Source organism: Actinophytocola sp., assembly GCF_050699935.1.
Lineage (GTDB): Bacteria > Actinomycetota > Actinomycetes > Mycobacteriales > Pseudonocardiaceae > Actinophytocola.
Window position 1 is genome coordinate 1 of sequence record NZ_JBOHGB010000011.1, and the last position, 88,130, is coordinate 88,130.

83 protein-coding genes, 5 pseudogenes and 1 riboswitch are annotated in these 88,130 nt (G+C 68.8%); of the genes and pseudogenes, 48 read left to right on the forward strand and 40 right to left on the reverse strand.

Annotated features, from left to right (window positions below; all coding sequences use genetic code 11):
* Nucleotides 1-407: 407 nt before the first annotated feature.
* The gene (locus tag ACRDTB_RS06585) at nucleotides 408-575 is read right to left on the reverse strand and encodes a hypothetical protein (RefSeq protein ID WP_431429067.1); all 168 of its coding nucleotides are present in this window, start codon (nucleotides 573-575) and stop codon (nucleotides 408-410) included.
* Between the two features lie 474 nt (nucleotides 576-1,049).
* Between ACRDTB_RS06585 and ACRDTB_RS06590 the strand changes: the two genes are divergently transcribed.
* Nucleotides 1,050-1,253, forward strand: coding sequence for a hypothetical protein (locus ACRDTB_RS06590; RefSeq protein WP_431429068.1), 204 nt, complete (start codon nucleotides 1,050-1,052; stop codon nucleotides 1,251-1,253).
* A gap of 13 nt (nucleotides 1,254-1,266) precedes the next feature.
* On the opposite strand, the gene ACRDTB_RS06595 is transcribed toward ACRDTB_RS06590, so the two are convergent.
* The 14 genes from ACRDTB_RS06595 to ACRDTB_RS06660 form a co-directional block, all read right to left on the reverse strand.
* Entirely contained in the window at nucleotides 1,267-1,731 is a 465-nt protein-coding gene (locus ACRDTB_RS06595) for a MaoC family dehydratase (RefSeq protein ID WP_431429069.1), read from the reverse strand.
* A complete protein-coding gene (locus ACRDTB_RS06600) occupies nucleotides 1,728-2,519 on the reverse strand; it encodes an aminotransferase class IV (RefSeq protein ID WP_431429070.1) in 792 nt (263 codons plus the stop codon). Before ACRDTB_RS06600 ends, ACRDTB_RS06595 begins: the two co-directional genes overlap by 4 nt.
* Complete coding sequence (gene pabB, locus ACRDTB_RS06605) at nucleotides 2,519-4,660, reverse strand: aminodeoxychorismate synthase component I (RefSeq protein ID WP_431429071.1); 2,142 nt, start codon at nucleotides 4,658-4,660, stop codon at nucleotides 2,519-2,521. Before pabB ends, ACRDTB_RS06600 begins: the two co-directional genes overlap by 1 nt.
* A 50-nt stretch (nucleotides 4,661-4,710) precedes the next feature.
* A complete protein-coding gene (locus tag ACRDTB_RS06610; protein WP_431429072.1) occupies nucleotides 4,711-5,874 on the reverse strand; it encodes a 3-deoxy-7-phosphoheptulonate synthase in 1,164 nt (387 codons plus the stop codon).
* Between the two features lie 28 nt (nucleotides 5,875-5,902).
* Nucleotides 5,903-6,553 (reverse strand): disulfide bond formation protein DsbA, encoded by a 651-nt coding sequence (locus tag ACRDTB_RS06615; RefSeq protein WP_431429073.1) that lies wholly within the window; start codon nucleotides 6,551-6,553, stop codon nucleotides 5,903-5,905.
* Nucleotides 6,550-7,095, reverse strand: a complete 546-nt coding sequence (locus ACRDTB_RS06620) for a hypothetical protein (protein WP_431429074.1) — start codon at nucleotides 7,093-7,095, stop codon at nucleotides 6,550-6,552. Before ACRDTB_RS06620 ends, ACRDTB_RS06615 begins: the two co-directional genes overlap by 4 nt.
* 1 nt (nucleotide 7,096) lies before the next feature.
* Nucleotides 7,097-8,707, reverse strand: a complete 1,611-nt coding sequence (locus ACRDTB_RS06625; protein WP_431429075.1) for a class I adenylate-forming enzyme family protein — start codon at nucleotides 8,705-8,707, stop codon at nucleotides 7,097-7,099.
* On the reverse strand, nucleotides 8,704-9,264 hold the full coding sequence (locus ACRDTB_RS06630; RefSeq protein ID WP_431429076.1) for a beta-ketoacyl synthase chain length factor: 561 nt from the start codon (nucleotides 9,262-9,264) through the stop codon (nucleotides 8,704-8,706). The genes ACRDTB_RS06625 and ACRDTB_RS06630 overlap by 4 nt, the downstream gene beginning before the upstream one ends.
* Complete coding sequence (locus ACRDTB_RS06635; protein WP_431429077.1) at nucleotides 9,261-10,385, reverse strand: beta-ketoacyl synthase N-terminal-like domain-containing protein; 1,125 nt, start codon at nucleotides 10,383-10,385, stop codon at nucleotides 9,261-9,263. The genes ACRDTB_RS06630 and ACRDTB_RS06635 overlap by 4 nt, the downstream gene beginning before the upstream one ends.
* Nucleotides 10,386-10,413: 28 nt before the next feature.
* Nucleotides 10,414-10,659, reverse strand: coding sequence for a hypothetical protein (locus tag ACRDTB_RS06640; RefSeq protein ID WP_431429078.1), 246 nt, complete (start codon nucleotides 10,657-10,659; stop codon nucleotides 10,414-10,416).
* Nucleotides 10,656-10,925 carry a phosphopantetheine-binding protein gene (locus ACRDTB_RS06645; RefSeq protein ID WP_431429079.1) on the reverse strand — a complete coding sequence of 90 codons (270 nt, stop codon included), beginning with the start codon at nucleotides 10,923-10,925 and terminating at the stop codon, nucleotides 10,656-10,658. Before ACRDTB_RS06645 ends, ACRDTB_RS06640 begins: the two co-directional genes overlap by 4 nt.
* A 54-nt stretch (nucleotides 10,926-10,979) precedes the next feature.
* On the reverse strand, nucleotides 10,980-12,368 hold the full coding sequence (locus ACRDTB_RS06650) for a class I adenylate-forming enzyme family protein (protein WP_431429080.1): 1,389 nt from the start codon (nucleotides 12,366-12,368) through the stop codon (nucleotides 10,980-10,982).
* Between the two features lie 77 nt (nucleotides 12,369-12,445).
* Nucleotides 12,446-13,342 (reverse strand): SAM-dependent methyltransferase, encoded by an 897-nt coding sequence (locus tag ACRDTB_RS06655; RefSeq protein WP_431429081.1) that lies wholly within the window; start codon nucleotides 13,340-13,342, stop codon nucleotides 12,446-12,448.
* 21 nt (nucleotides 13,343-13,363) lie between these two features.
* Nucleotides 13,364-13,525 (reverse strand): hypothetical protein, encoded by a 162-nt coding sequence (locus ACRDTB_RS06660; protein ID WP_431429082.1) that lies wholly within the window; start codon nucleotides 13,523-13,525, stop codon nucleotides 13,364-13,366.
* 124 nt (nucleotides 13,526-13,649) lie between these two features.
* Between ACRDTB_RS06660 and ACRDTB_RS06665 the strand changes: the two genes are divergently transcribed.
* From ACRDTB_RS06665 to ACRDTB_RS06675, 3 genes and pseudogenes are all read left to right on the forward strand, one after another.
* On the forward strand, nucleotides 13,650-14,285 hold the full coding sequence (locus ACRDTB_RS06665; RefSeq protein ID WP_431429083.1) for a TetR/AcrR family transcriptional regulator: 636 nt from the start codon (nucleotides 13,650-13,652) through the stop codon (nucleotides 14,283-14,285).
* A 46-nt stretch (nucleotides 14,286-14,331) separates the two neighbouring features.
* The gene (locus tag ACRDTB_RS06670) at nucleotides 14,332-15,396 is read left to right on the forward strand and encodes a LacI family DNA-binding transcriptional regulator (RefSeq protein WP_431429084.1); all 1,065 of its coding nucleotides are present in this window, start codon (nucleotides 14,332-14,334) and stop codon (nucleotides 15,394-15,396) included.
* A 390-nt stretch (nucleotides 15,397-15,786) separates the two neighbouring features.
* Nucleotides 15,787-15,909: pseudogene (locus ACRDTB_RS06675) on the forward strand (helix-turn-helix domain-containing protein); the annotation flags it as partial.
* 745 nt (nucleotides 15,910-16,654) lie between these two features.
* Here ACRDTB_RS06675 and ACRDTB_RS06680 read toward each other — a convergent pair.
* Genes ACRDTB_RS06680 through ACRDTB_RS06700 form a run of 5 tightly spaced genes read right to left on the reverse strand, consistent with a single transcriptional unit; the run spans nucleotide 16,655 to nucleotide 24,589 of the window.
* On the reverse strand, nucleotides 16,655-18,430 hold the full coding sequence (locus tag ACRDTB_RS06680) for an ABC transporter ATP-binding protein (RefSeq protein WP_431429085.1): 1,776 nt from the start codon (nucleotides 18,428-18,430) through the stop codon (nucleotides 16,655-16,657).
* A complete protein-coding gene (locus ACRDTB_RS06685; RefSeq protein WP_431429086.1) occupies nucleotides 18,427-20,286 on the reverse strand; it encodes an ATP-binding cassette domain-containing protein in 1,860 nt (619 codons plus the stop codon). The genes ACRDTB_RS06680 and ACRDTB_RS06685 overlap by 4 nt, the downstream gene beginning before the upstream one ends.
* The gene (locus tag ACRDTB_RS06690) at nucleotides 20,283-22,037 is read right to left on the reverse strand and encodes an alpha/beta hydrolase family protein (RefSeq protein ID WP_431429088.1); all 1,755 of its coding nucleotides are present in this window, start codon (nucleotides 22,035-22,037) and stop codon (nucleotides 20,283-20,285) included. The genes ACRDTB_RS06685 and ACRDTB_RS06690 overlap by 4 nt, the downstream gene beginning before the upstream one ends.
* On the reverse strand, nucleotides 22,024-23,895 hold the full coding sequence (locus tag ACRDTB_RS06695) for a hypothetical protein (RefSeq protein ID WP_431429089.1): 1,872 nt from the start codon (nucleotides 23,893-23,895) through the stop codon (nucleotides 22,024-22,026). The genes ACRDTB_RS06690 and ACRDTB_RS06695 overlap by 14 nt, the downstream gene beginning before the upstream one ends.
* The gene (locus tag ACRDTB_RS06700) at nucleotides 23,888-24,589 is read right to left on the reverse strand and encodes a GNAT family N-acetyltransferase (protein WP_431429090.1); all 702 of its coding nucleotides are present in this window, start codon (nucleotides 24,587-24,589) and stop codon (nucleotides 23,888-23,890) included. Before ACRDTB_RS06700 ends, ACRDTB_RS06695 begins: the two co-directional genes overlap by 8 nt.
* A gap of 354 nt (nucleotides 24,590-24,943) precedes the next feature.
* Between ACRDTB_RS06700 and ACRDTB_RS06705 the strand changes: the two genes are divergently transcribed.
* Entirely contained in the window at nucleotides 24,944-25,204 is a 261-nt protein-coding gene (locus ACRDTB_RS06705) for a hypothetical protein (RefSeq protein WP_431429091.1), read from the forward strand.
* Between the two features lie 8 nt (nucleotides 25,205-25,212).
* On the opposite strand, the gene ACRDTB_RS06710 is transcribed toward ACRDTB_RS06705, so the two are convergent.
* Nucleotides 25,213-27,762, reverse strand: coding sequence for a lanthionine synthetase LanC family protein (locus ACRDTB_RS06710; protein ID WP_431429092.1), 2,550 nt, complete (start codon nucleotides 27,760-27,762; stop codon nucleotides 25,213-25,215).
* Between the two features lie 70 nt (nucleotides 27,763-27,832).
* Nucleotides 27,833-27,967, reverse strand: coding sequence for a hypothetical protein (locus ACRDTB_RS06715; RefSeq protein ID WP_431429093.1), 135 nt, complete (start codon nucleotides 27,965-27,967; stop codon nucleotides 27,833-27,835).
* Between the two features lie 910 nt (nucleotides 27,968-28,877).
* Here ACRDTB_RS06715 and ACRDTB_RS06720 point away from each other — a divergent pair.
* The 4 genes and pseudogenes from ACRDTB_RS06720 to ACRDTB_RS06735 form a co-directional block, all read left to right on the forward strand.
* Nucleotides 28,878-28,964, forward strand: a pseudogene (locus ACRDTB_RS06720) (IS5/IS1182 family transposase); the annotation flags it as partial.
* 299 nt (nucleotides 28,965-29,263) lie between these two features.
* A complete protein-coding gene (locus ACRDTB_RS06725; RefSeq protein ID WP_431429094.1) occupies nucleotides 29,264-32,011 on the forward strand; it encodes a type 2 lanthipeptide synthetase LanM family protein in 2,748 nt (915 codons plus the stop codon).
* Between the two features lie 53 nt (nucleotides 32,012-32,064).
* Entirely contained in the window at nucleotides 32,065-32,295 is a 231-nt protein-coding gene (locus ACRDTB_RS06730) for a hypothetical protein (RefSeq protein ID WP_431429095.1), read from the forward strand.
* Nucleotides 32,296-32,326: 31 nt separating this feature from the next.
* A complete protein-coding gene (locus ACRDTB_RS06735) occupies nucleotides 32,327-35,251 on the forward strand; it encodes a helix-turn-helix transcriptional regulator (RefSeq protein WP_431429096.1) in 2,925 nt (974 codons plus the stop codon).
* 242 nt (nucleotides 35,252-35,493) lie between these two features.
* Here ACRDTB_RS06735 and ACRDTB_RS06740 read toward each other — a convergent pair whose 3' ends face one another.
* The gene (locus ACRDTB_RS06740) at nucleotides 35,494-36,393 is read right to left on the reverse strand and encodes an SMP-30/gluconolactonase/LRE family protein (RefSeq protein WP_431429097.1); all 900 of its coding nucleotides are present in this window, start codon (nucleotides 36,391-36,393) and stop codon (nucleotides 35,494-35,496) included.
* A gap of 148 nt (nucleotides 36,394-36,541) precedes the next feature.
* Complete coding sequence (locus tag ACRDTB_RS06745; protein WP_431429098.1) at nucleotides 36,542-37,435, reverse strand: LysR family transcriptional regulator; 894 nt, start codon at nucleotides 37,433-37,435, stop codon at nucleotides 36,542-36,544.
* A gap of 153 nt (nucleotides 37,436-37,588) precedes the next feature.
* On the opposite strand from ACRDTB_RS06745, the gene ACRDTB_RS06750 reads away from it, so the two are divergent.
* From ACRDTB_RS06750 to ACRDTB_RS06765, 4 genes are read left to right on the forward strand one after another with little or no spacing between them, the layout of a single operon-like run.
* Complete coding sequence (locus ACRDTB_RS06750; RefSeq protein ID WP_431429099.1) at nucleotides 37,589-39,091, forward strand: MFS transporter; 1,503 nt, start codon at nucleotides 37,589-37,591, stop codon at nucleotides 39,089-39,091.
* A gap of 46 nt (nucleotides 39,092-39,137) precedes the next feature.
* Nucleotides 39,138-40,343, forward strand: coding sequence for an enolase C-terminal domain-like protein (locus ACRDTB_RS06755; RefSeq protein ID WP_431429100.1), 1,206 nt, complete (start codon nucleotides 39,138-39,140; stop codon nucleotides 40,341-40,343).
* A gap of 33 nt (nucleotides 40,344-40,376) precedes the next feature.
* Nucleotides 40,377-41,480 (forward strand): maleylacetate reductase, encoded by a 1,104-nt coding sequence (locus ACRDTB_RS06760; protein ID WP_431429101.1) that lies wholly within the window; start codon nucleotides 40,377-40,379, stop codon nucleotides 41,478-41,480.
* A gap of 1 nt (nucleotide 41,481) precedes the next feature.
* Complete coding sequence (locus tag ACRDTB_RS06765) at nucleotides 41,482-42,471, forward strand: 2-hydroxyacid dehydrogenase (protein ID WP_431429102.1); 990 nt, start codon at nucleotides 41,482-41,484, stop codon at nucleotides 42,469-42,471.
* 310 nt (nucleotides 42,472-42,781) lie between these two features.
* Here the strand turns inward: ACRDTB_RS06765 and ACRDTB_RS06770 are convergent, their stop codons facing one another.
* From ACRDTB_RS06770 to ACRDTB_RS06780, 3 genes are all read right to left on the reverse strand, one after another.
* Nucleotides 42,782-43,021 (reverse strand): hypothetical protein, encoded by a 240-nt coding sequence (locus tag ACRDTB_RS06770; RefSeq protein ID WP_431429103.1) that lies wholly within the window; start codon nucleotides 43,019-43,021, stop codon nucleotides 42,782-42,784.
* 103 nt (nucleotides 43,022-43,124) lie between these two features.
* Nucleotides 43,125-44,552 carry a TRAP transporter large permease gene (locus ACRDTB_RS06775; RefSeq protein ID WP_431429104.1) on the reverse strand — a complete coding sequence of 476 codons (1,428 nt, stop codon included), beginning with the start codon at nucleotides 44,550-44,552 and terminating at the stop codon, nucleotides 43,125-43,127.
* A gap of 6 nt (nucleotides 44,553-44,558) precedes the next feature.
* Nucleotides 44,559-45,134, reverse strand: coding sequence for a TRAP transporter small permease (locus tag ACRDTB_RS06780; protein WP_431429105.1), 576 nt, complete (start codon nucleotides 45,132-45,134; stop codon nucleotides 44,559-44,561).
* A 271-nt stretch (nucleotides 45,135-45,405) separates the two neighbouring features.
* On the opposite strand from ACRDTB_RS06780, the gene dctP reads away from it, so the two are divergent.
* The gene (gene dctP, locus ACRDTB_RS06785; RefSeq protein WP_431429106.1) at nucleotides 45,406-46,476 is read left to right on the forward strand and encodes a TRAP transporter substrate-binding protein DctP; all 1,071 of its coding nucleotides are present in this window, start codon (nucleotides 45,406-45,408) and stop codon (nucleotides 46,474-46,476) included.
* A gap of 94 nt (nucleotides 46,477-46,570) precedes the next feature.
* Here dctP and ACRDTB_RS06790 read toward each other — a convergent pair whose 3' ends face one another.
* Complete coding sequence (locus tag ACRDTB_RS06790) at nucleotides 46,571-47,107, reverse strand: nuclear transport factor 2 family protein (protein ID WP_431429107.1); 537 nt, start codon at nucleotides 47,105-47,107, stop codon at nucleotides 46,571-46,573.
* A gap of 137 nt (nucleotides 47,108-47,244) precedes the next feature.
* Between ACRDTB_RS06790 and ACRDTB_RS06795 the strand changes: the two genes are divergently transcribed.
* The 16 genes from ACRDTB_RS06795 (at nucleotide 47,245) to ACRDTB_RS06870 (ending at nucleotide 62,014) form a co-directional block, all read left to right on the forward strand.
* A complete protein-coding gene (locus tag ACRDTB_RS06795; protein WP_431429108.1) occupies nucleotides 47,245-48,141 on the forward strand; it encodes an LLM class flavin-dependent oxidoreductase in 897 nt (298 codons plus the stop codon).
* Nucleotides 48,104-49,162: an LLM class flavin-dependent oxidoreductase gene (locus ACRDTB_RS06800; protein WP_431429109.1), complete on the forward strand. Its 1,059-nt coding sequence runs from the start codon at nucleotides 48,104-48,106 to the stop codon at nucleotides 49,160-49,162. The genes ACRDTB_RS06795 and ACRDTB_RS06800 overlap by 38 nt, the downstream gene beginning before the upstream one ends.
* Before the next feature lie 156 nt (nucleotides 49,163-49,318).
* Complete coding sequence (locus tag ACRDTB_RS06805) at nucleotides 49,319-49,960, forward strand: TetR/AcrR family transcriptional regulator (RefSeq protein ID WP_431429110.1); 642 nt, start codon at nucleotides 49,319-49,321, stop codon at nucleotides 49,958-49,960.
* The gene (locus tag ACRDTB_RS06810) at nucleotides 49,957-50,409 is read left to right on the forward strand and encodes a nuclear transport factor 2 family protein (protein ID WP_431429111.1); all 453 of its coding nucleotides are present in this window, start codon (nucleotides 49,957-49,959) and stop codon (nucleotides 50,407-50,409) included. Before ACRDTB_RS06805 ends, ACRDTB_RS06810 begins: the two co-directional genes overlap by 4 nt.
* Before the next feature lie 478 nt (nucleotides 50,410-50,887).
* On the forward strand, nucleotides 50,888-51,196 hold the full coding sequence (locus ACRDTB_RS06815) for a hypothetical protein (protein WP_431429112.1): 309 nt from the start codon (nucleotides 50,888-50,890) through the stop codon (nucleotides 51,194-51,196).
* A 303-nt stretch (nucleotides 51,197-51,499) separates the two neighbouring features.
* Nucleotides 51,500-51,706, forward strand: a complete 207-nt coding sequence (locus ACRDTB_RS06820; RefSeq protein ID WP_431429113.1) for a hypothetical protein — start codon at nucleotides 51,500-51,502, stop codon at nucleotides 51,704-51,706.
* Between the two features lie 59 nt (nucleotides 51,707-51,765).
* Nucleotides 51,766-52,668 carry an alpha/beta hydrolase fold domain-containing protein gene (locus tag ACRDTB_RS06825; RefSeq protein ID WP_431429114.1) on the forward strand — a complete coding sequence of 301 codons (903 nt, stop codon included), beginning with the start codon at nucleotides 51,766-51,768 and terminating at the stop codon, nucleotides 52,666-52,668.
* Entirely contained in the window at nucleotides 52,665-54,308 is a 1,644-nt protein-coding gene (locus ACRDTB_RS06830; RefSeq protein ID WP_431429115.1) for a flavin-containing monooxygenase, read from the forward strand. The genes ACRDTB_RS06825 and ACRDTB_RS06830 overlap by 4 nt, the downstream gene beginning before the upstream one ends.
* Nucleotides 54,309-54,332: 24 nt before the next feature.
* Complete coding sequence (locus ACRDTB_RS06835) at nucleotides 54,333-55,160, forward strand: SDR family NAD(P)-dependent oxidoreductase (RefSeq protein ID WP_431429116.1); 828 nt, start codon at nucleotides 54,333-54,335, stop codon at nucleotides 55,158-55,160.
* Nucleotides 55,153-56,325, forward strand: a complete 1,173-nt coding sequence (locus ACRDTB_RS06840; protein WP_431429118.1) for a thiolase family protein — start codon at nucleotides 55,153-55,155, stop codon at nucleotides 56,323-56,325. The genes ACRDTB_RS06835 and ACRDTB_RS06840 overlap by 8 nt, the downstream gene beginning before the upstream one ends.
* Nucleotides 56,322-56,801, forward strand: coding sequence for a MaoC family dehydratase (locus ACRDTB_RS06845; RefSeq protein WP_431429119.1), 480 nt, complete (start codon nucleotides 56,322-56,324; stop codon nucleotides 56,799-56,801). Before ACRDTB_RS06840 ends, ACRDTB_RS06845 begins: the two co-directional genes overlap by 4 nt.
* Nucleotides 56,798-57,127: a hypothetical protein gene (locus ACRDTB_RS06850; protein WP_431429120.1), complete on the forward strand. Its 330-nt coding sequence runs from the start codon at nucleotides 56,798-56,800 to the stop codon at nucleotides 57,125-57,127. Before ACRDTB_RS06845 ends, ACRDTB_RS06850 begins: the two co-directional genes overlap by 4 nt.
* 84 nt (nucleotides 57,128-57,211) lie before the next feature.
* On the forward strand, nucleotides 57,212-58,126 hold the full coding sequence (locus ACRDTB_RS06855) for an LLM class F420-dependent oxidoreductase (RefSeq protein WP_431429121.1): 915 nt from the start codon (nucleotides 57,212-57,214) through the stop codon (nucleotides 58,124-58,126).
* Nucleotides 58,123-59,088 (forward strand): amidohydrolase family protein, encoded by a 966-nt coding sequence (locus tag ACRDTB_RS06860; protein WP_431429122.1) that lies wholly within the window; start codon nucleotides 58,123-58,125, stop codon nucleotides 59,086-59,088. Before ACRDTB_RS06855 ends, ACRDTB_RS06860 begins: the two co-directional genes overlap by 4 nt.
* A 75-nt stretch (nucleotides 59,089-59,163) precedes the next feature.
* Nucleotides 59,164-60,825 carry a class I adenylate-forming enzyme family protein gene (locus tag ACRDTB_RS06865; RefSeq protein WP_431429123.1) on the forward strand — a complete coding sequence of 554 codons (1,662 nt, stop codon included), beginning with the start codon at nucleotides 59,164-59,166 and terminating at the stop codon, nucleotides 60,823-60,825.
* Nucleotides 60,826-60,856: 31 nt separating this feature from the next.
* The gene (locus ACRDTB_RS06870) at nucleotides 60,857-62,014 is read left to right on the forward strand and encodes an acyl-CoA dehydrogenase family protein (RefSeq protein WP_431429124.1); all 1,158 of its coding nucleotides are present in this window, start codon (nucleotides 60,857-60,859) and stop codon (nucleotides 62,012-62,014) included.
* Between the two features lie 827 nt (nucleotides 62,015-62,841).
* On the opposite strand, the gene ACRDTB_RS06875 is transcribed toward ACRDTB_RS06870, so the two are convergent.
* A complete protein-coding gene (locus tag ACRDTB_RS06875) occupies nucleotides 62,842-63,201 on the reverse strand; it encodes an NUDIX domain-containing protein (RefSeq protein WP_431429125.1) in 360 nt (119 codons plus the stop codon).
* A 303-nt stretch (nucleotides 63,202-63,504) separates the two neighbouring features.
* Here ACRDTB_RS06875 and ACRDTB_RS06880 point away from each other — a divergent pair, with 303 nt between their 5' ends.
* From ACRDTB_RS06880 to ACRDTB_RS06895, 4 genes and pseudogenes are all read left to right on the forward strand, one after another.
* A complete protein-coding gene (locus ACRDTB_RS06880; protein ID WP_431429126.1) occupies nucleotides 63,505-64,047 on the forward strand; it encodes a pyridoxamine 5'-phosphate oxidase family protein in 543 nt (180 codons plus the stop codon).
* 117 nt (nucleotides 64,048-64,164) lie between these two features.
* The gene (locus ACRDTB_RS06885; RefSeq protein ID WP_431429127.1) at nucleotides 64,165-64,575 is read left to right on the forward strand and encodes a dihydrofolate reductase family protein; all 411 of its coding nucleotides are present in this window, start codon (nucleotides 64,165-64,167) and stop codon (nucleotides 64,573-64,575) included.
* Between the two features lie 54 nt (nucleotides 64,576-64,629).
* Nucleotides 64,630-64,797: pseudogene (locus ACRDTB_RS06890) on the forward strand (Lsr2 family DNA-binding protein); the annotation flags it as partial.
* 264 nt (nucleotides 64,798-65,061) lie between these two features.
* Nucleotides 65,062-65,129, forward strand: a riboswitch (guanidine-III (ykkC-III) riboswitch).
* A 10-nt stretch (nucleotides 65,130-65,139) separates the two neighbouring features.
* Nucleotides 65,140-65,454, forward strand: a complete 315-nt coding sequence (locus ACRDTB_RS06895; protein ID WP_431429128.1) for a DMT family transporter — start codon at nucleotides 65,140-65,142, stop codon at nucleotides 65,452-65,454.
* 118 nt (nucleotides 65,455-65,572) lie between these two features.
* Here the strand turns inward: ACRDTB_RS06895 and ACRDTB_RS06900 are convergent, their stop codons facing one another.
* Entirely contained in the window at nucleotides 65,573-65,893 is a 321-nt protein-coding gene (locus ACRDTB_RS06900; RefSeq protein WP_431429129.1) for a hypothetical protein, read from the reverse strand.
* Nucleotides 65,894-66,357: 464 nt separating this feature from the next.
* Between ACRDTB_RS06900 and ACRDTB_RS06905 the strand changes: the two genes are divergently transcribed.
* From ACRDTB_RS06905 to ACRDTB_RS06950, 10 genes are all read left to right on the forward strand, one after another.
* Nucleotides 66,358-67,290 carry an ABC transporter substrate-binding protein gene (locus ACRDTB_RS06905; RefSeq protein WP_431429130.1) on the forward strand — a complete coding sequence of 311 codons (933 nt, stop codon included), beginning with the start codon at nucleotides 66,358-66,360 and terminating at the stop codon, nucleotides 67,288-67,290.
* A gap of 32 nt (nucleotides 67,291-67,322) precedes the next feature.
* On the forward strand, nucleotides 67,323-68,150 hold the full coding sequence (locus tag ACRDTB_RS06910; RefSeq protein ID WP_431429131.1) for an ABC transporter ATP-binding protein: 828 nt from the start codon (nucleotides 67,323-67,325) through the stop codon (nucleotides 68,148-68,150).
* Nucleotides 68,147-69,100 (forward strand): ABC transporter permease, encoded by a 954-nt coding sequence (locus ACRDTB_RS06915; protein ID WP_431429132.1) that lies wholly within the window; start codon nucleotides 68,147-68,149, stop codon nucleotides 69,098-69,100. Before ACRDTB_RS06910 ends, ACRDTB_RS06915 begins: the two co-directional genes overlap by 4 nt.
* A gap of 61 nt (nucleotides 69,101-69,161) precedes the next feature.
* Nucleotides 69,162-69,965, forward strand: a complete 804-nt coding sequence (locus ACRDTB_RS06920) for an aldolase/citrate lyase family protein (RefSeq protein WP_431429133.1) — start codon at nucleotides 69,162-69,164, stop codon at nucleotides 69,963-69,965.
* A gap of 7 nt (nucleotides 69,966-69,972) precedes the next feature.
* Entirely contained in the window at nucleotides 69,973-70,899 is a 927-nt protein-coding gene (locus ACRDTB_RS06925; protein ID WP_431429134.1) for a hypothetical protein, read from the forward strand.
* Nucleotides 70,896-71,414, forward strand: a complete 519-nt coding sequence (locus tag ACRDTB_RS06930; protein ID WP_431429135.1) for a MaoC family dehydratase — start codon at nucleotides 70,896-70,898, stop codon at nucleotides 71,412-71,414. The genes ACRDTB_RS06925 and ACRDTB_RS06930 overlap by 4 nt, the downstream gene beginning before the upstream one ends.
* Nucleotides 71,415-71,433: 19 nt before the next feature.
* Complete coding sequence (locus ACRDTB_RS06935) at nucleotides 71,434-72,339, forward strand: DUF6282 family protein (RefSeq protein WP_431429136.1); 906 nt, start codon at nucleotides 71,434-71,436, stop codon at nucleotides 72,337-72,339.
* Nucleotides 72,336-73,544, forward strand: a complete 1,209-nt coding sequence (locus ACRDTB_RS06940) for a CaiB/BaiF CoA transferase family protein (protein WP_431429137.1) — start codon at nucleotides 72,336-72,338, stop codon at nucleotides 73,542-73,544. Before ACRDTB_RS06935 ends, ACRDTB_RS06940 begins: the two co-directional genes overlap by 4 nt.
* 19 nt (nucleotides 73,545-73,563) lie before the next feature.
* Nucleotides 73,564-74,664: a hypothetical protein gene (locus tag ACRDTB_RS06945; protein WP_431429138.1), complete on the forward strand. Its 1,101-nt coding sequence runs from the start codon at nucleotides 73,564-73,566 to the stop codon at nucleotides 74,662-74,664.
* Entirely contained in the window at nucleotides 74,665-75,210 is a 546-nt protein-coding gene (locus ACRDTB_RS06950) for a UGSC family (seleno)protein (protein WP_431429139.1), read from the forward strand.
* A gap of 80 nt (nucleotides 75,211-75,290) precedes the next feature.
* Here ACRDTB_RS06950 and ACRDTB_RS06955 read toward each other — a convergent pair whose 3' ends face one another.
* The 6 genes from ACRDTB_RS06955 to ACRDTB_RS06980 all read right to left on the reverse strand — a co-directional run bounded on the left by ACRDTB_RS06955 (nucleotide 75,291) and on the right by ACRDTB_RS06980 (nucleotide 82,502).
* Entirely contained in the window at nucleotides 75,291-77,024 is a 1,734-nt protein-coding gene (locus ACRDTB_RS06955) for a CoA-transferase (RefSeq protein WP_431429140.1), read from the reverse strand.
* Nucleotides 77,025-77,028: 4 nt separating this feature from the next.
* The gene (locus ACRDTB_RS06960; protein ID WP_431429141.1) at nucleotides 77,029-78,255 is read right to left on the reverse strand and encodes a thiolase C-terminal domain-containing protein; all 1,227 of its coding nucleotides are present in this window, start codon (nucleotides 78,253-78,255) and stop codon (nucleotides 77,029-77,031) included.
* Complete coding sequence (locus ACRDTB_RS06965) at nucleotides 78,239-79,522, reverse strand: hypothetical protein (RefSeq protein WP_431429142.1); 1,284 nt, start codon at nucleotides 79,520-79,522, stop codon at nucleotides 78,239-78,241. Before ACRDTB_RS06965 ends, ACRDTB_RS06960 begins: the two co-directional genes overlap by 17 nt.
* Before the next feature lie 114 nt (nucleotides 79,523-79,636).
* Nucleotides 79,637-80,374: a GntR family transcriptional regulator gene (locus ACRDTB_RS06970; protein WP_431429143.1), complete on the reverse strand. Its 738-nt coding sequence runs from the start codon at nucleotides 80,372-80,374 to the stop codon at nucleotides 79,637-79,639.
* A gap of 51 nt (nucleotides 80,375-80,425) precedes the next feature.
* A complete protein-coding gene (locus ACRDTB_RS06975) occupies nucleotides 80,426-80,899 on the reverse strand; it encodes a cobalamin B12-binding domain-containing protein (RefSeq protein WP_431429144.1) in 474 nt (157 codons plus the stop codon).
* Between the two features lies 1 nt (nucleotide 80,900).
* Nucleotides 80,901-82,502, reverse strand: coding sequence for an acyl-CoA mutase large subunit family protein (locus ACRDTB_RS06980; RefSeq protein WP_431429145.1), 1,602 nt, complete (start codon nucleotides 82,500-82,502; stop codon nucleotides 80,901-80,903).
* Nucleotides 82,503-82,550: 48 nt separating this feature from the next.
* Between ACRDTB_RS06980 and ACRDTB_RS06985 the strand changes: the two genes are divergently transcribed.
* Nucleotides 82,551-83,303: an enoyl-CoA hydratase/isomerase family protein gene (locus tag ACRDTB_RS06985; protein ID WP_431429146.1), complete on the forward strand. Its 753-nt coding sequence runs from the start codon at nucleotides 82,551-82,553 to the stop codon at nucleotides 83,301-83,303.
* 683 nt (nucleotides 83,304-83,986) lie between these two features.
* Nucleotides 83,987-84,127, forward strand: a complete 141-nt coding sequence (locus ACRDTB_RS06990) for a hypothetical protein (protein ID WP_431429148.1) — start codon at nucleotides 83,987-83,989, stop codon at nucleotides 84,125-84,127.
* Nucleotides 84,128-84,130: 3 nt separating this feature from the next.
* Here the strand turns inward: ACRDTB_RS06990 and ACRDTB_RS06995 are convergent, their stop codons facing one another.
* Entirely contained in the window at nucleotides 84,131-85,093 is a 963-nt protein-coding gene (locus ACRDTB_RS06995) for a helix-turn-helix transcriptional regulator (protein WP_431429149.1), read from the reverse strand.
* An 88-nt stretch (nucleotides 85,094-85,181) separates the two neighbouring features.
* On the opposite strand from ACRDTB_RS06995, the gene ACRDTB_RS07000 reads away from it, so the two are divergent.
* The gene (locus tag ACRDTB_RS07000) at nucleotides 85,182-86,306 is read left to right on the forward strand and encodes an epoxide hydrolase family protein (RefSeq protein ID WP_431429150.1); all 1,125 of its coding nucleotides are present in this window, start codon (nucleotides 85,182-85,184) and stop codon (nucleotides 86,304-86,306) included.
* A gap of 16 nt (nucleotides 86,307-86,322) precedes the next feature.
* Nucleotides 86,323-86,568: a hypothetical protein gene (locus tag ACRDTB_RS07005; RefSeq protein WP_431429151.1), complete on the forward strand. Its 246-nt coding sequence runs from the start codon at nucleotides 86,323-86,325 to the stop codon at nucleotides 86,566-86,568.
* Between the two features lie 408 nt (nucleotides 86,569-86,976).
* On the opposite strand, the gene ACRDTB_RS07010 is transcribed toward ACRDTB_RS07005, so the two are convergent.
* The 3 genes and pseudogenes from ACRDTB_RS07010 to ACRDTB_RS07020 form a co-directional block, all read right to left on the reverse strand.
* Entirely contained in the window at nucleotides 86,977-87,351 is a 375-nt protein-coding gene (locus tag ACRDTB_RS07010; protein ID WP_431429152.1) for a hypothetical protein, read from the reverse strand.
* Nucleotides 87,348-87,950, reverse strand: a pseudogene (locus tag ACRDTB_RS07015) (glutamate--tRNA ligase); the annotation flags it as partial. The gene ACRDTB_RS07010 and the pseudogene ACRDTB_RS07015, both read right to left, overlap by 4 nt.
* A 49-nt stretch (nucleotides 87,951-87,999) precedes the next feature.
* A pseudogene (locus tag ACRDTB_RS07020) lies at nucleotides 88,000-88,130 on the reverse strand (IS5/IS1182 family transposase); the annotation flags it as partial.

The window sequence follows — 88,130 nt, forward strand, 5'->3', positions numbered from 1 at the left end:
TCTTGTAGTCGCCGCTGACCCTGGTAGAGCTGAACGTGCTCACCGCGTACACGGCGAGACTGGCCACCAGACCCAGCAACGCGATCGCGACGAACCCCCAACCCAGCGGAGTGAACTTGATGTTGCGGAGATTTGCCCGGCCCACGAGAACGGCTCCCCCTTGCGGTCATCGGTGTCACGCAGCGCGAGACGTGGCACGCCTCGTCTGAGGAACGAATACAACCCGCGAGCGGAGTCAAACGTGTGTCATATCCGCGTCGTGACCGGGTACGCCACGTCCCGCCGACCCGTTTCGTTGCGCATCGGCACAGTGCTGTAGTCGTGCCCGAAGCGCGTCCGCGGTGGGATCACCCAGTTCGTCCAGGATCTCCAGCGACCGCAGGTAGTACGGGCGTGCGGCGCGAGTGTCACCCTTGCGGCAGTAGGCGTCGCCGATGTGGCTCAGGACCGGCCAGCGCCAGCAGGTTGTAGTGCAATGCCCGGGCGAAGTCCTCCTGGCACTCGTATGACCAGCCGAGGTTGATGTACGTGATCGCCTGACCGACGAGGTCACCCAGCTCGCTGTACAGCTCCATGGCGTACGTGAAAATGGGTGTAGGCGTCGGTGTAGCGGTGCAGCCTGGTCATGCCACGTGCCAGGACCCGGTGTGCGTGCGCGATCTCGGAGCGATCCCGGAGCCGCTCGGCGGCTTCGAGAGCGAGCCGTGCGTGTCGAGGCTGCGGTCCGCGGCGTGATCGGGTCTCGGACCGGTTCGAGCAGCCTGTCCGCGGCGTACGCCGTGTGGAGGTAGTGGTCGAGGACCCGGTGCACGGCGTCGAGCCGCTCGGTCTCGTGCCGTTCGGCCAGCTCGCGCGCGTACGTCCACAGTAGATCGTGCAGCCGGTATCGGTCGGGCCCGCATTGGTCGACCAGGTTGACCCGGTGGAGCCGCGCCGGCAACGCCTTCGTCCGCGCGATCGGACGCGCGGCGAGGCTCACCGCCGCCGCGGTCGATGTCTCGGGCGCGGCATGGAGACCGAGCAGGCGGAACAGTCGGGCGGCTTCCGGCGTGATGGCACGGTGGGACCAGGAGAAGACCGCCCGGACGTTGGTGGCGTCATCACCGGTGTCGAGGACGTCCAACTCGCCCTGGGAGCGACGCAGCTCGTCGGCCAGCGTGGCCAGCGGCAGAGCTGGGTTCATGGCGGCCCGTGCGGCGACGATCGCCAACGGCAACCGCGCGCACGACTCGATGATCGCCGCCACCGCCTGAGGCTCGTGCTCGGCTATGGCACGTACAGCACGAGCGACTCGGCGACGCAGGCGCGTATGCCGGCGCCGCCCTCGATCTCCACGATGGTGCGCAGGGTCGCCTGCTTGCCCCGCGGCTTGTCCACCACCTCCAGCAGCTCGACGCGGGCCCGCACCCGGGAGCCGACCGGAACGATGGACAGGAAGCGGACCTTGTCCAGGCCGTAGTTGACGCCCATGCTGATGCCGTTGACCTGGAACACCTTCCGGCTCAGCAAGGGGATCAGGGAGAGGGTGAGGTGGCCATGAGCGATCGTGGCGCCGAACGGCCCAGCCTCTGCCCGCTCAGGGTCGACGTGGATCCACTGGTCGTCGCCGGTGGCGTCGGCGAAGGTGTCGATCCGCTCCTGGGTCAGCTCGATCCACTCGCTGACGCCCAGGTGCTCGCCCGTGGCTGCGGTGAGCTCGTCGAGGTTCGCGAACACCCGCGTCCCGGTCACCGGACATCCCCGGTCGCGCCTGCTCCGTCCACACTGGAGTGCAGCGGCCGGGCAGTGGCCTCGAGCTCGGCTCGCCACCAGGCGAACGACTGTCCCCCGTAGTTCGGCAGCGATGGGCCCTCGGCGTGCCGGAGGCCGTGCAGCGCATTCGCCGTCCACACCGGACGGTCGGCCAACTCGTCCACCGCGCATCGCTCGCGGCGCAGCGGTACCCGGCTCTGACGCGCGACTTCCTCGAGCAGGGCCACGGTCACCGACGGCAGCGTCGTGCTCGGGGGACGGCACAGCGCGCCGTCCCGCCACCACAGCAGCGCGGCGTGTGCGGCCTCGAGCACCGCACCGTCGGGTGCCCAGAGCACCGCATCATCGGCGCCGGCGCGGACCGCCCGCTCACGGAGCGCCGCGAGCGCGGTGAGGTCCGGCCCCTTCGCGCCGGGGACGCGGCGCGGGTCTGGCCCGGGCGGTACCCACAGCCGGGTGGTCGCGGCGCGGGGTGGCGCGGGCCGCACCCACAGGGCGAGCCGACCGTCCGGCCACGCCTCGACGCGCGGGAACCACGAGCCGGTCGTGGGGAGCCGGGACGGCACCGAGGCGAGGAAGTCGACCACCACGGCCGCCGCGACGCCGGCAATGCCGGTCGCCGCCGCGTGGAACCGGTCGAAGTGGTGTTCCAGCCCGCGCACCGCGCCGTCCTCCACCAGCCAGGAGTCGACCACCAGCGGGCCGGGGCCCGGGGGTGGTCCGGTGGACCAGGTGCCGGCCGTCCAGAGCTCGCGGGTGGTGGGCACTAGGGCACCTCGTTTCGCACGCCGTCGACGGCGTCGCTCGGGAACGGCCGGCCGAACAGGCACAGCAGCGGCGCCGCCTTCACCGCGATCTCCGCGAACTCGTCCCGCGCGTCGGACAGCGCGACGATCGCGCCCCCGGTGCCGTACTCGATCCGGTCCGGCGCGGCCACGAGCGTGCGGATCACGATGCTCAGGTCCGCCGCTCCGGTCAGCGAGAAGTAGCCGAGCGCGCCGGAGTACGCCCCCCGCGGACCGCCCTCGAGTCGATCGATGATCCGCATCGTGCGGATCTTCGGCGCGCCGGTCATCGAGCCGCCGGGGAACGCCGCACGCACGCACCGCACCGCAGAGGAGTCCGGCCGCAACCGCGCGCGGATCGTCGACACAAGCTGGTGCACGGTGGCGTAGCTCTCGACGTCGAACAGCTTGTCCACGCGCACCGAGCCCACCTCCGCGCACGTGCCGAGGTCGTTGCGCACCAGGTCGACGATCATCAGGTTCTCGGCACGGTCCTTGACGTTGCCGCGCAGGTCTCTCCGCAGCCGCTCGTCCTCCTCGGCCACCGCGGACCGCGGCCGGGTTCCCTTGATCGGCTTGGACTCGACGATGCCGTCACCAGAGACTCGCAGGAACCGCTCGGGCGAGGTGGACAGCACCGACAGCAGCCCGAACCGCAGCAGCGCCGCGAACGGCGCCGGGTTGTCGGCACGCAGCCGCCGGTAGGTCTGCCAGGGGTCGAGTTTTCCGGCCGCGCTCATCATGTTGGTCAGACAGACCTCGTAGGTCTCGCCCGCGTCGATCTCGCGCTGGCAGGTGTCGATGAGCTCGAGGTAGCGATCCCGGTCGTGGCGCAGCACGAGTTCGCCGAGCTCACCGGCGTCCTCGGCCCGTCCGCGTGGCGGCACATTGGCGAGCGACTCCAGCCGCTCGCCCGTCTCGGCGAGCCATCGTCGCGCGTCGGCCTCGTGCGCGTCGTCGGCGAGGGCCAGGAGGTACACCACGTGCTCGTGGTGGTCGAAGGCGATCGCCCGGTCGGCGAACAGCATCGCCGCGTCGGGGTTGTCCGAGCGGTGCGCGTGGTCGCCGCCGCACTCGGCCTTCAGCTCGTAGCCGAGGTAGCCGACCCACCCGAGCGCGAAGTCGAACGGCAGGTCTGGCGCCGGCACCCGGTGCACGGCCAGGTCCGCGTCCAGCCAGTTCAGGAAGGACCCCTGGTGGACCGTCATGCCATCCGCCGACTCGACGGTGATCAGCTGCTCCCAGACGTCCGCGGTGACCACCCGCGCGAGCGGCCCCGCGGCGTCGCCCATGAACGAGAACCGGCCGTGCGGTGCTCCCGGTCGCGAGCTGTCCAGCCAGAACGAGTAGGCGGAGTCGCGGTAGTAGGCGTCGAAGACGACCTCCGGGTCGAGGGCGAGGTCGAGTCGCCGGTGCCGCACTCGCAGCCCGTCGACCGGCTCCGGCAGGGCTTCCGCCACGGCGCCAGACCGGCCGGGCCGCGCGCCGGTCCCGGCCGTGGCCGGGCGCGCCGGTTGCGGTCCGGCCGGCCGGCCCCGTGCCGCGTTCCATCGCCGGCTCAGCTCCGTGAAGTTGGCGAGCAGCCGGTGCCCGTGCTCGGTGCAGACCGACTCGGGGTGGAACTGCACGCCCCACAGCGGCCGGGTCCGGTGCCGTACGGCCATCAGCACCCCGTCCACGCTGTGCGCGATGGCCTCCAGCTCCGCGGGCAGGCCGGTGACCGCCAGCGAGTGGTAGCGCACCGCCTCGAACGGCGACGGCAGGCCGTCGAGGATGTCGGCACCGGTGTGCCACACCGCGGATGTCCTCCCGTGCCGGACCTCCGGCGCGGGCCCGACCGTCGCGCCGAACTCGTGGCAGATGCCCTGGTGGCCGAGGCACACGCCGAGCACCGGCAGCCGGCCGGCACGGATCACCTCGGCGCAGAAGCCGAAGTCCGCGGGGCGCTGCGGCGTGCCGGGACCCGGCGAGAGCACCACGTTGTCGAAGCGATCCAGCTCGTCGAGGGTGAGATCCGGGTCGTCGTTGCGGACCACCACCGGCTCGGCACCGGTCACCTCGGCCAGGTAGTGCGCGAGGTTGTACGTGAACGAGTCGTAGTTGTCGATGACGAGGGTTCGCATCTGGCACCTCACGGTCGCGAAGCCGGTAGTGAGTCGGTGGCGGGGCCGGATCAGAGCAGTTCGGTGAACCGGCGCACCACGTCGGTGGCCTGTGCCGGGTTCAGCCGCGGGTCGCAGGCGGACCGGTAGCGCAGGACGACCGGCTCGGTGGCCGCGGGCACGCACTCGACCACGTCGTCGGGTGTCAGTTCCAGGTGGACGCCGCCCGGCCATTGCCCACCCGCCCGGACGGTCCGCACGAAGGACTCGGTCTCCGCCAGGATCGCGGGGAGCAGTCTGGTCTTCATGCCGCTCGCGGTCCGCACCGTGTTCGCGTGCATGGGATCGCAGAACCACACCACGGGCGCGCCCGCCTGGGACACTCGCGCAACCAGGTCCGGCAGAACCCGGTCCACCAGGCCGGCGCCGAGGCGCACGATGAACACCACCCGGCCGGGCAGCCCGTGCGGGTTCAGCCGCCGCGACAGCAGCACCGCCTCGTCCGGCGACATGCTCGGGCCGACCTTCACCCCGACTCCGTTGGCCACCCGGGCGGCGAACTCGACGTGCGGGCCGGACGGATCGCGGGTCCGGTCGCCAACCCACAGAAAGTGTGCGGAGGACGCGAAGTCCACATCGGACACCGCCACATCGGGCGACGTACGCAGCAGCGGCACCTCGTAGTCCAGCAGCAGTGCCTCGTGGGACGTGTAGATCCGGCTCAGGTCTGCCCGGCCCGTGTTGAGCCGGGCCAGCTCGGCAAGCGTGCGCCGCGCGCTGTCGTAGGCGTGCAGCAACCGCGCCGGGTCGGGCTCGCGGTCGGTCGACGCCGGGCCGTTCACCGCGTCCCCGCGGTAGCTCGGCACGGTCGTGCCGTCCGCCAGCTCCTCCCGGTCGGACGACCGCGGCTTGGCGTACTGGCCGGCGAGCCGGCCGAGCCGGACCGCCGGCAACCCGGTCGCCTCGGTGACCAGGCCGGCGAGGGAGTCGAGCTGACCCGCCTTCGCGCGTACGGCATGCGGCGTTGCGTCGGCGAACCGCTCGGCGCAGTCGCCACCGTGGACGACCACCGCGTCGCGTGCGGCGACCGCGGCCAGCACGCCGGCGAACCGCCGCACCCCTCCCGCGTCCACCAGCGGCGGGCGGATGGACAGCTCGGCGCGAACCGAGCGCACGAGCCCGAGGTCGGCCCAGGCCGGCCGCTGGACCGCCGTGGCAAGAACGGTCGTTGTCATGTCTGCTCCGGGACGACTGCGGTGCGTGTCATGACGCCGCCTCCTGGCGGGGGCGCCTGAGCTCGGCGAAGCCGGGCATCTCTGCCATGACGCACAGCGCGTCCCACAGCCGCCCGGCGTCCTCGCCGGCCGGCGCCGGCGACAGCACGGGCCCGAAGAAGGCGGTCCGGAAGTCGCCGCCCGGCCCGCCGGTCCGTCGCATGTGGACCATTGGGGTGCCGGCGGCGTCACCCGCCGGCCGCACCCCGGCGGCGTGGCTTTCCCGCACCGCCTCGTCGTGCTCCGGTCGGCCCGCCGCGTCGGCCAGCACCTGGTCCAGGCCCACGTCGGCGAGCGCGCCACGCAGCATCCCCGGACCCCATCCTTCGCGCCGCCGGTGGATTCGCTCGGCCATGGCGAGGTAGAGCGGGCGAAGCACCTCTTCGCCGTACTTCTCCACCGCCGTGACACAGACCCGCACCGGTCCCCAGCCCCGCCTGGCGAGGAACCGGTACCACTGGTCGACGTCCACACGGCCCTCGTTGAGCACCGCGAGGCTCATCACCTGAAACCCCACCGGAACCCGCCGGGTCCGCTCGACCTCGAGCAGCCAGCGGGCGGTCTGCCAGGCCCACGGGCACAGCGGATCGACCCAGACGTCGACCGCATACGTCGACCCGGCACTCAGGTCACCGCTCATGACACCTTCTCCCGCACCGGCAGGCGGACGGTGCGAAACCGGCACACCTCGTCGCCGTCGAACTGGCACTCGACATGTTCGTCCTCAACGGACAGACCGAGGCCCTCGTAGAACCCGGCTCGGACCGGGATGCAGACGGACTGGTAGCCGTCCGTGCTCCGCGCGGCACGCAGCATCTTCGGCACGAAGTGGTTGACCACCACGGTCTCCCACTCGTCGGCCCCGTCGTCGCGGCCCGGTTCGACGGGGTGATGCTCGACGGAGACCATCTCCTCGGGCCACATCGTGTAGTTGATCCTGGCGAGCAGGGGCAACAGCTCGGCGAGCGGCATGTCGGCCGGCGGGCGGTTGCGCTCCCGCACGCACCACGCCGCGACCCGCCGGGCGACGAACCGCAGCGCCTCGGCGTTGATCTCGTTGGCGGCCCGCTGACCGAACCGCCGTGCCACCCCCTGATACCACCGGGCGTCGTGCAGCCACCAGAACTGGTGCGGTGGACCGTCTTCGGCCAGGGGAGCCACCTCCCGTGCCAACCCGGTCATCTCAACCCACCATCCCGGTCATGCGCTCACGCAGCATCCGCTTGCGCACCTTGCCGGTCGCGCCGAACGGGATCTCCGCGTCGTCGACGACCACGACCCGCCGCAGCGCCGACGCGACGCCGTGGTCGAGCACGGCACGCACCGCGGCGGTCCGGTCGGCGGTTCGGTCGGCGTCCGTGGTGAGCCGCAGCAGCACCTCCACCACGGGCCGGCCGTCGTGCACGCTCGCCACGGCGGTGCAGTCCAGCACGTCCGGGCAGCTCGCCAGCACGCACTCCTCGATCACGGCCGTGTAGAGTCCCGTTCCGTCCGGAGTGGACACCGCGTCGGTGGACCGGTCGAGGTGGTAGAAGTAGCCGTCCTCGTCCTGGTACACCACGTCTCCGGTGAGCACCCAGCCGGCGAGCCTGCTGCGGTAGGTGGCCGTGGAGTCGTTCCAGTAGCCGGGTGACATCGACGGCGAGCGCACACCGAGCAGCCCATGCTCACCGGGCGGCAGCCGCTCGCCGGTGGGTCCCAGCACGACCGCCTCCGCGTACGGCTCCGGGCGACCGACACACCGGCCGAACCGCTCGGTGCCGGGGTGGTGCCTGATGGACAGGACGGTGTGTCCCAGTTCGGAGGAACCGAAGTTGTCCGCGAACACGGAGCCATCGGTCCACCGCAGTCCGTGCGCGGTGGCGACCCGGCGCCGGCCGGAAGCGATCAGCCTGCGGATGTGTGCCTCGTGCGCGCAGTCCCCGACGTTCCACCACAGCCGAACCGAGTCCAGCTCGTCAGGGGGGAGGTCCATCCGTGCGAGCTCCGCCCAGGTGACCGGGAAGCCGAGCACGGTACCCGGCCGCCACCGGCGGATCGCGTCCAATGTGTACGGTCCGTCCTGCCTGGACAGGACGAGCAGCTCGGAGGCGGACCCGAGGGAGAAGTTGAGGATGGACAGCGTCGCGTTGTGCGGTACCGGCAGGGCGGACAGCGAGCGGTCCGAACCCTGCGCCCTCGGCCGACGCAGCCGGTACCGGACCGCCGCGAACTGGCTCGCGTGCGTCGCGGTGATCGGCTTGGGCGCGCCGGTGGTCCCGGACGAGTGCGTGATCGCGATCGGATCGTCGGCGTGATGCCGGTACGCCGGCGGCGCGTCCTGCGTCCTGCCGCTTCCCACCGCCTCGACGTCGAACCGCGCGAGTTCCGGCACGCGGCCGGCCAGCCGCTCCCGGTGTTCCCGGTCGGCCAGAACCGCGGTGGCGTCGAGCCTGCCGATGTAGGCGGCCGCGGTCGCGCCGTCCAGGTTTCCGTTCACCAGTGCGGGAATCGCGCCGAGCCGGGCGAGCGCGAGGAAGCCGAGCACGACGTCCGCGGCGTCGGTGGTGTAGACGGCCACCGGATCCCTCGGCCGGACGCCGTGCCCGTGCAGCCAGGCCGCGCGCGCCAGCACCCGCTGGTACAGCGTGCCGAGCGTCAGCGAACACCACGCCGGGTGGCCGTCCACCTCCGTGTCGAAGGCGAGCGTCGGGGTGTTCAGCGGCGCGCCGTACTCGATCAGCGCGCCGAGCGCGTTGCCGGCGCCGACCGCGGGATCGGCCGCCAGCGTGGCGCGAATGGATGCTTGACTCACTGGTCCTCCAGGCCTGGTCCTGTCACCAACATCGCCGCGGCACGGTCCTCGTCGCCGGTCGCTTCCCCTTGCTCGATCACCAGCACCAGGACGCGATCCGCGTCTCCGTCGCTGATCAGCTCGGTCGCGTAGTCCAGCGCGGTGTCCTCGAACGCCGGGGGACCCGCGGCGGGATCGCCAGGCGGGCTCAGGCACACGACCGGCCCGGCCAGGCCCCAGGTGGCCGCCACGTGGCCGACCGCGGTGTTGGGCACCGACTGGAAGAACAGCATGGGAGCCAACCGCTCGCCCTGATCGACGGCTGCCACCATCTCGGCGCTGGTGACCACGTCGCCGGCCACGCTGAGCACCACCACCGCCGTGCGCTCACCGGTCTCCGGATCGACCGGCGGCGCGCCATGGTGGCGGCGGAGGCAGCGGGCGGCCACCTCGGCGACCAGCGGACTGAACGACGAGCGGACGAACATCGGCAGCTCCGGCGGCCTGATGTCCACATCGGACTCCGGCCAGGCCGCCCTGGCGAGTACCACCACACCGCTGTCGACCGAGAGCGTCACGCCGCGCTCCTTTCCACCAGCAGCGCGGTGTTTGCCCCGCCGAAGGCGATGTTCAGGCTCAGCGCGTACTTCGGCCGGTGCTGCGGTGGATCATCGAGCACCAGGTTGAGCGGGCAATGCGGGTCGGCCTCGAGGAAGCCGGCGTTGACCGGCAGGCGGCCGTCCCGCAGCGCGAGCACGGTCGCCACCAGCTCCACCAGCCCAGCGGCCTCGAGGGTGTGGCCGTGCACGGATTTTGTGGAGCTCACCGGAACCTTGCCGGCATGCCCGCCGAGCGCGAGCAAGAGCCCCGCTGCCTCCGCCGGGTCGTTGGCCGGCGTAGCGGTGCCGTGCGCGTTGACGTAACCGACGTCCGCCGGCCGCAACCCGGCCCGCCGCAGCGCCGCGGTCACCGCCCGGCCGGTGCCTGTCCCCGCCGGCCGCGGGCGGCACGGGTGGTAGGCATCGCCGGCCCGGCCCCAGCCGGCAAGCCGTGCCAGTGCGGGGGTTCCGCGCCCGGTGGCGGCCGGCTCCGCCTCCAGCACCACCGCGGCGACACCGTCGCCGAGCAGCAGCCCACCGCGTCCGGCGCTGAACGGTCGCACCCGGCCGTCGGCCGCCAGCGCCCGCCCGGCGTCGAACAGTGCGAAGTCGTCCTCACTCACCAGGTAGCCGGCCGCGACCACCGCCCGGTCCACCCGGCCGGAGGTGATCATCGCGGCGGCGTCGGCCACCGCGGTGCTCGCTGACACGCACGCCGTGACGTAGGTGCGCAGTGGCCCGCCGAGACCGGTGCGGCGTGCCAGTGCACCGGCGTGGCCGTCGCGAGCTAGCGCGGCATCGCGCTGTGCCGCCGGCAACCGCGCGAAGTCCGGATCCCGGTGCGCGGCGAGCAACAGCGGGCACGCCGCCCGGTCGGCGCCGGTCAGCCGCGCGGCGGAGCAGGCGTCCTCGACCACGGCGGCCAGCTCGTCGAAAAGCGATCCGGCACCTGGCAGGTGGGCGTCGACGCCCACCCGGTAGCGGCCGGTGTCGAATCTGGACACCGGGCCGAACGCCGGCCGTCCGGCGAAGATCCGTTCGGCCAGCGCCGCGGTGCCCCGGCCGGCCGCGGTGGTCACCGCCATGCCGGTGATCGCCACCGGGCGTCCGGTCCCAGGTGGACTGTGCTCAGGCGGACGCGGCATCGGCCAGCCTCTCCCGCAGCACGGCGACCACGTCGGAGATCGTCAGCACGGCGCCGAACTGGCCGTCGCTGAGATCGATCACGACCCCGTATCGCTCCTGAACGGTGTGCAGCAACCAGACGAGATCCAGCGAGTCGAGCCGCTCGCTCACCGCGTCTGGGGCGAGATTCTGTTGCGCGGCAAGGATGGCCAGGACCTCGTCCCGGTCCAGCATCGGTCGCGTGCTCATGAGGCCGCGGCACCGGCCCTCGCGCGCTCGGCCATCTCGGCGACGAACTCGCCGAGCGTCTGGCCGGCCACCCGCTCCATGTCCTCGTCGGAGAACGGCGCACCGCAGCTCTCCTCGATGCGCATACCGAGCTCGGCGATGACCAGCGACTCCAGATCGAGCCCCGCCGGGCCGAGTGGCGTGTCGTCGGTGAGGTCAGTGGCCTCCTGGTGCAACTCGTTGAGCGTGTCAACAACCAGTTCGCGTAGCTTCTCGTTCTCTTTCACCGTCATGTCCTTCGGATCGATTTCGTTGAGACAGATGTTCGTTCGAACGACGGGTCAGCTCGCCGTGCGGCTGGTCGCGGGGTCCGTCCGGCACGCCCGCAGTGCGGGAAGATCCCGCCTGCGCTTGCCGCTGGAGGTGCGAGGCAACCGCGCCACGAGGTTCAGCCGTGGTCGCTTGAACGGGGCGAGCCGGTTCGCCAGCTCGGCCTCCACATCGGCGAGCCGCGCCGGGTCCCGGAGCGCGATGTAGGCCTCGATCTTCCGGTCGAACACGACGACCGTCTCGATCACCTCGGGCAACTCGGCGAGCGTCTGTTCTACTTCGGACAGATCGACCCGGGTTCCGCCCACGTTCACCTGGGAGTCCAGCCGCCCGAGCACCCGCACCACGCCCGAGGCGTCGATCGCCGCGGCGTCCCTGGTGTGCAGCCAGCCGTCCACCCAACGGGACTCGTCGACCGTGCCGAGGTACGGGTTTTCCGCGCAGGCCACCAGGAGCTCGTCACCGTCCAGCCGGACCTCGACGCCGGGCGCGGGCGGACCGACCGCCGGCCGGTGCGTCCCCGCCATGTCCATGGCGATAAGGCCGACCTCGGTCATCCCGTAGCACTCGCCGACGGGCACGCCGTAACGCTCGGCGAACGCCGTGGGCACCTCCGGGCGGATCACCTCTCCCGCGGAGACCGCACCGACCAACTGCGCTGGCGGTCGCCCGTTGACACCTGTGGCGGCCAGCAGCTCCAGTTGCACCGGCACGCCGAGCACGGTGGTCGGCTCGGGTCCGGAGGTGATCGCGTCGAGGATGCCGTTCGTGGTGAGCTGGTCGGGCACCACGACGTCGGCGCCGGAGTGCATGCCGTACAGCAGCCCTCCGATCAGCCCGTAGGTGTGGATCAGCGAGCTGAGCACGACGATCCGCTCGCCACGCCCCGGCATGCCGGGAATCCGGGCGTAGCGCTCGAGCTCCGCGGCGAGTCCGGCGGCGGTCCGGCCGATGATCTTCGACGGGCCGGTGGAGCCGGAGCTGAGCTGTATCAGCACGTGCTCGCTTTCGGCGGGCCGTCCCGGGTAGGTGTCGATCGTGGTGCGTACCGGATGGTGACCCAGAAGTGGGCCGCCGAACCCGCTCGCCGCGGACACCAGCGCGCGTGGTCGGATCCGTTCGAGTGCACGGGTCACCTCGTGGTCGGTCAGCCGGTGATCTAGCAGCATGACCTGCGCGCCGGCATGCCAGCCGGCCAGCAGCGTGCACACCGACGCCAGCGATGGCGGCAGCCGGACGGCAAGCACACTGCCAGCGCGCACGCCGTGCGCGCGCAGCTCCGACTCCACGGAGGCAACCTCGCGACGGACGGTGTTCACATCCACCGGCCGGCCAAGGCGAAGAAATTTCCGGCCGGCGTTGACGAACAACACGTCGTCGACCAGTTCGCGACCATCCATAATTCACGACCTCACGGCTCAAAGACGTATTGGGTACGCTTTTCCATCGACCACACGATCGCCCGCGTCAGACGCCGTCAGCCATTCCGAGTCGCGTTCACAAAATATGACCTGGGTGCGGCCACTCCGGCCGGCGGATCCGGCAACGGCCAGCGGACATGGTCGTGCGGCGGCACACCCGGACGGCCGACCGTCGTTGCGGTGAAGCCGTGTTCGGCCAGCAGTGCGACCGGCTCGCTGGTACCGAACTGCCACGGGCAACCCCACCGCTCGTAGCGGCGCAGCATCTCCCGGGTCTCCGGTACGGTCAGCATGTCCGCGTTGACCAGATCCACCAGCAACCGGCTGTCCGGTGTGGACAGCGTGGCGATCGTGGTCAGCAGCGCCCGCACCGCGTCACCCGGCAGGTAGTACATCAGTCCTTCCGCCACCCACACCGACGGCCGGTCGAGCTCGAACCCCGCGGCGCGCAGCGCCGGAACCCAGTTCCCGGTGAGGTCCGCGGGGACCGGACGGCGTCGTGCGTGCGGGGTGAGGCCGAGCCTGTCGATGACGGATTGCTTGTACGCCAACACTCCCGGCTGGTCGAGCTCGTACACCGCCGCGCCGGACAGCCACGGATGCCGGTACGCCCGCGCGTCCATACCGGCAGCCACCATGACCACCTGCCGTCCGGCGTCCTCGGTACGCAGAGCGTGCAGGGCGCCATCGATGAACCTGGTGCGCAACGCGATGAAGCCGCGGGTCGCGGCGCCGCCGGGCACACCGCCCTGCTCCGTGGCCTGGTCGGCGAGATCCAGCTCGCCCAGCATCGCCCGCCCCGCCTCGCCGGCGAAGTGCCCGGCGTAGGGATCGTCGAACATGCGGTCCGGCAACGTCGACTCGTCGGCCCGGATGGCCGCGGTCATCAGGCTGGTGGCGCCCACGGCGTCGGCCACTGTGGACCGCGTGGCCGCGGTCGACGCACTCGTCATTGCCACGTGACTACCCTCCGGTCAGGTCAGCGCGCCGGGGAGGCGGTACTCATTGGGCACGCCCATTTTTCGGCGACGCTCGTCGCCTTCTTCGTCGAATTCGCAATTGTCGGCAGCTAGCCGATCGAATATCCGGTCCTCAATGGACGAGCGCAACGCTAACCAGCGTTTGGTCCGGCGCACCAGCCCTGAAACCGCGGAAAAATGTTACAGCTACGAACGTTGTCGACCGAAAGGACGAATCGGCTGTACCGAGGTAGTCCACCTGTGACCAGGCACACGTGTCCCCGCATGTCACACTTCGTGGATGAGGCGGCGGGCCCGGAACGAGGATGACAAGCGCAAACGTCGAGCGACGTTGGTGGCCGCGGCGTTGGAGTCGTTCGACGAGCACGCGTACGAGGCCGTGACGATGACGAGCGTCGCGGAGCGGGCCGGCTTGGGGAAGGGCACGCTGTACCTGTACTTCGGTACGAAGGAGGACCTGTTCCTGGCCGTGGTGGAGGATCGGCTGGGGGAGTGGCTCGGCGCGCTGAACGCCTGGCTGGGGGACAGAACAGGGCCGGTCGGGCCGGACGAGTTGAGCGGCTTCATCGCGTCGTCGCTGTCGAGCAGATCGGCCCTGGTGCGCTTGTTGGCGATCTTGCACACGACGTTGGAACACAACGTGGGGCAGGAGCGGGTGCGGGAGTTCAAGCACTTCCTGCTGCGGGGCATGGAGGTCACGGCTCCGTTGTTGGAGCAACGGGTTCCGACCCTGGGAGCCGGAGGTGGCACTCGGTTTCTGTTGCGGCTGGACGCGTTGGTGATCGGGCTGTGGCATCTGGCCGACCCGGCCCCGCCGGTGTGCGCCGTGCTCGATGAGCCGGGGATGGAGCCGTTCGTCGTCGACTTCACCGTCGAGCTCGCCGCGATGGTGCGGGCGCTGCTGGCGGACCGCTGAGCCAGGGGTGGTGTAACTGACCTCGGGTCAGTTAAGGTTCCGCGCCATGAGTGAGTCAGTGCGGCGCACACCGCTCGCCGAGCTCGGCGGCAAGCGGCAGCACGTGGCGAAGCAGAAGGAACCGACGGTCCGGGAGATCGCCGACCGTGTCGGGGTGTCTGTCGCGACGGTGTCGCGTGTCGCTCGTGGTGTTGGTCAGGTGTCGCCACAGATGCGACAGCGGGTGCTCGAGGCGATCAAGCGGTACAACTACCGGCCCAGGCATCCCGGACGAGCATCCGACCCGCGCCCGCACGCCGCACTCGGTGTCGTCGTGCCGGGGCGTGCTGGGCCGTACTACACCGAGGTGATCGCGGGCTTCGAGGATGAGGCGGTCACGGCGCACCTGTCCATGGAGGTTCTCGGTACTCACCTGCTGCGTGATTCCCCAGACCTCGCGTTGGACATGGCCGACCGGGTCGATGGGATCGCGGTCATGGGTGGCGCCGTGTCGGGCGAGGCGTACGAGGCGATCGCCGACCGGTGCGAGCACATCGTCCGGTTCGCCGCTCCTCCGGCCGCGGGTGTTCCCACGGTGCGCACGCAGAGCCGGCATGCTTTCGAGCGGCTGAGCGCACATCTCATCGGTGCGCACGGGCACCGGCGCCTGGCGTTCGTGGGGAACCCCTTCGGGTCACCGGACGTGTTCGCTCGCTGGGAGGGATTCCGTGCCGCGCACGGGGCGGCTGGGCTGGCCGAGCCGGCTCGGCCGCTCGAGCTCGGCTTGGCCCAACACGACGGCATCCTCGCCGCCAACCACCTGCTCGGGCTCGACCCACGGCCGACGGCGATCGCGTGCGCCAACGACGAGTTGGCCGTCGGCGTGCTGGTCACCGCCCTCAGCGCGGGCTTGCGGGTGCCGGATGACCTTGCCATCACCGGGTTCGACGATATACCGATGGCCGCGATCACGAACCCGGCGCTGACCACGATCCACCAGCCGCTGCGTGAGCTCGGCGCACAGACCGCGCGGGTGCTGCGGAGGCACATCGCGGGGGACTGCGACGCCGACCTCGACCTGGTTCTGGACACCGAACTGGTGCTTCGAGCCAGCTGCGGCTGTCCGCACTGAGGCACGGCCAGCGTCGACCGGGATACGGTCCGACAGCGTCAGCTGGCACCATCGGCAGGATGGCCGCACCCCGTCCTCCTGATCACCGGGGGCGTCCTCGGGCATCGGTGCCGCAACAGCGCGACTCTCCGCCGGCACAGGGCGCGTCACCGTTTCCGGGCAGCTCCACTCCGCCACCAAATGGGCCGTTACCGCCATGGCCCGAGCCCGCGCCGCCGACCTCACACTCAGCCGCGCCGACGTCGCCCGCACGGCCCTTGATTTCCCCGCGAAGCGGGGTCCAGCCCGGTTGGCCGATAAGCGTGATCAATATCTTCAGCTGATGGCGCAAGGGATGAGCAAGTCGGCGGCGTGCCGTACACCTACCCGCCGATCGACCGACGGCCGAAGGTGATCTCGGCACGGTTCCTGTCCGAGGACGAGCGGATCACGATCGCCGACCTGTTGCGCATGGGCAAGACCGTCCGCGCGATCGCTCGCGAGCTGGACCGCAGCGCGGCGACGATCAGCCGGGAGATTCGCCGCGACGCCGACCCCGGCAAGGGCGTCTGTCACCCGCATCGCGCGCGGCAACGCGCAGTCGTTCGGCGCGCTCGGTCCGGGGAGGGCAAACGACGCGCATCGGCCGCACCTACCGACGCCGACGCAGGCGCGGCGCCCGGCGGGCCCAGCCGGTTCGTCAAGCCCGGACTACTCTTCGGCCAGCCCCCGATCAAGGTGATCGAGCGGATCGTGCCCGCCAATGGCGCTCTTCGGCATGGGTGTCAGGTCGCTGTTGTTGGGCCTGCCCCCATCGGTGCGCGAGTGGCTGCGGTGGGCGCTGAACTACCTGCGGACTGGTGCCCGGGCTCCCCACACGTCGGTGGGAGTCCAGGAGGAGGTTGCGGGACGAGGTCTCGATCCTCAAGTTACGCGGCTGGCTCGACGCCCAGGCGAGCCCGAAGTTCAGCACCTCACCCGGGCTGCCGTGATGATCGACTACGAGACGACTGTGCCAACGACCGCAGAGCGGCCTCCATGATCACTGGAATGCACAGCACCGACGTCGTGGTTCGCCAGGACGTGCGGCGGGCAAAGGCACTTACCGGGTTTCGTTCGGTGAGCGTGTTGGTCGTCGCTGGGCAGTTCCCTTCGCATGGAGCGGGTCGAGTTGCGGCCGATCCACTCACTGTGAGGCTGAGTCTGTTGTCGCTCGACAGCGAGCGGCGTGACGCGGGTCTGGTCGAACCCTGACGCCTCGGCCGGAGATGACCGCGCATCAGCGGCCGTACGACTTCGCCTGCAGCAGGTAGAGGTCCGCGTAGAGGCAGGCCCTGGCAAGTAGTTCGTCGTGGCTGCCGTGCTCCGCGATCTGTTGGTCCCTCAGGACGACGATCGTGTCGGCGATGGTAACGGTGGAGAAGCGGTGCGTAACCAGGATCGTGATCATGCCGCGCCGCTCGCCGTCGCGAGCCGACCCTGCGTACCGCTCGAACTGGGCGTGCTCGGTGAACGCGTCGAGGGCCGCAGTCGGTTCGTCGAAGAAGACGACAAGTGGATCCGTGCGCATCATGCCGCGGGCGAGCGCGAGCTTCTGCCACTGTCCGGTGGACAGATCGCTACCCTCCCAGCGCGGTCCGAGTTGGGTGTCCAGGTCCGCGGGGAGGAGCTCCGGGATGTCCTGCGCGTCCGCCTTGGATAGTGCGGCGCGCACCGCGCCGGTGTCGTCGCGGCGGGGCAGGTCACCAACGCCGACGGTATGGCGGGCGGTGAACTCGAACCGAGTGAAGTCCTGGAACACAGCCGACAACCGGTGGCGCCACGCCTCGGCGTCGATGGCCGCCAGGTCGACGCCGTCCACGAGTATGCGTCCCTCGGTCGGCTCGTACATCCGGGACAGGAGCTTCACCAGGGTCGTCTTGCCAGCGCCGTTCTCCCCGACCACCGCCAGCACGGTGCCGGGCTTGATGGTCAACGACACGTCGCGCAGAACCCAGGTGGACGAACCTGGGTACCGGAAGGACACGTTCTCAAACCTGATCCCATCGGTCAGCATCTCCGGCGGCGCCGCTCGTCCCCGGACGGCCCGTTCGGCGCTGTAGTCGACCAGCCAGAGAAACCGTGCGGCGGTCCGCAGGGTCTGCCCGAGTCCGGCCACGGCCTGCACGGGCCAGATCACCGCGGACTGCACCTGCTGGCTCAGGTACAGGGCCAGCACGACGTCACCGGGCGCGGCTCGACCGCGGACGACCTCCCAGAGCACGAACCCAACGGCGCCGACCACGCCGAGGACATACACCGTCTCCCGAGCAAGGTTGACCAGCGCCACCCGCCGTTCCACCCGCTCCAGGGGATCGCGGTGGTCACGCCAGGCCCGGTCGCAGCGCCGCTCGATCTCACCGGCGAGGCCGAACACGCGGATCTCCATGCCCGCGTCCTGGTCGTAGGCCATGCTTCGCAGGTGCCGGGCGGTCCGCCCGGGCGACGCCGAGCGATCCTCCGCGTCTGCTCGCCACCGCTGTTCCGCGGCGGCGAGGGCGACCGTCGGCAACGCCAACAGCACGAGACCGAGCATGAGCGGATGCACGACCACGAGCAGGACGAACACCGTGAGTCCGGCGCACAGCGCCTTGAACGTCATCGCCACCATGCTCATGGAGTCGTCGAGCAGGCCCTGCCGCTGGCGCAGCAGCTCCAGACGGTCGTGGAACTCCGCGTGTTCAAGGTGCTCCAGGGTCGGCAGGGTGGCGGATAGCCGGGCAATCTCGGTCTCGAACGCGTGCGCGACCTTCTCGCTGAGCACCATCCGCCACTGGCTGCTCGACAGGCTGAGCTGCCACCCGAGGGCGGTCCCGGCGACCAGGGCGCACACACCGAAGGCGATCATCGGACCGTCGCCGGCCAGCACCGCGTCGGTGAGGACGGCCAGCCACAGAGCGGACAGCAGGGCCAGAGTGTTGCCGACCGGTTCGCCGATCATCGCCACCGTGAGTCGGCGGTCGACCCGCCAGGCGGTTGCGATCACGAGCCGCAACGCTCGCCACTGCTCAGTCACGGGTTCGCCGCTTTTTCGCTGACCGGTGCCGGGTCGGTCGCGGTACCGGGGGAGAAGCGCCTCGCCTGTGTGAAGAACATGGTCGCGTAGTTCCCTCCGGCCGCCATCAGCTCGTCGTGGGTGCCGTCCTCACTGACTCGCCCGTCGGCGATCACCACGATGCGGTCGGACAGGCGGACCGACGCCAGCCGGTGCGAGACGAGGATCGTGGTGACATCGCGGGTCAGCGCCATGAACCGGGCGAACAGATCCGCCTCGGCTCGCACGTCCAGGCTCGCGGTCGGCTCGTCCATGATCAGCAGCCCGGCTCCGCCACGCACCGCGGTGAGCGCCCGGGCGAGCGCGACCTTCTGCCACTGGCCGCCGGACAGGTCCCGTCCGCCCGGGTAGGCGGCCGAGAGTACGGTGTCCCACCCGCCCGGCATGGCCGTGAGCAGGTCCGCGACCCCCGCGTCGGCCAACGCCGCCGATAGGGCCTGCTCGTCCTCGGCGAGCGCGAGGTGGCCGAAGCCGACGTTGGCCCGCAACGGGAGTTCGTAGCGGGTGAACCGCTGGAAGATCGCGGCGACGCGCCCGCGCGCGGCCACCGGGGCCAGCCCGGAGATCGAGATCCGGCCCGCGTCGGGTTCGTACAGCCCGCACAGCAACTTCATCAGGGTGCTCTTCCCCGCGCCGTTCGTGCCGACGATCGCCACCGACTGTCCAGATGGGATGACCAGATCGAGCCCGGCCAGCGTCGGCCGGTCACAGCCGGGGTAGGTGAACCGCACGTCGCGCAGGTGGACGGTGACCGCCTCCGGTCGCGTGAGGGGCGCCGGGGGCGCCGGCTCGGTACGGGGGGAGCGCAGCCGTTCCTCGAGTGCGAGCGCGCGCGCGGCGGCCTCGCGGGCGCGGGCGAGCGGCACCTCGGCGCCGAAGACGTAGCCAAGCGCGCTGGTGCCAAGCACCGCCTGGACGTAGACCACCAGGTAGGCGACGCTCACCTCGCCGTCCGCGGCCTGCGAGCCGAGCACGCCGAGCACCATCAGGTGCGTCAGCAACACCCCGCCCGTCGCGGCCACGACTGTTCGCATACCCAGCCTGCGGTGCTGCCAGATGGCGCGCAACGCGGCGAGGTAGGTGTCGGCGTACCCGCGCACGAGCCAATCCGCGAGGCCGAACACGCGAACTTCCTTGGCCGCGGCAGGTTCCATGGCCAACGTCCGCAAATAGCGCGCGCGGCGCATGTCCCCGGAGCCGGCAGCAGAGGCCAGCCGCATGCCGTGCTCGGTCCACCGGCGGACACCGAAGCTGAGTCCGCGCCAGCCGGCAAGCAGCACCACCGGGGCCCACCAGGCGAAGGTGGCGAGCACGACGAACGCGCCGATCCCGGTCACCCGGCGCTGCACCAGCTCGCGCAGGCTGGTCATCGTGCCGACGAAACCGTCGACCCGTTCGAACTCCTCCAGCGCGGCCATGGCACCGGTCACGTCGGGCTCGGTCAGCCGTGCCACCCCTGGGTCGTGCAGCGTCGCTGCGGTCACCGTGCGGTGCACCGCCCTGGCGTAGCTGCCGTTGAGAACCTGGACTTGGTGGTCGACGATCGACGCGAGCACAGCGCCGAGCAGGAGTGCGCCCCCGAACAGGGCGAGACCCAGCATCGCGGGACCGGCTCCCTCGGATGTGAGCTCGCCGCTTCCGAACGCGCCGGGCAGCGCCGCGACCAGCAAGCCGGAGGCCACCATCGCCATGGTCGGTGTGAGTCCCTGGAGCACGACCAGTAGGCCGACCCGTGCCCCACGCACGCCGCTGCCACGCCACACCATCACCCACAAGGTGCGGCGGAAGGCGAGGCGGTCACGGATGGACGCGGTCACAGTGCCACCCGGCGGAGGTGGTCGACGACGGTCCCGGCCCATCGCTCCCAGTCCGACGGCATATGCGAGCCGTGCGCGTCCTCCAGGTAGCGCAGCGTCGGCACGTGCCCGAGGAGGTCGACGAGCGTGCGTGACTGATCGACCGGGCATCGGTCGTCGTGGACGCCGTGGCCGATGAGAAGAGGGACCGAGGCGAGCGTGGTGCGGCCGTGAACGGGGCTGCGTTCGCGCAGCCTGCCGGGTTCGCGTGTCAGCTCACCGAGTTCGGACTCAAGCCAGCGGCGGCGAGTGCCGGTCGCGGACTCCAGCAGCCGCACGAGATCGGTGATCGGCGCCCAGACCGCGGCCGCGTCCACGGGGACCGCGCCGGCGCACGCCAGTAGCGTCAGATAGGCGCCGTAACTGCTGCCGTACAGGCAGATAGGTCGCTGCGGCGACTCCGCGCGTAGTGCCATCACCCGGCTCATGACGGCGTCGAGGTCAACGCCGCCCCAGTCGCCGACCGTCATGTCCCTGTACTCCGCGGAGTACCCGGCGCTGCCGGGGTAGTTCAGGCCGAGGACGGTCCACCCGTCGGCGACGAGCGCGGCGATCACAGGCTCGTAGCTCTGGTTGAGCCTGATGTGCGGGCCACCGTGCAGGTACACCACGACGCTGCCATGCCCGGCGGCCGCCGGTTCGAACGTCCACTCTGGCATTTCGGCCACTTGGCGGTGCTGCCAGCGGATCGCCGCGGGCTGTGTCGGGGCGGACCAGCTCGCCACCGGCCGCGGGTTGCCGGTCGCGAGCTCCCAGCGCATGATCGACAACGGCTGGGACGGCGACTGGAAGCCCCCGATCACATGATGGCCGTCGGCGGTCAGGCACAGGTCGGTGGCCAGGCCGGTGGCGGGTTCAACATGACCGGTCTCGGTGCCGGTATGGTCGAGCACGCGGTAGTGGTAGCCGTGGTCCTCCCAGATCACCGCGAGCAACCTCGTGCCCGACCGGTCCACGTCCGCGGTCGAGTAGCCACCGCTCGCGGTGAACCACCGCACCGCACGGGTCCGCAGGTCCATGGTGCCCGGCACCGACTCGCCGGCGTCGTCGACCCCAGTCAGCCCGAGCATTTCCCCGTTGCCTACCGCCGCCACAGGACGGCGGCCCGCGGGCCAGGCGACCGGCACCTCGGTGCTGCCGTGGTCGTCATAGCCGACGAGCCGCACCGCCGGCCCGGCCGGGCCGGCGACGTTCACCGCGATGATGTGTTCGTCGGGGAGCCAGCAGGCCATCGACTGCGTCCCGGCGGTGGCCGCCAGTGGCTGGTAGCTCCCGCTGCCTGGCCGATACAGGCACAGCAATGGACCGTCCGGCCCGATCATTGCGACCAGCACCTCGGCACCACCGGACTGCCGGATGCGTGCGGCGACCGGCCGACCGATGACCTGGTGGTGCGAGATCGCCTCGTCGCTGATCCGTACCAGCGCCAACCGAGTAGCCCGTCCATCGCCGCGCCGCAAAACGGCGACGTCCTCGTCGGCCCAGCCGACGGCACGGTAGCCGTCCGTACCGGGCAGCCACGAGGGCGGCCCGAGCTCGCCGTCCGGGTCCATCCGCGCCACGGCGACGCCGCCCGGAGTGGCCGAGGCCGTGACGACGACCGCGGTCCTGCCCGGGCTGGCCATCCAGGTGGCGACCGCGACGTGACGGGATCGACTGGCAGCCGTCTTGGTGGCGGCCGTGCGGGTGGCGGCCGCCTCAGCTGACGGCACGGCGCTCGTCCGGCATGCACGCGCGCAGCGCGACGAGATCGTCCGCGAGTGCGCGCTTCGCCACCAGCTCATGGTCCAGCTCCACGAGCACGTCCTGCGGCGGCTTCTGCTGTCCGCGCAGGTTGCGGATGATCGCGTCGATAACCTCTGGCCCACCGCGTCGCATCCGTCGGGCTGCCTCCAGGTACCAGGTGGCCGCCGACCGGACCTCCCCGGCATCCAGGTCGTGGTCGGCGAGGTACCAGCAGGCGGCGACCACCGCGCGTTCGCTGGCCCGCGCGGTCTCGCGGGCCCGGTCGTACCGGAGCAGCAGTTCGCGGGCGATCTCCTCCGCCTCGGCACGTTCCCCGGTCTCCACCAGCGCCCGCACCAGGTCGGCCGCGACGTAGAGCGCGCTGGCGAGCAGATCGGCGTCCAGCGCGACCCGCCAGGCCTCGCGCAGATCAGTCAGGGCCTGCGACCGAGTCCACGGATCCCGTCGGCGGACCTTGGCCAGGTTGGTCAGCAGAAGCACGTGCTGGTCGTAGAGGTGGCCCCGGTCCAGCACACCTGGCTCGTGCAGTGCCTGCAGCCCGGCTTTCATCACCTCGGCCGCGACCTCCACATCACCGTCCCGGTAGAAGGCGAGTGCGGCACCGTTGAACGACGCCGCGACCTGGCTGCCGCCTGACTCCCGGTCGCTGTCCTGCGCCGTCGTCCGCCAGTCGCGGACGCGGTCAAACATCCGCACCCCGGCCGACCGCAACGCCGGATCCTTGTCCTTGACCAGATACTGACCGATTCCATACGCGAGAACGGCGCGTGCTTCGAGCCCGACTCCGTGCCGTTCCGCCTGGTCGAGCAGGACGGAGGCGTGCGCCGTGGTTCGGCGGTGGTCGGCCACCATGGCCGCGAGGTAGGCGGCGGTCCCGACGGGACGGGCGATGCGGGCCCAGCCGCCCGCGCGGCCGCGACGGTAGAGGTTCCCCGCATACCGGGACATCCCGCGGCGATTCACCTCCGCCGCGCAGGCGTGCGGACTGAACGCCGCGAGCGCGGCCGCCGGGTCCTCGATTAGCGCTGCCACGGGCAGTGACGGCACGGCCTGGCCGGACAAGACCATCGCCGCGAGCTCGCTGACGAGCCCCGGGTCCTCCGTGCCGACCAGGCGTTCGGCATGCCGATGCTGCTCGACGCGGGCATGCGTGTACACCAGGTCCGCGCCGAGCCGCCGGATCGAGGTCGCTGCATCGACCAGCGTCGGGTCCCAGCCGCGCAGGGCCTGCCAGCGGGCGAGTTCCGTGCCGCGGACGTGATCTCCGGCCAGGCTCAGCGCCATGAGCAGCTCGGCGAGTTGCGGCTCGACGGGACCGATGCCGGCCTGCGCCTGCTCGTGTCGCAGGACGACGATCGACTGCGTGGCGTGCCGCGCGTGGCGGAGCCGGCACGCCTGCCAGAACGCGATGTCGTCTTTCGCCGGTGTGCCAAGGGTTTCCAGCAACAGCACCCGAGGCTCCCCCTCGGCCCGGTCGAACCAGGACCGGATGCGCTGGAGCTCTTCGTCGGCGGCGGCCTCCCGCGCCTCGCGGGCGTGCAGCACCCCCAGCGTGATCGTCAGGTCGGTCGGCGGCGCGGTCCGCACGTCCCGGACGGCGGCATTCGCCCCGAACCCCCACACGGGGCGGGTGAAGCGGCCTGCGCCGCCGGAGAGGTAGTACCGCACCCCGTCGCCGCCGAGAGCCGCGACGAGGTCGTGCAGCACGTGCGGGGCGTGCTCGGAAGGGACGGTGAGTACGCTCAGCGCGGGCGATCGGTGGCTGACGCGGCACGCGGTGCCGATGACCACTTCGGCGACCGGGTTCAGCCGGACGCTATGCATCGGTGGACCTCCTAAACCAACTCACTTGCGAGACCGGCCGGTGGGCGTGGAAGCCGATGGAGCGGTACATCCGGTGCGCGACCCAGTTGTCCTCGACGACGCTCAGTTCGCAGTCGGTGTGGCCAGCGGCGGCCAGGCCCGCCATGGCGTCCACGAGCACCGCGTGGCCGAAGCCCCGGCCACGTTCCCCAGGGGCCGTCGCGATGTTCGCGACGAACGGGCTACCGCGGTGCGATGTCACCACGACCGCGGCATGCAGCCCGTCCAAGGAAACGGCCATCCGGCTCCCCTCGGGGATGACCGGGCCGTAGCAACCGGACAGGGCGTCCTCCCACACGCGCAGGTCCTCGGTCCGGCGGTCCTCGTGGCTCAGCACACTCAGTGGGCCGGGATCGTCCTCGGGCAGGAGCAGCGGTTCGATCCGGTACCCGTCGGGCAGTGGCCTCTGGTGCATGCCCAGCAGGTTCGCCTCCAGCCGCAACGACAGGTGGATCATCCGCTGCAGCCGGTCCGCGCCCGCGGCCACCAGCTTCTCGGTCCAGGACTCGGGATGGATCGAGATCACGTCGGTCACGGCGTGCTCGACGAGAAGGTGTTCACACACCTGCGCCAGGTCCGCCGCCGCTTGCGGGCTGTCCTGGCGCGGCACACAGTCCTCGAGGAACCACCAGGTTGGTGTCCTCGGTGTGGCCACACACGCGAATACGGTCCGTCCGGCGCGCCGGACGATCACTCTGCGGCTGTCGCCCCAGTACGGGAACAACTCGATGGTCGTGGACCCTGTGCCGTCGACCGCGCTTTCCGCCCGCCGACTCCGCACACCTACATCGAACACAACGCCCTACCTTTCAGATGTTCTTCCGGCCGTTCGAGACGATCGAGGTGTGCGGGTGGTGCGGGTATGGCTTTCACGATGGCTGCACTTGATGGCCAAGGAGGCTCAGCCGCTTTTCTTGACCGCTGGTTCGGGACTGCGATCAATCGCTGTGCAGGGCAAGGACGGCGGGAAGAGGCTGCACGGTCATGCTGTCGAGAGAGGAGAAAACGCATGCCCGCCGGGGTGGGCAACGATGTCGCCAAGGAGATCCACTGGGCCGCGATCAAGGTCCGGGGGACCGGGACGGTGCTGTCCAGCCATCGGGTGGATCACACCCCACAGACGATCACCGAGCTGATCCCCAACCGATCCGAAGGTAAAGCCCACCACCAAGCCGTTCTCGCCCTGGCACGCCGCCGGGTCAACGTCCTGCACGCACTCCTGCGCACCCGACGCCCATTCGAGCCCGGCCACTCCGTTAACGCCGCTTGACAAACGCATTAGAGAGCCCCCTCGGGGTCGACGGGCAGCATCAGCGGCGCCTGGTTCAGGTGACCGTGCAGGCGCAGCCGGAACGAATGGATGCCGGTATAACCGCGCATGAAGCCCGGTCTTGGCTCGCCGTCGCCTTCGTGCCCCCACTTCGGGGCGGTGCCGTCGTCGAACTTCAGGGCCTCGAGCTTGCGGCCGATGTACCGCGCGCTGGCGTGAAACTCCTCGCGATGACCGGGCAACGCGGCGACGTCGAGCAGGAAGTCCCCGTCACCGGCTAGCCCGTGGCAGCGGCAGCAGCTTCCGAACGGCCGCGTCAGGGTGATCGCGCGCCCAGCTCGCACCGCGGCGGCGCTGATCTCCTCATCACCCGTGGCCGACCCGAGCGCCGCGAGGAACCCGCCGACGCCGGCCGCACCGTTGCACCAGTGCGACCAGACGGTGTCGCTGCCGTCGCGATGCCGCCAGGAGATCGCGCGGCCGTCCGCCACCGGCGTCGCGATCGTCAGCAGCCCGTGCGCGACGGTCGTGGCTAGCTCAACCGCAGCGGAGTTACCCAAGTCCCTCCCAGCGTGGAGCAGGTAATACGCGACCCCGGCGTCGCCGTGGGCGAACCCGTGGAACCGGTGGCCCCGCTTGTCCCAACTGGGAACCCCGTTCAGGGATGTCGCGCCGTCGAGTACGCGGCGAAGCGTCCGTTCGGCGGCCGCGCGACAGTCGTGGTCCCCGGTGGCACGCAGTACCGCAAGCTGCGCCAGCCCGATTCCTGCCCACCCGTGTGTGATATCCCAGCTCGCGGGGTCGGCAGTCGCTACGGCGGCGGTCAACGCGAGCGCGCGGCGCTGCCACACATCCTGGGCGCGGCCGGCCTGGATGAGATCGGCCATGAGCCACGGCAGGGCGCCAAACCCGAAGTACAGCCCCGGGGGAGTGCGCCCTACGACGAACGGCTCGGCCGCGGCCGACCACGCGATGAGGTCCTCGGCATGTCCGAGCCAGTCCTGGTCCCCGCTTGCCCGCCACAGGTCCAGGAAGAACCGGGCGATGCCAGAAGTCCCGGCCATAAAGGAAACCGGGTGTGTCTTGCCGGGAGCCCATCGGCCCGGCCAGGGCCACGGGCGACGCTCCCAGTCCACCAGGCGCACCAGTTCGCGGCCGGCCAGTGTCGCCTCCTCCAGCACGCGGTCGGCATCCGGGTCGGTGCGTAGCGCGATGGCCGGGGCGGCCAGGCCATCGCGCGTTGCCGAGGTGTCGATCTCGGCCGGCGCGAAGGTGTCCAGAACGGCTGCGGCATGCTGGGCATAAGGCACCGAACGCGCGATGAAGGGATCAGCGCCGGTGAACACGAAGTGCTCCAGCGCGGCCAGGGGGAAGTCCAAGTCGAACGACTCGACGGACCGGCCAGGCGTCTCGTCGGGCGAGTATCCCGGTGTCCAGCCCCGCATTCGCGGCTCCGGCGAGCCGGAGGTCCCGGCATGCTCAAGATCGATGACGCGGTAACGGTTCCCGTCGACCATGATGTTGTTGGGCGTGAGGTCGTACTGGATCACGTCGCGTGCGCGCACCGCCGCGACCAGCTCACGCACGTTGCGGGCGATGCCGGTCAGGGTGGCCGCGTCGATCGCGCCCCGGTAGTTGAGCCGGTCGACCGTCTCCCGGAGTGTGCGGCCGGGGAGGAACTCCTCGACCAGGTAGGCGTTGTCCTCTTCGAAGAAGAACGCGATCGGCTCCGGTGCGAGCCCGGTGCCCTTCAGCAGGCGCAGTATCTCCCACTCGTTGTAAAGGGATGACCGGGCGTCCCGCCCTGTCAGATCGGGGCAGGTACCGAAGCGTGCCTCCTTCAGCACCGCCTGTTCGCCCCCGTACCGCACCCGGTACACGCCGCCTTTGACGGACTGGCTCAGCACGCCGAGCACAGTGATCCCTCGCCCGAACAATCCGGGGCCGGCAGCGAGCCGGACGTCGAGCGGCGGCAGCGGGAGGTCGGGCACCCAGCTCGGCGCGAACCTGCCCGGCTCGCGCCGGTCCTCGACCTGCCTGCCCAGGTCGTCCGTGAGGGTCCACACCTGGGTCTGCTCGGCCGTGCCGTAAGTGTGCTGCGCGGAGAATGCGCCGTAGCGGAGGTAAACGTTGCTGCCGCGGCAGTATCGGCGGTCGCTCGGCACGACGGGGGCGTTGAACAGCTTGGTGACGTCGTGCAGCTCGGCGGCGAGCGCCGCAGGGTCACCCTCGTCGAGGTAGACCGTGATGAACTTGCCGGACTGGGGGAGCGGCGACGGCGGCGAGCACAGGTCGACGAGCGCGGACACCGAGCGTGCCACCTTCCACCGGTGTCCCCTCGGCATTACCACCGCCGCGACCGCGCGCAACGTCTCGACCGCGGTCAGCGGGGACGCGCTGACGTGCACCTTCCAGCCCTGCCTGCGGTCGTTCCGGTTCGCGGTCGGTGTGAGGTGCCACCAGGCCGCATCGCTCTGCAGGGCGTAGCCGGTCCCGTGCGAGCTCAGCAGCTCGCCGACACACTCACTCACCGGTTCGACGGCCGTTGGTGCAGCCACCCTTCCTCCTCCAAGTCCGACGGGTTGCCCCGGTTGGCGTGCGGCCGGAGCAACCCGTGTGCGGGGACCGCTAGTTCTGCGCGTTGGTGTCCGTGCAGGTCCACGAGCAGTTCGAGCAGAGCGACATGTCCTCCAGCAGGAGAGCGTCGTTCTCGTATCCCAGCTTCAGCAGGTCCGCTGCGCTCATCGGCTGCGACTCCGGCATTTTCTTCACCTCCCTGTCGGCTACCACCCGGCGTATCCGATCACCGGTTCACCGGTGCGGCGTGGTCCCACGTCGCGGGCACCGCCCGGCCGTCACGACTTTCACAAACCGGGGGCGGGCCGCGCATCGGTGCGCCTCACCCACATTCGCGGCGGTCCGTGCCGTCTGGGCCGGCTCTGTTCGTGCCGTCGCCACGGTCGTCACTGCGGACTCGGATACGAGGCGCCCGGCCGAGGCCGCTGACCTGTCGAATTACGAAAGGTGGGAGGTACTCCCATGTCCGGTCGTGTCCGGTGCGCGGCGGATACGACCGGCGCCCGACGCATGCCCACCACCGGATACCCATTGGTCCGAGGTGACCGCTCTCCTCGCCGCCGTCGTCCCCGATCGAGTGCCGCCGGCTTGCGTTCGGACAGAACGGTGGTGAGAACCACGCATGACGGAGCGGCCGCGTCTTTCACCAGTGGTGTGGGCGCCGATGCGTCTAGCTTGAGATTTGACGTTCTGGGGTTGGCCGGACAACCTGTTGATCATGGACGGCCATTGTTTGATCAGTTGGGTCGGACCGAGGCGCCCTGCTGGGATTGCTCCCGGTGGGTTTCCTCGGCCCGCCCGCCGCACCCGGCGTGCGAATTTCTCCGCACCGGGCGCTCCACGTGTCTTGCCCGGTGGTCAGCTGCTGGTGGCGGCTGCTGGGTTCGGGGTCCATGGGGTCGGGATGGTGCTGCTGCGGGCTGGAGGCGAGATACTGGACCTCCGAGATGGCGTCATGTGCGGGGAGTCCGCGGAGTCGAAGGGGCTGCGGCGCGAGGTGGCTGAGCTGCGGCGGGCGAATGAGATTGAAGGCGGCGTCGGCTTTCGCGTCAGGGAGCCCGACGCGGGTCTGCCGGCAGACCGACTACCCACCTTCGACCGGACTGCTTACCGTCGCCGCAACGTCGTCGAAGGCTGCTTCCAACGCCTCAAACAGTTCCGGGCCATTGCCACCCGATACGACTGCCACGTCCCATCAAGCCATGATCGACCTCGCACCCTCACCCTCTGGCTTTGAGGACGGGGCCCTAGCACGGACTCGCTAACGCGAGTCGAAATATGGCCCGCGGACGAAGTGTGGTCGATGCGGGCACGTTCTCGTCGGAGCCCGTCCGGCGGCATCGGTACGGCTCACCCGAATTCGGTCGGCGAACGGGCGGTCGACGAGCCGTTCGGCGAGGGTGCGGGAGTGCCGGGGATCACCGGGCGGACCGTGCCCCGCGGCGGTACCGGTGAAGACGTGAATGGTCGTGAGGTCCACCCATGACCGCCGGTACCCGTCGTGCGAGCATGCGCCACGTGACCGTGCCCGGCTCCCCCGCGCGCGTCGCCGCACCGGCGGCGGCGCTGCCCGGGCGGTGGTACGAGCCGGCGCTGACCGCGGCGGAGCGCGCCGCGTCCGACGGGGTGGCGGTACCGGGCTGGGTCGCCGACGTCGAGCACGCACTCCGCCGGGCGGCGCGGGCCAGCCGGATACCGGCCGGGTCCGGCGACTGGCGCGACGACCTCGCACCCGTTGTGGCGCCGTGGGCCGACAACGCGGTCCGCCGCCTGGACACGGCGTTGGCGGACCTGCCGGACACCGCGGTCGACCGCGCCGCGCTGCGGTCGGCGTTCACTGGGGAGCTCTCCCGCCGCCTGGTGTCGCTCGCGGCCCCCGTGCTGGTGCACGAGCTGCACCGGTGCCGCGACGCGGGCTCACTCACCGGCGAGGACGGCCGGGCGCGATTCGTGGACTTCGCGCGCCGATGGGCGACTCCGGCCGGGGTGGCGGACCTCGTCGTCCGCTACCCCGTGCTCGCGCGGCTGGCCGCCCGGGAGTGCGCCGCGGCGGTCGGCGCCACGGCGGAGCTGCTCGGCCGGTTCGCCGCCGACCGGGATCTCCTCGCCGGCAACGTGCTCGACGGGCCCCCCGCGGCGGTGACCGCTGTGTGTCCCGGCGGTGACCGGCATCGGGGCGGCCGGGCGACCAGCGTCGTCGAGCTCGCCGACGGGGCCCGGATCGTCTACAAGCCGCGCGGCGTGGACGCCCACCTCTTCCTGTCCCGCATGGTCGACCTGACCAACGGGCTTGTGTCGGGGCTCGGGCTGCGGACCGTGCCCGCCGTGGCAGGCGACGGGTACGGCTGGACCGCCCACGTGCGCCCCGAGCCGCTGCCCGCGCTCGAGCGGGCGACGACCTACTACCGCCGGGTGGGCGGGCTGCTCGCGCTGCTGCACCTGCTGAGCGCTACCGACATGCACCACGAGAACCTGGTCGCGCTGGGCGACCAGCCGATGGTCGTCGACGTCGAGACGCTGTTCCACCCTCGGCTCGGTCACGGCGGTCCCGACCCGGCCGCCATGGCGCTCGCCGACTCGGTCGCCCGCACCGGCATGCTGCCCGCCGCCGCCGGGCGGCACGGTCTCACCGACGTCTCCGGGGTCGGCGGCGACGCCGGGCAGCCGACGTACGCCGAGGTGGCCGGCTGGTCGGACGCGGGCATCGACCGGATGCGCCGGGTGCGCCGCGCCGGCCGGGTCCGAGGCGGGCTCAACCGCCCGCGGTGGGCGGGCCGTCCGGTCGAGGTCGCCGACCACGCGCCGGCCGTGCTGGCCGGGTTCGGCGCCGTCTACGAGGCGGTCGCCGGGCACCGGGAGGAGTTCGCGCGGACCGTGCTGGCGCACGCCGAACTCCCGGTACGGGTGGTGGTGCGACCCACCCGGCACTACGCCTCCGCCCTCGCCGGGTCCACCGGCCCGGACGCGTTGCGCGACACGCACGACCGGGACCACCACCTGCGGACGGCACTGGCCGCCCCCGAGCTACCGGGGGCGTTGGTCGAGCAGGAGGTGACCGACCTGGCCGTCGGCGACATCCCGCTGTTCACCACGCGCGCGGACGAGCGCGGACTCCGCGGCGGCGACCTGAACCTGACGGGGGTGTTCGGCCGCTCCGGGCTGGTGGACGTCCTCGCCAGGTTGGCGGCGCTCGACGAGTTCGACCGCCGGGACCAGGAGTGGATCATCGCCGCGTCGCTGGCCAGCCGGCGCACCGCCGTGGCCGTGCCCGCCCCGGTGACCGCGCCGGTCGCGGTGACCGCGGTCGGCACCGACGAGCTGCTCTCCGCCGCGTGCTCCGTCGCCGACCTGGTGGTCTCCGCGACCTACGGCGCGGACCGGGTGAACTGGCTCGGGCTGGAACCCGTCGACGACACCCGGTGGCTGGTGCTGCCCATGGGGGCCGGTTTCGCGCACGGGTACACGGGAGTCGCGCTCTTCCTCGCCCAGCTCGGCCGGATCAGCGCGGTGTCCCGGTATCTGGAGGTCGCCCGGCACGCGCTCGACCCGCTGCCCGACCTGCTGCGTGGGCTGGACGACCAGCCGGAGCTGGTGACTGCCGTCGGCGCGGGTGGGCTGACCGGGTTCGGCGGCATCGCCTACGCCCTCGCCCGGCTGGCCACCGTGCTGGGCGACGACGATGTCGCCGGGTGGGCCAGGGCCGCCGTCCCGCTCGCCGCGCGGGCCGCGGCCGTGGACGGGCCCACCGGCTGGGCCGACGGCCTGGCCGGGTGCGCGGCCGCGCTGCGCGCCGTGGACGAGGAGATCGGCTGCGCGCCGGCACGTGAACTGGCCGAGGACTGCGCGCACCGGCTGGTGGACCCGGCGGCACCGTCGACTCTCGAGTGGTGCCGGCACGGCGTCAGTGACCCGACCGACCCCGCAGCCGGTTCACCGAACCTGGCCGACCTGACTCTGTGCCACGGCGAGCTCGGCCGCGCGGACCTGCTGCTGAGCGCCTCCGCGGCCGGCGAACCGGACCACCACCCAGCCGTGGTCCGCCGGCAGGCCGGGCGGGCTCTGGCGATGCTGCGCCGCGACGGTCCACGGTGCGCCACCCCGGACCGGGTGCCGACGCCGGGACTGTTGTCCGGCTGGTCGGGCATCGGCTATGGCCTGCTGCGCGTCGGCTTCCCCGAGTGGGTGCCCTCGGCGTTGCTGCTGCGGCCCACCCCGCCGCACCACACCTGATCCTCCGGGACATTCCGGAGTACGAAGGAAACAACGACAGGAGAAGAAGAGAGATGGCACAACCGGAGAACCACGACCGGCACCAGAAGCCCGCGTCCCGCCGTGGCGTCCAGGCCGTGGGACTGCGCATCGCCGCGCTGACTGGGGTCGTTCTGTCCGCCGGGGCGATCGCCGCCGCCGCGGGCAGCGACGCCGGGGCTCCTGTCGACGACCCGATCGACACGGTCGTGTCGGGCACCGGATGGCCGCTGGGGTCGACCTGTTGTCCCGAAGAATCCGATTAGTAGATCGCCGTTCACGTAGTGTCCCCTGGCTGTGGGACACCGTTCACCAACCGTCGTCGGCCGCGACTACGAGATAGGGGTCTTCCGCAGCGCCCTGGACGAGGTGACACGAGGACGGGGTCAGGTGCTGTTCCTGACCGGCGAGGCGGGGATCGGCAAGTCCCGCCTCGCCTCCGTCGCGACCGACCTGGCCTACGTGGCCAACATGAGCATCATGCGCGGCCGGGGCAGCGCGATGAGCCGGACGATCCCGTTCCGCTGTCTCAACGAGGCGCTGCTCTCCCTCCAGCGGATGGGCACCACGATCGACATCGACGCGCTCGGTCCCTACCGGCCGGCGCTGGCCCGGCTGAACCCGGACTGGGGCACCCCCGCCGACGACACGTCCAGCGGCTCTCTGATCCTGCTCGCCGAGGGCGTGCTCCGGCTGACCGAGCTCGTAGGCCGCTCCGGCGGCTGCGCGGTCGTCGTCGACGACCTGCAGTACGCGGACCCGGACACCCTGGCGGCGCTCGAGTACGTGATCGACAACATCACCCACCAGCCCACCCTGCTGCTCGGCACGATCCGCGACGAGGACTGCGACGCCCTCCGCTTCGCCCGCGCGGCGAGCCGGCGGGCCGCGGCCACCATGCTGGAGCTGAAGCGGTTGCCGCGGCGAGACGTCGCCGTGCTCGCCGGCGTGTGCCTCGGCGACGCTGACGGGTCGCCGGCCGAGCTGCCCGAGGCCGCCGTGGAGCTGCTGTGGGCCGGCAGCGTCGGCCTGCCGTTCCTGGTCGAGGAGCTGGCGGACGAGATCGTGTCGCAGGGCCGGCTGGTGCGCACCGACAGCGGGTGGACCATGGGCGAGACGACCAGTTCCTCCCCACCGCCCGCGCTGGTGCAGGGCATCGCCGCCAGGTTCGACCGGCTCGGCCAGGAGGCCCGGGAGTTCGTGTCGGTCGCGGCGGTCATCGGGCTGCGGTTCCCGCTCACGGTCGTGCGGGATGTCACCGGCCTGGACTACCGGACCCTGTTGCGGCACATGCAGAGCGAGCCGGTGGCCCACCTGCTCGGGCCGGACCCGCACACCCCCGACTGGTACCTGTTCAATCACGCGCTCATCGTCGACGCCTTGCTGACCCTGCTCCCCGAGCGGACCCAGGCCGACCTGGCTCGGCAGGCGGCCGACGCCGTGGAGTCGCTTCACCCCGGGGTCCCCGGCGACTGGTGCCACCTGTGCGCACGGTTGCGGGAGACGGCCGGCCAGCTGGCCGATGCCGGGGCCCTCTACGCCGAGGCGGGCCGTCGCGCCCTGGCCCAGGGTGCCGCCCAGTCGGCCGTCACCCTGCTCGACCGGTCGCTGGAGCTGCTGGTGCACGACCCGGCCCGCCGGTTCGAGGCGCTCGAGACCCAGCTGCTGGCGCTCACCGAGGCCGGGCGGATGGATCAGGCCCTGACCATCGGCGCCACGTTCGACGAGGTGAGCGCGAACCTGGACCGGGTCCACCGCGCGCGGCTGCACACTCGGCTCGCGTGGGCGGCGAACCTGGCGGGCCGCACGGACGACGGCCTCGCTCAGGTGCGCATCGCCCGAGCTCTGCTCGGCCCGGATGCGGCGCCCGAGGACAGCGCGCCCATCGACGTGGTCGCCGCGCACCTGGAGCTCGACCAGGCCGACCCCGGCCGGTTGGAACGGGCCGAGGCCACGGCCCTGCGCGCGGCGACCATCGCCGAGCGGATCCCGCTGCCCGAGGTCGCCTGCCAGGCGTGGCAGCTGCTCGGTGCCCTGACCAAGCGGCACGACCCGCGGCGGGCCACGGAGTACCTGGAGCAGAGCCGGGCCTTCGCGATCGTCCACGGCCTGCCGATCTGGGAGATCCACGCCCTGGTCCGGCTCGGCCTCGACGACGCCCTGCGGGACGGTGACGTCGCGCGGCTGGAGCAGGCCAGGGACCTCGCCTCGCGCATCGGCGCGGTGGTCGCGCGCTACCAGTCCGAGGTCAACCTGGGCCTGCAGTTGGTGCTGCGCGGCGAGTTCGCGGCCGCCGGCGCGCTGATCGACGACGTGTCCTCGGCCGCCGCCCGGCTGGGTCTGCTGGAGATCCACCAGTTCATGCTCGTCCTGCGCGCGATCCTGGCCGGACACCGCGGTGACCGGGTCGACCTGGTCGCGGCGCGGGAGCAGCTGTCCGGGCTGGGCGGTGACCTGTCCCAGCACGTGCCGCGGCTGCACGGCCTGGCCGACGCGTTCTGCTCACTGCTGGAGGAGGACCAGGACGGCACCCGCCGGGACCTCGCCGCCGCGCTGACCGCCGAGCAGGCCATCCCGACCACCTTCCACCTCACCGGCCGTTACGGCCTGGACCTGCTCCTTCGCGCGCTGGAGGGCACCCTCACCCGGGCCGGGTACCAGGAGACGATCGCGAGCCCGTCCGCCGGGTTCCGGTGGGACAACCACTTCGCCTTGCTCGCCGACGCCGTCCTGGCCGGTCGCCAGGGCGACCTCGAACGCGCCGAGGCGGCCCTGGCCGAGAGCCAGCGCGTGGGCGAGCTGTACCCGATGGCCCGCCACCTCGGCCTGCGCCTGGTGGGCGAGGCGGCGGCACGCGACGGCTGGGGCAGCCCGGAGACTTGGCTGCGCGCCGCGGAACTGTACTTCCACAACGCCGGCGTGCCGGCTGTCGCGGGAGCGTGCCGCGCGCAGCTGCGTCAGATGGGACTGCGCATCCCGCAGCGGCGGTCCGGCACCCATGAGGTCCCCGATCGTCTGAGGGTGGCCGGGGTGACGGTGCGGGAGTACGAGGTCCTCCGCCTACTCGGGGATCGCCTGGCAAACAACGAGATCGCGGCATACCTGCACGTCTCCCGCCGCACCGTGGAGAAGCACGTCTCGAGCCTGCTGGCCAAGACCGGCCTCGCGAACCGACTCGCCCTCAGCAAACTCGCCACCAGCGCATTGGGACACAAGCAGTAACGACGTCACCAGCCGGAAGCCACACGCGTAACAGGTGAGGACCAGGTCACCGGCGGGCGGCAGTTGCCCGCTCGCGTTCCCGGTCTGCCGCGCCATGACGTCGGTGAGACAACGCGGTCGCCCCGCCCGGTAGATGGTGTTTGTGGATTGATCTGTTGGCGCCGGATGCGCGCGGCGCCGATGGCTGCCGTCGGATCGTCCCGCTCGCGGCGAACAGCAGCCAGTGAGGCCGCCGAACCCCATCAGACGTGGCTCCGCTGTGGGGAGTTGGTCGTGCGGTATGGGTGGAGAGCCAACCCGGGCACGCCCCAGTTCTCGACCAGGAGCGCTTCGCCCGCGGCCGAGTCGGTGAACAGCAGGTGGCCGTCGGAGCTGATCGCGGCATTCGTATAGTGGTGGCTCGGCCCCGGCCGGAACGTGTTCAGCAGCTCGCCCCGCGCAGACCAGGTCTGCAGTTCGCCAGGGGTGCGGGTCCCGTGTTCCTGGCCGAGGGCGCAGATGACGGTGTTGCCTTCGACGTCGAATGCGAAGCCGTCGGGTTTGCCTGCTGTCATCTGGATGAAGGTGTCCTGGTCGCGAATACCGCGGTCGTCGAGGGTGAGCTTCATGATTCGCGAGTCACCGGTCGACGCCACGTACAGCTCGTCGTCTCGGTGGCTGAAGCCGATGCCGTTGGGGTACCAGGCCGGTGAGCTGAGCAGCTCAGCGTCGCCGGTCGTGATGTCGACGCGCCAGATCCGCCCGCCACCGTCGCGGTTGGGCCGTCTGCGGGTCGGATCTGTGACGTAGAGGAACCCGTCCGGGCCGAAGCAGAGATCGTTCGGCCAGATCGGATCCCTCGTGACCCACTCGACCCTGCCGTCGGGATACAGCGCCTGGACGCCCCCGGTCTGGCCGCCCCGATCCGGCTCGCGAAAGCTCAGGCCGACAGCGCCGCACTGGGCGATGTAGAGGATGCCGTCCGGGCCTTCGGTCAGGCCGTTCGGGCCGCCACCGACGTCGTAGGTGCGCAACACCGTGCCGTCGCGCGCGAGGCGCCGGATCACGCCTTGGTCGATCGACGCCACGGCGATCTCCCCGTTGGCCGTGAAGACCGGACCTTCGGCGAAGCCGAGTCCTGTGGCGAGTGGATGTGCGTTCACGTGTGCCCCTCGCGTCTGTGCGAAGTGCGACCGGTGCCCGGTCGTGGAACTCTGGTGCGGCGTCTGTGCTCGTCGTGACCCTATGTTCGCACTGCGATCGTGTCCAATAATTTGTCCTTTCCTACTGATATGTATTGCCTATTTGTCGTCATCTGATCGCGGTGCCGGCCTGCTTGGCGACGTCGACGAAGGCGGCCACCACCGGGGTCTCGAGACTGCCCGGACGAAACGCGATCCCCAGGCCCAGTCTCGGCCGGGGACCCTTGATCGGCACGTAGACCGCGCCAGGACGCTCCAGCCGCTGCACCGTCGAGGCGATGAATCCCACGCCCATGCCGGCGGCGGCCAGCGCGATGATCGATTGCGCGGGGTGTGCCTCGTGCGCGATGCGCGGGCTGAACCCGGCGTCCCGGCACAGGCTGATGATCGAGTCGTGGAGCTGCGGCCCGATGTCGCGAGGGAAGAGGATGAAGTCCTCGCCGGCCAGCTCTTTCAGTGTGATCTCCGGCCTGGCCGCGAGCCGATGCGTCGCCGGCAGTACGACCGCGAACGGTGGCTCGGCGATCGTCTGGAAGGCGAGATCGGCGTCTTCCAGCGGTGGATGGAGGATGCCCGCGTCGATCGTGCCGTCGCGGAGGGCTCGCTCCTGTTCGAACGTCGTCATCTCGTGGACCACGAGCCCGATCTTCGGTAGCCGCCCGGCGAACGCGTGCGCGATCTCTGGGAACGCGATGTACAGCGCCGGCGCGGTGATTCCGATCGTCACCTGGCCGAGCTCGCCGCGGTTCGTCCGCTGTGCGAGCGCGACCGCGAGCTCCAGCTGCCGTAACGACTTGCGTGCTTCGCGGAGGAAGACCTCGCCCGCCCTGGTCAGCGAGACGGAGCGCTTCGTGCGGGCCGCCAGCTGGACCCCCAGCTCGTCTTCCAGTTTGACGATCTGCTGGCTCATGGCCGGTTGGGAGATGTGGCAGCGCGCGGCCGCCCGATGGAAGTTGAGCTCCTCGGCAAGGGCGACGAAGCACTGGAGTCGAAAGGCGTCCATGAGCAAATAATAAGCAAATCCAATCAGATGAGACAAAGAAAGAGTTGGACGATATCGCTGGGGCGGTCTTAGCGTGGCGGCACCGCGACGGTGGACGAGGCTCACCGAGGGCATCCGAGGTGTGCCTGACCCGTTCTCGCCCAAGGAGATGCAATGACGCCCTCTCTCGAGAGCCAGGACAACGCTCGTGCTGCCGTGCTCCTCGAACGAGTCGAGAAGACACCGGTCGGCAGGCCGCAGCGACGGATCGCGACCCAGACGGGCCTGGGCTACACCTACGAGGGGCTGGACGCGGCGACTGTGTCGATCATCCTCCCCGCGGCGACCGCGGTCTTCGGGCTTACCGGTGCCGAGACGGGGCTGCTCGGCAGCAGCGTGCTGATCGGCTTCATGGTCGGTTCCCTTATCGGCGGTGGCCTCAGCGACAGCTACGGCCGCCGAGCGGTGCTCATGCTCGCGCTCGCGGTATTCGCGTTCGGCAGTCTGCTCGGGGCCGTGGCGCCGACGTGGGAGTTCCTGTTCGTGGCCAGGGTGATCACCGGGGTCGGCTGCGGTGCCGAGGTCGTCGTCGCCGCTGTCTACGTGAGCGAGATGATCGCGACGCGAAATCGTGAAACCTATGTGTCCGCGGTGGTCGTGTTCGTCTCGGCCGGCTGGTGCATTGCCGCGCTACTGGGCGTCATATTCGGCGAGGTCGACGGGGGCTTCCGCTACATCCAGTTCGCGGGTGCGCTGCCCGTCTTCGCACTGCTGATCTGGCGGCGCGTACTGCCGGAGTCGCCGCGATGGCTGCTGGCCAAGGGCCGGATCGACGAGGCGGAGAACGTCGTCGACTACCTCGAGGGCACGGCGCGGTCCTTCAAGCGTCTGCCACGCGACCAACGAGTGCGCACCGGTGCCTCCGGCGCGGTCTTCGCGAATGCGCTGCGCAGCTATGCCGACGCGTTCGGCCGGACACTCATCCGCCACACGCTGCTCGGCGCCTTCACATGGTTCATCATTTTCTTCTGCTTCTACGGGTTCTTCACGTGGATCCCGAGCCTGCTGATCAAGGAAGGCTACGCCGTCGCGGCGAGTTTTATGTTCACCTTGCTCATCAATCTGGCGCAGATCCCGGGATACGCGTCGGCGTCGTTCCTGCTGCGCCGCTTCGAGCCCAAGCGCCTTCTCGCCGCGTACTTCGTTCTCGGCGCGATGTCGGCGGCTGGCATGGCGTATGCGGTGAACGCCGCCATGATCCTCGTGTTCGGCTGCCTGATGGCGTTCTTCATGAGCGGCCTCACCGGGGCGAACTACGCTTACACCCCGCAGTTCTTCCGCACCCGCAGCCGCAACTCCGGGGCCGCGGCGGCGTCCGCGCTCGGCCGCAGCGGCTCGATCCTGGCTCCGATCATCATCGGCGTGTTCTTCGACAACATCGGCTTCGCTGGTGTGTTCTTCATGCTGATGGCGGTCATGCTGCTCGGCGCGGTCGGTCTGGGACTGTTCGGTCCGCGGGTGAAGAACAAGTCGCACGAGCTGCTCGAGGCGGAGCGGACGGGCACGGTCGACGCGCTGGGTGGAGCGGCGGTCGATCCCGCTGCGCCGGCCGTCCTGGATCGGGCTGTTGCGCCCACCGCCGAGCCGAAAAGTCCCAGCCCCGTCGAGCAACCTTGAGTCCGAATCGGACCACTGCCTGCCCGGCCGCCGAGTCAGGAGAGTGATGAACGTACAACGGCAGCCGGCGGACCGTGTCCTCATCACCGGAGTCGAGACGCTTGTCGTCAACGCGGAGATGCGCAACTGGATTCTGGTGAAGGTGCTGACCGATCAGGACGGCCTGCACGGCTGGGGAGAAGCGAGCCTCAACTGGAAGACGGCCGCTGTGCTCGGTGCGGTACGCGACCTTGAGCCGCTGCTCGTCGGCACGGACGCGCGCGACATCGAGTCCGCGATGCAACGCATGGTCAAGCACAGCTACTACCGGATGGGGATCGTCGGTGTCACCGCGATGAGCGGCATCGAGCACGCTCTGTGGGACATCTACGGCAAGAGTGTCGGCCTGCCGGTCTGGCGGCTGCTCGGTGGGCGGACCCGGGACAAGGTGCGCGTGTACACCCACCTGGGGCTCGGCGAGATGAGCGCCGTGTACGAGGCGTTCGACCCCGGCAAGGTGCGGGATCAGGCGCAAGGTGTGGTCGAGCGCGGGTACGGCGCGCTCAAAGTGGTCATCATCCCGTACACCGGCTACACGGCGGGTCTGGCCGAGGTCCGGCGGGTCGAGTCGCTGATGGGGACGTTGCGGGAGGCGGTCGGCGACGACGTCGACATCATGGTCGACTTTCACGGCCGGCCCGCGTCGACGGCGGCCTCGGTGTCCTACATCAGGGCGATCGAGCCGTTCGACCCGATGTTCTGCGAGGAACCGGTCGCGCCAGGCGACACCGACGCGATGGTGGCCGTCGCTCGCCAGGTGCGCAGCCCGCTCGCCGCCGGCGAGCGGCTCGTCGGGCTCGCCGAGTTCCTTCCGCTGCTGGCGAGCAGGTCGATCCAGGTCGCACAGCCCGATCTCAACCACACGGGCGGCCTGCTCGAGGGAAAGAAGATCGCGGCGCTCGCCGAGGCGCAACTGGTCGGGATCGCGCCACACAACCCGAACGGCCCGGTGGCGGGAGCGGCAGCCCTGCACTTCGACGTGAGCACACCGAACTTCGTGATCCAGGAGGAGATGTCCGGCGCGGTGCCCTGGTACCACGATGTCGTGTCGGCGACGCCGATAACGCGCAGCGGCGGGTACTGGGAGATCCCGACCGCACCCGGGCTGGGCATCGAGATCGACGAGTCCGAGGCGGCGAAGCATCCGTACGCACCCGAGGTCGTGCACAGCCGCTCGGCGGTGCTCGCCGACGGAACGATCGCCAATTGGTGACCGCGACGACAAGGGGAAGACGAGGGGAAACCGTTGACCACGACGAAGATGAGCTTCCGCACGCCCGGCGGCGTGTACAACGCGACGCCGTCCCGCATCGTGTTCGGCCTCGGCTCGATCAGCGGACTGGCCGATGAGGTGCGGCGACTGGGCGCGACGCGCGCGCTCGTCGTCAGCACGGCCGGACGGGTCGAGCTCGCCCGGGACGCGCTGTCGATTCTCGGGCCGCTTGGCGTCGGTCTGCACCCGGAAGCGATTTCGCAGGTGCCGATGGAGCTGGCCGAGCGGGGCCGGGCACGGACGCGCGAACTGGACGCGGACTGCCTGGTGACCATCGGGGGAGGGGCGGCGACCGGGCTCGGCAAGGGCATCGCGCTCGAGCTGGGCATCCCGATCGTCGCCGTGCCGACCACCTACTGCGGTTCGGAGATGACCGGCTTCTGCGGCATCACGATCAGCGGAGTCAAGCGGATGCACACCAGCCTCAACATGCTGCCCTCGACAGTCATCTACGACGCCGAGCTCAGCAAATCCCTGCCGGCGGCGGTGTCTGCTTCGAGCGCGTTCAACGCCCTCGCCCACTGCGTCGACTCCATCTACCTGCCCACGATCTCCCCGCTGCTGCGGCATGCGGCCGTCGAGGGTGCGGCCACGGTCGCGGAGTTCCTGCCGCGCGTGCTCGACGAACCGTCTGATGTGGAGTCCCGCCAGCAGATGCACTACGGCGCCTTCCTGGCCGGTGCCAGCCTCACCGGTGGATTCTCGCTGCAGCACACGGTCGCGCACGTGCTCGGCGGCAGCTTCGGTATCCAGCACGGTCTGGCCCACGCGATCGTCCTGCCGCACGTCACCGCATACCTGCAGACGTATGTCGGCGAGGCGTTACGCCCGATCGCCGACGCCCTGCTCACCGACGACCTGCCCGGGGCGATCTTCGATCTGCTCGCCGCCACGGGCATTCCGACCAGCCTGGCGGCGGACGGGATGACCCGGGACGACCTTGCGCGGGCGGTGGAGATCGTGATCGAGACGAGGTCCGAGGGAGTCGACAGCGGCCTCCCGGTGACGGCCGAGGCGGTAAGCCGCATCCTCGACGACGCGTTCGCCGGGCTCCGTCCCCCGGCGACGGGACGCTGAGATGCGCATCGTTCTCATCGGCGAGGCCGCGAACCACGTGGACGACCTCGTTCACGGGCTCACGGCCGACCACGACATCGTCACGCTACCCACGGAGGCGGCGCATTCGGACGCCTACGACGACGCGTTCCACGCTGCCGACATCGTCGTGTCGCTCCGGCTCCGACGTGATCGTCCGCTACCGTCGTCGATCCGACTCTTCCAGGTCCCGGGGGCCGGCCTGGATGCCATCGACGTCGCCGCGATCGCTGAGGAAACCCACATCTGCAACGTCTACGAGCACGAGGGCCCGGTCGCGGAGTTCGTGATCGCGTCGATGTTGAACTGGCAGATCCGGCTCGAGCGAATGCGGGACGCCTTCGCCTCGACACCGTGGGCCGAGGTCTACACCGCGCGTCCCCAGCACGGTGAGTTGTCCGGCAGGACGGTCGGTTTCCTTGGCCACGGCCACATCGGACGGTCCATCTCCTCCCGGCTCGCCGCGTTCGGGGCCACCATGCTGGCCATCGACGACTATGCCGAGCGCGACGGCGTGGTCCAGCTGATGTCTAGCGACCGGTACGACGAACTGCTCGCGCGCAGTGACTTCGTGATCGTCGCCTGCCCGCTGACCGCGGAGACGCGTGGCCTCGTCGGCACGCATGCCTTCACGCGGATGAAGCCGACCGCCGTGCTCGTCAACATCGCCCGCGCACCGATCGTCGACGAGGACGCGCTCTACTCGGCGCTGCGCGACAACCTGATCGGCGGCGCGATCCTGGACGTCTGGTACACCTACCCGAACGGGCCGGACGATCACGTGTCCCCGTCGCGCCACGACTTCACGTCGCTGCCGAACGCCTGGTGCACACCGCACGCGGCGGCGTGGACCGGCGAGCTGGCCACCCGCCGCTACTCGATCATCGCCGACAACATCAACCGTCTCACCGTCGGCCAACCGCTGCGCAACGTGGTGCGGGTGGGCCTGACGGCCGCTGAGGGCTCGGTTTGACACCTGATCGGTGATGCGGATCAGGGAGACCCGCAGGCCACCGAAGAATGCGGCAGCTCACGTGAGCGCGGCCGTCGCGGTCCTGACCGCGGCGACGAATTCTGCTGGCCGGTCGAAGTGCAGCGCGTGGCCTGCTCCGGCGATGGTGACTGTTTCCGCTTGGGATACCGAGGCGGCGATCCGGCGTGTTGCTGTGGCTAGGGCGGGATCGCTGAGGTCGCCCGGAGGCAGGTGACGCGGCAGGTGATCGACGCGAGCTGCGTGCGCGTGAGGAACTCGCCGGTTCCGGCGTCCAGCTCGACCATCGTGGCTAGGCCGTTCTGCCGCAGCGTCGCCTGCCAGTCCGCGGGAAACGCTCGAACGCGCACCCGCCGGTGGTGTACCGGATGGCCCACCGGAAGAACACCTCCGCGCCCACCTCGGGGCCCCTGATCCGCCGAAGGAGCTGCGCCTTCACCATCGTCCGGGCCATTCGGAAGGTCATGTGCCGCTTGGCGTGCAGCGGCGGCTCCTCCAGCACCAGCGCCGTGACCAGATCGGGACGCCGCACCGCGAGGTCCAGTGCGACGATGCCGCCTCCGCTCCAGCCCGCGACCGTGGCCGGGCCTGCGTTCAGCGCCTCGAGCAGCGCAGTCGCACGTCATCGGCCCGGGTCAGGCGAGGCCGGCTTGCCGAGGCAGCCACAGCACGAAGTCGGGGAACAGGAAGAACAGCGATGTTACGGCGAGGTCGAGCACCACGAACGGCGCGATCTTGCGGAACACCTGCTCGGCCCTGACGTCGGGCACGATGCCCGAGATGATGTAGACGTTGAGGCCCACCGGTGGGGTAATGAGGCCGATTTCCACCATCTTGAGCATCAGGATCCCGAACCAGATCCCGTCGAAGCCGAGCTCGGTGATGATCGGCGCGACCAGTGGCACCGTCAGCAGCATGATCGTCAGCCCGTCCATCACCGTGCCGAGGAGCAGCAGGACGACGAGCAGCAGCACGATGGTGAGCTTGCCGGGGATGCCGAGATTCGCAATGGCGGTGGTGATGTCGCGCGCGATGCCGGTCGTGGCGGTGAAATAGTTGAACACCGTGCCGCCGATCAGGAGCAGGAAGATCATGCTCGTGATCGATGCCGTGTCGCGCAGGGCGGGTACGACGACACCGACCAGGCGACGTGGCCAGAACCGGACCGCCAGGATCGCCATCAGCAGGGCGGCTGCGGCCCCGACCGCACCTGACTCCGTCGAGGTGAAGAACCCGCTGTAGAGACCGCCCATGACAATCACGAACAGCACGACGGCGTACACCAGGCCGGAGAAGTCCGAGCCAGCCTGACCTTCCCCGCGGCGGAACAGGTCCCGCAGCCCGACCCGGCGCGGAGGCTCGAGCGCGGGCGCGCCGGCTGACTCGGCCGAGGCCGACCCGGCGGAGACCGTCTCGGCGGAGACCGTCTCGGCGGGAGCCGCGACGCCATTCCGGACCCGCTTGCGCGACTGGAGGATCACGAAGGCGGCGAGGATCAGGCACGAGGTGATGCCTGGGAGTACGCCAGCCAGCAACATCGCACCGATCGAGACCTCCGCGAGCAACGCGTAGATGATGATCCCGATGCTCGGCGGAATGAGCACGGCAAACGTTCCAGCCGCCGCGACCACGGCTGCGGCGTAGGTCTTGTCGTAGCCGTGCCTGCCCATCTGGTTGATCGCCACGCGCCCGAACGCGGCGACGTCCGCGGCGCTGGAGCCGGAGATCCCGCTGAACATGGCGGTGGCGAGCACGGTGGACGCGGCGAGTCCACCCGGAAGCCAGCCCACCAGGCGGTTGAAAGCGGCGAAGATCCGCTCACCGATCCCGGCATGACTCACCACGGCGCCCAGCAGGACGAACATCGGTACCACGACCAGCGCGTACTTCGCCGTTGCGCCGTAGGGCGCGTTCTCCCACAGGTTCAGCATGCCTTCGGCCCCGTCGTGCACCAGCACCCCGACGCCGCCGGCGACGATCATCGCGACGCCGACAGGCAGCTCAATGCTCACCAGCGCCAGTAAGAGCAGCGTGACGACGATCGCAAGCATTTCGACAGACATGGCTTCTCAGACCGCGGACTCGTGGGCTGGCGGCTCCCCATCGGCCGGATCCCCGCGGAGGCTCCGGACCAGCTTCGCCAGGACCGTGAGCGTGAGAGCGGCGAGCCCGACGGCGATAGCGACCCGAGCGGGCCAGATCGGCACGGCAGCCAAGCCGATCCGCTGCTCGTTCTCGCGGATCGAGTCAAGCGCGCCCTGGGCGGTCAACCAGGTCATCCAGGCCAGGGTCACCAGCATCGCCACGGAACCGACCAGGCGCAGCGAGAAGGCGATCCGCCTCGGCAGCCGGCTGGTCACCAGATCCGTGCGCACGTGCGCGCGATCGACCTCTGCCAGTGCCATCCCGCCGAACGCGACGCATACCAGGCCCACTTCGGCGTACTCCAGCGATCCCGGGATCCCCCGTCCGATGACCTCGCGACGCACGACGTCGGCGACCGTCAGGACCATCATGGCCAGGATGCCGACACCGGTCAGACCAGCGAGCCAGCCCGAGACCCGGTCGCTGGTGCGCAACACCGCACGCTCGCCGAACCAGGGGCGCCGCCCAGCTTCGGGAGCCTTCACCGTATGCCTCATCATGCGGCCTCCTTCCGGCGGCAGCGACCGCCTATGGCTCGGCTGTGAGCAAACGCTTGTATCCTGCAGTGCAGGTGCCAGCTCGTCAACTCTGACGGGCCCTCCATAACCGTTGACGCACATTCGTTAGCAAGCTAGCATCCGCTTGCATCAACCCGCATCGATCTTGAGTACCGAGCCGGGGCCCAGACTTGGATGGAGTGAAGCGATGACCGCTCGACCAACTCGCAGGCCGGAGAGACTCCGGCGGATCGGTACACTCAGCCTGGCCGTCGTGAGTGCGCTGGCGCTGTCCTCGTGTGGCTCCGCCGACGACAATTCGGGAGAGTCGGGGGAGCCCATCGAGCTGAGGTATGCGAGCTACAACCCCGAGGCGCTCTCGCAGTCGAAGATGGCGGCCGCGTTCATGGACGGCGTCGAGGAGTGCACCAACGGCCAGGTCACGTTCGAGCGCTTCTGGCAGGGCTCGCTGTTCGGGGCGACCGAGGTGATGCCGGCCATCAGCGAGGGCCAGGTCGATGTCGGCAGCATGGTGACCGCGTTCCAGATCGAGGCGCTGCCGCTGTGGGAGATCTCCGGCTTGCCGTTCACCGGTGACAACGAGGTCGCGATCATGGAGACGATGTCAGAGCTCTACGAGAGCAACGATCTGTTCCGCGAGCAGTTCGACAAGTTCAACGTGGAGATGCTCGCCTTTCATACGCCCGGCCCCGCAGCCACCATGACGCGCGAGCCGATCACCTCCGTCGGCGATCTCGACGGTCTCAAGCTCCGCGCCGTCGGCCTGATCGCCGAGGCGTTCGGCGCGGTGGGCGCCGAGGCGGTGGCCATCGATCCTGCCGAGATGTACGAGGCGGTCGAGCGCGGGGTGATCGACGGCATCGGGGCACTCCCCTTCGACACCGCGCCGTCATTCGGCCTCGACGAGGTCGCACCGCACGTGACCAACACCGGCATCGGCATCTACGCGAGCTCCGGCTTCGGCATCAACAAGAATGTCTACGAGGAGCTCCCCGACTCGGTGAAGGAGTGCATGGACGAGGTCGGGGACGACGTCGAGTCGAACCAGACGATCAGCATCCTCGAGGAGTTCAACAATAGCGCGTGCGACGCGTTCAAAGCCGCCGGTGGCTCGGTCACCACCTTCAGCGAGGACGAAATCGCCGACTGGTCCGCGGAGGTGAAGTCGTCGATGCGATCGACGTTCGTCGAGACGACGGCCGCGGCGACCGGGCACTCGACCGAGGACATCGAGGCGTTCGCCGACGAGTACTTCGCGCTCTACGAGGAGAAGGCCGCAGCGAGTGACTATACGACGGGTATGCGATCCTGCGCCGCCTCGTGACACCGCTGTCACGCTGAACCAGCACCCCCGCCGCCGCGTCAGGTCGGTGATCCGACCTGACGCTTCCGGCGTTCCGGCCCACGCCGCCGCCCAGTTACGAGTCCTGGCCAATGGCGGGGAGCTCGGCGGCGAAGCTGAGGTCCGAACGGTCCCGGCGGGCGGTCGCGAAGTTGCGGCCGTATACCTCCAGCGGCGTCGCCGGCTGTTCGGTGCGCCATTCCAGGACGACCACACGCTGCGCGATCCGCCAGCCGACCGGGCTCCGGGCCGCGAAGCGGTCGAGGTAGCGCACGCCGAGCGTCTCAAGCATCAGCATGTCGCCCTCGACGTACTGGTGATGGGCGACCACGTAGGTCTCGACCCGCGCCTCCTGGCCGGTCTGGTCGAGCTCGATGAACGACTGGTGCAGCGTGTGCTGGGTGCCGACATACCTGGGCAGCCGTTCGAGCACGTACGCGACGTAACCGTCCGGGTTGCCGCGGTAGCCTTCGCCGTGGTCCTCCCAGGCGTCGTCGTGGTACGCCGACCTGATCAGCTCCGCGTCGCACCGGTCGATCCCGCGGCAGTACCTCATCAGCACGGTGCGGATGGCCAGTTCGGTCGCGGGCGTGAGCTCCGGGGTCGGGCTCATCGGCATGACCTCGCCATGGGTAGCAATCGGTTGCTTGTAAACTCTCGTGACATCGCGTCGAAGCACACCCCTCCGCAGGTTCGGCAACTGGTAAGCAACTGCTTGCTCCCAAGGTGTCTGGAGGATAGCATCCGGCCATGCAGATTTCGCTGACCTTGTTCAGCCTGTCCCCCGAGCTGTACGCCGAGGTGGCGGTCATCGCTGAAGAGGCCGGCATCGAATCGCTGTGGCTGTCCGATCACCTGGTGACCCCGACCGGCTTCGACACCACCTACCCTTACCACGACAAGCCGGCCGAGTCCCCCGGTGCGAACGCACCCGCGTGGGCGGTCCAGCAACTTCGCGACGCACCGATCCTGGTCGACCAGTGGGCGCTGATCAGCCACCTCAGCGCGCTCACCAGCACGCTGCGATTCGGCTCCGGGACCCACATCCTCCCGTTGCGCAACCCGTTCGTGACGGCTCTGGCGACCGCCACGGCCCACCGACTGTCGCAGGGGCGCCTGCTGCTCGGCGTCGGATCGGGATGGATGCGCGAGGAGTTCCAGACCGTCGGCGAGAGCTTCGACGACCGAGGCGCGCGACTCGAGGAATGCATCGACGTCATCCAGGGACTCCACGCGGCCGAGCCGTTCCAGTACCACGGCACCCACTTCGACTTCGGGCCGGCCGCGATCGGCGGCGACCCTGTCGACGTGCCGTGGTTCTTCGGAGGCTTGGCCAAGCGCGCGATCCGACGCACCATCGAGCGCGGCGCCGGCTGGTTCGGCCCGCCGTGCAGCCTCGAGGAGAGCGTCAGCGCGCGGGACTACCTCGACAAGCTCCGGGAGGACAGTCCGCTGGCCGATAACCCGCTAATCCACTACCCGCGGCTGGTCGGCGAGTGGGACGAAAAGGCGTTCAGTGGATACCGCGCCGCGGGGTTCGACCGGCTCGTCGTCTCGGCCGGCGGCCCGTTGTCAGCGATGACCAGCGCCCAGGAGCGGCAGGAGGCCATTGCACGGCTGGCCGAGCTGGGCCGAGCTGTCGGCTGACATGCGCTGCGACAACTTCGCCGGGAGCATCGGGTCCAGGGAGGCGCTTGCCCGCGCCGGCGACCTGGAGACCGCCGGGTATCCCGGCGTCTGGGTGAGCGAGTCGGTCAACGACTCACTGGCGACCTGCCTGTCCCTGGTGTCGCGCAGCTCCGAGCTGCGCGTGGGCACCGCGATCACGCTCGCCTTCGCGCGCAGCCCGATGGCGCTGGCGTATCAGGGCTGGGACTTGGCCGATGTCAGCGGCGGCCGGTTCGTCCTCGGGCTCGGTGCCTCCGCGCGCGAGCAGATCGTCCAGCGATTCGGGATGCCCTTCGACCGGCCCGCCGCACGGATGCGCGACTACGTGCTCGCCATGCGTGCCGCCTGGGCGTGCTGGCGCTCGGACAGGGCGTACTCGTACGCGGGAGAGTTCTACGAGCTGAGAGTCGACGACGCCCGATACCAGCCCAAGCCCCACGAGAAGCCGATCGTCGTCCACCTCGCCGCTGTCGGGCCCGCGATGACCCGGGTCGCAGGCGCGATCGGCGACGGCGTCATCGTCCACCCGTTGACCAGCATGGCCGCCTTCGACGCGCTGATCGCTCCCGCACTGCGCGACGGGGCGGCCCAGGCCGGGCGCGCGGTGACCTCGATCGAAGTGGTGATGCCCGTCCTCGCCGCGTCCACGGACCACCCGCGGTTCGCGGCGCACGAACTCGAGCTGCGCCGGCGGATACTCTGGTACGCGTCGAGACCGCAGTACGCGCCCCTCTTCGACGCGATGGACGCCGACGCCTGGGCCGCACGGCTCCGCCGCACTCGCGACGAGGGTGGGGAGCTCGGGCCGCACGACGTACCCGATGACATCCTCCACGCGCTCGCCGTCATCACCGACGACGCGGGCCTGCCCGACGCGCTGCACGATCGGTTCAGCGCTCGGGTGGACCGGATGTGCCTGCTGTACAACTGGTTCGCCGGAAGCGAACTCGAACAACGCATCCTCGCGAGGTTCGCCCCGGCCGACCCCCGCAACAGCTAGGAGCGAACGCTTGCTGCCACCGAGGGACGACGTTTCGGAACTGCTAGCCTACGGCGTGAGCAAGCGCCGGCCCCGGGGCTACGTGCGGCGCTCGTCGCCCGTGGGGAATGACACCGTGGCGATCGCACCAGAGGTTGCCGCTCGGAGGTGCGTTCGATGACAGACGACTCCACGTCGGCAGGCGCGGCGGCCCAGCCCCAGACCCAGGCCCCGAGGAGGCGCCGTAGCGGGCGTCGCCACGAGATCCTCGAGATCGCCGGCCGCCAGATCGCCGAGAAGGGCTATGCGGAGGCGACGGTCCGCGACATCGGGGAGGCGGCGGGCATCCTGTCCGGCAGTCTGTACCGGCACTTCGATTCCAAGGACACCATCCTCGAGGAACTGCTGCGCACCTACCTCGACGACCTGCTCGTCGCCTACGAAGCAGTCACCCCCGCGAGCGAAGGATCGGCATCGGCCGCACTCCGCAAACTCATCCAGATCGGCGTGCGGGCGGTCCACGAGAACCGCGTCGAGGTGACGATCCTGCACGACAACTACAAGTTCCTCCTCCGGAACCCTCGCTTCACCTTCATCCAGGCGATGGAGCGTCAGATCATGACCTACTGGCTCCGCGTCCTGGAGGAGGGCCGGGCGACCGGTGAGTTCAGCCGCGAGCTCAACCCACGGGTCGCGAGCCTGGCGATCATGGGCGGCATCGAGACGATGGTCCGCTGGTTCGACCCACGCGGGCAGTTCTCCCACGAGGAGGTCGCCGAGCAGTATGCGACCTTGCACCTGAACGGGCTCACCGCATGATGCCCGGCGCGATACACCCTGCCCCTGACAGTGCCCAGCGCGTCCTCGACTGGATCGAGCTCCACGACCTCATGAGCCGATACGTCCATCTCGTCGATCACTCGGCCTGGGACCGGCTCGACGAGGTCTTCACCGACGACGCTGTGGTCGACTACCGCAACTTCGCGCCGTACATCCCACGACTCGAAGGCTTGGCTGCGATCCAGGACTACTTCGGTTCGATGGAGCAACCGATCGCCCACCACACGGTTAACTCGCTCATCACCGCCGCCGAGGACCGTGACCTGCGGCGCATCACCAGCAAGATCGTCCTAGTGATGCGGGACAGGCAGATCTACGTCGGCGAGTATCGCGATCGTGTCGCCCGGACCGATCGAGGTTGGCGGTTCACCGAGCGCCTCGCGGCGCGACCGTTCCGGCTAGGCAACTCACTGCCAGTGGAGCTGTGAGAACGGCGGCTCCCGCGCTCAGCCCAGCATCTCCGCGCACGAGTTCATCCCGGTGAGGTAGTCGCTCGCGGCAGCTTCTCCTCGTAGAGCGCGAAGTACTCGCCACTGAACGCGCGGAACGCATCCTCCGTCTCGTGGTTTGAAGTGTGAGTTCTGGATCCGGCCCACTTTTCCGTGATCGAACTGGCCGGGGCTGTCAGGCGGCGAGGAGGATTCGCTTGCGTGGTAGATCGACGGTGCGATCTGGGCAGCAGACTTCAGGATTTGGTTCGCCCACCACTTCCGTGGTGCAGCCATAACTCCGAATCCTCCGGGTGTTCGATGTCTCCATCAAACCCGGAGCGGGACAGTCGGCTTCGTTGAGATCACCAAGGGTGCCAAGATGTTCGAACCGCCGTCGGAGCGCGACACAGAGGTTCGTCAGTCGGTTTGATCTAGCCGTGTCCTGCTGCGGAATGATCTCGATGGCGCACCGCGAGTGAGCAACGCCCTGATCAAGGTCCTCGGCAAGCCGCACAGGAGACAGGCGCGTCCCCGGGGAAAGGTCACCCGACGCGATTGCCTTCGCTACCTGACGCGCGACGAAGTCCTGCAGACCGTCCGGTCTGCCCTCAAGCGGGTCCCGGACATGCCCGTGCACGCGTTCTCGCCGATGGAGATCATGAACGGCGTGTCGAAGGCGAACCTGAGCTTCCGCGACTGGCTCCAGCAGGGCAGGACGCCGGCCTGGACACCATCCCCGGCACCGCGGCCGAGATCCTCGACGACGAGGTCCGCTGGGTCCTGACCAAGATCGATCATCACCGCTCATTGCCTGGGGATCAGGTCGTCCTCCACGATGATGTACGGGCACGTCGACCGCCCCGACCACTGGGTCACCCACCTACGCGTGATCCAACGAATCCAGGACGAGACCGGTGGGTTCACCGAGTTCGCGCCGCTGCCGTTCGTGCACACCAGCGCGCCGATCTACCTCATCGGGCGTCGCCGCCCCTCCTGAGTCACGTTCGGCGTCGACGGCACCCAAGCGATGCTCAGGGACGGTGCCAACGACCTCGGCGGGCACCCTGATGGAGAGACCATCTCGCGAATGGCCGGCTTCGAGCACGGCTCGACCAAGACCGTCGCGAGCCTCACCGACATCACCGGCGGGATCAGCCACCCGGTCCGCCAACGCACCATCACCTACGAAGCCGTCGACCGGGCTCAAGCACTTGCTCGTCTCGTTGACACGTGGTCGGTTTGCGCGGGCTTACGCCGCCGTGATCCGAGTAGTAGCAGATTCTGGCACACTTGACGAAAGCAAGCGCTTGCCATAAGATTGGAATCGCCTCAGGTTCTCGCGGAAGGGACTCAATGAGCGAACCATGGGCGTTGGCGCGCTCGACAAGTCATCGCTGGACGCACCAGGACATCGTCGAGAGCCCCCTGCGAGGCGTCGAGTTGGCGGCGTTCTTGCAGCGGGAGAACGGACCCGGACCTCGCCTGTACGACGAGGGTCGGGAGCGTCTGGAGGGAGACTTCGCGAGCATCGAGCTCCGTGTCCTGCTTCCGATCCGGCACCCGCAAGCCGTTGTGGTCTGGTTCCTCGATGGGCTCAGCGTGCTGCCGACGGCAGACGACGTCGACGTCGTGGTACGCAAGCTCGCCGAACGCACCGGGGCGACGTGGGTGGTCGTCGACGACCCGCACGCCGACCGGCCGGCGGCCGACGTCGCGCGACTCGTGACCGAGGTGGTTCTGCGCGTCCGCGACGGACTCCCGGCGCACTCCGGCCCGGACCGGCCATTGATCGTCGGCGGTCAGGGCACCGGCGCACTGCGTGCGCTGCGCGCCGCGCTGGCGGCGCGGGACCGGCAGGATCCGGTCGCTGCCGTCCTCCTGGTCGCGCCCGTCGTCGAGCCTCCCGCCGACCCGGTGCCTGCGGGCGAGGGGACCGCAGGCACGCTCCCGGACGCGGCGACGATCGACGCATTCTGGGCGCGCTACGCGGCGGGAGGCAACGCGGACCCGGTGCTGTCGGACGACCTGAGCGGCCTGCCGCCCGCGGTCGTCCTGACGGCGGGGCTCGATCCGCTGGCTGACGAGGGCGAGGCGTTGGCCCAGCGATTGTCGGACGCGGGCGGGCAGGTGCTCCACTACCACCACGCCGACGAGATCCACGACTTCCTCGTGCTCCTGATGCTGCGCGCGAGCGAGCGTGGGTTCCAGCAACTGACGCGCGCCGTACGTGCCGTCATCGTCAAGGGGGAGTTGTGAGCGGGACACAGCCGATCGAAGATCACGACGTCGTCGTGATCGGTGCCGGGTTCGCCGGCGTCTACGCGCTCCACCGGCTGCGCAACCAGTCGGGCCTGCGGGTCAAGGCCGTCGAGGCCGGCAGCGACGTGGGGGGCACCTGGTACTGGAACACCTACCCGGGTGCGCGGTGCGACACGGAGAGCTATGTCTACTGCTACTCGTTCTCGCCCGAGCTGTGTCAGGAGTGGGAGTGGTCCGGGCGCTACCCGGGGCAGAGCGAGCTGCAGGCGTACATCCGGCACGTCGCGGACCGCTTCGACCTGCGCCGCGACATCGACTTCGACACCCGGGCGACCGAGGCACGGTTCGACGAGGACTCGAACACCTGGACGGTAACCACCGACACGGGCGCGACCTATCGCGCACCGTTCCTCGTCACCGCGGTCGGTCTGCTCTCGCACCGATTCGTGCCCGACCTCCCGGGCCTGGCGGACTTCGCGGGGGAGTGGTACCACACGTCGCGGTGGCCGGCGGAAGGCGTGGACTTCACCGGACGGCGCGTTGGCCTGATCGGTACCGGCTCGACGGGCGTGCAGGCGGCGCCCGTGATCGCCCGGGAGGCCGCGCACCTGGACGTCTTCCAGCGCAGTCCGCAGTTCGCCATCCCGGCCCGGCACGAGCTGGTCGACAAGAAGGTCCTCGACGAGATCAAGGCCGACTACGACAGCCTATGGGAGCAAGTGCGCTGGTCGACCGGCGGATTCCCGTTCCAGCACAACGGATTCTCGGCGCTCGAGGTAAGTGAGGACGATCGTGAGCGCACCTACTGGGAGCTGTGGCGAGAAGGGGGGGTCAAGTTCCTGTTCGGCTCCTTCCGCGACCTCATGCTCGACCGGCGCGCCAACGACACCGTGGCCGAGTTCATCCGCGTACGGATCCGCGAGGCAGTCGAGGATCCCGAGGTCGCGGAGGCGCTGGTGCCCACCGATCATCCTTACGGCTCGCGCCGGCCCATCGTGCACACCGACTACTACGAAATGTTCAACCGTCCCAACGTGTCGCTGGTCGACTGCCGGCACTTCCCGATCCAGCGGGTGACCGAGACCGGGATCGAGGTGGCGAACGGCCACCGCGAGCTCGACGTGATCGTGTTCGCGACTGGTTTCGACGCAGTCACCGGCGCCTATCTGGCGATGGACATCCGCGGTCGCGGCGACCAGCGCCTGCTCGACAAGTGGGGGCGCGGCATCCAGAGCTACCTCGGGCTCAGCGTCTCGGGATTCCCCAACCTGTTCATGGTCCAGGGGCCGGGCAGCACGTTCGGGAACCAGGTCGTCGCCATCGAGCACCATGTCGACTGGATCGCGGGCTGCATCACCGACATCAGGACCCGAGGGGCGGTCACGATCGAGGCTCGGCCCGAAGCGGAAGCGTCCTGGTCGGCGCAGATGCTCGCGGCCGCCGAGGAGTCGTTGGTCGTGCACGCCGACTCGTGGTGGAACGGCGCGAACATCCCCGGAAAGGTGCGATCGATCGTGTTCTTCCCGGGTAGCTTCCGGCATTACCGGAAGACGTGCGACCGGATCGCGGACGAGGGGTACGCCGGGTTCGAGCTGGGCTGGCCCGATGCCGGAGGGGGTCGAGCCACCGTTGCCTGACCGACTGACCGCCGAGGGGCGGGCATGAGAGGCCTCGACGGCAAGCGCGTGCTGATCCTCGGCGGTGGCGCGGACGGACCCGCCGCAGGCGGGCAGGGCCTGCCGATGGGCAACGGTCGCGCCGTGGCGATCCGGCTGGCTGAGGAAGGAGCGGTGGTCGCCGTCGGCGACCTCGACCTCGGCCGGGCGCAGCAGACCGCGGACGCGCTCGCCACCCCCGGCGTCGCGCTGCAGGCGGATCTCGGGGTGCTCGACGACTGCCGCCGCCTCGTCGCGGAGGCGGAGCGGGAGATCGGCGCTCTCGACATCGTCGTCGCGAACGCGGCGATCACCGACCTGCGTCCGTTGCGTTCCCTCGACCAGCAGTCCTGGGATCGCTCCTTCGCCGTCAACGTCGACGGCCATGCGGTCGTCGCCCAGGCAGCACTGCCGGGCATGTTGGAACGCGGTCACGGGGTCTTCGTGTTCGTTTCGTCGACCGCCGCACTGCTGTCCAGCGGTGTCTCGGTCTCCTACGAGGCGTCCAAGGCAGCCCAGCTCGCGCTGATGCGGCACATCGCGGTGCGGTACGCGAGCCGTGGCGTCCGCTCCAACGCCGTGGTGCTGGGCGTGATCGACTCGACGATGGTGCGGCGCGTCTTCTCCGCCTCGTCGGACAGCGCCAAGGCCCGCGACGAACTCGGCCCGATGCAACGGCAGGGCACGCCGGAGGAGGTCGGCGCGGCGGCGGCGTTCCTCGCCAGCGACGACTCGTCCTACGTCAACGGCATCTCACTGGTGATCGACGGCGGCGTGTCCGCCCAATGGCCCAATCCCCGCACCCAGGACTCAGGAGGTACGGACAATGCGTAGCGCGGTGATCTCCGGGGTCGGCATGACGCGGTTCGGCAAGCACCTGGACCGCTCGTTGAAGGACCTCGGCGCAGATGCGACGCAGGCCGCCCTGGCCGACGCTGGCGTCGAGGTCGGCGACATCCGGGCGATCTTCTTCGGCAACTGCGTGGCCGGCCTGATCACCGGCCAGGAGATGATCCGCGGCGAGACGGTGGCGTTCCCGATGGGCTTCGGCAGCATTCCGATCCACAACCTCGAGAACGCCTGCGGCACCGGTGGCAATGCCCTGCACCTGGCCTGGCTCTCGGTCGCCTCCGGCCTCTGCGACACGGCGCTCGCCCTTGGCGTCGAGAAGCTGCACCACCCCGACGTGTCGAGGACCTTCTCGGCGTACGGCACCGGGACCGACATCGAGGCGCCGTTCGCGACCGCCGAGGGCGCCGGCGAGACGCGCACCCCGCTGGTCGATCGCCAGGCCCAGCTGGCCAAGGAGCTCATGGAGGAGCGCGGCGTCTCGCTGGACTCGCTGGCGCGCATCGCGGCCCGCAGCCTCACCAGCGCGGCGCTCAACCCGAACGCACACCGGCAGTTCGGGGGCACGGTGGAGTCGGTGCTCTCGGCGCGCATGTCGGTCGACCCGATCACGGTCCTGATGAGCTCGCCGGTGTCGGACGGCGCCGCGGCCGCGGTCGTGACCGCGCGCGACCCCGGACCGCGCGACGTCAGGATTCTGGCCTCGCGGCTGGCCTCACGCCCTCCCCTCGATCAGCCGGACGGTCCGCCCGCTGCCCGCGCCGCCTCGCTGCTCGCCTACGAGGATGCGGGCCTGGGACCCGCGGACGTCGACGTGGCCGAGGTGCACGACGCCAGCGTCGCGTACGAGTTCCTGGCCTGGCACGACCTCGGTCTCTGCCCGCCCGGGGACGAGGAGAAGTGGGCACAGACCGGCGTCACCGAGCGCGACGGCCGATTGCCGATCAACGCGACCGGCGGCCTCGTCGGGAGGGGACACCCGCTGGCTGCCAGCGGCCTGGCCCAGACCCACGATCTTGTCCGGCAGCTGCGCGGCGAGGCCGGCGACCTGCAGCTCGCGTCGCAGCCCCGCGTCGCGCTCGCCCAGATCGGCGGCGGCGTCATCGACTGGATGACCTCGGTCGGCACCGTCCACATCCTCACCCGATGACCATCCGGTTCCGCCGCGGTCGGTACGCCGCCGAGCTTGAGGCCGGCGATGTGTTCCACCATTGCCCGGGGCGCACCTTCCATGCCGCCGAGAACACGCTGTACTGCGGGCTGACGTTCAACTCCAACAGCCTGCATCTCGACGGCCATGCCGCTGCGGCGACGGAGTTCGGGCGCCCCCTGATGAACGCGCTCTTCGTGTTCTCGCACGTCGTGGGACTGAGCGTCAGCGAGATCTCCGAGGGCACCGCGATCGCGAACCTCGAGTTCTCGCAGGTGACCTTTCCTGCGCCGGTGTTCGACGGAGACACCGTGTATGCCTCGACGCGCGTGATCGAGGTCCGCCCCACCCGTGGCCGTCCCAATGCCGCCGTGGTCACGCTCGAGCACATCGGCACCAACCAGGAAGGCGTCGTGGTGTGCTCCGGTCGGCGCGTAGGCCTGATGCACCACCAGCCCGAGGAGGTAGTCGGATGACGGTCGAAGGACTGCTGCTCGCACGAGGTAACCCTCGGTTGCCGGAGCAGGCGGCGGAGCTCGACGCCTGGTACGCGGACGTGCACCTCGGCGAGATTCTGAGCGGGAGCGCCGCGGTGCGGACGGCGCGCTCGTTCCGTGCCGTCGATCCGCACGCCGAGTTCCGCAACCTCGCCGTCTACGAGCTGGTGGGGGAGGATCTCGGCCAGATCGTCGACGGCATCCTTCGCGACGGCCCGAGTCGTACGCCGACCGACGCGCTCGCGGAGAGCGGGCGGCGCCTCGACTTGTACGAGCTCATCGCCGCGCGCCATCGCGGGTCATGATCAAGCGCTTGCACATGTGACGGGGGGCTGGGACAGGGCGTCGGCGAGAGGCCGGACGACAGCTAGGAAAGGTCGGAAGACACGATGCAGGTCGGTATTCGCTTGCCGCACTTCAAGCAGGTCGCGCTGGATCCGGCACAGACCGCGCCGAACGTCCTGGTGGTGGCTCGTCGCGCCGAAGAGCTCGGCTTCGACAGCCTCTGGGTGGGCGACCACATCGTCCCGCCCGCCGGTACGTTGAACCAGTTCGGGACGGTGTGGTACGAGGCACTGACGACGCTGGCGTACGTCGCCTCCGCCACGAGCCGGGTGCGGCTAGGCACGGCCGTGCTGGTCACGCCGTACCGCCACCCGGTGTTGCTGGGCAAGATGCTAGCCACGCTGGACTCCCTGTCCGGCGGCAGGCTAGACGCAGGCTTCGGGACGGGCTGGCTCGAGCCGGAGTTCAAGGCACTGGGCCTGGACAGCTTCGCCGATCGCGGCGCCGTGACCGACGACGCGCTGCGCACGATGAAGGCCATGTGGTGCGGCGAGGGCATCGGCGTGACCACCGACGACGGCGGCGACTACATGTTCTCGCCACGGCCGGTGCAGCCGTCGGTGCCGATCTGGATCGGAGGCAACAGCAAGCGCGCCGCACGGCGCGTGGCCGAGCTCGGCGACGGCTGGATGACGGTCCGGCCGACGTTCGAGGAGTTCGAGGGGATGGTCGGTCATCTGCGCGGGTTGTGCGAGCGCGCCGATCGGGACCCCGCCTCGATCCGGCTCGCGGTGGAGCAGCCCTTCCTACTCAGCGACGAGCCGGTGCGGGAGGCGCCCTTCCTCGGGTCCGCAGACCGGATCGTCGACCAGCTCTCGGCGTACGCCGCGCTCGGCGCCGACAGCTTCCTGTTCGACATGTTCTACAGCGCGCCGGAGAACGAGCACGTCGGTGTTCCGGAGATGCTCGAGGAGATGCAGCGCTTCGCCGAGGAGATCCGGCCGAAGCTCGGCACATGAAGGTCATCGACGCGCACACCCACCTGCTGGCGCCGGAGTGGGTGCCCCTGGCGATCCGGCGAGCGTGGGCGAGACAGGCGGCCGCGCGCAGGCATCCGGCGCGTGATCCCGAGGAGATCCTCCCGCGGGTCGTCGTCGGCCAGTCGGACCCCACCGGTGAGCTGACCAGCGGTGCGCTTGAGCGCGCGGGCGTCTCGGCCGCGGTCTGTCCGGTCATCGACTGGTCTCGGGCAGCGGGGCAGCAGCCCGACCCCGGCGACGTATCCATCCGCGATGTCAACCGGCTGACGGCCGAGGCCTGCGAGGCCTCCGCCGGCCGGCTGTTCCACTGCGCCGGCGTTGACCCGCGTCATCCCGAGGCTCGCACCCTGGTCGAGGAGGCACTCGCGGCGCCCACCGCGCGGGGCTTGAAGCTGTACCCGGCGACCGGCTGGCACCTCGACGACCCCGCCCACGCCTGGCAGTACGACCTGCTGCTCGAGCGCGGGGGTGTGGCGATAGTCCACTCCTCACCTCGCGGCGGCGAGCCGCTGATCACCACACGCTCTCGGCCCAGTGAGATCGCACCCGTGCTCGCACACCACCCGGACCTCGTGGTCGTGCTCGCCCACGCCGGCTTCGATGCCTGGTGGATGGAGGCGGCCGAGATCGCGACTGGCCGCGCGCACGCCTATCTCGAGCTATCCCTCTGGCAGGAGCTCGCCGATCGGGACTACCCGGAGTTCCGGCGGCGGGTGCGGCTGATCGTCGGCCTGGTCGGGGCGCATCGGACCATCTTCGGATCCGACACCCTCCGCGGGCCGGCGACGGACCCCGACGGGCGCGAGCTGCAACGGTGGATCGACCAGTGGACCGCACTCGCGGAGCCGTTCGCGGGTGACGCGGCCGTCCTGTCGGGCGAGCAGCTCGCACTGGCGATGGCCGGAAACGCCGCGCAGGTATACCGGATTCAAGACCAGTAAGCGAACGCTTGCTTGCTCATATTGGCTGTTCTAGTCTGACGCTGTGCCCGAGGGGCCAGGAAGGAGATCCAGCTCATGTGGAAGCGGAACCGTGATGATGCCTTTCCCGACCGCTTCCTGCACGCCGCGGTCGTGGCTCCCGAGCGCGCGGCCGTCGTGCTCGACGGGGAGCTGCTGAACTACGGCGACCTGGCCGACGAGGCGGTCCTGGTCGCGCGCGGGCTGGTCGCCCGCGGTGTCGCGCCGGGCGACGCCGTCGGCGTCCTGGCGCCCACCTCGCGCTGCTTCCTGGTGTCGCTGCTCGGCGCCGCGCTGGCCGGTGTGCGCGTCGTGCCCATCAACACTCGCTTCCGGCGACGCGAGCTCTCCTTCGTGATCGCCAAGGCGGAGCTGTCCGTGCTGATCACCACCAGTCTGCTGGACGCCGGCCTCGACCTGGTAGCGCTGCTCCACTCCGCGTTGCCGGACCTGAAGGACCACCAGCACGACCAGGCTGACTTCGCCACCGCGCCGCAGCTACGTGCGGTGGTGGGCATGGGCATGGCCGACCTACCCGGGATCATGTCCGGCGACCGCTTCTACCGCGACGCCGAGAGCGTCGACCCGCAGGTGGTCCGCGACCGGTTCGAGCAGGTGTCCCGCGACGACGTGGCGGTCGTCTCGTTCACGTCGGGCACGACGTCCAACCCGAAGGGCTGCCTGATCCGGCACGGGTCGATGGTCGAGATGTGGGACGCGTCGGCGGCCCGCCTCGGCATCCGCGAGCGCGACGTGTGCTGGATCCCCTCGCCGATGTTCCATGCGGCGGGGTACGGCGGAGTCGGTGTGCTGGCCGGCGTCAAGGGCACGGTGCTGACGCAGTCGCACTTCCAGCCCGCAGAGGCTGCCCGGTTGATGGCCGAGCACCGGCCGCGTATTTGGTACTCGCCGTTCCCGCCGGTGACCGATGCGGTGGTCGAAGCGGCTCCCGCGGCTGGCTACGACCTCGGGACCGTGGAGGCGGCGGTCTATGTCGCCCAGACTCCCGAGCGCTTCGACTGGCTGAGCGCGAAGTTGAGCAACGCCGGCATCGTCCAGCCGTACGGCCTGACCGAATCGACCCTCTTCGTGACCCTGGGCGACCCCGCCGAGGCGTATGACGTGCGCAAGTCCGGCACCGGCCAGGTCTTCCATCGGGTCGAGATGCGGCTCATAGATCCGGAGACAGGGTCCGAGGCCAACCTGGGCGACTTCGGCGAGATCCAGTTCCGTGGGTTCAACGCCTTCATCGGCTACCTCTCCGAACCGGAGCTCACGGCCGCGACGCTACTGGACGGCGGCTGGGTGCGTACCGGGGATCTCGGACGCATCAACGAGTTCGGCCAGCTGCAGTGCGTCGGCCGCCTCAAGGACATGCTCAAGGTCGGCGGCGAGAACGTTTCCGCGCTCGAGGTCGAGGCGCACCTCCAGACCCACCCGGCGATCAAGCTGGCGCAGGTGGTGGCTGCTCCTGATGAGCGGCTGCAGGAGGTGCCCTGTGCCTACGTCGAACTCGAGGCGGGGCACGACCTGACCGCCGACGACGTGGTGGCGCACTGCACCGGCGAGATCGCTCGCTACAAGATCCCCAGATACGTGCGGTTCGTCGACTCCTGGCCGATGTCGACGACCAAGATCCGCAAGGCCGAACTTCGTGGGTGGATCGCAGCCGAGGTGGCCGAGCAGGGCGAGGACGTGGCACTGGCCCGTGAGCAGTGAGCGTCTTGTTCGGCGAGGAACAGGAGTGGACATGGACGACCGGGCGGACGACCGTGCTCTTATCGAGGAAGGCGTGTCTCGACGCTGCGCCGACTATCCGGACGACTATTGGTCCGAGCTCGACCAGAAGCACGAGTTCCCGTGGGCGTTCTATGTCGACATGGCCAAGGACGGCTGGGTCGGGCTCTCGATCCCTGAGGAGTACGGCGGCGGCGGGCGCGGCATCACGGACTGCGCGGTGATGATGCGCGCGATCGCCGAGTCGGGTGCCGCGATGAATGGCTGCACGCCCTTGCACCTGACCATCTTCGGGCTGATGCCGGTCGTGAAGTTCGGCTCCGACGAGCTCAAGGCCGAGTTCCTTCCCCGAGCCGCGGCCGGGGACCTGCACGTCGCGTTCGGTGTGACCGAGCCCGATGCCGGCACTGACACCTCACAGATCCGCACCCGTGCCGAGCGCCGAGGCGACGGATGGGTCGTCAACGGGCAGAAGATCTGGACCTCCAAGGCGATGGAGTCCGAAGTGGTGCTGCTGCTGGCCCGGACTGGCGCTGCGGACAAGGGCCGGTTCGACGGCCTGAGCCTCTTCCTGGCCGACCTCGACCCGGCGTACGTCACGATCCGGCCGATCCCCAAGCTCGGCCGGAACGCCGTTGCCAGCTGCGAGACCTTCTACGAGAACCTGCCGGTGCCCGGCGGGCGTCTGGTCGGCGAGGAAGGACGCGGCTTCGAGCACCTGCTCCACGGTCTCAACGCCGAGCGGATCCTCCTCGCCTCCGAGGCGGTCGGGATCGGCTTCGCCGCCGTGCGGCGGGCGACGCGCTACGCCCAGGAGCGCGTGGTCTTCGGACGCCCGATCGGAGCCAACCAGGCGCTGAGCCATCCACTGGCCAGCGCCTTCGCCCAACTCACCGCGGCGTGGGAACTGTGCCTAGTCGCCGCCCGCCGGTACGACGCCGGGCTGCCCTGCGGCGAACAGGCCAACATGGCCAAGTACCTCGCCGCCGAGGCGGGCTTCGACGCAGCCGACCGCGCCCTGCAGACCTTCGGCGGCCTCGGCTATGCCGTCGAGTGCCACATCGAGCGCTACTGGCGCGAGGCGCGCCTGCTCCGCCTGGCCCCCGTCAGCCAAGAGATGACCCTCAACTACCTCGCTCAGCGAACGCTCGGCCTTCCCCGCGGCTATTGATGCGTTCACGGCCGGCGAGATCCGCGTCCAGCACGCTGCCTCCGGCATCAACGACCAGGCCCACGGCGCGGGTCGACCTCGGCCAGCGGGAACGCCGACAGGACGTGGGCGGTGTGGTGGCGGAGCCGCTCACCACGCGGGGGAGGAAGTAGGCATGCCAGGTCGGCTGCTGCTGTGCTCGCCGATGCTCCGGTCGCCGGTGGCGGGGCCATCGACGCTGCCCACACGCCGTGTCGACCTCGTCGACGGTGACGCCAGCGGCGCCGAGACAGTAGCTCCCGGTCCTGGGCTCCGCGACAATGTGGACAGTCCGGGAGCAGGTTGCCCGGCGCCCGGGCCGCAGCAGCACGTCGTAGTGGGCGAACAGCGCCGCCAGTCGCCAGCCGCGCCACAGCGCGAGCGCCCGCTCGACGTCGCGCCGCCGCACGATCGTCCACCTCCACCATCAAACGTCACGTGCGAAACACCCGTTGACCTGTCGAGACATGGTGGCGGGCGATCTTGTCTATCTGTCCGTTGTGGACGGTGACACGTAAGCCTGGAGCACCTGGAGCACGGCCGCTGACCGAGGTGAAACAGGGTCGAACGCTTGCTCCAGGGTGGTGGCGGCGGTGCCGAGGAGACTGCCGGGTAGATCGGCGCCATGTTCAGAATGGCCAATGCCAGCGACAAGATGGCGGCAATCTTGACTGCCGCGAGCCCCGAGGAGACATCAAGCGACGTGGCTAGCACCGCCGGCAAACACCACACCGCAAGCAGGGCACCGCGGTCCCAGCACCACGCAGGGACGACTCCTCCGCGCTGATGACCGCATAGGACCTCGGCGATCAGGCGATGCGCTGTCCCTGCTCACACAACACGGTCGCGCCCTGTTCGACGGCGTGGAGCGCGGCCGCGAGCCGGTCGGCCAACAGCGGCTTCACCAGCAGCCGCCCCAACGGCCGATCCCAACCCAGCTCCTCACCCAGCTCACGGACGGCCGCATCCCACGGAGACTCGTCGGCCTCCACCGCGCCGCCGGGGATCTCCCAGTTCGGCTTGTAGGACGGCTCGACCAGCAGCACCCGCCCAGCCTTGTCACGGAACAGCACCCCGGCGGCCATGCGCTTGCGGGCCAGCCCGGCCACGTACTGGTCCACCGGCAACACGGCGGCGGCTGCGGGTGTAACAGGGTCCGGCGTGGTCACCTGCGGCACGATACCCAGCCCGTGCCGATCCAGCGCGCCAAAAAAACCACCCTGGACTACTCGGTTGAGGGCGGGTCCTGGCGATCTACCGATGGCCGGTACGCCCCACCCACCATCGATTCGAGTAACCCGCGCCTATTGCCGGGCGCTCTGAGCTGCTGACGGCACCGTTCACGCGACCCCTACGGACACGTGTCCGTAGGGCGCGGGGAAAGTTTGGCAAGGATGTCGAGAACGGCGTGACGACTCCGTCCCAGGGGCAGAAGCGACCACCATGGTCGCACCGCCCTCAGGAGGCCCACCATGACGAACGACCAGATCACCGAGATCCTCAAACGCCCGTTGAGCCAGGAGATGCTGGCTCGTGACCTCTGCCGCCTGGCCTACGTGGCCAAGGATGGGACACCGCGGAACATCCCGATCGCCTTCGCCTGGAACGGCAAGGAGGCCGTGATGTGCACGTCGAAGAACGCCCCGAAGCTGGCTTCGCTCCGTCAGAACCCGACCGTCGCCATCACGATCGACACCGAGGTGCACCCGCCCAAGATCCTGCTCGTGCGCGGCACTGTTGAACTCGACGAGGTGGACGGCATTCCCGAGGAGTACCTCGAGATGAACGGCTCCTACGAGATGACGGCCGAGCAACGGGTCGAGTGGGAGGCCGAGGTCCGCTCGCTCTACGACGGCATGGTCCGCATCGTGATGACGCCGACGTGGGCGAAGCTGATCGACTTCGAGACGACCTTGCCCAGCGCCGTCGAGGAACTCGTCCAGCAGCGTGCGGAACGTCAGCAGCAGAGTGGCAACAGCGTGCGGTCCGACGAGCCAGGAACGTCGAAGTCATGACTATCCGGCGCATGGAGCGAGCCACCCCGCCTCGACCGGAGAAGCCCACCACCCGGCCGGAACCAGTGGGTAACCGTCGACAACATCGCCGCGGAGGAGGACGGCGGGCTCGGCACGATGATTCTCGGCGCGAATACCTACGCCCAGGCCAAGGACTACTGGCCGTACGCCGACGACCAGGGCGAGTACGGCGAGAAGCTCAACAACCTCACCAAGTTCGTCGCTTCGTCGAAGCTGGATGCCGTCCCCCGGGGCCGACTTTCCCGCCGCGACCGTGACGCGCGACCCGGTCGCCACCATCCGCAAGCTCAAGGAGCAGAGCGGCAAGGACATCTGGCTGTGGGGAAGCTTGAAACTCATGCACTCCCTGTTGGACGCGGGCGTCGTCGACGAGATCACCCTGCTCGTCTGCCCAGCGTCACGCGGCGACGGAACACGCATTTCAAGGATCGGCAAGACCTGAATCCGGTCGAGGCCACATCGTTCGAAAACGGCGTGGTACGTCTGCGCTACGAGATCATGAAATAGGCGGACAGTTCTGACTCCAATGCAGATCAGCGTCGAGACTCGCTCAGGGAATACATCGCGCACGGACGACGCACCGGCGGTCGGGTTAAGCGAGGCGCCCGCAGAGTTCAGGGCCCAGGCGGTTCGGCCGGCGGCGACGCTGCGCAAATCAGGGAATGGGCCCAGGCGAACGACATTGAACTCGCAGCCCGCGGCCGGATACACGCTCAGGTAGTCGATGCGTATCGGCAGGCGCAGGCTGACCAGAAGGCGGCAGTGGCAGAGAATGGGAAGCCCCGGGCGCCGTTCTCGTGCAATGAAGGACTGATCTCTCGACTGTCTACGCGTGGATTTCTTGAGTGGCGAAACGTTGTATTCCGAGGAGCTTATCCGCACTACGATCGGTTGGGCGCATCGGGCTGGCATTTCGACTTCTCCCGTTGTCGGCGGCTGCGTGAGGCCAGGGGCGGGCCAGCGGCCTACATGCCTGTAGACGGAGTAGACTTGTTGTCGTCAGTCGGTAATCTGACTGCCGGACGAGGGAGCCGTACCCGGAGCGCGACAAGACGGCCACTGGGAGTGGTCGTGGCTTGGCTCGTGCTCGTTGTGTCCGGCGTCTTGGAGTCGGTGTGGGCGGTAGCGCTCGGGAAGACCGAGGGCTTCTCTCGCCCGGTACCCTCCATCGTCTTTTTCGTTGCCCTCGCGGCCAGCATGGGTGGGTTGGCTTACGCCATGCGTACTGTGCCGGTCGGCACCGCCTATGCGGTCTGGGTGGGCGTCGGCGCGTCCCTGACGGTGGCGTTCATCATGCTGACCGGTGAGGAACCGGTCAGCATGATCAAACTTTTCCTGCTGCTCGGACTGATCGGTTGTGTCGTCGGGCTCAAGCTTGCGCACTGACTGACGTCCGCCTATCGATATGACTGCAGCTTGTGCGGTGATGTCAATGTTGCTGCGAGGTTGTCAGTGGACCTCCTCCCGCTGAAAAGGGGCTCGGGCGAGGACGGGAATACCGAGGTCAACAGTGGGGGCGGGCGGCCCGGCGTTGGGTGTCGTCCCGTTTGGCTCGCAGGAAGCATCTTGGGTTGATGTGCAGCATCGGGCAGCGGATGCAGGCGTGCTGGTCGAGGAAGGCGACGTGGTGGCGGACGATGTCCTCGTCGAAGACGGCGACGCAGCCGCGGGTGGTTTGGATGTTGAGGTGGCCGAGCAGGGCTGCGCGGAACGACAGTCGCCAAGGAGGGTTCGGACCGGCCATTGTGGACCTCGCCGTCGCCGGTGGGTTGATCGAAGCGTGCGAGTCCACGGATGCCTCGGTGTTCACCTGGCGCGGGCGCATGGTTGACGAGCGTGGCGCTACGCATCGTGCGGAAACCCCGGAGCGGGGGAGATTGGCTGGCCTGACATGTGCACTCGTCCACAGTGCACAGTCCGGCGGCCGGTGCGTGTCACCTGACACGCCTGGACTCAGGGTGATTACGCACGGTGAACCTCTACTGCTTGGAGTGATAGAGGGTGCGGTGGGTCATCAGTGGCTCAGGGCTAAGTCCCTGCTCAGGCATCGCTTGACATGGGCAGCCCTGCAGTAGACCATCATCAGGTACCTAATACATCACATTCACGGAGGGCTCCATGGGCCGTGTGACGACCCCGAAGGCGTGGTCGGTTGGCGCTACCGAGACCGCTTGGTTTCGCCGGTCCCTGCGGCGGTGGAAGGTGGTAATCGCCGCGACTGTCCTCCTGCTACCAGTCGCGTGCTCGGATGCGGATTCGAGCGAATCCCCTCAGGGCAATTCCTCGTCCGTGACCTCCGTCAACTTCGCCACGGCCACCACGCCGCTTTCGCTGGGAATACCGCTCTTGGCCGTGGCCGCGGACACTTTTGCCGAGCACGGTCTGGACGTGACCTACACACAGACGCGGGGGAGTACCGACACCGTCGCGGCGATGCTCAACGGTGACCTCGACGTGGCGGCGTTGGGCTCCAGCGCAGTAGTCGCCGCCATCGGCGAGGGGGCTGACTTCGTGTTCCTGGGCGGTGGTGCCGCTCCGGCGAACATCGTCCTGCTCCGACCGGACAAGGCAGAGGAGTCGGGCGTGTCGGAGAATGCGTCGCCGCGGGAACGGATTCAGGCACTTCGGGGACTGAAGATCGGTACCGCCACGGCCGGTTCGGCAAACGACCTGTTCCTTCGGCTCATCCTTCAGGCCGGCGGGTTGGATCCCGATCGAGACGTGACGATCATCAATGTCGCGGACTTTCCGACGCTAAGCGACGGGTTGACCCAAGGACAGTACGACGCCGTCTCGCATGCCGCGGGTGTCGGGCTCGAACGGAACATCCTCGATGGAAGCGGACTCAAGTGGATCTCCCTTCCCGATGGTGATGTACCCGAGATCGGCGCTCTGTTTGCGAGCGTTGCGGCCACAAGGAACTGGGTCGAACAGAATCCGGAGGCCGCCGATGCGGTGTACCAGTCGCTGAACGACGCGTATGCGATGTTCGACGACGATGCCGAGAGCGCGGGTGAGATGCTCAGGACCGAGTACTACAGCGACACCGACCCGGAGGCCTTCCAACTCGGGTTCGAACTCAACGCTCCGACCTGGTCGCCGAACGCCAAGATCACCAAAGAACTGTTCGATGGTCTCATCAAGTCGATGAATGAGTCCGGGGAGACGGACTACTCGGACATCGCCTACGAAGACATCGTCCTGAAGGCGGCACAGGAATAGTCACCGAGTCAACTAGCCGGCGGGCAACGATCGTGGAGGTCGATGTGACTCGAACGCCAATCTTGTCACTGAAAGGTGTGTCGTTCGCCTTTCCTCAAGGTGATTCCGTTCTACAAGACCTGTCGCTGAATGTTTCACCGGGTGAGTTCGTGTCAATTCTCGGGCCGAGCGGCTGCGGGAAGTCAACACTCCTCAACCTCGCAGCCGGCCTGCTGTCGCCGATCTTCGGAGAGGTTCACTTCGGCGGCCGCCGGCTGGCCGGAGTCAACACGGCGGTTGGATACATGACCCAGGATGACACGCTCCTGCCGTGGCGGACGACCTGGCAGAACGTGGCTCTGCCCTTGCTCATCAGGCGGCGCACGCACGACGACAGGATGAGCCGAGACGAGATCAAGGCCAAGGTCGCGGAACTGTTACGACTCATGCGCCTCGAGGACAGCGCAAAGAAGTTTCCCGCCCAACTCTCGGGCGGCATGAAACGTCGAGCTCTGTTGGCGCGGAGCCTGGTCGCGTCGCCGAAGATGCTTCTCATGGACGAGCCCTTCGCGGCTCTGGATGCCCAACTCGCCGCTCAGCTGCAGGGTGAGTTGCGGAGAACCGTGGAGGCCATCGGCCAAACCGTCCTGTTCGTCACCCACGACATCTCGGAAAGCGTCCTCGTCTCCGATCGCGTCGTCGTGCTCGGCGTACCGGATGGACGCGTTGTCGGGGACGTTCCCGTTCCCCTGGGGACGGGACGGGACATGAGTGCCCTGCGTGGGACCAGCGAGTATGTCGCAATAGACGCCGAGTTACGTGAATTGCTCCTACATGCCAGCGCGCCGGACGATTCCGGAGTTCGGGTGGGTGAACCGTGAGGAACCAGGACGAGGCGATCGGGCGCACCAGCACGGACAAAGCCGTTGCGCCACCGAAGAGCTCCTCGGACCAGCCGGTCGCCGGGGAGGGATCGGGCAGTTCTCGGCCGACCGTGTCAGCCACGGGCCAAGCCAACAAGAAGCGGGGATCGGGCACATCGTCTGGACGCCTCAAGTACGCCATCATCAGGCTTGCCGTGCTGCTGGCTTTCCTGTCGCTCTGGGAGTTCTCGTCGGGTCGGTGGGTCGACGAGATTCTTGTCAGCAAGCCGTCGGCAGTATACGAGCGACTTTCCGACTGGATAACCGATGGTAGCTTGTTCTACCACGGAGTGGTGACGTTGCGTGTCGCGGGACTCGGCTTCCTGGTCGGCACCGGTATAGCCCTGCTCGTAGCGTTGATTCTCGGTCGAGTCAAACCGCTTGGCCGAGTCCTGCAACCGTTCATCACCGCGGCATACAGCCTCCCACGCTTGGCGGTCGCGCCGCTGCTCATACTCTGGTTCGGCATCGGTGACGAGTTCAAGGTCGTGCTGACCGCGGTCCTGGTCTTCTTTCTGATGTTCTCGACTGTCTACACCGGCGTGCAGGCCGTCGACAGCCGACTTATCAACGCCGTCAAGATCATGGGTGCCGGACGCCTGCACATATTCCGATATGTCATACTCCCTTCCGCTTTGTCGTGGATCGCGACGGGACTTACCATCTGCATTCCCTATTCGCTCGTGGGCGCGGTCGTCGGAGAGATTCTGGCGGCGAACCGCGGCCTCGGATTCCTGGTCTCCCGCAGCGCTGCCCAGTTCAACACGTCGGGAACGTTCGCCACGCTGTCGGTCCTGGTCGCTGTCGGTTACATCGCCAATGCGTTCGCCGGAGCGACCACGAGGAGAGCTCTTCGCTGGCAAGAGGCCGGCGCTCGTGAGGCGAACGCGGCGAGGGTGGCCCAGTGACCACGCTCGAGTTCTGCATCAAGTAGTCCGACTCCAACACACAACCACGGGTGGTTTCTCTATGAGTGGCGCAACACGGCTCTGGACCAAACTCGAGCAGAAGAAGACGGCGACGAGCACCATCTCCCTCTCACCGGGTAGCGCATTGATGGTGACACTTGCCGAGGCCGGATTCGACTGCACGGTCGTCGACCTTATGTTCACCGAGACGACCTGGCGGGACGCCGCGGACATGGTGCGCGCCGGCCGGGAGCGCGGCATGACGATGTTGATCAGAGTCCAGGCCGAGCCCTGGGCGGTGCAGCGAAACGGGCAGATCATCGTCGACGCCGGCCGCGCGCTCAGCATCGGCGCCGAGGGAGTGGTCTTCTCGGTGAGCGATCGCTGGGAGGTCGAGGGAGTACTCAAGGTTGCCGGCGAGTGGCATCGCAACCTGTCCGCGATTCCGTTCACGAGGGAGACCTTTGATGCTCACGTGAAGAGCCTCGAGGAGTCCACGCTGATGGTCCCGCTGATCGAGAGCCCGGCGAGTTTCGACAACATGGAAGAAATCGTGAGCACGCCCGGGCTCAAGGTGGTGATGATCGGAACGACCGACACGGCGGTCTCGCTCGGACACGGTGTCAACAGCGACCACCCCGAGGTGTGGGACATGGTCGACAAGCTCCGCAAGCTCTGCGACAGGTACGGAGTCGCGATGTGGGCGAACACCGCCATGGGGTTCAGCACGCTTCCCCTGATGACCGATCGTGCGGAGAAGCTGCGCGAGCATGGCGTGGACATCATTCTCTACCAGACGCCCGAGCTGCTGCTCCAGATGGCTGGAAAGCATGTCGTCGATGCGTTGGCAAAGGTGAGCGAGTGACGTTCGCATGAAGGTCGGCCTGTACGGATTCGGCGAAGTCGGCTACCACCTCGCCCTCCATCGTGCGCGGTCGGTACCGTGCCTGGCGTACAACCACGGGACGCGGAACTTCCCACCGTACGAACGGACGTTTCGGGATCGCGCGGCGCAGGCCGACGTTCGCCTCGTCGAATCCGTCGACAGCCTGGTCGACGAGTGCGACCTCATCGTGGTGGCGACGCTGAGCGCCGCCGTCAGCGAGGTCGCCGACACGCTGTCGGCGGCCTCGCTCGACCGAACCCGACACCTGGTCCTCGATCTCACCAACGCGCCACCCTCGCGCAAACGGGACGCCTCGGCGCGCCTGCCGGACGCGTGCTACGTCGACGGTGCTCTGCTTGAGCCGCCCATACTCGCGGGCCGCGACGCGATCACCATCGTATCGGGCGAACGAGCCGAGGAATGCCGGCAACTGGCCGGAGTCGTGTTGGCCGACTGCACCGTCATCGGTGACCAGGTAGGGATGGCGGCCGCGTACAAGTCGATTCTGCAAATACTGTCGAAGGGCTATCAGGCACTGCAGTGGGAGGCGGTGCTGGGAGCGGTGGCGACCGGCCTCGACGTCGAGGTGCTCCGACGGCTCCGACTCCGTGCGGGTGCGGAGGCGGAGCTCGCCTTCGGAGTGGACGACTACCTGCTCGCTCATTCCGCGAAGCACGCCACGCGCATGAGTGACGATCTGCGTGGTTCCATCGCCAGCCTCACCGAGCTGGGCATGCGATGCCCGGCCGCCGAAGGCGCGGTCGTCGGTCTTGAGCACGTCGCGGCCCTCGGGCTGGACGCCACGTTTGGCGACGACGGTGGACTGCGCCACGATGAGTTGCGCGAGCGCCTCCTTGCTTTGCCTGCTACCGCATCCACACACCGAACGGGTACGAAGGAGAGCGCATCATGACGACGGAGACGCCGACGGAGACACACGCGGAGACAAACATCGGCCGCGAACCGGAATACGGCGACGCCCCACCGGTCTACTTCGAGGACCTCACCCGTGGTCGTACGTTGGTCTCGCCCGAAATCGACATCACCATGGCGCACCTCAAGCTGTTCAACGACCTGACGCTCAACAGCTCGCGCATCCACCGAGAGATCGACCTGGCGAAGAAGGTGGGCTTCACCAACCGTGTCCTGCCGGGGGCGCTCGTCGTCGGCGTCATGCTGCCGCTGCATGGCGCCATCGCCGAGCAGCGTACGGTCGGCCTGTTGGGACTCAACGACGTGCGGTTCCTCGTCCCGGTCTACGTGGGCGACCGGCTGCGTCTGGAGAGCACGGTCATCTCGGTACGGGGGACCAGCAAGGCCGACCGGGGGATGGTGACGTTCCAGGAGCGGATCGTCGGTTCCGAGGGCAGGGATCGGATTCACGCGCAGCGGATCGCGCTGTACCAGCGGCGCAATCCGACCGCATGAGTCAGCTTGGGGAGCGAGCGTGAGCGGGCCAACGCGAGATCTGCCCACCGGGATCATCGACACGCATGTGCACACGTCGCCGGACGCGGTCCCTCGTCTCCTGGACGACCTGACCCTGGCCCGACGGGCGAGGGCGGCCGGTTACCGGGGGCTGGTGCTCAAGAGCCATCACACGATGACGGCAGGGCGTGCCGGTCTGGTTGCCGACCTCACCGGTCTCGACGTGTTCGGCGGTCTCGCGTTGAACGCGTACTCCAGCGGCGGCCTGAACGCCCCCGCGGTGGCCAGCGCCGCTCGGCTGGGTGCGAAGGTGGTGTGGCTGCCCACCATCGACTCGTCGAACCACGTTATGCAGGACGTCGGCAACTTCCCCACGCTGCCCGGTGAGGGCGAGCCGCGTCCGACACCAGTCACCATTGTGGACGAATCCGGTCAGCTCAACCCGCTCGTCGACCGGGTGCTCGCGGCAATCGCCGAATGTGGACTCACCCTCGCGACCGGGCACTTGTCCGCCGAGGAGGTCATGCTGGTGGTCGAGCGCGCGAGACGGCGTGGGGTACGCAGAGTGATCGTGACTCATCCTGACATGCCGTTCATCGGGCTCGGCGTCGACGAGCAACGCGAGTTGGCGGCAGCGGGGGACGTGTGGTTCGAACGGGTGGCGGTGGTGATGTACCCGCCGCTGGACTGGCCGGCATCGTCGGTGGCGGAACGCGTTCGCGCGGTCGGTGTGGAGTCGACGATCATGGCGACGGACCTCGGGCAGCCGCACAACCCGTGTCCGGTCGAGGGCATGGTCCGGTACGTCGAGGCGATGTTGGACTGTGGCCTGTCTCGAGCCGACATCGAGACGATGACGTGTGTCAACCCGGCACGAGCATTGGGTATGGATCCCCTGCGCCAGGAGACTAGGACCGCTCGATGAACAGTACCTCCGCCCCCGCCCCGTTGAAGGATGTCGTCGTGCTGGACATCGGCACGATGTTCGCCGGGCCACTCGTCGCCACGCTGCTCGCGGACTTCGGTGCGACCGTGATCAAGGTCGAGCCGAGAGGCGGTGACCCGGTCCGGAACATGGGGTGGCGCAAGGACGACGAGTCGATGTGGTGGCTGGTCGCCGGCCGTAACAAGCGGACGGTCACGCTGAACCTCAAGGCTCCCGAGGGGCCCGACCTGCTGCTCCAGATGGTTCGGCGGGCCGATGTCGTGGTCGAGAACATGCGCCCGGGCAAGCTGGAGGCCCTTGGTCTCGGCGTGGACGTGCTGATGCGGGAGCGGCCAGGCCTCGTGGTGGTCAGGACGACCGGGTTCGGCCAGACCGGGCCGTACTCCTCCCGGGCGGGCTTCGGCACGCTCGCCGAGGCGATGAGTGGCTTCGCCCACATCAATGGGGAGGAGGACGGTCCGCCGATGTTGCCGCCCTTCGGCCTCGCGGACGGCACGGCCAGCTACCTTGGTGCGTTCGCGGCGATGGTGGCCCTGTGGAACCGGGACCACTCCGATGGCACGACCGGCGAGGTCGTCGACCTGTCCATCGTGGAGTCGCTCATGTCGTTGCTGGGGCCGCAGGTGCCGGCGTTCGACCAACTCGGTGTGGTCCAGCACCGGACGGGCAATCGCATACCGTTCAATTCCCCGCGCAACATGTATCGGGCGAAGGACGGGAAGTGGCTCGCGATCTCTGGGGCTACGAACACGATCGCGCTCCGCGTGCTGACCGCCATCGGCCGTTCGGACCTGATCGACGACCCGCGGTTCGCCACGAATGCCGCTCGGCTGGAGAACGCGGACGAGGTCGACGCGCTGATCGCCGAGTGGATCGCCGAGCGGGACTCGGCGGAGGTGCTCGACGCGTTCGTGAAGGCCGAAGCCGCCATGGGCCCGGTGCTCTCGGTCGAGGACATCATGAACGATCCCCATTTCCAGGCCAGACAGGTTGTGGTGGACATGCCGCACCCGACGCTGGGAACGGTCAAGGTCCAGGACGTTGTGCCCCGCATGGCAAGTAATCCTGGATACCTGCGGTGGGTCGGCCGGCCGCTCGGGGCGGACAACGATTGGTGGTACCGCCAGGAATTGGGTATGTCCGAGGCGGAGTTCATCGAGCTGAAACGGCGCGAGGTCATCTGAACGACGAAGGGCCCAGCACATGAGCATCGACACGGGCGCGGCGGGGCGTGCGGTACCGCCACTCGACAGCGACGACTGGATCGGTGTTTCCGATGACCCGGATCAGCTCTACGAGCAGTCCATGCGAGACGGTTGGGGTGATGGCCTGCCGATCGTGCCGTCCACGCCGGAACGCATGAGTCAGTTCCTCGCTGCCGTGGGGGACATCGTGTTCGATGAGGAGCGACACATGCTCCCCGGCGGCGGGGAGGTCACGCTCGAGCGGCTGGCGGCCAACGCCATCATGGCCGGATGCCGCGCCGAGTACTTTCCCGTGCTGGTCTTGGCCGTCAAGTGCATGCTGCGCAAGCAGTTCAACCTGTTGAGCGTCCAGACCACGACTCATCCGGTCGCACCACTGCTCGTCGTGCACGGACCGGTGGCACAGGATCTCGGGATGAATTCCGGAGCCGGCATGTTCGGCCCCGGCAATCGTGCCAACGCGACGATCGGCCGCGCGGTGCGGCTGGTGTTGATGAACGTCGGTGGGGCTTATCCGGGTGCGCGGGACAAGGCAACCCAGGGCCAGCCGAGCAAGTATTCGTTCTGCATCGCGGAGAACACCACGGAGAGCCCGTGGCCGCCCTACTGCGTGGATGAGTTCGGCGCGGACACCGACGCCAGCGCGGTGACGGTGGTGGCGGCCGAGAATCCGCAGAACGTCAGCGAGCATGTCAGCACTGACGCGGAGGGCGTCCTTCTCACCATCGCGGACGCGGCGACGAAACTGGGCAGCAACCATCCGTACCTGATGGGTGCGGAGGTTTTCGTCGTGCTGTCGCCGGAGCATGCGCAGACCGTGGCCGGCGGTGGCTTCAGCCGAAAAGACGTGCAGATGTACCTCTACGAGAATGCTCGCATCGAGCTGGCCAGGCTGAAACTGCTCAACCTATGGGGGCTGCACGTGTGGCCGCCGTGGTTAGCTGGGCAGCAACGCGACACGGCGATGATGCCCGTGGTGAGCGCACCGGAGATGTTCAAAGTGCTGGTTGGCGGTGGCTCAGGGAAGCACTCCTGCGTGTTGCCGGGCTTCGGCGTGTCCAATGCCGTCACCGCGCTGCTCGACACGTCGGCTCCGTGAGTGCCTGACGAGGAGGCGATCCTGTTGCGTATATACAACCCCGTCGCGGCGGCGAACGGTGAGCGTGTTCACGAGCTGGCTACGCTGCCGAGCCGGCGACCGCTCCGGGTTGGCACCCTGGAGAACACCAAACCGAACGCCGGCACCTTGCTGCGACGCGTTGCCGAAGGGCTCGCCTCGCCGATCGGTACTGTGACTGTCGCGCACGAGCGGAAGGCGAGCGTGGCCGCGCCCGCGGACGGGGCGATCATGGCGCGCCTGCGTGGCCTCGTAGACATCGGAATAACTGGCACCGGCGATTGAGGTTCGTGTACCTCGTGGAGTTGCCACGACACGGCCACGCTGGAGCGCAATGGTATACCCGCCATCATGCTGTGCTCGGAGCCGTTCCGATCGCTCGCGGGAACGGTCGCCTCGTCTCTGGGGCTGCCGTCGATGCGGATCGTCGTGGTCGAGCATCCCATTGGGACGCTTTCCGACGGCGAGTTGCGGGACCGTGCCGACTCGGCCGTTCGCCAGATTACCGCACTGCTCGAACGAGGCTGAGCGCCGACGCGGCGAAGCAGCGCATGGCCCGGGCCGCGGGGGCTCGAATCTGCCTGCCGACGCCATGAGGAATCACCCAGCTAGCCAACCAGTTCGGATCCCAGGAACAGGTGCTTGGGGTCGTAGCTGCGAAGGCGATCCAGTTCTTCCCGGGAAGGGGGTGGCTCGGGCGCGACCTCGGACGTCACCGCGAAGGGCCATGGACAGCTCGCGGCGATACGGTCCAAGGCGGCGTCGCGTCCTTCTCCGGCGAGAGGAAGGTAGCGGGTCAGTACGAGTTCTCGTGCATGTTTGTGGAACACGCCAGCGGAGGTCACGATCGTCCGCACCCGTGACCCGGGACTCGTGACGTAGGACAACCGCTGAAGCAAGCGGCTGCGCTCGTGCGCGAGCATCACCAGCAACTCGTCGGCGGCTGAGGCGATGTCATTGGCACCTCCGGAGCCCAGGAGGAAGCCACCGTTCTCGGCCCAGGTCGAGTTGCTGTTTGCATCCTGGTCGACGTAACCGGCGCCGATCACACCGAGCGATCGGGTACTCGGACCGCCGACGAACGCGCCGAGAACCGTCATGACGTCGGTGGTCAACGTGCAGGTCGGCAGATTCCTGTGGGAGAAGATGTACGGCTCTCCGGGTTGGGGCCGGTATCCGAAGATGCCGATCTCGGCCATGAGCTCCACTGCCAGGCCCGCGTCCTGCAACGCGTCGACCGCGAGCCAGGACGCAAGGTTGGCGTGCCCGACGCCGGCCAGGATGGCGTCGTGCGCATCCGACTCGACCCGCCGCCGGATCTCCCGCGCGGCGGTGACGATCAAGTACTCGTTGCCGGTGTACTGCTTCTGGCCGGCCCGGGAGCTTGTTGGCACACCGTCGCGCCAGCCGCCCGGACGTGCGGCATGGGCGAGGTCGTCGAGCCGGGTGGAGCCGATCTTGGCGAGGTACTCCGCGTGATCACGGGTGCCGGCAATCCATTCAGCCGTCCATGCGTCGAACGCGGCCGGCGTGCGTGAGGCCGTCAGGACATCGGTCATGAACGCGTCGTCCTGAATGTACCCGTCGACTCCGGGAAAGCCGGGATTATAGAGGCCGTATGGATGCGACCCGAAAGGGACTTCACATACGGCGAGCACGACATGCGCGGGTATTTTCACCAGAGCACTATGCGCGCGAATCTCGTCAGTGCTGACGATGCGCTCCACGCATGCGATCACGCCTCGACGTGCGGCAAGGGCACCCCATGCGCCTTCGCCAAAGGGTGCGCCGAGCACGACATTTCCCGAGGCGTCGGCCACGACTCCCTGCAGGAGCACGACGTCGGGCCGCAGCGCTGACACCACCCCCGTGCGTGATCCCGAACCGAACGGGTCGTCGACCTCCCTGTAGTCGGACTGAAGATCCGCGGCGAGGCCTGAGCCAGCCAGTGACCTGACAGGCATGTAGGGAAGACCCAACGCACCCGCCATGAGTCGCGTGGTCAACGACAGCAGTGACCAGTTCTCGACGGTAACGCGTCCATTCTGGACCGCTGCCTGAAAGATCCGGTTGGGCCTGGGCTTCGGGTAGTTCTCTCCTGCGAAGCTCGTGATCAGGCGTGTGACGACACCGTTGTGCACCAAGGCATGCTGCGGGCTCACGAGTCCGGCGGTGACGAGCGTCAGTCCTGGACTCTCGCCACGGAATCGTCGGAGCACCTCCATGAGCGCGGCGTTCGGCCGGGCATCGTTGTATGCCGCGTGAATCGTGTCTCCCGGGTGCACGAACGCACGGATCGCCTCGGCAAGAGGCAGCACGCGGCTTCGGCGTTGAACGGTCATGGCGCTATGAGCTGGTGTCTTCGAGCACCGCGACACAAGCCAGCGAACCGGGTCCGCCCAGCGCGTGCGCCAAGCCGCGTCGGGCCCCGTCCACCTGTCGCTCACCCGCTCGGCGCCACAGGTGATCGCAGATGTCGACCACCATTCGGACTCCGGTGGCACCGATGGGGTGACCACAGGATTTCAGCCCGCCGCTGGTGTTCACCGGCAGGCGTCCCGCCGGTCCGGTTGCGCCCGAGAGCACCAGCTCCCGGCCCTCACCAGGTTGGCACAGACCCAGATCTTCGTAGTTGACGATCTCCGTGATCGTGAAGCAGTCGTGTACCTCCGCGACGTCGATCTGTTCGATCGGGACCGTTACACCGGCCTGCTTGAAGGCCGACGTGGCCGCGTTGCGCGTGGCCTCGAAGCTGACGAAGTCGAAACGTTGGGAGAACTGCGCGGTGAAATAGCCGAGGTCGTTGGAGGTGGCGATGCCGGTGATCGTGGCTGAGCGGCGACCGCGGGCGTCCGCCGCGCGGATCAGGACGACGGCCGAGGCGCCGTCCGTCGTCGGACACGCGTCCAGCAGGCCGATCATGCCCGAGAGAGCGGGTGCCGACTCAACCTGGGTCGTGGTGACGGCCCTGCGAAAGTGGGCTCGCGGGTTCATGGCGCCGTAGGCGTGGTTCTTGATCGCGACCGCCGTCATGGCCTCGCGCGGGTCGCCATGGTCGGCTCGGTACCTCTCCGCGACCAGGCCGAACATGCCGGGCGCGGTGCGCCCCTTGGCCAGCAGCGGGTGACCGCGATCGACGTGTTGGGCGACCAGGCTGCCGCGTGGCCCGACATCGCGCATCTTCTCGGCACCGACCACCAGCGCGATGTCACAGGTACCGGCCTTCAGTGCGGCGACAGCGTTGCGGATGGCGTCGAGCCCGGAGGCACAGTATGCCGCGACTCGAGTAACCGGCTTCCCTGCCATGCCGAGCGGCTCGGCCAGAGAGGTGCCAGCGTTGCCCTCATCCGAGTAGGTGTACGCGAACGCGGTACCCAGCCAGGCCGCATCGATGTCCGCGATGGTCAGGCCCGCGTCGGCGATCGCGGCGAGGGCCGTGCTCCTGGCCAGGTCGCCGAAGCTGTGGTCGAACAGCTCACCGAACATGGTGCAGGCCGCGCCGATGATGGCGACATCGTCACCGCGTTCGTCCCGGACCGTGTCGGGGCGGTGCGTGCTAGCCGTCGGTGCCATGCTTCACCTTCCAGAAATAGTGCGGAAGATCTCCCGACCGATGCACCAGCCTCAAGACGAGCCCAGCGCGGTCGCCGACACCGAGTGCGGGTCCGACGTCCTTGGCGGCCTGGGAGTAGAAGCGCCCGCCACCGTCCATGTCGAGCACGACCATCTGGATGGCCTTCGAACCGTCGTACAGGTGATCGATCGTGTGGGTGAAGACCGTTCCGGTACGGGCGAGAGTTTCGGAGATGACCGTGCTTTTCCCGCACCGTTCGCACACATGGGACGAGGGAAAACCGACGGACTGACATGCGAGACATTTGTATCCGGCGCGACCGAGCAACAGCGGCGCATCTCGCCGGAGTTCCTGGGGAGAGGTCCACGGTCCCGTTGAGTCGGTGTCCAGAATTGCCGTGGTCCACTCCCGGTAGTCGTAGGTGCCCGTCGTCCCAGGTTCGGTGGACGCGGCCGCACGAGCGACGTCCCGGCCCGCCGTCAGAACGGCTCCGCTCACACCCCAACCGAGATCGAGCACGGCCAGCGTCGCGCCGACGCCAGCCTCGGCCAGCCGGCGGAGCGACTCGCGGAGCACAGCGGCGGCGCCGTGCGGACTGGCTCTCGGCTGCACGACCTCGCGAACTTCCCACCTCGCGGCGAGCGCGGACGTTCGCAGACGATGGCTGGTGCTGATGATCACTCCGGCGAGATCCTGTTTGGACCGCCCGGCCTCCTTGAGAAGCTCGTCGAGCAGTATCGTCGCCTCCGTCTGGAGGGCCGTCTCCACAAATCGGTCGTCCCCAGCGCTGGATGCCAAGTCCGCCCAGCGATCGAAGGTGAGAGATGCGCGGGTCGAGCACGCGGTGATCTCGGCGATCCGCGGTTCACCGGTGCGCAAGGCGATGGACAGCTCCGGGTGAGGTGGCGCGACGGGCGACTGGCGGGTGCGATCCACGATCCCCGCTGTCGCCGGCCGATCGAGATCCTTCAAGGCGGCGAGGATAGCGGCGGGACCCATGTGCGAGCTCGCGGCGAGCAGGCTCGATGGTTGCCCCGTCACGCCCGACGCGATGAGGTGTGCGAGGACTGCTCGTGGTTCCAGGTCCGATGGGGACCCGGCGAGCATCACGGTCTCGTCGCCCGATGCCGGTCCGATTGCGTCGAAGACCTCCCACAGCATCGTGACGGGATCCTCGTCTGGCGCGGACACGGGCACCCCTATCGGCGAACCCAGTGCGTCGGCGAGCTCGGGAGTCAACGTGAAAGTTGGGACATAGACGGCCACGTCGGCTATTCCGTCCATTGCCACGTGATGCCTCCACTCGACGAAACGCCAGCAAAGCCGCTACCGAGAAATATTGACGACAAGCTGCCTCGGTTGTGGCTCTGCTCGACTGGCTCACTCCGAGCCGGGAAGGTTCAGAACGTTTGTCGGTGCGGATCTCTCACTACGCATACGTGATGCCAGCAGTCGTGCAGGTTCGGCGAAGTGCTGCTCTGTCACGAGCCGCGCGGCTGCCGCGTCGCGGTTGGCGAGTGCGTCCACAAGCGCATCATGTTCAGACAAGCTGCAGGGGATCTGCTTGGGAAACCAGTGGAGGAAAGTGATTGGGATCAGACGTCCGGTCTGGCCGATGAGCCGCAGTAGTCGGCTAGACTTCGTTGCCCGATTGATTTCTCGATGAAACATCCAGTTCGCGGTCACGACATCGCCGCTGACTCTGGCAGCCGTAACGACGTCGTTACGAAGCTCCTGGATTTTCTCCAGCTCCTCGGGTGTTATTCGCTCCGCCGCGAGCCCGGAAGCCACACCCATCATAACCGCCATCAACATGAAGTTCTCGAGCGTGTCCTCCGCGGTGACGCCGATAACCTTGATGCCACTTCGCGGCGCCACGGTGATCAGACCGTCATGGGCCAACTCCAGGCAAGCCTCTCTGATAGGAGTCCGGCTACTGTGAAACTCCTCGGCGAGGCTGTCCAGGTCAATTCGCGAGCCGGGTGGAAGATCGCCGATAAGGATACGGTCACGGAGCTCCTGCGCTATCCGGTCACGAGCCGTTCCGCCCAGTCGCCGCCAGACGCGCTCAGCGGCGTAAGGTACGGGCCAGGGCTCTCCATTCAGGGCTGAGTCCACAGCGTCACCTCATCTAAATCCAGGTAGCCCCATATACTTGATCCTAACATATCAGCGGGTTTTGTGAGCATGCGTCGGGGGAGTGTAGTCGGACACGGCATACGGCCCGACGTGGACGTTCTTCTCATTGTCGGCGGCGAACAGGCTATCGATGCCGTCGAGGATCTGTGCCGTGGAGGTGCCGGTGGGAAAGACCGCCGCGGCACCGAGTTCGATGAGCTTCTCCCTGTCACGTGACGGGATCGTGCCACCCACGACGATCGTGATGTCGGTCGCGTCGTGCTCGGCGAGTGCCACGATTATCCTCCGTGTCAGGCCAATGTGCGCACCGCTCAGAACACTCAGACCCACCACGTCGACATCTTCGTGAATGGCGACCGCCGCGATCTCAGCAGGACGTTGCCGGATCCCCGTGTAAATGACCTCGTAACCCGCGTCACGCAGGATCCGTGCCACTATTTTCGCGCCGCGATCGTGGCCGTCCAAGCCAGCCTTTGCGATCAGTATCCTGCGCCGTAACGGCATCTCAGATCACCTTCGGCTGCTGGAACTCGCCCCATTCATCACGCAGCACGTCGGTGATCTCGCCGATCGTGCAGTACTCGTTGGCGCAGTCGACGAGCAGTGGCATGAGATTGTTCGTTGCCCGAGCCGCCGTGGCGAGCGCGCGCAGCCGTGCCTTCACACCCTGTGCATGACGGGTTCGCTTGACCTCGGCGAGCCGCGTCAGTTGCCGGTGCACTCCAGCGGGATCCAACTCATAACCCTCGATGTCGGGCGGGTGCGCGTCCGATGCGTACGTGTTGACCCCGACGACCACCTCATCGCCGGACTCGATGCGCGCGTGGCGATCCGCCGCCGTGTCCGCGATCATCTGCTGGAGACGCCCCGACTCGATCGCGCTGACCACGCCACCCGCCTGCTCGAGCTGATCCATGATGGTGCTGATGCGCTCCTCCATCGCGTCGGTGAGCTCCTCGACGAAGTAGGAGCCGCCAAGGGGGTCGACCGTCCTGGTCACGCCGGTCTCGTGAGCGAGAATCTGCTGCGTGCGCAGCGCCAGCGTCGTGGTCTCCTGTGTCGGGAGCGCGAAAGGCTCGTCCCATGCCGCGGTGAACATGGACTGCACGCCGCCCAGCACCGAGGCCATTGCCTCGTATGCCACGCGGATGATGTTGTTCTGGGGCTCGCTGGCGTAGAGCGACGAGCCACCGCACACACACCCGACTCGAAACCTGCAAGCGCGGTCGTCCTTGGGCTGATACCGCTCTTTGACGATGCGAGCCCACTTCCGCCGCCCTGCCCGATACTTGGCGATCTCGTCGAAGAAGTCGCCATGTGTGTAGAAGAAGAACGACACCTGCGGCGCAAAGTCGTCAATCGTGAGCCGGCCGCGGGACACGACCTCATCGCAATACGCGACGCCGTCGGCCAGTGTAAAGGCCATCTCCTGGGCAGCAGTGGCGCCAGCGTCGCGAAAGTGTGCTCCGGCAACCGAGATCGCATTGAACCGCGGGACCTCGTCCGCGCAGAACTCGATGGAGTCGGCGATGAGACGCAACGACGGTGCAGGCGGCCAAATCCATGTTCCACGCGCGGCGTACTCTTTGAGAATGTCGTTCTGGATCGTGCCACGGAGTTCCCTGCGTCGCACGCCACTCTTCTCGGCGGCGGCTACGTAGAACGCCAGCAGAATGGCGGCCGTGCCGTTGATCGTAAAGCTGGTGCTGATGTCGCCGAGCGGGATCTGATCGAACAGGATCTCGACATCTCGCAACGAGTCGATGGCCACACCGACACGGCCGACTTCCTCCGCCACATCGGGGTGGTCCGAGTCGTGGCCGATCTGCGATGGAAGGTCAAGGGCCACGGACAGGCCCGTGCCTCCCTCCTTCAGTAGGTACTTGTAGCGTTCGTTCGATTCTTCGGCGGTCCCGAACCCGGAGTACTGCCGGAACGTCCAGAGCCGCTCGCGATACCCGTGTGCGAAGTTGCCACGAGTGAAGGGAAACTGGCCAGGCGAAGCGACCTCGTCGTTATCGGGCCTCGGACCGTACGCCGCCTGGACGGGGAGACCCGACTCCGTCACCAGGTCGGCGCGATGCACTCGATCGCTCAACCTTGCCATGAGCAGGATGATATATTACATTTTACCCGTGGGCAATCGGAGTGGCTCGTGACCGAGGTCCGGGTTCAGCACGTCGCTGGGGTCGCGACGATCACGATCGACCGACCCGCGACGCGCAACGCGATCTCGTTGCGGACCATCGATGAGCTCGGGGCCGCCCTTGCCCAGGTCGAGCAGGATGACGCGGCCGTCGTGGTGCTACGAGGGAGCGGCGATCGCGCGTTCGTGTCAGGTGGAGACCTGAAGGACTTCGCCGTGCTGCGCACTGTGGCCGAGGCCACCGTGATGGCCGACCGGATGAGACGGCTACTCGACACCGTCGCGGCACTGCGAATGCCGACGATCGCCGCGCTCAACGGGCACGCATTGGGTGGAGGCGCCGAGGTTGCGCTTGCCTGCGATCTTCGTGTGGCCGCGGCCGATGTCACGATCGCGTTCAACCAGTCACAGCTCGCCATCATGCCGGCGTGGGGTGGTCTGGAACGTCTGGTCGACCTTGTGGGTAGGAGTGTGGCACTACGGCTGCTGCTGACCGGCGAGAGGCTCAACGCTGCCGATGCCACCGATATCGGACTCGTCGATCTGGAGGTTCCTCGCGCCGGTTTCCAGTCGGCCTACGAGGATCTCGCCGCCAGGATCGCGGCGATCCCACCGACCGTGAGCCGGTCCATCAAGGCCGCGGTGGATGCTGCTCGCCCCAACAGCCATCCTGCCCTGGCCTCCGACGCAGTGGGACGGTTCGCTCGGCTGTGGGCTGACGAGGAGCACTGGGTGGCAGTGAGGCAGCTCGGGCGTTCCTGAGCGCGGCTACGGCTAACCGGGTCGTGCACAACGGCTATTCCTTGTCATGTGAGGTGCTGACCAGCGTCGGCGCGGTATAGGTGATCCGGTGCGGGGCAACGACAAGCGCACCGACCCGGTGACGGACGAGCGGAAGCGGTTCTCCTCGGCGATTCTGCCCCGTAGGCGCGTAATACCCGAAGATCACCGAGATGCTGCCGCTGCCGTACCTGCAGGGCCTGTCGTTCGGGGACTCGTGCCCCCTGGGCCAGTTCCGTGACGCGGGCTGCCGGCCACTCTGCGGTGCCCGGCCAACTCCACGCGTCCGCTGTCCGCGATCGTCCTCCTGCACTGCGCCGGGGCGCGCCCGCGCGAGGACCACCGGATCGAGGCGGGGGCATTCGCCAGGAGCGGGGGTCGCCACGCTGGCCTACGACGCCGGATTTGGTGGGTTCGGTGGTGGTGCCGCGGGATCGGGTGCCCCAGGAGGGGGTCGCCCGCGGTGGAGCAGATCTGTGTGGCGATGGCGTTCTGGGTCGGTCTCCCAGAGCGTGAGGTCAGTGGTGGCCGCGGCGAGGGTGTGTCCGTCGGGGCTGAAGACCAGGCTCCAGGTGGATTGTCGGGCGCGGTCCAGGGTGGCGAGGAGGTGTGGTTGTTGTGGGTTGGTGACGTTCCACATCCAGATTTGTCCTCGCGGATACGTCATGGACCTGGCCACCCTCTGGCGGCTGGCCGAGCACTGGTACGGCGGCCGGCTGGACCGGGGATATGTTCGCCGCGAGCCGGCGGCGGCCGCTGAATACCTGCCCGGGGTCGGGTTGTCCGGCCCGTTCTGGGGACTGTGAGATTCACGGACTGGTGTCGACCGCGCGTTGATAGCGGGCGGCGAGTTCGCGGAGTGCGTCGACCAGTTCTGGTGAGTCGATGACGTCGAAGTCCGCGTCCAGCATGCCCAGGTACATCGCGAGCATCTGCGGGTGGTCCGACCCGGGTTCGAAGGCGCACCGGTCGTGGCTCAGCGACTCGATGTCGGCCGGGATCGGGAGCCGGGCTCGCACTGCGGCCGCGGGCGCGTGCACGATTACCCGTGCCCGGTACCGCCAGGTTGCTTCGCCGATCCCACGCGCCAACCGCGCGGTGATCTCTGCGTCGGGTGGTAGTGCACGCGGGGTGAAGCGCGGTCCGGTCGGGGTCCGCAGGTCGATCCGGTCGACTCGGAAGGTGCGCCAGTCGTCTCGATCCATGTCCCAGGCCACCAGGTACCAGCGTCGCCGGTCGTTGACCAGGCGGTAGGGCTCCACAGATCGGCGACTGGCCGCCCCGGAGTGCGTCTGGTAGTCGAACCGCAGGCGCTCGTGGTCGCGGCAGGCGCTGGCGATCATCGTCAGCACGTCCGGGTTCACGCGAGGACCGGTCGAAGGCATCGGCAGCGTGGACGACTGGAAGGCGCCGACCCGGTGACGTAGTCGCGACGGCAGTACCTGCTGCAGCTTCGCGAGCGCGCGCACCGAGGTCTCCTCCATGCCGGCGATCGAGCTGCTCGCAACGGTCCGCAAGGCGATCGCGACCGCCACCGCCTCCTCGTCGTCGAGCAGCAGCGGCGGCAGCGTGCCTCCGACGCCGAGCCGGTAGCCGCCCGCCACCCCTGGTCGCGCGTCGACCGGATAGCCGAGCCTGCGCAACCGGTCCATGTCGTTTCGGATGGTGCGGGTGGTGACACCGAGCCGGGTGGCGAGCTCCGCGCTGGTCCAGTCGCGCCGGGATTGCAGCAGGGACAGCAGGCGCAGCAGGCGTGCCGAGGTTTCCAACATTCCTCGATTTTGCCTCGGTATCCAGGAACGTAATATTCCGCAATCGTTCGTAGGTTGCTCCCGTCCGCACGAGACGAGGAGAGACACGATGAGCCACGAGATCCGCCCCTTCCGCATCGAGATCCCCGAGGCCGACCTCGACTACCTGCACGATCGGCTGGCCAATGCCCGCTGGCCGGGCGAGCTACCCGGCGTCGGGTGGACCCGCGGTGTGCCGCCGGACTACCTGACCGAGCTCGCCGAGTACTGGCGCTCGCGGTACGACTGGCGCGCCGAGGAGGCCAGGCTCAACCAGTACCCCCAGTTCACCACCGAGATCGACGGCCAGCGCATCCACTTCCTGCACGTCAGATCCGACCGGCCCGACGCGAAGCCGCTGCTGATCACGCACGGCTTCCCGAGCACTGTCGCCGAATTCCAGCAGCTCATCGAGCCGCTGGTGAACCCGGCCGACGGCCAGGCGTTCCACGTCGTCGCGCCGTCGCTGCCCGGGTACGCCTTCTCCACACCGCTGCGCTCGACCGGATGGTCGATGGGCCGCACCGCGCGCGCCTGGATCGAGCTGATGCGCCGGCTCGGCTATGATCGGTACGGCGTGCACGGCGGCGATATCGGCGGCGGCGTGTCCGGCATGGTCGGTTCCCTCGACGGCGAGCATGTCATCGGCGTGCACGTGGTGACCGACCCGATGACCGCCGCGAGCGCGGCCACCTTCCTGCCCGGCATGGCCGACCGGCTCGACGAGAACGACCCGGTCGACAAGGTGATCCTGGATCGGATGACCGAGTTCACCAAGGAAGGCTCCGGCTACCTGGCGATCCAGAACAGCCGGCCGCAGACCATCGGTTATGGCCTGGTCGACTCGCCGCTGCTGCAGCTCGCGTGGATCGCGGAGAAGTTCGAGGCCTGGACAGACCTGCCGATCGACCGTGACCAGCTACTCACCACGGTCAGCCTCTACTGGTTCACCAGCTCCGGCGCCACCGCCGCGCACACCCTCTACGAGCAGGCACACTCGTCGGACTGGGGAGCGCCGCCCGCCGTACCGCAGGGTTTCGCCGTATTCGGCGCGGACGAGACGGTCCGCAAGCTCGTCCCGGCGGCGCCCGACGCGCACTGGACCGAGTTCGAGCGGGGCCTGCACTTCCCGGCGATGGAGGCGCCGACCCAGCTGGCCGCGGACCTGCGCACGTTCTTCGGACCGCTGCGGTGACCCCGCTCAGGTCAGCGTGATCGTCCGGCCGTTTCCCCAGCTCAGGCCACAAATCCGCGATCATGTGTGGCTACCAACTTCGGAAGCCTGGGAGAACTTCTACCGACATGTCGAGGACTGGCTCGCCGGCCGAGGCGTGGGAGCCCTGTTTGTCGTCGTGGACAACAGTCCTCCCGAGTTGGCTGCGGCTGACGTCGTTGTTCGCTACACCCGCAACCGTGCCGTTCCTCCGTACGGTCTCATCGACGACGCCGTTGACTGATCAGGCCGCCCGCCAGCCGTCAGAGCCCAGGCCTGCCAGGTGGGACCCAGTGCGAGATCGCCGTCACCTCATCACCGGTTGCGCTTCCTGAGTCGGTCTGCCCCAGGCCAGATCGACTGTGTGACGAGGTCGCGAATGGCTTGGGGTGGGCGAGTTGTGGTGTGAACCGAGTTGTCCAGGGCATCGGTGAATGACGTCCAGGCAACTGGTGTGGTGTACCCGGCCGGCGGAAGTGCCTTGTCGGCTGCCTCGTCGGGGAGGATGCCCACCAACGGCGATGCGGCGACGCACCAGAGGTTCTCCGCGAGGCGCGGTGCGGACGCGGCGAGTGCGAAGCGTCCCGACCACGCACCGGCGAACGTGGCGTCCAGGCGTACCCAGGGTGGCGTGGATGCGTCGGCGCCGTCGTCACCGGTCGGTCCCGTGCTGCTGACGGTCCACGTGAGGGTGGCGGTCGTGTGTTTGGCCAGCCAGGTTTCCGCCGCTTTCCTGGAGGAGGTGGACCAGTCGTCCGATCGTGTCGCCGACGGTGACCTTGCTCCAGCGCACGGCGGCCACGGTGAGGAAGGGAACCGTAGCGATTGCGGCGTGTCCCGGCCGGTTGCGTGGTGGTGTCTGGGCGGCGATCGGGATGATCCGGACGAGCGGCGCCGCACCGGCCTTCATCTCCTGGACTTGGGCGTCGTGGCTGCTCGGCTCGTCGGCGGACAGCGGTTCAGGATCGCCGGGCGGTGTGGCGTGCCTGGCTGGATTCGTCGGGTCGTGGTCGTCCTCGGGGGTCATTCCGTCCTCGGAGTCGCGGCCAGTGCCTGCAGGCGGTGCAGGACTTCGTCAGCGCCGAGTGCCTGGGTGATGGCGTGCAGGTCGGGGCTGCGAGTGGAACCGGTTAGGGCGACTCGGACGAGTTGGGCGGCTTCGCGGATCGAGCCGGGGTAGGCGTCGGGATTCTTCTTGTATTCCTTGGCGTTGGGGGTGAAGCCGTGCTTGGCGGCGAGCTCGCGGATCTGGTTGAACCATTCTTGCGGGTCGGTGAGGTGCTCGTAGCCGTCCGCGAAGTCGCGGGCGAAGGTGGCGGCGATGTCGGGGGTCACCCCGAGCGAGGCGACGCGCTCGTCACGTGCGCCGGTGAGCGGCGTGAAGAGGTGGGGGAAGAAGAAGCCGTAGGCGGGCCGGAAGTCTGACCATTTGCGGAGGTCCTTGCGCGGGTTGTCGACGCCTTCGCGCTCGACGGCGAGAGCGCGGAGCGCAAGGTCGGTTTCCGCGTCGAGCGCAGCAACCAGTTCGGGGTCGTGCTCGGTGGCCCAGGTGCGGACGGCGTCGAAGACCTGTTGGCTGGTGAGGGTGGCGATGTAGTCGGCGCTGATGTCTTCCAGCTTGGCCAAGGGCTGTCTCGTAACGGGTGGTGTGGGTTGGCGGCGTTGAATGTTGATGTCAGTCGGCGTGGACGATGTTGTGCAGGTGGGCGATTCCGGACACGGCGTCGGTGAGGGTTTGGCGGCGCGGCGGTAGTCGCGGAGGATCTTCCAGCACTTCATGCTGGCCAGGGTGTGCTCGACCCGAGC

Bases quoted from the DNA above. Each gene is read 5' to 3' on its own strand.
- ACRDTB_RS06585 (WP_431429067.1), bottom strand. From the start codon at position 575: ATGGAGCTGTACAGCGAGCTGGGTGACCTCGTCGGTCAGGCGATCACG.
- pabB (WP_431429071.1), bottom strand. From the start codon at position 4,660: ATGCGAACCCTCGTCATCGACAACTACGACTCGTTCACGTACAACCTC.
- ACRDTB_RS06610 (WP_431429072.1), bottom strand. From the start codon at position 5,874: ATGACAACGACCGTTCTTGCCACGGCGGTCCAGCGGCCGGCCTGGGCC.
- ACRDTB_RS06615 (WP_431429073.1), bottom strand. From the start codon at position 6,553: ATGAGCGGTGACCTGAGTGCCGGGTCGACGTATGCGGTCGACGTCTGG.
- ACRDTB_RS06620 (WP_431429074.1), bottom strand. From the start codon at position 7,095: ATGACCGGGTTGGCACGGGAGGTGGCTCCCCTGGCCGAAGACGGTCCA.
- ACRDTB_RS06640 (WP_431429078.1), bottom strand. From the start codon at position 10,659: ATGAGCACGCGACCGATGCTGGACCGGGACGAGGTCCTGGCCATCCTT.
- ACRDTB_RS06650 (WP_431429080.1), bottom strand. From the start codon at position 12,368: ATGGATGGTCGCGAACTGGTCGACGACGTGTTGTTCGTCAACGCCGGC.
- ACRDTB_RS06655 (WP_431429081.1), bottom strand. From the start codon at position 13,342: ATGACGAGTGCGTCGACCGCGGCCACGCGGTCCACAGTGGCCGACGCC.
- ACRDTB_RS06665 (WP_431429083.1), top strand. From the start codon at position 13,650: ATGAGGCGGCGGGCCCGGAACGAGGATGACAAGCGCAAACGTCGAGCG.
- ACRDTB_RS06670 (WP_431429084.1), top strand. From the start codon at position 14,332: ATGAGTGAGTCAGTGCGGCGCACACCGCTCGCCGAGCTCGGCGGCAAG.
- ACRDTB_RS06695 (WP_431429089.1), bottom strand. From the start codon at position 23,895: ATGCATAGCGTCCGGCTGAACCCGGTCGCCGAAGTGGTCATCGGCACC.
- ACRDTB_RS06705 (WP_431429091.1), top strand. From the start codon at position 24,944: ATGCCCGCCGGGGTGGGCAACGATGTCGCCAAGGAGATCCACTGGGCC.
- ACRDTB_RS06715 (WP_431429093.1), bottom strand. From the start codon at position 27,967: ATGCCGGAGTCGCAGCCGATGAGCGCAGCGGACCTGCTGAAGCTGGGA.
- ACRDTB_RS06725 (WP_431429094.1), top strand. From the start codon at position 29,264: ATGACCGCCGGTACCCGTCGTGCGAGCATGCGCCACGTGACCGTGCCC.
- ACRDTB_RS06730 (WP_431429095.1), top strand. From the start codon at position 32,065: ATGGCACAACCGGAGAACCACGACCGGCACCAGAAGCCCGCGTCCCGC.
- ACRDTB_RS06745 (WP_431429098.1), bottom strand. From the start codon at position 37,435: ATGGACGCCTTTCGACTCCAGTGCTTCGTCGCCCTTGCCGAGGAGCTC.
- ACRDTB_RS06750 (WP_431429099.1), top strand. From the start codon at position 37,589: ATGACGCCCTCTCTCGAGAGCCAGGACAACGCTCGTGCTGCCGTGCTC.
- ACRDTB_RS06755 (WP_431429100.1), top strand. From the start codon at position 39,138: ATGAACGTACAACGGCAGCCGGCGGACCGTGTCCTCATCACCGGAGTC.
- ACRDTB_RS06765 (WP_431429102.1), top strand. From the start codon at position 41,482: ATGCGCATCGTTCTCATCGGCGAGGCCGCGAACCACGTGGACGACCTC.
- ACRDTB_RS06775 (WP_431429104.1), bottom strand. From the start codon at position 44,552: ATGTCTGTCGAAATGCTTGCGATCGTCGTCACGCTGCTCTTACTGGCG.
- ACRDTB_RS06780 (WP_431429105.1), bottom strand. From the start codon at position 45,134: ATGATGAGGCATACGGTGAAGGCTCCCGAAGCTGGGCGGCGCCCCTGG.
- ACRDTB_RS06790 (WP_431429107.1), bottom strand. From the start codon at position 47,107: ATGAGCCCGACCCCGGAGCTCACGCCCGCGACCGAACTGGCCATCCGC.
- ACRDTB_RS06795 (WP_431429108.1), top strand. From the start codon at position 47,245: ATGCAGATTTCGCTGACCTTGTTCAGCCTGTCCCCCGAGCTGTACGCC.
- ACRDTB_RS06805 (WP_431429110.1), top strand. From the start codon at position 49,319: ATGACAGACGACTCCACGTCGGCAGGCGCGGCGGCCCAGCCCCAGACC.
- ACRDTB_RS06810 (WP_431429111.1), top strand. From the start codon at position 49,957: ATGATGCCCGGCGCGATACACCCTGCCCCTGACAGTGCCCAGCGCGTC.
- ACRDTB_RS06820 (WP_431429113.1), top strand. From the start codon at position 51,500: ATGGCCGGCTTCGAGCACGGCTCGACCAAGACCGTCGCGAGCCTCACC.
- ACRDTB_RS06825 (WP_431429114.1), top strand. From the start codon at position 51,766: ATGAGCGAACCATGGGCGTTGGCGCGCTCGACAAGTCATCGCTGGACG.
- ACRDTB_RS06835 (WP_431429116.1), top strand. From the start codon at position 54,333: ATGAGAGGCCTCGACGGCAAGCGCGTGCTGATCCTCGGCGGTGGCGCG.
- ACRDTB_RS06840 (WP_431429118.1), top strand. From the start codon at position 55,153: ATGCGTAGCGCGGTGATCTCCGGGGTCGGCATGACGCGGTTCGGCAAG.
- ACRDTB_RS06845 (WP_431429119.1), top strand. From the start codon at position 56,322: ATGACCATCCGGTTCCGCCGCGGTCGGTACGCCGCCGAGCTTGAGGCC.
- ACRDTB_RS06850 (WP_431429120.1), top strand. From the start codon at position 56,798: ATGACGGTCGAAGGACTGCTGCTCGCACGAGGTAACCCTCGGTTGCCG.
- ACRDTB_RS06855 (WP_431429121.1), top strand. From the start codon at position 57,212: ATGCAGGTCGGTATTCGCTTGCCGCACTTCAAGCAGGTCGCGCTGGAT.
- ACRDTB_RS06860 (WP_431429122.1), top strand. From the start codon at position 58,123: ATGAAGGTCATCGACGCGCACACCCACCTGCTGGCGCCGGAGTGGGTG.
- ACRDTB_RS06865 (WP_431429123.1), top strand. From the start codon at position 59,164: ATGTGGAAGCGGAACCGTGATGATGCCTTTCCCGACCGCTTCCTGCAC.
- ACRDTB_RS06870 (WP_431429124.1), top strand. From the start codon at position 60,857: ATGGACGACCGGGCGGACGACCGTGCTCTTATCGAGGAAGGCGTGTCT.
- ACRDTB_RS06880 (WP_431429126.1), top strand. From the start codon at position 63,505: ATGACGAACGACCAGATCACCGAGATCCTCAAACGCCCGTTGAGCCAG.
- ACRDTB_RS06885 (WP_431429127.1), top strand. From the start codon at position 64,165: ATGATTCTCGGCGCGAATACCTACGCCCAGGCCAAGGACTACTGGCCG.
- ACRDTB_RS06900 (WP_431429129.1), bottom strand. From the start codon at position 65,893: ATGCGCCCGCGCCAGGTGAACACCGAGGCATCCGTGGACTCGCACGCT.
- ACRDTB_RS06920 (WP_431429133.1), top strand. From the start codon at position 69,162: ATGAGTGGCGCAACACGGCTCTGGACCAAACTCGAGCAGAAGAAGACG.
- ACRDTB_RS06925 (WP_431429134.1), top strand. From the start codon at position 69,973: ATGAAGGTCGGCCTGTACGGATTCGGCGAAGTCGGCTACCACCTCGCC.
- ACRDTB_RS06930 (WP_431429135.1), top strand. From the start codon at position 70,896: ATGACGACGGAGACGCCGACGGAGACACACGCGGAGACAAACATCGGC.
- ACRDTB_RS06940 (WP_431429137.1), top strand. From the start codon at position 72,336: ATGAACAGTACCTCCGCCCCCGCCCCGTTGAAGGATGTCGTCGTGCTG.
- ACRDTB_RS06945 (WP_431429138.1), top strand. From the start codon at position 73,564: ATGAGCATCGACACGGGCGCGGCGGGGCGTGCGGTACCGCCACTCGAC.
- ACRDTB_RS06955 (WP_431429140.1), bottom strand. From the start codon at position 77,024: ATGACCGTTCAACGCCGAAGCCGCGTGCTGCCTCTTGCCGAGGCGATC.
- ACRDTB_RS06960 (WP_431429141.1), bottom strand. From the start codon at position 78,255: ATGGCACCGACGGCTAGCACGCACCGCCCCGACACGGTCCGGGACGAA.
- ACRDTB_RS06975 (WP_431429144.1), bottom strand. From the start codon at position 80,899: ATGCCGTTACGGCGCAGGATACTGATCGCAAAGGCTGGCTTGGACGGC.
- ACRDTB_RS06980 (WP_431429145.1), bottom strand. From the start codon at position 82,502: ATGGCAAGGTTGAGCGATCGAGTGCATCGCGCCGACCTGGTGACGGAG.
- ACRDTB_RS06990 (WP_431429148.1), top strand. From the start codon at position 83,987: ATGGACCTGGCCACCCTCTGGCGGCTGGCCGAGCACTGGTACGGCGGC.
- ACRDTB_RS06995 (WP_431429149.1), bottom strand. From the start codon at position 85,093: ATGTTGGAAACCTCGGCACGCCTGCTGCGCCTGCTGTCCCTGCTGCAA.
- ACRDTB_RS07000 (WP_431429150.1), top strand. From the start codon at position 85,182: ATGAGCCACGAGATCCGCCCCTTCCGCATCGAGATCCCCGAGGCCGAC.
- ACRDTB_RS07010 (WP_431429152.1), bottom strand. From the start codon at position 87,351: ATGACCCCCGAGGACGACCACGACCCGACGAATCCAGCCAGGCACGCC.